Below are 115,343 nucleotides of genomic sequence, written 5' to 3'. Positions count from 1 at the left end.
CCTTGACCACCATATGTTAGTCCAAAGATATAGTTGTTCTGATTGATAAAGGATTGTTCTGTCGCTGGCATACCGTTACCTACAATACTGAGTGTTCCATCGCTTACATTATCTGTTGACAGGATATAATTACCTGAAGTTCCAGCTTCTCCACTACCTTGTCCATTTACGATAAAAACAAATTTTTCTCTTTTTCCGGAATTTCCGGTATCACTTCCTCCATCAGAAGGATTGTCTTTTGAACATGCAGTGATGGCTAAAACGCCACATGCTAGGGTCAGCATTTTTAAAGTGTTTAACTTTTTCATTGTATTTATTTATTGAATTGTGATTGTTATTTTGTACGTATAAAGTATCTGAACTTAATATTGAAAGATCTACTTGGCTTTTGCATTTCGAAATTGTCGAAACGTGTTGCATCGGTTAGATTATTACATTCTAAAGCGATATTATATTTTCCAGATGCTAAAGAATAGATGATGTTTACATCATGTGATACTTGTGTTGGGATTCTATATCTTTGAGATGGGGTCGCTAAACTTGGCCAATCTAAAAAGAACTCATGTATATATTGAAGATTATATCCTACCGTTAAAGTATTATTCTGTTTACCGACGTTGTGAAAATAGTAAGCCGCGTCAGCATTACCATATAAATAGGGCATATTTGGCATTCTATCTTTGTAGATACTACTTTGTATAATTTGCGAAGGTTCAACTTTAGTTGTGTTGATCAGGTTTTGGTAAGTCATATTTCCTCCGACTGAAAACAGGTTCTTGAAATAATATTTTAAGTTGATATCAACACTATTGTTTCGTACACTTCTTAGATTAGCACTTTTAAGTTCTCTTTTATTATTGCTGCTTAATGGTCCTACATACTGGCGTATAAAATCTTTAGCATTGCGGAATATGTAATTGGCATCTATGATAATTTGTTGGTTTTTTTGTAATTTTAAAGCATATGATAAACCTAAGTTGATATTATCACTACTCTCGGGTCTTAGACCAGGATTACCACTAATATTGATGGCATCACCAAATAATTCGGTATTATCGGGAAGTCGGTATGCTTTCTCATAGGAAGCTTTTAGTTGAATGTCTGGATTCAGGAAATAGGAAGTTGCTAAGCCATATCCAATTTTATTGAGTGATATTTCCACATTCTCATAAGTTTCCTTCTCAAGTTCATTGAAGTATTTTCCATTTTGATTGTAGTTTTTTAGAAAAATATTAGCATCCCAACGATCACGTATGGAGGTTCTATATCCGATTCCTGTAATGTTTTTTATTGTTTTGCGTGGGAGCTTATTAACTTCTAAATCTGGATAGTAATGATCTTTTCCTTTTCTGTCAAATGTTGTCAACAAATGATTGATCATAATGCTATTATTCTTGTTAATTGCATAAGAGATATTGGCCGTAAGATTACCATTGTTGTTTTTGTAGCGGTAATCTGTTAAGTCATTTTCTCCTCCTGGAGCATTTGGATCTTTTGGATTTTTAGGTATACTTTCTCCTGTCCAAGTGAATCTTCTTGGGACGGTATCCAAACTTCTTTCTGTACCGAAATTGTATCGAGCGTTTATCGTTACATCTAAACCTGCTGTCAATAAATTTCTCTTGATGTATTTAAAAGTCGGCTGTACAATGTTTCCTTGGCTTTCTCGACCTCCATATACATCTTCCATATGATTACCCGTTTGGATTTCTTTCTTATTCTGGCCGAGGGTAATACCAAAAAGGAGCTGATCAGCGTATTTTTTATTAGAAACGCCCATATTATATACTAATGTTTCATTTCTGTATGCATCGTGGAAACGTTTTCTTCTTTCGGCGGGGTAAAATTTTCCAGTGTCAAAATTGTATGATCTTACATTTACCAAGTAATTGTTGTCCGAATAATTTTGAAAAGCAGAAAGCATCATTGTAAAACCGTTGTTAGCAATGTATCCGGCATTAACTGAAGTTTTGTGGGTGTTAAATGAGCCATATGAATATGAAGCATCTAAATATTTTCCCGGCTGGTTTTTGGTTACAATGTTGACTGCGCCACCTAATGCATCGCCGCCTAGCCATACGGGAACGACTCCTTTGTAGACTTCAACTCGTTCTGCAAAATTGATCGGTATGTTGTTTAACTGAAAGGACGATCCGAAATTATCCATGGGAATTCCATCAACGAATAATTTAACCTGATTGCCCGAAAAACCATTTAAGCTAAAATTCATGTTTGATCCTACACCACCCGACTCTCGCAGTCTAACACCCGAAACACGATTTAATGCCTGACCAATATCCATTGTTGTATTGTACAATTTCTTCGCATCGATTGCTGTAACATTAAATGGTTGTTTTTGTATTTCTTTTGCTTCGGATCTTGCAACGATCTCGACTTCATCCATTGTTGTCTGTTGTGAAGCCAATTTTATAGATAGCACTTCTGTGTTTTCCTGGTTAATAAGAAAAGTTCTATCCTTGGCTTTGAATCCAACAGCAGATACTCGTATAGTATAGTTGGCAAAAGCGATATTTTTTATTGAAAATAAACCGCTTTTATCAGCTTGGGTCACTTGATTTGTTTCAAGAATTGTAATAGTTGCACCCTCAATAGGTGTATTTGAGGTGGTACTTATTCTTCCTTTTATTTCTCCTCTCTGTTGTGCATAAGCAGTAAACGATATGATTACATATAGACTTAACCATATTATTTTTAAATTCGACATCCCTTTATTTAGATTAATTATACATAGAGATGTTGCGTAACTCTAAATATACCGAAGGTCAGAGTGAGAAAAAGATTGTAAAATGTGCTATTTGCTTAATTTTTAGGCTAATAAAATTTATACATCTAAATTTATTTAGTTTTTAGGCTATTCATTTTTGGAATAGATTTATGAAGATAATGTCAAATTGAAATATCATCATTGATTAGCTGCATAAAAAGATAGATAGCGAATTATGGAGTTAGCAAGAAGAAGAGAAAGGTTTAATACTGTTGTATGGAGACAATATTTCTTGGTCGAAGAGGTTTCAATTTAAAATCAAGTTGATTTTAAATTGATTTATTTAACAATATTCAAATGACAAGTGGTAAGATATTCGGAGCGAATTATTTTCAGTTATAAAAACTAATTTAGTTTGTCTATACGGACAATGAAATCTGTCTCTTTGTCTAATTTTAGTCCGGTACTTATCTTTTTAGTTTGAATATTGTATATCCAAACTTGATGATTATCATCTTTATCGTCAATGGTAATATATGCCTTACCATTCTCCACAAGAACAGATTCTTTGCGAGTTCCTTTATCGTAGGGTAGGGTTAGCTTTGTTGCTGTTTGTTTTAATAAATCTACAACATAATATTCAAATTGATAAGTTGAATGATGATCGCTGAAATCGTTATAAAGGTCTTTTCTTTCACTACGAATGATTGCTTCATTATTCCCTAAGTACCACATGCCATAGGCATGATTTTGATTTGTAGCGGTAAGATTAAAGAAATAGCTTGAATCTACTGTTGTTGTATTATTTGGTATTCTAAATATTGCGGTAGGTTTACTGAGATTGTTTCCTAAAGCAATTCCTGGGCAACTCATAAAATAGAAATTTCCTCTCTCATCATGAAAACTGTAAGACTGTACTGTATTGACTCCTCCTGGGTAGGTGGATCGGTTATCTTTTTGTATGCTTTTTATCTTTAGCGTTTGTGGGTCTAATGTTGCAAAATACATGGTGTCAATAGTCGTAAAATCTGTTTCGTTGATTACTTTATTGTATGTATATCCCAGTATGAGATTATTCTGATGTAATGTGCTGAATCCTATTGAAACTATCGGAAATTTACTTGGAGCAACTGGTAAATGTATTTCTTCTTTTTGTAGGATCTCGAACTTCTTTACATCTATTTTATAGTAATGCAGTTTACTATATGTTTTATTGTCAAGCGTAAAAAGTAATAACGTATCTTTTTCTTGCCAATTCATATTTTCTATATGTTGATTGGACATCGGAATCGCAGCTATTTCTGTTAATGCATTTTCCTGCATTTCGAATTTTATGAATTTTCCACTTTTTATATGATAGAAAAAGCCATTATGTACGATGATGCTTCGATCAAAATATTGTGTTGGTAAGTCGATACCATCTTTCAGAATATTTATTGTTCCCGAATCTATAGAATTAGTTGTTACAATGGTATTTCCCAAATTCTTATTCATAATATACAAGCTGTAGTTGTTGGAACTACTGTTACTTTGGTCTCTACTCGAACAACCAATAATGAAAACTATTAATAAAAGTAGAAGAGTTTTAGAAATAGGTTTTAATTGCATGGGAATTTAAGTTATTAATAGAGGCTTGTTATATAATGTTAAACTGTAATTTAAGCTGATTCTGTATTGTTGGTGCTAAAAAAGTGAGTTCCGATTGGGAGAGAATAATTTGCTTGCCTGTATTTTTGGAGTTTAGAATGAAATAAGTTTCTCCATTTTTTAATTCCTTTTTTTCTCTAGTTCCAATAAAACTAAATTCGAAATCTTTCTTTGGAATAATAACCATTGTACCCATTGAAAAAAATTCTCCAGTTTCTACATTAATTTTTGCTGTAGCATGCTTTCCTAAAATTAGTTCATAACTATTTTTTTCAAAATACTTTGAATTTGCACTTGTGCTATTATCAAAAATGGCATAACTAATTTCTTTATCTATATTGTTTTTATAGATAAAGAGGCCGAATAAAATTACGATTGAAGCAGCGATACTTATGTAACGTATTAGTCTTTTTCTATTATTATCAACTTTAATCGGGGCTGGTTCAATTATATTAGCGGCAATGTTTTCCCAGATCTGTGATTGGATATGGGACTTGTCAAATTGAGGAAGTGATAGTGGAGAAAAGTCCAAATTATCATCTACAAGCCATTCCTCCACAAGAATTCTTTCTTCTGGAGTGCATTGGTTTAAATGATATTTCTCTATCAACTTTTGATCAACTTTCATCGGCTTATATCCTTAATAGCAAAAATACAGGATTTCTTTTTTATTTAATTAATATATTCGGTTAATTCGGTTTTTAGCGTTTTTAAAGCTTTGGAAATGTGATATTCTACAGCTCGCTCTGATATATATAATTTATGGGCTATTTCTTTATTTGTTAAACCTTGATCTCTGCTCATTTGAAAAACATTTTTACATTGAGCGGGTAATTTATTGACTAATGATGAAATCTTCTCCGATAGTTCTTGAGCAATTAAGGGATGCTCTACATAGTGGTTTTCCGCTGTATTAATTATGTTTTCTAAATGATGTTGGCGCGTAACTTTATTACGTATATATTCAAAGGTTTTAAGTTTAACAGCTCTGATTAAGTATCGCTCAACTTCTAGAAGACGAAGATCATCACGCCGTTCCCATAATGATTTAAAAACTTCTTGAACGATTTCTTTTGCAACTTCTTCATCTTGGATATTTTTGATACAAAATGCAAACATACCTTCCCAATATTGAAGGTATATTTGCTCAAAGCTATCTTTATTTATGATAAAAATTTTTGTGTCCAAAATAAGAAGCGGCTACTTAATCTGTGATTTTAAGAAGCAAATATACTCTTATTTAGATTGGATTTAAATAGTTTTTATATTTCTTTTACAAATTCCAATAATGCTTTCCCCGGGTCAGTTGTTTTCATAAAATTTTCGCCAATAAGAAATGAATTATAACCAATGCTTTTTAATTCACGGATTGTTTGAGGGTCTGAAATTCCACTTTCTGAAACTTTAATATAAGTATCTGGAATTTTATTGACTAAGTCGTAAGAGTGCGCTAATGATACGGAGAAGTCTTTCAGATTGCGGTTGTTTACGCCAATGGCATCAACTGTATCAAATAGGTTTCCTTTTAATTCTTCTTCGTTATGAACCTCCAAAAGTACATTCAGACCCAAAGTTTTAGCGTAATTGGAGAGTTCGCTTACCTCTTCATTGGTCAAACATGCCGCTATTAGTAAAATAATATCAGCACCATAGGCTTTTGCTTCAGCGATCTGATATTTATCGATTATAAATTCTTTACGAAGTAAAGGTATGGTTAATACTGATCGGGCTTCTTCCAGATCCTTTAAACTTCCTTGAAAAAAATCAGCATCTGTTAATACTGATATTGCAGAAGCGCCTGCATTTTGATATCCTTTGACAACTTCTGATACCGTGTTAATGTTGTTGATGACGCCTTTGGAAGGGGAGGCGCGTTTGTATTCTGAGATTATTCCCGTACGTTGTGGATCAAGAACGGATTCTTTTAGCGAATAACAAGTTCTACTAAAGAGCGGATATTCACTAAGTTCTTCGATAGAAACTTTTGCTTGAGCTTCTGAGACTTCTACTCGTTTTCGTTCAACTATTTTATCTAAAATTGTCATTTCTATTTTTTTAACCAGTTTTCAATTAGTTTTTTCCCATTCTCTGTCAAAACAGATTCTGGATGAAATTGTAATCCTTTTACGTCAAGGGTCCTATGGGACAGTGCCATGATAACACCATCTTCATCTGTTGCGGTTACTTTTAAGGTTTCAGGAAGAGATGAAGTTTCGACAGCCCAGGAATGATAACGTGCAATTTTACTGTGACTAGCGTAATCTTCAAATAGTTTTTCTGAATGATCTATAATAATTAGATCTGTTGCCACTCCATGTAGCGGTCTCGGCATATTATAAAGTTTAGCTCCAAAAACTTCGGCAATGGCTTGTTGGCCAAGGCAAATGCCTAATATACTTTTTGTATCCGCATATGTGCGGATGACATCTAATAACAGACCGGCTTCTTCGGGAATACCTGGACCTGGCGACAATAAAATTTTATCAAAAGCAGCTACCTCTTCTAATTTGAATTTATCATTTCTCCATACTGTATATTCTTGATCACATTCTTGTAATAGATGAACCAAATTGTAGGTGAACGAATCGTAATTGTCGATTACTAATATTTTATGATTGCTCATGGAAAATTTCTGTTTCTTTATTAATGAAGTGATTGATGATTGATTGGAATACACTTTCTACGAGTTTTCCTTCAATTTTAAAATTAGTTGCCCAATCATTTCTTTGCTCGAACATGTTAATTACTCTTTGTTCCGCTTTAACTTCTTCTAATGAAGATTTATATTGAGCGGCTTGTTGTACATATTGCGCCCGTTGTGCAATAAGTTCAATGATTCTATAGTCGATACAGTCAATTGAACTACGAATGTGTGATAGATTGTCACAATATTCTAAAGGTCTAATCATAACGTTTCTGCTAATTCTAATGCTTTTCTCAAAGCTGCTATTTTATTATTTACTTCTTGTAATTCCATCTCTGGATCTGAATCTAATACAATTCCTCCTCCTGCTTGGTAATTCAATAGATTTTGTTTACTTAAAAATGAACGAATCATAATAGCATGATTAAAATCGCCATTAAAACCCATATATCCAATTGCACCGCTATAGAATGATCTTTGTTGGCCTTCATAACGATCTATTAAAGTAAGCGCCATATGTTTAGGGGCACCACTCAGTGTTCCTGCCGGATAAGTATCACCCACAACATCAAAAGGATTGACTCCTGGTTTTAATTTGCCTGAAACTTTTGAAACTAAGTGGATTACATGGGAGTAGTATTGTGCTTCCTTATAAGATTTTACCTCAACTTGGTTACAATGTCTACTTAAATCGTTTCTTGCAAGATCTACGAGCATGACATGTTCGGCGGATTCTTTAGGGTCATTTTTAAGTTCTTCGGCTATTTTAATATCCTCCTCCATATTACCGGTCCGTTTAAAAGTACCTGCAATTGGATAAATTGTTGCCTCTCCATTTTTAATGGTCAATTGTGCTTCTGGAGAAGACCCAAATAGTTTGAAATTTCCGTAGTCAAAGTAGAATAAGTAGGGGGAGGGGTTGATGGAACGTAAAGCACGATATACATTGAACTCATCGCCTAGAAAAGGCGTTGAAAATGCGCGTGATGGAACAATTTGAAAAACATCACCCCTCTGAATATGTTCTTTTACTTTTTTGACCAATTCGCGATGTTCTTCATCTGATCTATTGGACGCCTCTTCTCCAGTTCTACGAAATGTATATTCGGGAAAGTTCTTATTTTGTATTAAATACTGTAGTTTATCTAATTCGGATTCTTCATCATTTAATAAATGTTCAAATACAAATAGTTCATTTCTAAAATGGTCTATTGCTATCACATATTTATAAACATGATACTGTAAATGTGGAATCTCTAGTTTTGGACTTGGAACTGTAGTTAATTTGATATCTTCGAAATGTTCGATGGCATCAAATGTGAAATAACCAAAAAGACCATTTGAAATAATGTTACGTTCTGTGGAAATGGGTTCGCCAAATGATTTTCTGAATGTAGCAACCTCCTCTTTTAAATTAATTTCTTCCTTATTTTTAAGGATGACTTTTTCGTTCGGATATGCAATTTCTAATTGCGTATTATCAAGTTTGATATGCGCAATGGACTGGCAACAGATGTAACTTATATTGTTGTCTCTGCTGTGGTAATCCGAACTTTCTAGTAAAATGCTATTTGGAAAGACATCACGTAATCTGAGATAGATGCTAACCGGAGTTGTCGTATCAGCGAGCAATTTTTTGAGATTTGTTTTAAACGTGTATTTCATTTTATTCTTAATTTTTTAAACATAAAAAAACCCGATACTGAGTCGCATCGGGTTTGAACTTCCATAAATGGTTTTGGTTGATTATGAAATATTTTGACAATACCAATTAGTCCCCGATGCTTATTGCTTCAGGCCACCACCAATTTGTATATGTTCTAACTGTCGTCATTGTATCACAAATTTATAAAAAAAAATGATTAAGCAAACTTTTTATGATAAATAATCAATAAAATCTGAAATTTATTAGTCATTTAATAAATCTGGTCTTCTTTCTCGGGTGCGGATAAGCTGCTGTTCGTCTCTCCATTGCAATATTTTAGCTTCATGTCCACTAAGTAATACATCCGGAACTTTATGTCCTTTCCAGTCTGCAGGACGCGTATAAATGGGCGCATCAAGTAATCCGTCTTGAAAAGAATCGGATAAAGCGGAAGTTTCATCTGATAAAACTCCAGGTATTAATCTTATAATGGCATCTGTTAAAATTGCCGCTGGTAATTCTCCTCCAGATAAAACATAATCACCCACAGAAATTTCTTTTGTAACATAGATATCTCTAATTCGTTGATCAATACCTTTGTAGTGGCCACAAAGAATCATCATGTTACCTTTTGTAGATAAATTATTCGCGATTTCTTGATTGAGTGTTTCGCCATCAGGAGACATGAAGATAATTTCATCATACGTGCGTTCTGCTTGTAGTTTTTCTATACAAGCCGCAAAGGGCTCGATCTGCATAACCATACCAGAACCTCCTCCATAGGGATAATCATCAACACTTTTCTGCTTATTTGTCGCGTAATCACGTAGATTGTGTACAACAATTTCTGCTAAACCTTTTTTTTGTGCCCGTTGCAAAATAGAATGTGCAAAAGGACTATCTAATAGACTTGGAAGTACGGTAATTATATCAAATCGCATGAGGCAAAGATACACAAAATTGAAAATTACTATTATTATTTCTTTTATAGGAGATGATATTCAATTATCGATAAAGATATATGCTGAAAATTATTGACCATAATTCTTGTTTTTTTTTGTAGTTGTTAGGTATAATCATCCATAAAAATGGTGGGTACTATATTTATAAGATTGATTCGCTTATCTTTGCGGAAAATATAAGCGAATAAAAGTGATTAACGTAAATAATATTTCAGTTTCCTTCGGAGGAACAACTCTTTTTAGTGATGTGTCATTTTCAATCAATGAAAATGATAAAATTGCTTTAATGGGAAAAAATGGTGCAGGTAAATCAACATTATTGAAGATTATTGCTGGTGCAGGTAAACCTACAACAGGTAATGTTTCGGGACCGAAAGATGCAGTTATTGCATACTTACCCCAACATTTATTAACAGAAGATAATGTTACTGTTTTTGAAGAGACATCTAAAGCATTTGGAGAAGTTTATCAGATGCGGGATGAGTTAGAGGAACTAAATGAACAACTTAATGTAAGAACAGACTACGAAACTGATGATTACATGAAGCTGATTGAAAGAGTGTCTGAACTAAGTGAAAAGTTTTATTCAATTGAAGAGGTTAATTACGATGCTGAAGTCGAGAAGGTACTAAAAGGATTGGGATTTGAACGCACAGATTTTACTCGTCAAACTTCTGAATTTTCTGGAGGATGGCGCATGCGAATTGAACTGGCGAAGATTCTCTTGAAAAAACCAGATTTAATTTTATTGGATGAGCCGACCAATCATATGGATATTGAGAGTATTCAATGGCTAGAGGATTTCTTGATGAATTCTGCAAAAGCTGTCATTGTTATTTCTCACGATAGAGCTTTTGTCGATAACATTACAAATCGAACAATTGAAGTAACGATGGGTCGTATCTATGATTATAAGGCTAAGTACAGTCATTATCTTGAGTTACGTAAAGATCGTCGTCTACACCAATTAAAGGCTTATGAAGAGCAACAAAGATTTATTGCTGATAATCAAGAATTCATAGACCGTTTTAGAGGAACTTATTCAAAGACGCTCCAAGTACAATCACGTGTTAAAATGTTAGAGAAATTGGAAGTAATTGAGATCGATGAGGTTGATACATCTGCTTTGAGATTAAAATTTCCACCTTCACCTCGTTCAGGACAATATCCTGTTATGGTTGAGGAGCTTACAAAAAAATATGATGAACATGTTGTTTTTCAAAAAGCAGATATGGTTATTGAACGTGGCGAAAAAGTTGCTTTTGTGGGTAAAAATGGAGAAGGAAAATCAACTATGATTAAAGCAATTATGGGAGAGATTGATTACGAAGGAAGTTTGAAAATTGGTCACAATGCTAAGATTGGCTATTTTGCACAAAATCAGGCCGCGTTATTGGATGGAGAACTTACTGTTTTCGACACGATTGATCAGATTGCAGTAGGTGATGTCCGCGTGAAAATTAAAGATTTGCTCGGCGCTTTCATGTTTAGTGGAGATGATACTACAAAAAAAGTAAAAGTCTTGTCAGGAGGTGAAAAAACTCGTTTGGCCATGATTAAATTGCTATTAGAACCTGTAAATGTTCTTATACTAGATGAGCCTACCAATCACTTGGATATGAAGACTAAAGATATTATTAAAGATGCTCTTCAAGATTTTGATGGAACATTGATCTTGGTGTCTCACGATCGAGATTTCTTAGATGGATTAGCTCATAAAGTCTTTGAATTTGGAAATAAACGTGTTCGTGAACACTTTACAGATATTAAAGGTTTCCTAGAATATAAAAAGATGAATAGCTTAAAAGATATCGAAAAATAATTTTTCTAATCTTTTAATCGCTAATTGAGAGGTAAGTATCCAAGATACTTACCTCTTTTTTTTGAATGTATTGATATCGAGTAGCCTTCGTTGCGATATTTTATTTATGAAGAATATTAAATGTTTTTTGGTTCAAATTAAAATACTAAATTTAGTTTATGTCAAGAATTTTTAAAAAAATTATTTTCACAGTTCTTACCCTTGTATTAATTCATGGGCCCTCATTTTCTTTTGCTCAATATGGCATTGAAGATCTTCCTAATCCTAAAATTAAGGGACAAAATTATTTTGTTTCAAATCCGGATCAAATTATTTCTAATCATGTAGTAGCAGAACTAGATGCTATTTCTTGGCAGATCGATTCGATCACAAAATGTGAATTTGCGATTGTAATAGTTAATGACTATATCGGAGATAGTGATTTTGATTTTGCATTAAATTTATTTAATGCTTGGGGAATTGGTAAAAAAGAGAGTAATAATGGATTACTTCTTTTTATTGCTAAAAACAGACATGAGTATCGATTTATATCTGGATATGGTATGGAGGGTATATTGCCGGATGCCTATCTTAAGCGGATAGGTGAAAAGTTTTTAGTTCCCAATTTTAAAGCGGAGGATTATGATCGTGGCGTTTTAGAATGTTCACGATTTATCCAGACTATCCTGACTGCTCCAGATGCACGAACAGAATTGGATCGCTTAATGCCAGAAACAATACCTTTCTGGAATTTTAAAAATCCACATTTAAAAAATTCATTACTAGTTCTTTTTGCTTTTGTAATCTTATATGTTTGGATATCAGTTGTGACTAAAATGACAAAGGGAAAGATTACAAAAAAAAGTAGTTATTTTCCTCCGTTAGTAAGCGGTTGTGGGTGTATGGGTATGCTGATGTTTTTTACATCTTTTATTTTTGCATTTGTTTTTGAAAATTTTGAACAAGTTTATCAAGTTAGGAATTTACCTTATTTCATTCTCGTGTTCGGTATCATAACTCTTGCTATGAAGTATAATGCGGGTGTAACGACTGTTATGAATTCTTATAAGGATGAAGAAAATATTCAGCAAGCAATTCGTAAATTTTTGAGATGGAACTTTTTTCCAATATTAGTAAGTCCTTTGGCTTGGATAGATTTTGGCAAGTCAAATAAAAGATTATATAAATATGAAGGACGGTTATTACCCCCAGATAATTCTGATAATTGGTTGCGTATAAATAGAGATAATGCGGATTCAAAAATGAGAAATTACCTGGATGCAGGTCAATTAATGGAAGAGAAAATTAATAGCCGTGATTATGAAGTCTGGGTTAATAGTAAAACTAATGAGACTAAATTGATTCCCTGGGATGAAAATAAAACTATCGAACTATGTCCACAATGCCATTATAAAACATTTGAAAAAGATTTACGTAAAACTATTACAAAGGCGACCTATAGTTCTGGTGGATTGGAAGAAAAGTATGATCTATGTAAATATTGTGGTTATACAATCTCTCATGGAACTCAGAGTACTCCGAGATTGGTGAGGTCATCATCAAGCAGTTCAAGTGGTGGATCGGGCAGGTCTAGTGGTTCGGGTAGTGGAAGTTTTGGTGGAGGATCTTCTGGAGGTGGAGGCGCGGGAGGGCGATGGTAAAGCATTGTCCATTAATGTGATAGATGAATTTAGTATTTCATTAAATAAAAGGGATTTCCTAAAATATAGATCTATAAGTCTATATTATTGTTACAATTATCCAATTTTTCAAATTAAATTTCAAAGCTCTTTATTGTGCTCTAAGAGTATAAAACATCATTTCTTTCTGATTTTTTATTTTATGCTTTAGCATTTGTTTAATTTTAAAATATATTGTCTGATCTTTATTTTAAATTAACGTAATTTTATTTATTTTAAACTTATAATTTTATGAAGAAATTGATTTTATCTGCTGCGGCTGCGGTGATTATTTTTGCGTCATGTAATAATACGGATAGCAAAAAAGTAGAAGTAAAAGATACAACTACTCAAGTTAACACTGATAATGGTGTTGCGACAACAACTACTACAGAGACTACTTCGACAACTACAGTACCTAAATTTAGTTCTCCGGAAGTACAGCAATTGGCTGATGATTATACAAAATTTGTGAATGAGTATGTTGCCGCCGCTAAAGGTGGTGATGCGACTAAGCTTCAAGAATTAGCAACTAAACAACAAGAGTGGGCTACTAAAACAGCTACCGCTGCTAGTAAGTTTACAGCTGATGATGCTAAATTGTGGGCTGAATATACTCAAAAATTGGCTACTGAAATTACTGGAGCAGCGACTAAGTAAATCTTACAGCAATAAAATAGAAGAGGCATTCATTTTAATGATTGCCTCTTTTATCTTATGAAGATAGAATAATCTTAATCTTTATTATGTTACCGATTTTATTTCTTACTGATAGCATTGATTATGCCCTGTAAGTTTTCATTAAATTCCAATAATTGAGCAAACATTTTATCATCTTTACCTAGAGCACCATGCTTATTGTCTTTTTGAAAAACCTTTTTGATTGCTTCCCAGCGCTCTTTTTCCTCTTTTGTTAAGATATCTGCTAACTCTTTAAGCTTTAATAAATTTGATTCTGTATCTGCAGTAAGCGTTTGTGATTCACTTTCATAATGTGTTAAAATAAGCTGATTAATTTCTTGATCGTTCATCATAGGAACGACTTGGGCGACCAGTTTGCTCATATTTCGATAAGAACCCTGTAATTTAAAGGGAGGCTCTGTTCGATAATTATCTTGCATAGCAGCACTGTTGATGTAGCTTTGATTTACTTTTATGACGATATTACGAATCTTAAGAAGATGCTGCGAGACTGCAAGGAAGTCATCAACGTCTTGCTTCAAATAGTTTCCTTCTAACTCTGGTAATTGTTCTTCTCTATTTTCTATATACCGTATGAGCGCGTAAAAATCGTTGAAACTTTTACCTGCAATTTTGTCAATTGCAGGATTTTCAACAGCAGCATTTTCAATTAAGCTTAAATTGAATAAGTAATCTGTATCTCCTATAACATCTCCTAAGTTGTATACATCAGCGCGATTGGCTAGCATATCAGGGATTCTAAATTTTGAGCCACTCTCTGTATAAGGATTTCCCGCCATTACGATACAAAATCGATTTCCGCGAAGATCGTAAGTCTTGCTTTCTCCTTCAAAAATACCGTCAATCTTTCTTTGTCCATCGGCTAGTGATATGAATTTTTGAAGAAACTCAGGATTGAGATGTTGGATGTCATCCAGGTACAGCATCACATTGTCTGCCATTTCAAAGGCTAGATTAATTTTTTTAAGCTCCTCTCGTTCACCAGATGTTTTAGCTTCAGAAGGATCGATCGATGTAATGGTGTGACCGATTGTGGGACCATTGATTTTCACAAAGTGTAGCCCCATTGTTTTTGCTAAATACTCCATCAATGTTGTTTTACCATACCCGGGAGGAGAAATGAGAAGAAGCATTCCCATTTTTGCTGTACGTTTATTTTCTCCAGCCACACCTAATTGCTTTGCAAAATTTGTTCCTATTAAAGGAAAGTAAACATCATTAATCAATTTATTTCGAACAAACGAACTCAATACTTTTGGTTCGAATTCGTTTATTTTTAGTTCTTTTTTATAGGCTGTGCTTAATTTTTCTTTTAATATGTTAAATGACTCGAAACGAGGTATATCTATATCGTGAAATTTTTCTAATTTTTGAATGAAAGAGTGAAAATCTATTTGATAACTTTCATTTGTGATCACTGGATGACTTCCTTTCAAATTCGCTACTGAAAGTTGATCCTTGGCTATAATAAGTTCGTAATCAATCTGATCAAACAAGATTAATGCTGCGGTTTCATTAATGTATTTTTCAAATTTAATTAAATGATCATTGCTCTCAATAAAAGCATATAGCCAGTTCTGAATTAAATAATAACGATCTATAAGACTGAAACCTTCATTGTTTATATCTCCTTCAAAATCTTTTAGGGTCTTTCTATCATGTAGGTAACGCGTAAACTCTTGTTTTAAATGATCGGCAAAGTCGGACAATGATAATTTATTGAATTTGCTAAATGTTTTAAAAAGGTATTTTGCAATGTTCTCTTTGTTTATTTGCGATAGATCCAGGTGTGTTTCCCAACGATTGACCTCATCATTCATTTCCTTTAGTATACTTTCGTATCGATTTGAATTTGGAAAATTCTTAAGGATTTGATTAGATGATCGGATAAGAGCTATTAATTTAGAACGAACGGATTGGTCCAATTGCTGCCAAAAAAAATGGGCTAATGTTCTTGTTTCAGGATCAAACTTTAATACATCTAATTTTTCCCCTAGGGTGTGAAGTTGTTCGTAGATCTGAAGGGCATCAAAATTGTGAACACCTTTGATATAAGATTCTACATAGTTTTGTTCTACAGCTTGATTAATGAATTTTTCTGCATTAAAATTGCTTTTGGATTGTGATGCTAGGAAAGTTTTATAAGCTAAATATTCGGCACGATACACAAGTTTGTTCTCAGAAATAATTTCTTGTTCCCAAATATCTTTATAAATATTGATCTCTTGGGCGGTCACTTTTTGATAGAAACTAGTTCCTGTCAAATGATAATATAGTTCGTCTTGACGCCGTATTAATGTTAAACCTAAGCGTTGGTTATTAACTGTGAATTTGTTTTTGCCAAGTTTAATTATATTTTCACCTTCAACATATAGTTCGGACTTATCTCTTAAAACTCTTAACGCATCTTCTTGTGATTTCTTAAGTAAATTCTCAAGGCTTTCGGCTTTAGATACATCTTGTATTGTTTTCAGTTCTGAAATAATATGACGAATCTTGTCGATCATTAAGTCGGTCGAGTAAAAACTTAAAATCTCTTCTTTCGTGAGTAAAGATTTTGCCTTATTTTCGATGTTTTTAAGGACACGCAGTGCTATCTGTTCAAGAGAAGAGGCGCGTTTATTGATTTGTTCAATAATATATTCGCGTTTCCCGTTGAAAGCTTTAATGATTTCATCGCGCTTATCAGCGATTTTTAAAGCAAATTCGTCAAATTCAGAAAACTTGCTTTCGAGTTCTTCTAAGTTTACAACAATCTTAGTATAATACTCGTCAACTTTTTCTGCCGAAGTTGATAATTCCAGGTAGTTAACAATTGATTGCTCTAACAAAGTGAGTTGAGCCGAAAATTCTGCAATGGCTTCAGAACTTTTTAGTGTATTTAATTTACGTGTTAATTGGGCTCGAACCTCATTTAATGAAGCGAAAATAACTGATATTTTTTCAATTATCTTTGTTGTATGTGTTGTGTCATCAATCTTTAAGCTATGAAGTATATCAATTAATAATTCCAAATCACTAGAAATAGCTTTACATCCATCCTCTATGGCTTTGGCATCGATAGCTTTTGTTACTTTGTCGACTTCATTCTTTTGGATGACAACCTTCTGTTCATATGATGTAAGTGCAGCTTCCTGTAATAAGAACTGTATTGTTTTCTCAGAAAGATTAGTCGCTATGTGGTGAAGCTGTTCCTCTAGTTCATTTATCCGATTGTTTTCAATATACTTTACATTGCGCAAGTCAATGACCTCACCTTGTAATTTACGTGTATGTGATAAATTATGTACCAGTTGATCTAACTGTTCATAAATCGAACTATTGACTTTAAAAACAAGATCTTCTATTTTTTTTTCTATTGCTGTTAGAATCTCTTCCGCATGTTTACGCTGAATCTGTACCTTAACGAACTCGTCGATCGCTGTGTTCGCAATTTCTTTTATATGTTGTAATGGTGTACCAAGATTTTGAAGAGCCTCATCATGGACCCAGAAGTACGAATCAATGATGGAATTTGATTTTTTTAGAATATCCTCATATAGGCCTTCATAGGAATCTTCTTTGTTAATCAGTTGAATGACTTCTTGAACTTCAGACATCGCTTGGACAATATCTTTATTGCCAATTTTGTATAAGGGATCATCTCTGCGCGATGCATTTTCTTTCAGAACAGCCATGTATGGAGTCTCCCATATTTGTACTTGATGGTGGCGCGTCGCTTCATTTTCTGTACGAAAATAGATTAAGCTTCCATCTTTAAATATGGTAAATCCATTGCAAACGATTGGGGTTTCTACAGATTGTTGAATAATATTGTAAGACATTAAAATGTATGTATTCGACTGCTCATGAGTGAAAACATATAGGTAGTCTTCTCCGTTAGGAGAGATTACTTTTTTTAGAAACTGAACATTTTCAAGGTTATTCTCAAAGGTTTTATGTGTGCCATTTTGAAGATAATATCCATTTGAGAAAATAATACCTTGATTATCTGGTAGCAAAATAGCAGATTCATTGAGCGTTTTTAGGTTGACAACCTCTTTAGTTCTGATGTTGAAAATGTAAGCGCGAAATTCTTCTTGAAAGGGTTTGATCCTAAGAGCAATCATATTACCTAAGTCAGCATAATGGTATTCTGCATCATCTAGCTGTTGATCAAGATTACTAACCTTTTCAGAATAAATTCCTTTACCTGACTCTGTATTATTTTCAATTTTAAATGTTATATCACCATGAATTGCTTCAATAAATACCTTATCTAAGATAGAAATATGGGGAAACCGACCCAATCTTCGATCTTCAAGGGTAGTTTTTGTCCAATCAAATTCATGTTGATTTGCTTTTTTAACTTCATGTATACTTCGATCATCTAAATAAGTTAATTTTCCATCTTTAATCAACCATTTAAATGCTTTTAGATCTTGTTCATTCTTGGTGGTTTGAAAGATCATATATAAATAGTTCTCTGTTTTTCTAAATTTGGAAAAAATTGAATCTCTATAATATTTGTATAGATTTTGGTAATCATTAACAAAATTTATATCATTTATGAAATCAAGATCTTGGGGAATAAATTGATTATCTTCAAATAAATAGATGCTAAATACGTCTTGTAACTGAATTTCGGTTCGTAATCCAAAATGTACATTATATCCGAATATGCAGATATTACCAATTGCTAAAATACCTCTTGATACGCAGTTATTATCTGTTGATATACGTTGATTTGCCTTTAATATAAAGTTGGTCGAATTAAATATTTCTTTTCTGGCGGTATTTAATAATTGTAATTTATCGGAAAGCGTTTCTTTTTGATGTTGAAGACGTTTTCTGATAATTTCGTAAGATCCAGAGTCTAAAGTATCGTTGTTCGCTTGTGTTTCTTGCATAATTCGAAAATAATCGTGGACTATTTAATCCGTGTTGAATTCTAATTTCTACCTGTGTTAGTATATAGTTAATGTATTGACTTTATGATTTTCATTTGGTGAAGTCAATGTTACATTTACAATGGTGAAAATCTAAATCATCTTTGGAAAATACTATATTATGAACAGTGTAATAAAGCTAATTATATCGTTGTCAACTTGAAAACAATCCGTTATCAAGTTGACATATGTGTAAAAATTAGATCAATTTTTTGTTTGATATTCCTAAGTTTTTGGCTAAACCGAATAACGAGTTGATGAAATTAGTATCTTCATTATCATCCGCATTTTTGGCTGCTTGTTGTAATTGAACCAAGGCAGCGGAGACAGTTAGATTTTTGATATCATTAGATGAAATACCATATTTATCGGCTAAGCCACGTACTTTTTCTGCCAGATCACCTTTTCCGTCTGGACCCAACAATGAATTTTTGATGTCTGTTGCATGTTTTGAATTATTGATTAAATGATCAAATCCTTTGGAATTAGAAACTTGGCGTACAATGTTTTCGAAGAACATAGTCTCACCTCCAACGATATCAATTTTTGCAGTTTTTAACGCTTCTGCCAATACAGATGCTTGTGAAGCTGCGATATCTTTTTGAATGCCTATTTGAGCCAATTCAATATCTTTTTCTTTTTGTAGTTGAAGCTTGAATTCTTCGTGATCTCTTCCAACACCATCTAACTTTTTCATTGCTTCAGCTTTTTCTTGAATACCCGTGGCTTCAGCAATTGCTTTCTCTCGCGTTACCTCTGCCTCCATTATTCCCTGCTTACGGCTTGCTTCAGCTTTTTTCTCGATGATAGATGCCTCTGCAGTACCCTGTATTTGAATTGCTTCTGCTTTCGCTATCATAACTTCTGCCTCAGATAGACCTAAAGCAGCATCCTCTTTCGCTTGTGCTTCGGCAATTATTTTACGACCTTCTGCTTCTTTTACTGATGCTTCTTTTTTCGCATCAGCATCGATTAATAACTCTTGCGCTTTTTTCTCGGCAACTTTTCTGCGGGACTCCGCAAAAATAACATCTTGCTCAGCTTTTTGTTCAGAAGCTATTTTATCTGCTTCAGCAGCTTTGACAGTTGATATTAGACGCTCTTCGGCTTCTTGTGATGCCGCAATAACACCTGCTTGTTTTTTTCGTTCAACTTCACGGAATACCTCTATATCTTTGACACCTTGTTGTTCTTCTACAACACCTTTTTCGAGTTGAACACGCTCTTTGATTACATTTTGAATATTTTTCTTTTCGATTTCAATTGAACGTTCCTTATCAATTTGTGCTAATGTGACAATTCTTATTCGCTCTGTCTCTTCCAGTGCACGATCTTTTTCCACACGTTCAGTTTCAACCGCACTAGTACGTAATTTGTTTTTCTCTGCAATGATAATCTGACGAAGCTTATTTTCTTCTTGAATAGCTAACTGTTCTTCTGTAGAGATGCGGACAGTTTCGGATTTTAGACGCTCTTCTTCTCTAACTTTCGCTATTTCAGCATCTTCACGAGCTTTAATATTGTCGATTTCGCGACGTTGTTTCTCTTCTTTTTCAGCTAATTGTCGATCTAACTCAAGTATTGCCTCACGCGTTTCTACATTCTGTTTTTTAATTACTTTTTCTTCATCACGACGTATTAAATTGGCATGAATATTCTGAGCTGCAGTTAGTTCAGTGATTTTACGGATACCCTGTGAATCTAAAATATTATCTGGACTTAAAAATTTCAATTCTGTTTGTTCTAAATAATCGATTGCACAGTCGTCTAATATATAGCCATTCAAATCTGTCCCAATAATATTTAGAATTTCATTTCTAAATTCCCGTCGAGCTTCGTACAATTCAATAAAGTCGAATTTTTTTCCTACAGTTTTTAGTGCTTCTGAAAATTTGGATTCAAAAATACTTTTTAACGTATCTGGATCACTCGCGCGCTCACATCCTAAATTTTGTGCTACACTGATTACATCATCAACAGACTTATTAACACGCACAAAAAATGCGACCTTAATATCAGCACGAATATTGTCCTTACATATTAATCCATCGTGCTGCATTCTGGATATTTCAATCTTTTTTACTGAAATATCCATTATCTCCATTTTGTGAAAAACTGGAATGACATACATCCCTTTGTTGAAAGCAACATTTGTCCCGCCAATCCCAGTTCTTACTATTGCTTTTCCTTGTGGAATTTTTTTGTAGAAAGCACTTAATACAATGAAAAATGCAAAAATTAGTAAAACTATAATTCCTACAATCAAGAGGATGAGACCTGTTATCCCATCTATAAATAAAAGAGTTTGTAACTGCATGGTTAATAATTAAATATTGTGAATGGTTATTTCTTTGGTTACGTAATATATTTTTTTGTCTTTTGATTCATCAACAATAATGACTTCATCTCCATATTCTATTTTTTCTCCATTTAGACTTTCTACATAAAGCCGTATAGGATCTCTTTCGATCAAAAATTCTGCTGATCCCAGTTTTTTTCCTTCTATTGTTGCTTTCATTTTTCCTATTCTCCCAAGGAAATCAATCGGTTCTTCCCCATGATATCCAATGTTTTTAAAAAGTTTTACAAGAGGTTTAGTGAAAAAATGCATTAATATAAAAGTGATGAAAAATATAGGAATTAAAATAAAAAGGGATTTCAGTCCCCAGGTGGCGGTATTTAAAAGTAATGAAGAAATGATCGTGATGATCCATCCAATAAATTTGAAAAGTGTAACGATGATCATAATAGGAACTTTGCCAACATTAATGAAATCCATTGCTTTTGCGAAAAATGATGGCTCTATATGTGTATCGGCGTCCGAATGGTGATGTAAATCTTGTGAACTGTCTACGTCTGTTACATCAGCAGTAGAGTGGAGGTGACCATCCAGGTCCACATCGCCATCAAAGAGATGTAATCCATCCCCCGCAAAGGACATAATTATCCAATATAACAGCGAAATTCCTGTCAGTACAGTCATGATACCGTTGGATACTGGATTGAAAAGGAGGTTGAATAATTCGCTCATAATGGGTTCGGTTTTGTTATAATTCTCTTTTGAATGTATAGTGAAATGACCAAGAACTTCCGCCGATCTCTAAATCTTGCATCGATACAAGTTCCCAGCCCTGAGCACCTAATTCGTTAAGTATTTCATCTATTCGATCTTCATCAAGTTTTGTCCCCCAAAAACCTTTAGGTTCGATTTTAATTGTTTTGTATTCAAATTTTCTCATCATTATTAAGTTTTAATTTTAAAGCTTCTAGTTCGGCATTGATGGAGTCCTTATTTGAAATTGTTTCATTGATTTCATCAATGATCGATTTATTCCCATGTGCAATTTCGCCATATGCTTTTGCTAACGCTTCATCTTCCTCTACTTTAACTTTCATTCGTTCCAGCATAGATATGGTACTATTTGAATCAATATTCGCCAATTGCTTATTGACCATCTTAGCGGCGTTAGACACTTTTACACGAGCTTTTAATGTGGTTAATTCGCTTTCCCATTTCGTAATGTTGAATTTGAGTACATCTACATTCTTATGTAATTCATCTGCTGACTGAAGATGAATTATACTTTGTTTTTCTAATTCTATCGCCTCTGCTATAAATTGCTTTTTTAATAAGAGAGCCTCTTTTGCTAAGTTTTCAGCTTTATCAACTTGAAGTTCTCCATTCTGTGCTTTCTTTAATAAGAGAATAGCTTTTCCTTCAAACAGGTTTGCTTCTTCTTGTTTTTTCTCAAAATTGCTTTTGGTACGAATTGCTAATGCTTTTACTTTAGCATATGCCTCAAGGGCTTGTTCTAAATCTTCTTTCATTTCCCGGATACCTTGTTCCGTCATTTTGATTGGATCTTCCATTTTTTCAACGACAGCGTGTATTTCCGCTTGACCAATCCTGAAAATTCTTTTAAAAATATTCATAATTACTATAATTTAGAGAAGTTAATTAGTTGATTGTAATACTCACTGATTAATAAGCTTAAAGAATTGATGGCTGCATCAAATTCATTTTGGTCAATATTGCTGATTTGTAGTGTGTATCTAAAAATTACTTTTTTACCGTCTTCTGTTAACGCGAAACCACCGTGGATCATGTCCCTATTTTTAATGAGTAGTGATTTAAACAATTCCATACTTTCATTGGAAATTGTAAATAAGTATTGTTCAAAAATTAAAATTGGATTAGCTATACCTACAATCAAATTGTGAATGCCATCTAATTCATTTTGAATGATGAAAACGCCTTCTTTCTCATCTTTATAAAAGATATCGTATCCGATATTGCTAATAAAATTTTCAATTTTTGAGAAGTACATAATTTAGTTTTTTATATATTGCATATATTCTTTGCATAAAGATAATATTTTTGCAAAAATATTTTGCAAAAAATTTTATTTTTTTTTTTAAAAATGACAAATATTGGTAATAATATAAAGAAATTAAGAAAGGTGAGAGGGTTAAGCCAACAAGCATTTGCTGATTTATTTAATCTAAGCAGAGGTAATATTTCGTCTTATGAAGAATTAAGAGCTGAGCCTAAAATAGAAACAGTAATGATAATTGCTAATTATTTTGGCATTCCTTTGCAGAGTTTAATTCAAGAAAATCTTTCTGTTAATCAAATTTTAAATTTCAGTGATTATTTTGAACCAGCTATTGTAACAAATAGCACAAAAAAATTAGCAGGTATTCCCTTATTGACCCGAGAAGTTATGATGAACAATACTGATTTGTTAAAGCAAATAGAGGGCGCACCACAACTTCAGCTTCCTATTCAAAGTAAGCATAAGTTTTTAGCCATTGAGTTTTCAGAATTGATTGCCGCTCCATTGGAATTGGAAGTTAAAGAGCAAAGTATACTAATTTTTGAAGGTATTGAAATGGAATATCTGCATCTTCTTCACAATAACTTGGGTTTGTTTTTGTCTGAAGAGGAAGTTTTTGTAGGGAAGTATGAGCAAAATGGGGAACAGATATCGCTGATTCTTAGCTCTTGGAAAAAAAGTTTATTTTCCTTGTCTGATATTCGATATTATTGGAAATTGTATGGAAAGTTTGAAAAAGTTTAGTAGTTCAATAGTAATGAAACATAGATATAATTAAAAAAATATGCCTAAAATATTTTTAGGCATATCTTGTAAGTTATGTTAGTTTTTACTACCTCCACCAAAAAGTTTAGCTAGTAGCCATATTACTAAAGCAACAACGACCACAACGATGATTATACCTGACCAAACTCCTGCTTTGAAAATACCTTCAATGACCGAACAGCTCGATAAAGAAAGGCAAGTTAACACGATTAATGATATTGGAAATATTCTTTTCATATGATATTGAGTTTAAATAAGAAACAATCATCTGGATTGAAATGTTTGTTTTTACTACTATTTAATTAAAATGGTAAGTCTTCTTCTGTAATTTCTTGACTAGAAATTTCTTCATTTCGTTTCCTTAATTTAGATTTATTCATAACAATTAAACTGTCGACTTTGATTTCTGTAATTGTCTTGTTATTTCCATTATTATCTTCGTATTCGCGGTAGGTAAGTTTTCCCTCTACTAGTAACTCTGAACCTCTTAGACAATATTTTTCTACAGTAGTATTAAGGTTGCCCCAGATCACTAAAGTATGCCACTGGGTTTCATCAACCCATTCACCAGCTTTGTTTTTAAATAGATCTTTGGTAGCTAAACGTAAGGTTGATACTTTAGTTCCGCTTGTGCTAATTTTTACCACGGGATCAGAACCTAAGTGTCCAATCAATTGAATTCTGTTTTTTAATCTGCTCATAACTTTGCTTTTAAATGTTTGTAAAATTGTTTAACTTCAATAAATGCATCCTTTCGAATTATGCTTAGGAAACAGAAACAAAAGTGAAAAGTAATTGAGATTTTAATCGGTTAATAAACGTTTGTAATCGACTATAACCGTTTGTAAGCGTTTGTTGTCGTTTATTTTATGATTTATGGAAGAAGAAATTAATTTAAAAAAATGTCTAGATTGTAAAAAGTCAATAAGGGGACGCTCTGATAAAAGATTTTGTGATGATGCCTGTCGCAATAGTTATAACTATAAACAGAATAGTGATCAAACGAACTTGATCAGAAAGATCAATCATACATTGCGTAAGAACAGGCGTATTCTACAAGAAGTTCTGGGAGATGAAGGGATACTCAAGATAAGCAAGGAAAAGATGTTGCTGCAAGGCTTTGATTTAAAATATCATACTCATAATTTCATCAATGCTAAAGGACAGACCTACTATTTTATTTATGAGTATGGCTATTTGGTTCTGGAAAATAATTTGCTGTTGATCGTGAAACGTATACCTAAATAGTTTTTGATAAATTTATTTTGAAATTTCAATTTTGTTTTAAATATTTGCAAAATCAATTAGGTATTCACAATTAATAATAGAAGAATATGTTTGCTATATTAAATAACCCTACTTCAATCCAAAAGAAGGATCTTGGGTATATTCTTCAGAATACTTTTTTCTCGTAGTTACTCCTCTTTTGACTTTATTTTGGTCTCGACAATGTTCGAGCAATTAATGATTTCTTTGGTATTTCGTGAGTCGAGGTATTTAAGATAATCTTTTATTTAATTATTGATCCTTAAATAGACATCGCTTATTTAAGGATCTTTTGAGAATTGATGCAATATATTTTATGAATAAATATGTGTTACAGGCATTGGATAGTTATCCATATTACCTAGAAAATACGTTAGAATCTTTGTCATACGCCTTGTCTTATGATGATTCAAATACGATGGCACTATGTCTGATGGGGAGACTTCATGCGGAACAGTTGTTTGATTTTGAACAAGCAAAGAAATATTTTCAAGAAGCGTTAGTACATAATTTATATGCTTTGGAAATTTATCAACCTTATATACAAACCTTGATTGATACCAATGCATATGAAGAGGCAGAAAAAACAATTGAGTTTGCTTTAACAATACCCGGAGTTTCATCTTCTTTATTTTTATTAAAAAGGGTACTTATATTGGAAAAACTTAAAAAATTTAAAAAAGCCTTAAAAGTATTAAATTTGGTTAGATTGGAAAATTTAGATAGTGAGATGTTGTCCACGATCAAAGACGTTGAAGATCGAATAAAAGGAAAACGGAAAATAGGACGTAAAAGCAAAAAATAACTAATTGACAGTTTATTCTTTCTAATTGAGGATAAACTCAATAGATTGTTTCTGAGATGAGATGAATAACACGTATATCCTTCCCCTGAATTAAAGAAGGGTATACGTTTAAATATTATGATGCAACAACGTCAAATAAACGCCTCATTTTCTTTTTCAATCAAATGATGTAAACTAATTAAATAAAAAATCTAATGCATTAAAGAGTTGAATATGACAGTAGGCAATGGGATTGGCGCCTAATGTCAACTATGGTATCAATTTCTCTCGTACTTTGGTACCCCTGTGGTCTGTGCCGTAAAATATGAGATATTCAACTTGCGTCCCTAAGCCTGAAGTTCCCTCTTTTTGTTTGATGAAAATACGATGGAGATTAAATTTGTGACCATTTAATGTGGTTTCCACATAAGGCTTTCCTGCTTTATCCATCTTGAGATATAAGGGTTGATTTTTGTAAGACACAATCTCAAACTCAAATGTATTATTGCCTAGTTCTTTTGTTATAATACCGTAGGCAAATTTTTGTTGGATACCAGTTAAAGGTTTAATTTCTCCTCCTTTATCATATAAAATCCGATAGTTATTGATAGGATTCTTGTTATTGAAATGCTGTTTATCACTCATATTTGCTTCATAAACATAGGTGTTATGACCTTCGCTATGTTGTATATAAAAAAGAGTGTTTGATTTGAATGGTGGAGTGGGATAGCCCTCTTGTGCAAAGGTATAGATTGATACAAAAAACAGAAAGTATAAAAGACAAGTGAAAGTTTTCATGATATACACTTTTTTGATTAGGGTAAATTTAAACTTTCTATATTAAAGTATTAAATAGAAACTATTATTTTTTTACAAAAAAAAGATCCTGAAGTGATTTAACTTCAGGATCTTTTATATTTATAATTCTAAAAATCTAAACTTATTCAGCTCGCAAGATTTTAGCAGCTTCAACCATAGCTTCTAAGGCAGCTTTAGTCTCTGGCCAAGCACGTGTTTTTAAACCACAGTCAGGATTTACCCAAAGTTGTTCAGCTGGAACTACCGCTTTTGCTTTACGTAATAATTCAACCATCTCTTCTGTACTCGGAACACGAGGAGAGTGAATGTCATATACACCTGGTCCAATATCGTTTGGATATTTAAAATCTGCAGCAAATGCATCTAATAATTCCATTTGCGAACGTGAAGTCTCGATAGTAATTACATCAGCATCCATTGCAGCAATATCTTCAATGATATCGTTGAACTCAGAGTAACACATATGGGTGTGAATCTGTGTATCGTCATCTACATTCGAAGATGAAACTCGGAATGAACGTACAGCCCAATCTAAATATTGTTGGTGATCAGCTTTACGTAATGGCAGACCTTCACGAATTGCAGGTTCATCGATTTGGATAATTTTAATACCTGCTTTTTCTAAAGCTTGTACTTCATCTAAAATCGCTAATGCAATTTGGTAAGTTGTTGTAGAGCGTGGTTGATCGTTACGTACGAATGACCATTGTAAGATCGTAACCGGCCCCGTTAACATTCCTTTTACTGGACGGTTTGTCAGGGTTTGAGCGTATGAAGACCAACGTACGGTCATATCAGCAGGACGGTAAACATCACCATAAATAACTGGAGGTTTTACACAACGTGAACCATATGACTGAACCCATCCGTTTTTAGTGAAGGCATAACCTGCTAATTGCTCTCCGAAGTACTCAACCATGTCATTACGTTCGAATTCACCATGAACTAATACATCGATATCCAATTGCTCCTGAAGACGGATTGTTCTTTCTGTCTCTTCTGCGATTTCTTTATCGTATTGTTCTTGAGAAATTGCGCCTTTTTTCAAATCAGCTCTCCATTTACGAACATCTTTAGTTTGTGGGAATGAACCAATTGTCGTTGTTGGAAATGCTGGAAGATTAAATTTCGCTTGTTGTGCTTCTTTACGAGCTAAGAAAGTAGATGTACGTTTAGCATCATCATCAGTGATATTTGCTGTACGTTCTTTAACTTCAGGCTTGTGGATTAAAGAAGATGTACGACGGTCTTCCGCAGCAGCCTTATTGGCTTCGAAACGCTCAGCGGTTTTTGCATCTACTTCGCCTTCAGCTAAGATCGCTAAATCTTTTACCTCTGCTAATTTTTGCTTAGCAAATGCCAACCAATTTTTAACTTCTTTAGGCAATGACTCTTCATTATCTTCATTGTCTAAATCGAAAGGTACGTGTAATAATGAACTCGAAGGTCCTACTAATACACGGTCTTTGCCTAAAGCATCAACAGCTTTTTTGATTTGTGCTAAAGATTTTACGTAATCATTTTTCCAAATGTTGCGACCTTCAACTACACCCAAAGAAAGTGTTAATGAAGCCGGAACTTTGGCTAATATAGTGTCGAGTTGGTTTTCACCTCTTACTAAATCAACATGAACTGCGTAAACTGGTAAGTTTAGAGCTGTTTCTTCGTTGTCACGTAAAGCCTCGAAATAAGTCGTTACAATAATTTTGATGTCTTTAGCAGCAGCAGCTAATTTAGTAAATACACGAGTGTATAGAGCACGTGTTGCATCATCAATATCTAAAGCTAAAAATGGCTCATCAATTTGTACATATTTTGCACCAGCGGTAGCCAATTTAGTTAAGATTTCTTCATATACAGGAACCAACTTATCGATTAAATCGATACGGTTGAAACCAGATTCTTTTTCTTTACCTAATAATAAGTATGAGATCGGGCCAATTAACACAGGCTTCGTTTCAATACCTAAAGATTTTGCTTCATTATATTCATTTAAGAATTTCTCTGAAGTCAATTTGAATTCTTGATTTTTCACGAATTCAGGTACGATGTAATGGTAGTTGGTATCAAACCATTTTGTCATTTCCATTGCCGTTACGTCAACGCCATCTTGCTGGAAACCACGCGCCATTGCAAAGTAAAGGTCCAAATTGTATCCTTTATCTTCGTTATTTAAAAGTGATTGATATTGTGCAGGGATTGCACCTACAGTTAATGTCAAGTCTAAAACTTGGTCATAAAATGAAAAATCATTGGAAGGAATCAAATCGATGCCAGCATCTTTTTGAGTTTTCCAGTTGCCTTCACGGATTTTCAGTCCAGCCTGCAATAATTCTTGCGCGCTGATTTTTTTAGCCCAATATGCTTCATTGGCCTTTTTCAACTCGCGGAAGGCACCTACACGTGGGTAACCTAAGTTGTTCGTTAGTAACATAAATATAAAATTATTTTATTTGTTCAACCTTAACGAAGCAAGAAATTAGAAGGATTTTTTTATTCGAAATAAAAAACGATCAAAAATTCTTGAATCTATTTACTAAATTTTTTGATTGCTTTTAGAGAGGAGGGCACAAGATATATTTTGTGTCTAGCTTATCATTCCCACTTTTTGATGGGGTAGAATGTAGCACCTTGTCAATCGACAGGTTGCTAAGGCTTCATTGGGTCTATTCCCTCTGCCTTTCTCTATAAGCGCTGTAAATATCGGAATTAGTTTTATAAAAACAAATATTTTGTAACTTTTATATAAAAATGATAATAAACCAAGGTTTAAAATTGGAAATTAGCAGACAAACCAATTTGTTTTCCATTGTAAAATGGTATTGCCATCGTTAGGTAACTTGTTTTTTTTGATTGCAAGTGTTTATCAAATAATGGTAAGAGCCAGTATGCAATTTTTGTTCCCATAATACCAATACCAGCTCCCATGGCGACGTCAGAAAACCAATGTTTATGATTATACATTCTCAGGTAACCTGTTCCCGCCGCAATTGTATAGCCTGCAATACCATACCAAATGGATTGATCTTTATATTCTTGCCATAGAATTTCTGCACCGGTAAAAGGTACAGCAGTATGTCCTGAAGGAAAAGATTCTTGATCTGCGCGATCGGGTCTCCAAGTAGGTGTCGTTTTTTTTATGGTATATACTGCTGATAAGGTGATTGCATGGGCAATCGAACTTACCACTAAGCGTTGTTTTAAATTGTGCTTACTTGGTATTCCGAGTAAGTCAAGCCCAAAGACCGCTGCAGAAGGAATGAAAACACTAACATTATCAAGTTTAAAGGTTTTGGACGGATCATTATTAATTGAATTGTTTATTTGTTGATCCTTATGTTTGAGGTATGGGCTATTTAATGAGATTACTCCGTAAGTCATTAAAGCCGCAGGAACTATTAATTGCTTATAATTTATTGGCTTAGCATTGGTTTCAAAATCTTGATTATCATTTTGTAAAGTATCTTTTTGCGCATAAAGCGATGTAGAAGAGCAAAAGATTGAAAGGATTAAAAAAAATGGAATCGATAGTTTCATTGTTGCAAGATAAACAAAAAGAGATGTTTTTAACATCTCTTTATTATTCTAGTAATTGTGTATTAGCTAACCAATAATTTATAGCCTTTTCCATGTACATTGACAATTTCAACTTTGGGATCATCTCGTAGGTATTTTCTCAATTTGCTTAAGAAAACGTCCATACTCCGGCCTGTAAAGTAATTGTCATCATGCCAAATTTTTAAAAGGGCTTCTTCTCGAGTCAGTACATCATTCTTTTTTAGACAAAGTAGACGTAATAATTCCGCTTCTTTCGTTGATAGTTTTTGTTGCACACCTTTATGCGCAATTTGTTGACTTGTATAATCGAAGAAGTACTCTCCAATCTCAAATTTATCGCTTACAACCTGATCATCTTTCTCTCTTACAACACGCTTAAGCAATGCATTTATGCGAAGGAGTAATTCTTCCACTCGAAATGGTTTTGTGATATAATCATCGCCACCAAGTTCAAATGCTTCTGTTTTATCTTCCATCATACCTTTTGCAGTAGCAAATATGATGGGGGTTGTTGTATTTATTTTCCTGATTTCTCGGCCTACTGTAAAGCCATCTTTCTTGGGCATCATGACGTCTAAAATGCAAAGATCATAACTGCTCTTGCGAAATTGATTGACAGCTTCTTCACCATCTGTACATAAGGTGACATCAAATTTCCCTTTAAGCTCTAAATAATCTTTTAATAAATCTCCTAAGTTTGGATCGTCTTCTGCTAATAGTATCTTCTGCATATTCTTATGGTTTTGTTCGAATATTGATGATAATATACGAAATTAATATCGTTTTAAATTTAATTTTTTATGGGTAATAGAATGTCAAACTGCGTTCCCTTATCTTTATCGCTTTTTACTTGAATTTTACCATTCATTCTTTTAATAATATCATAAACATATGATAGTCCCAATCCAAAACCTTTTACGTTGTGGACATTTCCTGTAGGAATGCGATAAAATTGATCAAATATTTTTAATAAATGATCTTTTGCCATTCCAATCCCATTATCAATAATTGTAATTTGAATACTTTCTTTTGTATTTTTGGTTTTCACAATTATGTGTGGATTATCTTTACTGTATTTTATAGCATTATCTACCAAGTTGAAAAATACATTTGACAAATGAAGTTCATCTCCTACTACAATATCATTTTGTGCATCAAAGTGATGTTCAAATTTGCCACCTACTTTTTGTATTTGAAGTTGCATGCTGTCTAATACTGCTGAAAGCAGATCATTAATGTGAATAGGTGTTTTTTCTAACTTTAATGTTTCTTTTTCCAGACGGGCAATATCTAATACTCGTTCGATATGGTTACCTAATCTCACATTTTCATCATATATAATATTTGCAAGACGCTTTACTCTACGCTCATCAGATATGATCTCTGGATCTCGCAAGGATTCACTAGCTATCATAATTGTAGCAACAGGTGTTTTAAATTCGTGCGTCATATTGTTGATAAAATCAGTTTTCATCTCTGAAACTTTTTTCTGTTTGAATATGATTAATAGGGTATATGCAAAACAGCCAATTAATAGGAAAAGCAAAGCTATTGTAGGGAGCAATAGATAACTCATATTATCAACAATGATAGTACTTTTTCTAGGAAAATAAACGCTTAATCTTCCTGGAGGAGAACCAATATCTCCTTTAAATAGAGCTGTTGAATAACGAGTTATTTTATTTGGTTTAATAATATTATCGATGGTTTGTACACTGAAAACGATATTACTGCTATCGCGAACTTCAATATTAAAAGGATAATTGATATCTCTTTCTGCAAGTTCCTCTTTTAATAAGTTTTGAATGAGATTAATATTTAAGCGCTCTCTAAATGGGCGTTTGGATAGCTCCATTCCAATAGCAACATCTTCAATAAGACCGCTTCTTTTCCCGCCAATAGCTGCGATAGTATCAAATACATTTTTACCAGTTCCAATCAAATTCTGACCGCTCATATTTTCCAACTTATTTTCAAGATCTACTATTTTCTTAGCAATCTGTTTATTGAATCTTGGAGGTAAAGTCGCAATTTTATACTCAATTGCTTGCTTTAAGATAGGATCTATTGTTGGTATAACGAATCTTGCACTATCATCTTTTGCATTTTCTTTTGGTAGAAATTTGGTTGCTCCAATTTCTACATATTCTTTTATGACATGATCAGGACTGTTGTATTTGATGACGTCAATGCTTAATACATTTTCTTTACTTTTTCTATTGATGTAAGTCTCATAAAATGAATTTTCAATAGATACAACACTAGGAAATGTTTCTTTTAGTTGATCTTCAGCTTCTTTAAATTTTTCTTTTATGGCATATTGATCAGCTCTTAAGTTTTCCAGATCTCTTTGCATTTTCAATTGTTCAGCAAGATGCCTTTGCTTCTCCTGCTCAAATTGATATTTTTTGATATTGGTTTGCTGTTGCACTTTTGCAAAATCAATTACCTCCCGACGTTCTATTTTACCTGCGACTGCCGTTAAGGAAGCATTGACCGATTCGTCAAACAATTGTGATTTTTGACGATAGGATTCTCTGATAAAATAAAATTGCATAGCTGCCACTCCCAGTAATGCTAGGGTCATCAAGCTAATAATTAAAACTATGCTACTTTTCTTCATTTGTTACAAATATAGGGATGCTTTATTTGATTTAATTGCTTTTAACAATGTTTAACAAGCTTAATGTTTCATTATGAAGGATTAAGCTTTATTTTAGATAAATATTTTATAAAAATACTCGATATGAAAAAGATATTAAGTTTAGTTTGTTTCTGTATTTCATTTTTTGCAACACATGCATATAGTGTATCCAGAGATACATCAAGTGCTAAGTTTGGTACAGAGGGTAATAAATACGGATCGAAAAATTTTGATTTAAAATTGGAGCCCAATTCGGATGAACGTTTTAATGTAGTAAAATCGAATAGTCTGCCAATAGATAGGGAGGGTGCAGATTTGAATATGAGAGGAAGTCGCTACAAGTCTAATACTCCGGTGTTAAAGATTCCGACAGATCCAAATGTTCATTATCATATGCAACACAAAAAAACTGACATTGACGATGCAGCTCCGATACCAAATTCTTTTAAGAATGCTATCCCTTTAGGAGACAGTGGCAATTCTAAACTTGAGAATAAGCCTGTTCAACCTTTATATAAATTAGAGTTTTTACCCGATAGCCTGATGCATCGTCATGACTCTCCACTCAAACGTAATGGATATAAAGCTAAATGAAGATAATTAAACCATATTTTATTGTTGCTTAAATTTTGACGGAGCTTTATTTTACTTGGTTTTTAGTTAAAAATATAGGTTCATATAAGGCAATGGGCAAACAACAACAATTAATTAGTCGCTAATTGCTATATATTGGCTATTCCTTAGATTTTGAAGTAAAGGAATTTCAGTAAATCTTGAGAATCAGCATCTAAAATTTAATTATGCTCAGTAATTGTACTTATCATATTTTGCTGTACAAGAGGTTTATTTATTATACAACCTTTTAAATGCTATTGTTCTTTGAAATCCATAATATTTATCATCGTTATGGTGGCAAAGGGAATACTAAGTTTTACGATATTCCTTATTAGATGTAAAAAACTGTGTTTTAATTAACATTTAGAAAATAAAAATAGGTCAATAACAACTAAGCTATTGACGTTACTTTACCCCGTAAGTCTGTTTTAAAATGAATTTAACAGCATCTTTAATTCGATTTATTCCTTCTTCTGTTGTTAAGTTTATCTCACAAAAGGTACTATCTGTTGTTTTTGTATGCAATACAAGATAATATATACCAGCTACTAGTAAACTAGAGACGGCTCTAAGATCAACATCTTTTCCAGCGAGTTCTTTATCAGAATATGGGAAAAACAGGGCACTCATCTTCTCTCTAGTCTGCGTTACATGGGACATAATATCAGATTTTTCACTGATCTGCCAAAGTACTACTTTTTGCATTTCTTCATTCAATGTGAATTGATCAATTTGCTCCAGTAATAAGTTTTCAAGGAAAAGGCGAGAGCTAGTACCTGAAGCTTTTGCAAGTGTTTCCTCAGCAGCAATGGTTGCTTCTACCCAGTAGTCCTTACCTTTTATATATGTTTCGATAAGATTGTCAACACTTCCAAAGTATACTGAGATTAATTTTCTGTCTACTCCAGCAGTACTGGCAATATTCGCGATTGAAAGTCCTGTATATCCTTTTTTTTCCAAAACTGCACCCACTGCTTGGATAAGTTTGGTCATCGTTCTACTTTTATCGTTCTTTTCTCCTTGATACGTTTTTCTGGCCATTGAAGTAATATATTTAGTTAGACACTGCCGTAATATATTTAGTTAAACTTTAGGATCAAAGTTAATTAAATATATTGCTTTCTTTCAATTAGATGCTTTTATCTTGTCTTAGTAAGATCAATTTTTTTGCCAATATGTTCAAAAGCATTTAAAACATGGTCTAAATGCTCCTTGCTATGTGTAGCCATTAAGCTGGTTCTGATGCGTGCATCTTTTTTAGAAACACCAGGATAAACAATGCAATTTGCATATACACCGGCCTCTAGTAGCATTCGTGCTACTTGCGCAGTTTTGTGTGGATCCCCAATCTTCACAGGAATTATTGGAGACTGTGTTGTGCCTATATTTAAGTTCAGTGAAAGAAGTCCGTTTTTAAAATAAGCAATATTTTCTGCTAATTTGGTTCTCCATTGTGGTTCTTCATCAATGAGTGCGATCGCTTTAATTAAGCCATTGGCGGCGGGTGATGATGTTGAAGAAAATACTTGTTGCCTAGCTTGATAGCGTAAATAATTTATAATTTCTGGAGTTGACACAATAAAACCGCCAATATGTCCAAATGCTTTGCTTAAAGTGCCAGAAATGATGTGAACTTTATTTAATAAATTATAAACTTCAATGCATCCTCGTCCTTTTTCACCTATTACACCGATGCCATGTGCATCATCTACCATTAAATAAGCACCATATTTTTCACAGAGATCATATATTTCATCCATTTTCGCAAGATCTCCATTTTGTGAGTAAACACCATCAATGATGACCAGTTTTGTCCTGAATTTGTTTTGAGCATCAACCAAAGCTCTTTCCAAATGAATCATACTATTGTGAGGAAAACGTTTTGTGTTTGTGCTATTTAAACCTTCGTAAACACTAGCGTGTACTTCCATATCAACAATAGCACAATCTTCTTCTTTTAGTAATGATTGTAGCGTTGCTGTGTTTGCTGTATATCCTGTTGTATAGACAATTGAGGAGCCTGTTGGTCTATTGAAAAAATCAGATAGTTTATCTTCAAGTTGAACATGATATTCATGATGGCCTCCAATAAGAGGAGATGCACCTGCCCCTGTTCCATATTTCATTATACCTTCAATTGCTGCTTGCTTCACTTTCGGATGCTGGGTGAAATTTAGGTAGTCATTTGAGACTAAACTGATACATTCCTTTGAATTTTTCATGAAGGATGTTTTCACTTGAACGACTGGTCCACACCCTTTGGTAACGAACCGAAAATTCATATGATCATTTTCGCTCATGTAATCAGTAAATTCCTGAAAAGCAGTAGCTGATTGGACCATGTCATAGTTTGGAATATTTTCAAATTCCTTAAAGCTAGCCTTTTTAAAATCAATGTTGTGGTTAAGAGTTGGTAGCATTTTTTTCTATATTATTTAATTGGCTGTAAATATTATGAAATATAATGATTTATTTTTTAAAATTCCTTGCCTTGGTATTTTTTATTATAAATTTTATCTAATGATTTTGAGCATTTATTTTGTACTTGTTTTGACATTCTAATTTATATCTAACTGTAGGTTGGGTATAAATTAGAAAATGGTGGATTTATAGATAATTTAGATTTTCTTTTGGCTCACTCTAGAGTTAAATAATACTTAGTGGACAATCCGGAATGAAGAAGGTTGTTTAATTGCCTAAATTATCAATAAGTGTCTAGTTCAAGTAGGTGTCCATCATTCCCGATATCAACCCTATTTTCATTAATTTCGATTTGCTGGGTAAGAACATAGCTACCTTGATAGGCATCATTTAAGGTTAAAAAAACCTACTGGAATAATAGTATTGTTAAAAAGGTACCTCTAAATCTTTACCGATTTTCATAGCTTAAAGCTGAACTTTACTTTATTTTTAAAATCCTTGACAGTAATCTCACTTTGTTGTTGTAGTCCATCAATAAGCACCTTTTCAGCGGTAGTTGAAAAGGTTGCTTAGTAGGTGTCGCCATCTTTTAATGGTTTTAGATCTTTAATCAATGACGGATTGTTTGAGACGCGAAAGTAAAATGCGCTAATTTCTATATTCTCTTCAGGGGTATGTTCTTTGTCCTGCTGTGTAACATCTTTACTACTCTAATAAAAAATAATATGTACAAGAATAAACGATTGAGAATGTACATATTTACTAATTTAGGAATATGGTTGAGACAATTTAGCTAATTGATTCTGTAGTAAATATCGGCTTAAATCAGGTTACTTTTTTTATTAAATGCTTTGTATATGGGAACTATGTCATTTTTAACAATAACTTCTAAATATATTGCAACAAAAAAAGCGCTCTCCAATTTATTCATGGAAAAGCGCTTTTCTATTTTTTTAATATTATGCTGATTACAATTGGGAAACACGAATTGTGTTCGTTTTTCCTTTTTCGATTAACGGTGTCGATGCAGTGTTAATCACAATCGAACCCGGAGCGATATAGTTATTCTTAACAATAAATTTATTAACATCATGAATAGAACCGTCTGTACTGTCAAATTTGTCATAAATAAAGGTTTTAACACCCCATAATAAACTTAATTGACGTAACAATTTTTTAGTTCCTGTAAAAACCATGATATCAGCGTTCGGTCTGTAACTTGCGATTTCAAATGCAGTAGCACCAGAAGATGTTAAAACAGCAATTGCGGCAGCATCTGTTTTCTTTGCTAAATATACCGAAGACGCACAAATTGCATCTGGAATTTTAGTTCCATCGCTAATCTCACTAACTTTCTCATTATAATATGGATATGATGTTTGTTCCACGTGGATAATGATTTTACTCATTGTTTCGATAACGATTTCAGGAAATTCACCTACAGATGTTTCTCCGCTTAACATCACTGCATCAGCTCCATCAATAACCGAGTTAGCAACATCATTAACTTCAGCACGTGTAGCACGTGGAGTTGTGATCATACTTTCTAACATCTGAGTTGCAATGATAACCGGTTTTGATAAATCACGACATTTTTGAACGATGATTTTTTGTAAACCTGGTACTTCTTCCATTGGCATTTCAACACCTAGATCACCACGTGCAACCATAATTGCATCAGTTGCTTCGATGATAGCATCAATATTTTCGATAGCCTCGGGTTTTTCGATTTTTGCGATTACTTGTGCGTGGCTTCCTTTTTCAGCAATGATTTTTTTACATTGGTAAATATCTTCTGCTGAACGTACAAATGACATTGCAATCCAATCTGCACCATGGTCAAGTGCAAAATTTAAATTATCTAGATCTTCTTCTGTTAAAGAAGGAATTGAAACTTTTGTGTTTGGTAAATTAACCCCTTTACGAGAAGTTAATACACCTCCATGTACAACCTCACAAGTAACAGTATCTTTATAGTTGGTGTTTAAAACACGCAATTGCAATTTGCCATCATCTAATAAGATGATTTCATTAGCAGCAACATCATTTGGGAAATTTTCATAAGTGATGTAAATTTTCTCTTCATCACCGATTAATTCATGTGTAGTGATTTCAACTTGTGAGCCATTTACTAATATAGCGCCACCTTCTTTCATTTTTCCGATACGGATCTTAGGACCTTGTAGATCGGCTAAAATAGCGACATTAAAATTAGTTTCTTCATTGATCGCATTGATGGTTTCAATTACTTTCAAATGATCTTCTTGACTACCGTGTGAAAAGTTTAAACGACATACGTCTACACCTTTAGCAATCATATTTGTTAGCACTTGTTTATCAGCAGATGCAGGACCTAGTGTTGCAACAATTTTAGTCCTTTTTTGAACTTTTTCCATTCTAATTTTTTTATTACTATGTATTTTTATTTTTATATAACTTCATTTTTTTTGTGAAATTATAAAACTCGTTTTACTAACGAGGATAATTTAGATTTAAGGGGTGTATCTTGTACACTATTAAATAGTTTGCTAAAATATCAGATTTTCTTTGGATTTCAATATTTTTGGTGATATTTCTTTTACAAACACGACTTCGGGTATTTTGTTTATATTTTTTACTATACGATCCAGGTCATCATCATCAATATAATTTTTGATAATTATAAAATAATCGAAATTAGGATGCTCCGGTATTAATAAATTACCTTCGATACTTTTATTGTTGATTAAATAATATTCTGTTTGAAATTTGGTATTTATATACCAGAAGGTAGTAAAGTGCTGCTTCGATTTTTTAGCATTGTCAAAAACAATATGATACTCTAATTCTTCAGAAGTTTTTTGCTTTAACTTTTGATTATGGTCAAATTTATCTTCTTTTCCTCTGACAAAATTTAGGAGCGTTAGCTTATTAATAAAATGGCAGAGACGGTAATCTTTTAAAGGAGATGAAATGGCAATAAGGACGAAGTCTAATTCGGCATCAAATTCTAGGTCCCATTTTAGTATCGTTTTGTTATTCAAAGTGAAAATTTAAGCTTGTGTTCTTGACGAAAATACAAAAAAATGATGCAAATGCTGTGAATTTAATGTAAAATTTCAATTAATTGCCTCTATGTTTGTACATATTAGGAATTATTGTTATACTTGAATACGGTTAGTTTATAGCGAGTTAAGGGTGTAGCTGTACCGGGTTGGGAAATAATTTGACAATCTAAAAATCAAATGGATTTTTATATTTGATGAAATTTATTTTTCTTTGCACAGATTTATTAAACAATTAAACTATAAAATCATGTCAGATATCGCTTCAAGAGTAAAGGCAATTATCGTTGAAAAATTAGGTGTAGACGAAAACGAGGTAACACCAGAAGCTTCTTTCACTAATGATTTAGGTGCAGATTCACTTGATACTGTAGAGTTAATCATGGAATTTGAGAAAGAATTCAACGTTGCAATACCTGATGACCAAGCTGAAACTATTGGTACAGTGGGACAAGCAATCACTTATTTAGAAAAAAACGTTAACTAACTAATTTAATTGGGCCAAATCGTATAAATGGAGCTTAAAAGAGTAGTAGTAACAGGATTAGGCGCACTTACACCAATTGGTAATACCGTTTCAGAATATTGGAATAGTTTACTAGATGGTGTAAGCGGTGCTGCTCCCATTACGCATTTTGATGCGTCAAAATTTAAAACCCAATTCGCTTGTGAAGTGAAGGGGTTTGATCCACATGAATTTATGGATCGCAAGGAAGCTCGCAAAGTAGATCCTTTTGTACAGTATGCTATTGCATCATCTGATGAAGCAATTAAGGATGCTGGTTTAATTTTTGAAAATTTAGATACAAATCGTATCGGAGTTATTTGGGGATCAGGAATTGGGGGATTGACAACTTTCACAGATGAAGTTGTAAATTTCGCAAAAGGGGATGGAACACCACGTTTCAATCCTTTCTTCATTCCAAAAATGCTTGTCGATATTGCTCCGGGACATATTTCTATGCGTCACGGACTTCGTGGACCTAACTTTTCGGCTGTCTCCGCATGTGCTTCGGCAACCAATGCGATGATTGATGCTTTTAACTATATCCGTATGGGTAAAGCTGATGTAATCGTAACTGGTGGATCTGAGGCAACTATTAATGAAGCTGGAATCGGTGGATTTAATGCAATGCATGCATTGTCAACTAGAAATGATGATCCTAAAACAGCTTCACGTCCTTTTGATAAGGATCGTGATGGTTTTGTTTCTGGTGAAGGGTCTGGTGCGATCATATTAGAAAGTTTAGAACACGCATTAGCGCGTGGTGCTAAAATTTATGCTGAAATTGGGGGTGGGGGTATGAGTGCTGATGCACATCACATCACAGCTTCTCATCCAGAGGGCTTAGGTGCTAAACTTGCGATGACAATGGCGGTTAATGATGCGGAACTAGATTTCACAGATATTGACTATATCAATGTGCATGGCACTTCTACTCCGGTAGGGGATATTAGTGAAACTAAAGCTATTGTAGATTTATTTGGTGAGCACGCTTATAAATTGAACATTAGTTCGACAAAATCAATGACAGGACACCTTTTAGGTGCTGCTGGTGCGATTGAAACTATTGCTTCTATTTTAGCTGTTCAAAATGATATAGTACCACCTACTATTAATCATTTTACAGATGATCCGGAATTGGATAACAGATTAAATTTCACATTTAATAAAGCTCAAAAGCGTATTGTAAATGCTGCAATGAGTAATACTTTTGGTTTTGGTGGTCATAACGCAACTATTGTTGTGAAGAAATACAAAGCTTAATATTACTTTATTTAAGTTATTAAAATAATTGGGATACAACAGGTGCTTTATACCTGTTGTCCCTTTTTTAGACTAAGATGCCTTTTTCAAGGATTTATAAATTATATTTTTCTGCTGACAAAGCTTATGTTAGAAAGCTCAAGAACCTGTTAGGTTTTGTCCCTGGAAACATACGACTTTATCAAATGGCTTTTAGGCATAAGTCTGTAGCTGTTGTGATCAAGGAAGGTTCCAAAAATAGCAACGAAAGATTGGAATTTTTGGGAGATGCTATTTTAGGTTCAGTGGTTGCTGAACTACTATTTAAAAAATACCCTTATAAAGACGAAGGCTTTTTGACTGAAATGAGATCTAAAATTGTCAGTCGTGTACATCTTAATCAACTTTCTCGGAAGCTCGGATTAAATGAGCTTATTCAGTTTGACGCGAGAATGATTAGCTTTCCCAATAAACAAGGCTCTCTGCTAGGTGATGCTTTTGAAGCACTTATCGGTGCCGTATATTTGGACAAAGGGTATGTGTTTACTAAAAATTTTCTGTTAAACCGTATTATTAAACCACATGTAGATATTCACTTATTGGAACAAACGGAAACTAATTTTAAAAGTCGTTTGATCGAATGGTGCCAGCATAATGGTAAAGAGGTTGTATTCAATCAAATTGATAATCCTCCTGGTGAATCGAATAAAATGTTTTCTATTGAAGCAGTTGTACAAGGTGAAGTTTGTGGCCTAGGACAAGATTTCAATAAAAAAAGCGCTGAAAAAACAGCTGCAGAAAAAGCTTGTGAGTATTTGAAAATTTTAGAGCTTGACTAAGCTTTTTTCTTCGAAGTTCCAATAAATCCTTCTTAAATATTAACTTTGCCAAATGGCAACAGTAAAACCTTCTTTAGCAAAAGGCACACGTGATTTTTCACCTGCCGAAATGCTTAAACGTAATTATATTTTCAATACACTTAAGCGTGTTTTTAAAAAGTATGGTTACAGTGAAATTCAAACTCCTTCTTTTGAAAATTTGCAGACACTTACGGGAAAGTATGGTGATGAAGGGGATCAGTTAATTTTCAAGATTTTGAATTCTGGAGATTATTTGAGTAAAGCTCCCAATGATTTAGTTGAATCCAAGTCTTCAACTAAATTAATCTCATATATTTCTGAAAAAGCACTTCGTTATGATCTCACTGTACCGTTTGCTCGTTACGTTGTCATGCATCAAAATGATATTTCTTTACCTTTTAAACGTTTTCAAATTCAACCTGTATGGCGCGCTGATCGTCCTCAAAGAGGTCGTTATCGCGAATTCTATCAGTGTGATGTAGATGTAGTGGGTTCTGAAAGCCTATTGAATGAAGCTGAGTTTATTTTGATCTATCATGAAGCATTGAAAAATTTGGGACTGCAAGATTTTACGATTAAAATTAACAACCGTAAGATTCTTTCAGGTATTGCTGAGATTATTGGCAAGCCGGAACTTATTGTCGATATGACAGTTGCGATCGATAAATTGGATAAGATCGGTTTAGAAGGTGTAAATAAAGAACTATTAGAACGAGGTTTTACAGCAGCGGATTTAGAAATTTTACGTCCAATTATTTTATTAGAGGGATCAAATCTAAAGAAATTGTCTGCCTTAAAGCACGTATTATCAAATTCGGAAATAGGATTAAAGGGAATAGCAGAAATAGAAGAATCGTTTGATTATATTTCTAAGTTGGATTCTTCAAATGAAGTTTTAAACCAATTTGTAGAGGTTGATATTACCCTAGCGCGTGGGTTGAATTATTATACGGGCTGCATTTTCGAGGTAAAAACGAATGAAGTCGCTATGGGGAGCATCGGTGGTGGTGGACGCTACGATGATTTGACAGGTATGTTTGGTTTGAAAGGATTGACCGGTGTAGGTGTGTCTTTCGGTGCCGATCGTATCTATGACGTTCTAGAAGAATTAAATCTTTACCCTGAGGCTAAGGGAGATTACACTAAGCTTTTGATTGTGAACTTTGATAAAGAAACCGAGTCCTTTACATTACCTCTTCTAAATCGCCTACGTAAGGCGAACATTGCAGTCGAGCTTTATCCAACAGCCGCGAAATTGAAAAAACAGATGAGTTATGCCGACAGTAAAGGCATTCCATTTGTTCTATTAATTGGTGAAGAGGAAGTTTCTTCAGGCCAGCTTTCATTGAAAGATATGCAAACAGGTGATCAAAGAAAAATAGATGAATCAAGTTTGATTGTTGAATTGAGCTAAAATCATATTTGTTACAAAACAAAAAAGCCAAAAGAATAATATGTCTTTTGGCTTTTTTGTTTGTTCTTTTTTTAATTTACTAAATTAAGCCAGTCATTTATTTGGGTATCTTCTTATGTCGTTTAAATCAAATGTCTTAGAACTGTCTAAAACAAGAAGAAAATTTGATTTTCTGACCAAAATATCACCCAAATTGATTAGATTTGTAGTCAAGATTAGTAAGAAATTCAAAACTTTGAAATGAGTTCAACACCTATAACAAAAGAGACATATTTAGAGTGGTATAGATCTATGCTACTTATGCGTAAGTTTGAAGAGAAGACAGGTCAACTTTATGGACAACAAAAAATCCGTGGTTTCTGTCACTTGTACATTGGACAAGAGGCAGTAGTAGCAGGTACAATGTCTGTTATCAAACCTGAAGATTCTTTAATTACAGCCTACCGTGATCACGCACATGCTTTAGCAAAAGGTGTGTCAGCGAATGAATGTATGGCTGAGATGTTTGGAAAAGCAACAGGTTGTTCAAAAGGAAAAGGTGGATCTATGCACTTTTTCTCGAAAGAACATAAAATGATGGGTGGCCATGGTATTGTTGGTGGTCAGATTCCATTAGGAGCTGGTATCGCTTTTGCTGAAAAATATTTGGGTACAAATAATGTTAACGTATGTTACATGGGTGATGGCGCAGTTCGTCAAGGTGCTTTTAATGAAACTTTGAACATGGCCATGTTGTGGAAATTGCCTGTAATTTTTGTTTGTGAAAACAATGGTTATGCAATGGGTACTTCCGTACAACGTACAACCAATATGCAAGATATTTATAAAATGGGACTGGGTTTTGATATGCCTTGTGCACCAGTAGATGGTATGGATGTCGTAGCTGTACACAATGCGATGGATGAAGCTGTTCAACGTGCTCGTGCTGGGGAAGGACCTACTTTCTTGGAAATACGTACATACCGTTACAAAGGTCACTCGATGTCCGATCCTGCGAAATATCGTACGAAAGAAGAATTAGAAGAATATAAAGGACGTGATCCATTGTTGGCGACAAAGCATGCTATTGTTGAAAACAATTATGCTGATGAGGCTTGGTTTGCTGAAGTGGATGCTGAAGTGAAAAGTATTGTAGATGAATCTGTGAAATTTGCTGAAGAATCTCCTTTCCCTACAGCTGATGAATTGTACAAAGATGTGTACGTTCAAGAGGATTATCCATTTATATTAGATTAATATAAGTTACTTTAACTAGATAAATAAAATACAATGGCTGAAGTAGTTAGAATGCCGAAAATGAGCGATACCATGACCGAAGGGGTTATCGCAAAATGGCACAAACAAGTTGGTGATAAAGTTAATTCTGGTGATTTAGTTGCTGAAATCGAAACTGATAAAGCGACGATGGATTTTGAATCATACCAAGAAGGAACACTTTTATATATTGGTCCTAAGGAAGGTGAAGCAGTTGCTATTGATGCTGTTATTGCCATTCTTGGAGAACCTGGAGAAGATTTTCAAGCATTATTAAATGACGCTCCTCAGGCTGAAGAAGTGACGGAGAAAAAGGAAGTAGAAGGTTCTAATTCATCTGGGACTGAAGCAGCTCCTCAGTCTAATGTAACACCGGAGTCTTTAGGTGTTACAGTTATCACTATGCCTTTGTTAAGTGATACGATGACAGAAGGTGTAATTGCGCAATGGAATTTTAAAGTTGGTGATACAATCAAATCTGATGATTCTATTGCGGATGTAGAGACGGATAAAGCGACGATGGAGGTTACAGCTTATGCTGATGGCACATTGTTATATGTAGGTCTTGAGGCAGGTGAGGCTGCTAAAGTAAATGATATTATTGCTATTGTAGGTCCTGCAGGAACAGATGTAACACCATTGTTAAATCAAAAAGCTGCTCCTACATCTCAAGCTGCTCCTGCCGAAGTAAAAAATGAATCAAAGGTAGAGGCTAATGTAACTACGGAAAATAAAGCTACTGATGTAGCCGATGATTCTCGAGTGAAAGCATCTCCATTAGCACGTAAAATTGCTAAAGATAAAGGAATCAACCTGAATGAGATTAAAGGATCTGCTGATGGTGGCCGTATTGTAAAAAAAGATGTTGAATCTTACGTTCCAGCTACTAAAGTTGCTCCTGCTTCAACAACTGCTGCGCCAGTTGCTACTGAAACAAAAGCGATCACTTTACCTACTTTTGTAGGTGAAGAGAGATATACAGAAGTTGCTGTTTCTCAAATGCGTAAAACAATTGCACGTCGATTAGGTGAAAGTTTGTTTACTGCTCCACATTTTTACCTAACGGTAAGTATTGACATGGAAAATGCAATGCTTGCTCGTACGCAAATCAATGAAGTGGCTCCAGTAAAAGTTTCTTTCAATGATATCGTTGTAAAAGCAGTTGCAGTTGCATTGAAAAAGCATCCTGCCGTAAACTCTTCATGGAAAGGTGATAAGATTCGTTTTAATGAACATACAAATATTGGTGTTGCAATGGCTGTTGAAGATGGCTTATTAGTTCCTGTTGTACGTTTTGCTGACGGAAAATCATTATCTCACATTTCTGCAGAAGTTAAAGATTTCGCTCAAAAAGCGAAAACTAAAAAATTAACTCCAGCTGACTGGGAAGGTTCAACATTTACAGTTTCTAATTTAGGTATGTTTGGTATTGATGAATTCACATCAATTATCAACTCTCCGGATGGTGCAATTCTATCTGTTGGTGCAATTCAACAAGTTCCTGTTGTTAAGAATGGTACTGTTGTTCCTGGTAATGTGATGAAGTTGACTTTAGGTTGTGACCACCGTGTAGTGGACGGTGCTACTGGTGCTCAATTCTTGCAAACATTAAAAGCATTATTAGAAAATCCAGTGAGATTATTAGCGTAATCTTACTTCGAATAAGTATATTCAAAAGGTCACTTTATATAAAGTGACCTTTTTTTATTGTTTTTTTCTTTTTTTAGTACTAAAATCAGCATTTTAGCATTAATACATTAGAAAAGAAATAGAATCCGTTAAATAGTGAAATTATATATACTAAAAAGCATAGTTGCTGTTCTTATCATAGCAACCGTATCGTGTAGTTCGAAAGAAGAAAAGCAAAAAAAAGCATTAGTTGAACAGGCTAAGACTGACAGTTTAAAACTCATATACAATCCATCTGAAGCAGATCCTAAAATTGAAGCTTTTATGCAAAATTTGCATAAAAGAGTAGGATTTAATGGTAATGTACTGATTGCAAAAAATGGAAAGATTTTATATCAGAATTCATTTGGTTGGGCAAATTATCTTTTAAAAGATAGTTTGAAGATTGATTCGAAATTTGAATTAGCGTCTGTTTCCAAACCACTTACAGGTATTGGTATTTTGAAATTGGTTGAAGAGGGCAAATTGAAATTGGATCAAACTATTAATGATTTTTATCCTAATTTTCCCTATCCAGATATTACAATAAAGCAATTATTGTCTCATCGTTCTGGATTGCCAAATTATGTTTATTTTTCGGAAGAGCATTGGAAGGAAAAAAAGAAGGGTATGACCAATCAAGATGTCATGAATATGCTGATTGAGTTTAAACCGAATCGCTATGGTAAACCTGACGGTAAATTCTTTTATAACAATTCGAATTTCATGGTTTTAGGCGCTATTATTGAAAAGGTAACTAATCAAAGTTATGCGGAATGGATGAAAGAAAATGTCTTTAATCCAGCAGGAATGACTAATACAGCTGCATTGTCAAAAGCTATTTATGAAAAAATTCCGACAGATGTTATCGGTCACGATAAGGTTTGGAGAAGATCTGTTGTTCAGAATTTTCAAGATGGCCCTCTGGGCGATAAGGGAATTTATAGTACAGTTCGGGATCTGTATAAATTAGATTTAGCGTTAAATGAAGGAAGGTTATTAAAGAAAGAAACGTTAGATTCTGCTTATGTCGATCGTGCGAAATCTAAAAATGGAATATTTGGGTACGGATTAGGTTGGCGCACTTTTCACAGAAATAATGATCTAATAATCTATCATACTGGATGGTGGCACGGATTTCGCAATTTGTATGTTAGGGATCTAAAAAATAACGTTACGATTGTACTTTTATCGAATATGACTAATGGTAGCTTAGTTAAATTGGATGAATTGTATAAAATTTTAGGGATGCCTATCTTAAGAAAGGGAATATATAATGATGCTGGTAATGTGGCTGATGATGTTTAATAAAATAAGTAGTTATGAAAAAAACGCTAATAATAGGAGCGAGTACTAATTCAGAAAGGTATTCGTATAAAGCAGCCTATAAATTGAAGCAATATGGACATGATATTGTGAATGTTGGGCTTAAGAAGGGTGAAGTTGCTGGTGTCGAAATAGAACCTATGGGACTTATTCACACGGATATTGATACCATTACTATGTATGTTGGCGCAGCAAATCAAAAAAGCTATTTGGATTATATTTTAGAAACAAAGCCAAAGCGGATTATTTTTAATCCTGGAGCTGAAAATGCGGAATTAGAAGCACTTGCAGGTGCAATAGGTATTAATACTGAAAATGCTTGTACATTGGTTCTTTTAAGTACAGGACAGTATTAAGTGGATTGATCTAATTGTTTTATTATTGGATCTATGATCCTTATTAAATAATCATGAAAAAAGGGTAATAATGGTTTCTGAAACCATTATTACCCTTTTTTCATGATTATCTTCTCAAACGATTTCGTAAGTTTCTCTTGTGTGTCTACTAAAAAAAGTACATTTTAGAGCCCAATTGAACCCTATTTATGCGGAATTTATATATTTTTTTTATTTCAATCTTATGTGTTATTTGTCGTGCTCAGGGTCAAGACAAACCAATATTTCATATTCCTCAGTTGGGTAAAAATATTTACGAAGGGGTATTCACGGGGAATGGTTTATTAGGAACGATGACCTATTTGAAATCTTCACAAGCTGTACGTATAGATATTGGTAGAACGGATATTTATGATCATCGTGAAAAAAATCGTGAAAAGCTTTTTGATAAAGCTCGTCTGTCACTAGGGCATTTTTCTATAAACCTTAATGTGGACATTGATAGTATAGGTGGTGATATTTTTATTCAGCAAGCTTATTCTCAAACGAATATTAAGACTTCGGATGGTATGTTGCATATTAAAACGACAACACTGTCTGATGATAATATTATACTCATTGAAGTCATTAAAAAGGACTACCATGGGAACTACTCTTTTGACTGGTGTCCGGATTCTGCTATCAGTCCCCGTATGAAATTTGATTATACACAAAAACCTACTTATTATACTCGCAATCCTGAGGGAAAATCAGGCACTAGTAAGGGATTTTCTTTTTATAATCAAGAGTTATTAGCTGGCGGTGGCTATGCAACTGTATATAAGAAAATGCTCGGTATGTACAATGATGTTTATGTTGTCTCGGTTGGATATAATCAGGTTAACAAGAGCTATCTAAAAGAAACAATTGATTATGTTGATCATTTTGATTCTAAAGATATTACTATAGCCTTGGATAAACACCAAAATTGGTGGCGTAATTATTATAGTGCTTCTTCTTTGTCATTACCAGATAAAATTTATCAGCGTTTTTATGATATGCAGTTGTATAAATTAGCAAGTGCCACCAGAACAAATAAGCCAGCAATAGATTTGCAGGGGCCATGGACGAGCGTTACTCCTTGGCCAGCTTACTGGATGAACTTAAATATGCAATTGACATATTCTCCTGTTTTCACGTCAAACCATCTTGATATCGCGAATTCTTTAATTCAAATGATTGATCAGAATGTCTCCAATTTGAGAGAAAATGTTCCTGTGGCTTATCGTTATAATAGCATTGCTATTGGGCGCTCATCTGCGAACGATCTCTGGAGTCCTGTTCTCTTAGAGAAGGGAGTCTCAATTTCCGATGCTTCTGATGGTGAAAAAGAACTTGGCAACTTGCTTTGGTTATTGCATAGCTACTATTCTTACTATCGCTATGGCATGCAGGAAGAGGTATATGACCGCTTATTTCCCTTACTTAAAGAGGCTGTTAATTATTATTTGCATCTATTAGAAAAAAATGAATCAGGAAAATATCATATCGCTGTTAAAACTTATTCGCCAGAATATAAATATGGGTATGCTTATGATACGAATTATGATCTAGCTATTCTGAGATGGGGGCTTAGATCACTCATCGAGCTAGATTATGAAAAGAATAGGAAAGATCCTCTATATGATCGATGGCTCGATGTACTCGAAAATTTGGTCGATTTTCCACAAGGGGTAAACGGTTATTTGATAGCTAAGGATGTTCCTTATGGTGAGTCACATAGACATTATTCGCATTTAATGATGATCTATCCTTTTTATGAAATTAATTGGGATCAAAAGGAAAATAGAGTTTTGATTGAGCGTTCAATTAAGTATTGGCAGAGTAAAAATCAGTTCTTGCAAGGTTATTCATTTACTGGTGCTGCATCGATGTATGCCATGATGGGAAGGGGAGATGATGCCTTAGCGTCTCTTGATAATTTATTAAAATCTTATATTAAAAAGAATACGCTTTATGCCGAGTCGGGACCAGTAATTGAAACCCCGTTAGCAGCAATGACAAGCATCCAAGAACTGTGCTTACAATATTGGAATGGAAAATTAAGAATTTTTCCCGCTGTACCTACTGCCTGGAAGGATATTTCTTTTAAAAGATTTTTGACTGATGGAGCTTTTCTGGTTTCTGCAAAGAGGAAAAATGGTATAACGCAAACTGTGGAGATCGAAAGTCAACATACGGGTACAATTAGAGTTGAATCGGGGATATTGACTCCAATGATTGTGATTAAAGGGAAGGGTAAGTATGAAATAGATCTTGATGGAATAATTGTTTTTACACTTAATAAGGGCTCTCGAGCAGTAGTTTATGAGAAGAAGTAGAAAATGCTATAAAATTTTAATGTTTCTCTTTTTTGTTATGTTGCAAATTAATGCACTTGGACAACACACCTTAGAGCGGCATCTTTCAGGTGCAGTTTTGACAAATACGATTAATCGTATTGATGACTGGCGGTTGGAAAAGAAAAATGAATGGAACAAAGCTATTCAAGCGCTATCAATATTGGAAAAGTCTCACATAATAAAAGTTGCAGAGGATGCGAATTCATTTACTTGGCCATCATTGTTAGCTACAAAATATCTTGAATATAAGACTGATGGAAACAGAACTCGCTACGAGGATGATATTAATACACGCAGGAGTATTGTATCGCATTTGGTTATAGGAGAATTGGTTGAGGGAAAGGGACGTTTTATTCCGCAGATTATAAATGGCCTCTGGTTAATGATGGAAGAAAGTACTTGGGTAAGTCCTGCACATATTGTAGTGCAAAAATCTGGAATTGGTTTGCCTGATCCACTGGATGATTATATTGATCTAGGAGCAGGTCGGGTAGCAGCTGATCTGGCGATGGTTTATTTATTGTTGGGAGATGAATTAAACCAAATTTCTCCTATGATTACTAAAAAATTGAAAGATGTCTTACAGGGCCGTATTATAAATCCTTATTTAGCCCGAGATGATTTTTGGTGGATGGCGCTTCAGTCAAACAATATGGTTAATAACTGGAATATTTGGATCAACACCAATGTTCTTAAAGTAGCATTGTTAGTGGAAGAAGATGCTTCTAGATTGAAGATGATTATTCAGAAATTGGCTCATAGTGCGGATAAATTTATTGACTCTTACGCTGAAGATGGTGCGTGTGAAGAGGGGCCCTCTTATTGGCTACATGCTGGTGGTGAACTTGGACAGATGTTGTTGTGGTTAGAGGATGTGTCGGATGGAGAGGTGACATTTAAGGAGGAACATAAATTATTTAATATTGGCAACTATATCTTGAATTCTCACATTTACAGAAATAGATACATCAATTTCGCAGATGCAGAGGCGATACAAGTACCCTATCCTGCTAAAATATGGGCTTATGGTACTTTATATAATGATGATAATCTAAAAGCATACGCAAGCTATTTGACAACTCTAAAATCACCAAGTATGTCATTAGGAACAGTACAGGATTTTTTAATGCATGCGTCTATTTATAATGAATTAAGTAATCATCGAAAAGACTTTATAGCCCCCCAATTTCATTTTTATGAGAGTTTGGGACAGGCAACTATGCGGAGTTTAAATAAAAAGGGTAATTTATTCTTGGCTACGATAGGAAGTAATAATGGGGTAAGCCATAATCATAATGATGTTGGAAGCTATATGCTCTATTTGGATTCGACGCCAGTTTTAATTGATGTAGGTGTGGGAACTTATACCAAAGAAACTTTTAGTAGGAATCGCTATACATTGTGGAATATGCAATCGCAATGGCATAATCTTCCTATTATAAATGGAATACAGCAAAAGGATGGAAGGTCTTATCATGCGGAGGATGTCGAGTATATAACTAATAATGAAACTGCTCAATACCGTGTCAATGTTGCGAAGGCTTATCCTAAAGAAGCCGCAGTACAATCTTGGATACGAACTATCAAGATGCATGCAGGAAATAATGAAATCAGGGTAGAAGAACAGTATCAATTGGAGGAATTTAAAAAACCACAATCGATTAGTTTCATATCTAAAATAAAACCTCAGTTACTAAAGGATGGCTTTTTCTTACAATTGCATAATGGGAAAAAAGTCTTTATAAATTTCGAAAGGGAAACTGTTACTTTTTCTTTAGAAAATAAGGAAATCGAGGATCCACGATTGATTAAAGTGTGGGGTGGAATGCTTTATAAAATGAATGTTTTAATTAAAAGTATGGAATTAAGGAATCAAGTGATATATAAAATAATAGCGAATTAAGATTATTGTAAATTATGATGAAATTGAAAAGACAGATTATCATGGTATTATGTTCTGTTTTAGGAATATGTACTGTTCAAGGTCAATCCCGGGATCTGAAATTATCGAAAGAGTTTATTCAGCAGAATTTGAATGACGCAGCTCTCCAAATTAAAGTCTTGGCAAATGCAACACCCAATGGAAAATTTCCTAAAACTTTTGAAAATAATAAAGAGATCTTTTCATCATCCAGTTGGTGGTGTTCTGGATTTTATCCTGGTACACTTTGGTATTTATATGAAGGGACTCAAGATCAGGAATTATTAAAAAATGTAAAAGAGAAATTACCTAATTTGGAGAAAGAAAAGTATAATAAAGGTACACATGATCTAGGTTTTATGCTGTTTTGTAGTTTCGGCAATGGTTTACGTCTGACCGGCGATTCTGCGAAATATAAAGATGTATTAGTTACAGGTGCTGCTTCTCTTGCTTCTCGTTTTAATGAGAGAACAAAAACAATTCGGTCTTGGGATCACAAACCTTGGCATTATCCCGTTATCATTGATAATATGATGAATTTAGAGTTTTTGGCGCAGGTTTCAAAAATGACTGGTAATAAGAAATATTATGACTTGGCTATAAAGCATGCGGAAACAACATTGAAAAATCATTTTAGGAAAGATTATAGCTCATATCATGTTATTGACTATGATGTGAATAGCGGCAAAGTTATTGGAAAAAAAACGCACCAAGGTGCTTATGATGAATCCGCATGGTCTAGAGGCCAAGGTTGGGCGCTTTATGGGTATACGATGATGTATCGAGAAACAAATAAAAAGGAATTTCTAAATCAAGCTAGACATATTGCGAAATATATTTTGAATCATCCGAATATGCCTCAAGATTTAATTCCTTATTGGGATTTTGATAAAGATAAGATTGATCAATCTAGTAAGATGTATGCTAAAAAAGATCTTCGGGATGTTTCGGCAGCCACATTGTATGCATCTGCTTTACTTGAATTGGCTCAATATACAAAAGGTAAGGAATCTGCCCTTTATCTTTCTAATGCAGAGACAATGCTTACTAATTTATCCAAAGAACCTTATAAAGCAGTTTATGGGACAAATGGCGGTTATTTATTAAAACATAGTGTGGGGGCACTTCCTTTAAATTCGGAGATTGATGTACCACTGACATATGCTGATTACTATTATGTAGAAGCATTAGTGCGCTATAAAAGGATCTTGGATGGTGAACCAATGATTAAGGAAATCGCGAAGTAAATACAGTAAAGATAAAGGTAACAAAGGCTCCCATTTAGGCGCCTTTGTTACTTTTAAATCTATTCGTACCCTGCCTACAATCTTTTTTCAAATATTTAATCCCTTTTGTGTTTTAATTATCTTCGTAGGAGTCTGCTATTTGCTGTGATGGATTATACCCAAATTGTTTCTTAAATTCCCTGCTAAAGTACTTTCTTTCAGAAAATCCGACTGCATAGGCTACCTCACTGACATTCATCGAAGATTTTAGCAACTCCTTCGCTCTGTTAAGCCGGTACATCTTCACATAATTATTGATAGAAAGGTTGGATATCGCCCGGAGCTTTCGATAAATAATAGGTGTGCTCATACCCATCTTTCGGGAGATAAAATTAACATCAAAGTCATCCGACTGCATATTATCTTCGATCAGTTGATCTAATGTAGCAATAAATTTAGCATCCAGTTCATTGTCGAAATCTGTTTTTTTGACCTGAAATTCCTTGCTCTTTTTATGACTGATTGCTATGAGATTCTGCACAGATAGAAACAACAGCCTATTGTCAAAAGGTTTTGTTAGATAGATGTTTGCTCCATATTGTAGGGCCTGTGTCTGTGATTCACTGTCTGTCACTGCAGTCAACAGGATAACAGGAATATGACTGGTTGCGATATTTGTTTTTACTGCCCGGCATAACTGGGTTCCATTCATATAAGGCATCATCAGATCAGATAAGATCAAGTCAGGAATATACTCTTGCGCTTTCGATAAGGCATCTTCTCCATTGACAGCCGTGATGACGGTATAGCTATCCTGAAACAAATGAACTATGGTATCCAAAAGCTCTCTATTGTCTTCGACAATGAGAATGGTCCGTTGCAAAGATCTGCCTAATAATGTCGGAGTTGTTGAATTTGATTCATCTATAATGGTCATCAGGGAGTCTTTAGGAGCGGACATGCTGACTTTTGATAGCTTCGGTAAACGTAGGTTGAAAACCGTCCATTCTCCTTTTTCATCTTTCATGGTAAAGCAACGGATCTCTCCTTGATGCTGTAGGACAATCTGCTTGGTTAAGGCTAGTCCGATGCCAGTACCTATACTGTCATTTGCTTGTTCCTCCCGATAATATTCTTCAAAAATCTTGAATTGATTGTCCGTTGCGATGCCAATCCCGTTGTCAACGATGTTGATAATGATGTTGTCTTCGCTCTCAAGGAGCTCAAGATAAACTGTGCCATTCTCGGGTGTATACTTAATGGCGTTTGACAATAGATTGAACATGACCTTGTCAAATTGAATAGCGTCTATGGATTGTAACCCTACGGCATCCAATTGTCGGATATAATAATTGATATGTTTATTCTGGGCAAGATCATTGAGGAGATAGAATGTGTCTTCAATATATTCCCTGAAGGGGATATCGCTCTGTTTCAAGATGAAGTGCTTGTCATCAAATTTTTTGAAATCAAGTAGTTCGTTAACTACCCCCAATAATTTAGCTGTATTCTTTTTAATCCGTTTTATCTTAGATTGGGTAGTCGATAAGTTGGCTGTTTCGGTAATGATTTCATCCAGAGGTGACATGATCAGGGTGAGCGGAGTCCGGATCTCATGCGAAATTTGTGTGAAGAATTTGATTTTCTTTTCCTGTTCTCTTTCGGAATTGATCAGCATCTCGCGTTCCACAACAAATTTAATGACAAAGTGTACCCCGAGTGTAAATAGTCCGGCGTATAAGAGGTAGGCCCACCATGTTCTCCAGAGCGGAGGTTTTATAACAATGTGTATTTGTAGTGGGGTACTGCTCCAGATGCCATCATTATTGCTGGCATATACACTGAGTGTATGCTGTCCTTCGGGAATATTGGTATATCTGACACTTGGTGTATTGGTTTCTATCCAACCTTTATCAAAACCTTCGAGCTTATACCGATATCTATTTTTCTGTGGTTTGATAAAATTGGAACTCGAAAAATTGACCGTTATAAAATTCTCGTCATAAAGTAATTGCAACGTATAGTTATTGGGTTGATCACCTTGCTGGATGCGACCATAGTTTAAGGGTGTATCTTGAAGGAATATATTTCTAAAAAGCACATTCGGTTTTTTCTGATTGAAAGTGATTTTTCGGGTGTCGATCGAAACTAAACCATTCAATGTAGTCACGAATAAAAATCCGGCTTCGCTGCTATAGACCTTAGCCCCTTGCATATTCTTAACAGGGAGACCATCATACTGATTAAGGACAGTATGATACTTTGTGCTTGGATCGAAGAAAATCAGTCCATTTTTGCTGCTGATCCAGAAATGTTTGTCGATCATGACGGGCCAACCTAGGGTGTTATTGGGAAAATGGGCTTTAAGGGTCACATTATCCTTAACATCGAAATGATATAAATCCCCTTTCGAGGTAAGCCAGATATTGCCATCGGGCGCGACATAAAATCCATTGATGTACAGTGAGTCAATTTGCTTTATGGATCGGACAGTAGCGCTAAAAGTCTTTTTTCGAAATAGCTTTCCTGATTGCAGGAAATAAATCTGTTGTTTATCATCTGCCTGTATCTCATCTATTGTGTTTGCTGCTAGTGAGGAATCAAACTGTAGTGGTTTTTCCTGTTCCGCAATGTAAAGTCCCTTATTTGTGCCTAGATAGATTCGTTGTGCTGGATCCACGTAAATGCTATAAATATTGTTTTTGAGGTTTAAGAGATCCTTTTCGAGGAGATAATTTTTGGTGTTGCCCGATTTTAGGTCAATGATGGAGTAGCCTCCACCATATTGTGCGGCATATAATTTTTCATCCCGGACATAGAGGTCTTTTATCAGGTTTGATCGGGTAAATTGGGGTTGTGGACTAGTATTCCCCGTAATTTTATCAATTTTATTGATTCCTTCTTCTTCAGTGCCTATCCAAGCAGCATTCTTGGAAACGGCAAAACTACCCACGATATCACTATTCAACTGTTGACTTAATAGCGAACGTGTAGAGTAGGTTTGTATAGGGATAAAATCAGGATAAACTGCGTTGATACCCCCAAAATATGTTCCTAACCAGACTACTTTTTGATTATCGACAAAGATATCATAAATCGAGTTCTGGCTGAGGGAGTTTTTGATGGATGTATTATGTTTGTAATTTGTGAAAACAGGGGATCCATTGAAAACGGAAAGACCTTTCAATGTGCCAATTAATAGTTCTCCATTTGTGTTTTTAATGATTTTACGAACATTATTGCTTAAGAGATTACTATTTCCTTCCGTTAGATTTTTCCAATTTTGACTGGAAAAATTAAACAGAAATAGACCATGTAGTTTTGTCCCTACCCAAAGCGTGTTATCTTTCACATACATCGTACTAAAGATTCGTTCCTTTAGTGGTAACTGTGGTAAGCCCAGGTTGCGGGTTTCAGATAGCCGCTTGTTTTTATAGGTAAATGATTCGATACCGTTAGCGCTAGCTATTGTATAGGAGTCTGCTCCTGTTTGAACAATAGTTTGTGTATGAGGACGGTCTAAAATTAATTTAAAATCATAAGAGCCTGAGGCGGGAATAGCTATATATAGACCCCTATTTGTACATAAGAAAATATGGGAGGATAGAATTTGTATGTCTGAGATAAGGACTTTCTCGATAAAGGGCTTTCCTCTTTTTAGGAGAGGCTTTCGTTTGTCTATATTGAAAATAAATACCTGAGTAGAGGTAGCTATAAAAAGATCATTATTGTCGTTTATACAAATCTTGTTGATATAATCTAATTTGTTGAATACGCTATCCTGAACTCGAAGGTTTATAATATTCTGTGAGTCATAAATAAACAGATTTGGACCTCCTCCAAACCAAAGTTTTCCATTTTTATCTTGAGCGATACTCAATACCGCCTGTTTATCTAATACATTGTCCTGTGTTAGTGTTTCAAAACTGAAATTCTGGGCCAAACAAGACATAAATGGGCAAAGTAGCCATGCGATAATGATCATGTTTTGGATCTGTTTTACAAGGAAATTCATAGATGAATAGAGGTTATACCATCAAATTTAAGATTTTACCCCTTAATATTTATAAAAATCACCCTAATAAATGACCGCACTTAATCAATTTTGAGCTTGTTAAATAACCAATTTTTAATTATAAAACCAATTTCCTAAAGTATGGCTAAGTTTTACGCAATAGGATTGTCCGCGATGACACTATTTTCTGTAGGTACAGTTCACGCCCAGCAGAAAGTAAATGTAACGGGACAAATCAAAGACAGTCAAGGAACACCATTATCAGGTGTAACAATTCGTGAGAAGGGGGGGACGCTCGCTACTTCCACAAATGGATCGGGAACATATTCCTTATCTGTGAACCCTAACGCAACGCTAGTAATTTCTTATGTAGGATACCAAAATCAAGAGATTGTACTAAATGGCCGCAATGCCATTAATGTAACGTTGGAAAGTGCCAGCTCGGCGATTGATGAGGTTGTTGTTGTGGGGTATGGTAAGCAAAAGAAAGAAAAATTGCTTGGATCAGTGAGTACCGTTGATACAAAACAGATTGAAAACAGACCCGTCACAAACGTTTCAACGGCGCTTAGCGGTGTAGCAGCAGGGGTACAAGTCAAACAAAGCACGGGTAGACCGGGAGCTGACGGCGCTACAATCCGGGTTCGTGGTATAGGGACACTCAATAATTCGGATGCCTTAGTTGTTATCGATGGTATACCTGGTTCAATGGATGCGGTGAATCCCAATGATATTGAAAGCATCTCAGTATTAAAGGATGCATCATCGGCCTCTATCTATGGAACGCGTGCCGGTAATGGTGTTATTCTGATTACAACAAAAAAGGGAAAGGCAAATCAAAAAACACAACTTAACTACTCCGGTATCTTGTCCCGAACCAAACCGATGGGAACTCCTGAGTTTGTGTCAGATTATGTGCGTCACATGGAGCTTATGAATGAGGGGACATTTAATTTGGGAAAACCTGCAAAATTTGCTGAATCTACACTTGATCTTTGGCGAAAAGCCAATGCCGATCCCAATGGTGTACTAGCTGCATCTGGCCTACCTAATTATATCGCTTACCCAAATACCGATTGGACAGATTGGATTTATAATTCGAGCTGGATTCAAAGCCATAATATTTCAGCAACGGGAGGTTCTGAATCGACCAATTATATGCTTTCGGGTCGGATCTTTGATAATCCCGGTATTATGAAAAATACGGGCGCAAAGAAATACGAACTGAGGACAAACCTAAGTACTAAAATCGGAGATCGCTTGACAATTGGAACCAATATGTTTGCATCAACTGAAGACCGGAAAAAGGCGAATGTTGACAATTTGTATAACTTCTTGCGACAATCTACTCCAGGGGTTTATCCGATGTATGATGGTCGATTTGGTGGAGCTGTGGCCGCCGAAGAATCCACCCAATTGAACAATTTGATGCAATATCTCTATGAACCGCAGGGGATGGATAAAGTGTCGAATTTTAACTCGACTATTTTCGCAAATGTAAAGATCATTAATGGATTGACATTCGAAACCAAATTTAATTACCAAACGCGATTCCGTGAACAAACAGGCAGCTCAATCCCAGTTGATAAATATAGCTTTGAGACGAATAAAATCGTCTTTCCCAAAGGCGTTGCCGCCACGCAAGTACTATCGCAGGGGTACGAAAACCTTCGTACACTCACTTTCGATAACGTCCTTCGTTATGAAACCAGCATCGGTAAACATAATATCGGAGCACTATTGGGGCATAATGAATTCAAGACAAAATGGTATAATTTCTCGGCTTCAAAAAGGGGGGGCATAGATCCAACGATTTCCAACATCGGTACGGCGAATGAAATGAATGCTATTGATGGCAACGAATACGAAACAAGTATGCGCTCCTTTTTTGGCCGTGTAAATTATGACTTTGACAGCAAATATCTTGTCGAATTTAGTTTACGAAGAGATGCATCTTCCAAATTTGGAAAGGATCTTCAAGCGGGCTATTTCCCATCCGTGGGTTTGGGGTGGTTGCTTTCAAGAGAGTCTTTTATGAAAGGTCTTGAACCATATGTCCAAAATGTAAAGCTTCGTGGGTCTTGGGGTAAATTGGGGAATGATATGAATAATAGCGATCCGGCTAGAGAAAATTATTTACCTGCATTTGCTTTCTACGGCAATGCAGGATACTCCTTTGGTGGATCACAAGTCGGTGGTTTGGAGTTGAGCAAATTTGGGAATAGATTATTGGCCTGGGAAGAGAGTGAAAATAGAGAAGTGGGATTGGAGTTTGCGACTTTTCGAAATAAAGCCTATGTCGAGTTGAATTATTACAACAAATTAACATCAGGCATATTGGTACCGGAGCAATTGCCACTGACCACAGGCACTACGGGTGCGCCGATTGTTAATTCGGCTGCGATGCGTAACAGTGGTATTGAACTTAATTTGACGTGGAAAGACAAGATCGGAGAATTCAGCTATAATATCGGAGGTAACTTTGCTTACAATAAAAACCAAGTAACAAAGCTCAAAGGTCAGTTAGTCAGAGGCTGGAATGACGTCAATGGTACAAATGTTTACAGCACAAATATCGGACAGGTTTCAAATGCGGTAGGTACCAATCAGCGGAATCTCGAAGGGCACATGTTTCAGGAATATTTTTTGAGACAGCGTTACAAAGGTGATGGTAGCTATTATGCTAATGGCGGGGCTGTAAATCCTAATGGCGGACCTCGGGATGGTATGATCCGCACGGAAGCTGATTACAAATGGGTGCAGGATATGCAAACAGCGGGATACAGCTTCTCACCTGTAAATAAACTGGGGGTTGAACAATTGTATTATGGCGATTTTTTGTATGCTGATCTCAACGGAGATAAGGTCTATGGAAATGAGAATGATCAAGATTTTACAGGGACATCTAACATTCCCAAATATATTTATGGTATCAATTTAGGATTTTCTTACAAAGGTTTTGATCTACAGATGCTCTGGTCAGGGGAAGGAAAATTACAATATTATTGGAACGATGAAGGTTATAGTAACAACATTGTCCGTGATGGTAACGGTATTTCTAAACGAGTTGCAGATGACCATTATTTTTATGATCCAGCTAATCCTAGCGATTCGCGAACCAATATAAGTGGATCTTATGCGCGTCTTAAATACAATGGAGAGACAATTAACAATGTTGCCAATAATTTCTACCTCTATGATGCAGATTTTATAAAACTGAGAAATTTGCAGATAGGCTACACCTTTAACAGTAAACTTACTGAAAGATTACATGTGCGCAATTTACGGGTATATTTCTCTGGTGAGAATTTGCTGATGTTTACGAAATTCCCTGGTGCAGATCCTGAAATTGGAGCTGGAGCAAAATATCCTACAATGAAGCAATATGCTTTTGGGTTGAATTTTGGATTTTAATACGAAGATACATGAAGAAGATACTAAATATCGAAAAACAAAGATTGTCTGCATACTGTAAACAATATAATAAATATATGTGGCGTATATCTGCGCTTGCAATTTTACTGGGAACTATGGGGTCTTGTAAAAAAGATCTATTGGATATTAGTTCGAATACCCAAGTTCCAGAGGATAAAATGTGGACAACGGACAACTATACTGATCTTGGTGTAAACGGTGTGTATCAAGCATTACGTTTTGGATATGCAACTGGTGGCACAAATAATCGGGAGCTCTATCAGTATGACCGTTTATCCAACACGTTGATTCCAAGAGGTGGAGATCCTCTATTAAATGCCTCCACGAATACTTCAAATTCACTTTTTGCGGATGTTTGGAGAGAACTATATGAGAGTGTTCACCGCGCGAATGATGCTATCTATGGATTAACAAATATTTCGCCATCGGCCCCTGAGAAGAAAGCGCGTTTGCTTGCGGAGGTTAAATTCCTAAGAGCATTCTATTATTATCGGTTGAATCAGTTGTATAGAGGGGTGCCATTATATGATACACCGATTAACTACAATGAAGCAACCAAACCCAGAAATACAGAAAAGGAAGTTTGGGATTTTATCTTGAAAGATCTGACGGAATCTATCGCTGAGACGAATTTACCAGCAAAGTTGCCCGCAGGAAGTAAAGATTTTGGTCGTATTACGAGATCAGCAGCATACGCACTACGAGGTAAAGTTTATATGTATCTACAAGATTGGGATAAAGCAATCGCAGATTTTCAGTCAGTTAAAGATGCCGGACACCAGTTGTTCCCAGATTATAAGACATTATTTACTGTCGCCAATGAAAAGTCAGATGAGATGATTTTCTCAATTCAGAATATCGCTTTGGACAACTTTGGATCGACAACACAATTCAGTTTCGGAAGCCGCTCCGCTTTTGGCTCCAATTGGAATACCTACATGGTCAGTCCGGATTTTGTAGATTTATACGAGAACAAAGATGGTAGCAAATTTAGTTGGGATGACGTAATCCCTGGTTATAATGCGATGGCACCTGACAAAAGAGAGATATACTTTATCCGTAATAATGTACAACAGGTAGCTGAAGCAAATAAAAAGCCGTCGAAATACACTGACCTTATTGACCCGAAACGAGGATTGGATTTTAAACTTTATTTGCCTAATGGCAATGAGGAAAGATTAAAAAAGGCCTACGACAATCGTGATCCACGCTTAAGTGCAAATGTTATTCTCCCTTATTCAACTTTTGTTGGGACAAATCTCGGAGCTGATCAGACATTTACATCGAGATGGCCACATATTGAAGAATTTAATAATGTGTTTGATCTGCGCACTGACGATCAACCGAGATTTTTTTATATCCCGCGTAAATTTGTGTACGAAGGTGGAAAACCATCTATTCCGAGTCGTGTAGCTGGTGATATAGATTATCCAGTGATCCGTTATGCAGATGTGCTGTTATTGTGGGCAGAGGCACTTAATGAAAAAGGACAGGAAGCAGCAGCGGTGGCCAAAGTAAATGAAGTACGAACGCGGGCCGGGGTAGGACTTTTAAATAGTTCGGCTGTTACCACGGTTAAAGATAAAGCAGATCTTACTAGTCGTATCCGTAATGAACGTAGAAGAGAGCTGTTTGGGGAAGGGGTTATTTACTTTGACGAATTGCGGTGGAAATCCCTCAAAGATCAAGTTTTTAGCGGTAATGCGGGGAACAAACAACCATGGGGCGGAATCGTAGATAGGTATACCTATTTGGGAGACCAACTACTGGTATGGCCTATCCCAGAGTTAGAAAGGCAACGAAATCCTAGTCTAACACAGAATACAGGCTGGAATAATTAATGGAAATAAATTCATTCTGTAAAGAAACTGTTATCAATCGCTTGTGTAATCGTTTGCTAGAGCGATTGATTCTTTTTAGTTTGTTTTTCTATATTAAAATAAAGATTTTTAGTGTTTTATGTGAGCTTGTTGAGCATACATTATTTATAAACCATTATCGATGAAGAGAAGATCTGTATTAAAATTGTTAGGCGGTGCTGGCGTTGGTGCATTGACGGCATCGTTGCCAATAGGGGCGAAGGCAAGTGTTTTATCTGATGAAGGCATAAGTTATGCAGGGAATGACCGTGCTTATTGGGTTTCAATACTAAGCAAGATGGCTACACCTATATTGGATAATATCAGTAAACAGCAATGGCGCAAAAAGATGCCGATGGAGGTAAGTCCTACTTTTGACAGTAGAGATCCGGGCGTTGGATACCTCGAGGCTTTCGGTCGACTGCTGGCAGGTATGGCCCCTTGGCTGGCTTTACCTGATGACAGCTCCGAAGAAGGAAAGCTACGTGAAAAATTACGTGATCAGGCCTTATTGGGGATTCAATATGGTGTAGATCCTCAATCCCCGGATTATTTTACATGGCGAGGTCCTTCATCGCAAACACTGGTAGATGCAGCACATCTCGCCCTTGCGTTTCTAAGGGCACCCAAGGTACTGTGGGAACCATTGGATCAGGTAACAAAGAAAAGGGTTGTCGAAGAATTTAAACTACTACGTAAAATTAAACCTAATGAAAGTAATTGGTTGCTTTTTGCGGCCATGACTGAGACGTTTTTACATTATACCGGTGAGGAGTGCGCACGAGAAAAAATAGATTATGCTGTAAATAAATTTGATACAGAATGGTATGTGGGCGATGGGTGGTATAGTGATGGTGCTCACTTTAGTTTCGATCATTACAATGGTTACGTTATTCACAATATGCAGGTTGAAGCACTGCGCCATAATATAAACGTAGATAAGAAATACAAAGAAATGTTTGATCGTGCTTATAAAAGGATGCAACGATATGCACATCACTTGGAACGCATGATTTCCCCAGAAGGTTATTATATGGTAGTTGGTCGCTCTTCAACATATAAGAATGCTGCTTTTCAACCCTTGGCTGCAGTGGCTCTTGAAAATAGGCTGCCAGAGGATATTTCTATGGGTCAGGTGCGAGCTGCCTTAACTGCAATACTGAGACATATTTATATTGATAAGACTTTTTCACCTTCTGGATGGCTTAGTATGGGAGTAGTTGGTGACCAGCAGCAGAATTTGGCAGATTACTATACGAATGCTGGCTCTATGTATGTAGCTTCTTTATCCTTCCTTCCTCTCGGATTGCCGGCTAATGATGAATTTTGGACTTGTAGTCCAGAAAAATGGACTTCGCAAAAGTGCTGGAATGCGGAACAGTTTCCGAAAGATTATTATGTAAATTATTAAAAACTCAAAAAAATAACGTTTTAAATGAACATTCGAAATTATTTAATCCTATTTGGAATAGTAGGATTTGCTCTTCAAGGGGTTTCGTGCCAGACTAAAAGAGGGCTTGCCAAGAATAAGTTAAACCTTGATTCAGCTTTTGTGAATGAAAATCTGGAAGATGCAAAAAAACAAATTAGTTACCTCGCTGCTTCTGTTAAAGAAGCCGATATTCCTACGACTTTCCAAAATGGTAAATATGTGAATTGGGGGTCTAGTTGGTGGTGTTCTGGTTTTTATCCAGGTACTGTATTGTATCTTTACGAATATTCGAATGATACGAAATTGTTAGATGAGGCTAAACGAAAGTTGAAATATTTAGAAAAAGAAAAGAATAATAAAGGTACGCATGACCTGGGTTTTATGCTTTACTGCAGTTTTGGAAATGCATTAAGATTGACAAATGATTCTAGTGCTTATAAGAATGTGCTGAGTACAGGTGCTGCTTCTTTGGCTACACGTTATAAGGATGCGACAAAAACTATTCGATCATGGGATGGTGGTAAGAATTGGGATGGGCAATCTTGGACTTATCCGGTTATTATAGATAATATGATGAATTTAGAGTTTTTAATTGAGGTATCCAAGATGACAGGTAATTCAAGTTATGCTGACATCGCAATTAAACATGCGGATGCAACAATGATCAATCATTATAGAAAAGACTATAGTTCTTATCATGTTGTTGATTATAACAGTAAGGATGGAAGTATAATCTCGAAGAAGACTGCGCAAGGGGCTTTTGATGAATCAGCTTGGTCTAGAGGCCAAGCCTGGGGTTTGTATGGATATACCATGATGTTTAGAGAAACTAAGGATCAAAAATATCTACGACAGGCACGAAATATTGCAAATTTTTATTTGAATCATCCAAATTTGCCCCAAGATTTAATTCCGTACTGGGACATGGATCAAAATAAATTAAGTGCTTCAAGTAAATATTACAAACAGAAAGATCTGCGTGATGTATCAACTGCTGCTGTAATGGCTTCTGCTTTATTGGAACTTGCTCAATATACTGATGGGGCTGAAAGTCAATTATATATTGTCAAAGCAGAACAAATGTTGCGGTCATTATCTTCTAAACCTTATAAGGCGGAGTATAAGGAAGCTGGTGGTTATATACTGAAACATAGTGTGGGATCTATTCCACATGAGACAGAAGTTGACGTTCCCTTGACTTATGCGGACTATTATTATGTAGAAGCTTTAGTCCGATATAAAAGACTGTTGGATGGGCAGTCTGTCATTAAAATGTAGATTATTGTTAATTTAAAAAGGCACATGAACTATCCGCAGCTTATATGCTCTGGATAGTTTTTTTGAGTTTTTTATGTTTGTATTGGTTGTATAATATCTTATTATTTCCCATTAAGCTCTGATAATTTATCTTCTTATTATATATTATTGAATTAGGATGCTCACTTACTGTTCTTGTTATTTCTCAATTTATTTTAATATCTCGATTAGTTAGTTTTTTAAATATTCGATCTAGACAAAAAAATAAAAAAATAATGTGCTAATAATTTGGTAGTTAGAAATTTCTTCGTACTTTTGCAATCCCTTATTGGGGGAAATACGTCTTGAGCGAAGCCCTACTGCTTCGATGGACTTTTAATTAATTAATTTACAACATGTCAGGTATTATTGGAAAAAAAGTAGGAATGACAAGCCTGTTTGATGCAGAGGGAAAAAACATTCCGTGTACTGTTATTCAAGCTGGTCCGTGCGTGGTTACGCAGATACGTACGGAAGAGAAAGATGGCTACGCTGCTGTTCAACTTGGCTTCGATGAAGCTAAAGAAAAGAACACAACGAATTCTTTAAAAGGGCACTTTGCGAAAGCAAATACAACGCCTAAGCGTAAGCTGGTAGAGTTTAAAACTTTCCCAGATGCAAAACAACTTGGTGACGTAGTTGACGTTACACTATTTGAAGAAGGGGAGTATGTTGACGTAGTCGGTACTTCTAAAGGTAAAGGTTTTCAAGGTGTAATGAAACGTCATGGATTTGGTGGTGTAGGTGGTGCGACTCACGGTCAGCACAACAGATTACGTGCTCCAGGTTCAATTGGTGCGGCTTCTTGGCCTTCACGTGTATTTAAAGGTATGCGTATGGCAGGTCGTATGGGTGGTGACAGAATTAAAGTTCAAAACTTACAAGTTTTGAAAGTTTATGCTGATCAAAACCTAATCGTTGTTAGTGGTTCCATCCCAGGAGCTAAAGGTTCTTATGTAGTTGTAGACAAATAGGAAATGGAAGTTAAAGTTTTAAATTTATCAGGTAAAGAAACAGGTGCCAAGGTGCAACTTCCTGAGTCGGTATTTGGGTTAGAGCCTAACGATCATGCGATCTATTTGGACGTGAAACAATACTTAGCGAATCAACGCCAAGGAACTCACAAATCTAAACAACGTAATGAAATCGCGGGTTCAACTCGTAAATTACACAAACAAAAAGGTACTGGTGGTGCTCGTGCGGGTTCTATCAAATCTCCATTGTTTAATGGTGGTGGTCGTGTATTCGGTCCTCAACCACGTGATTACAGTTTCAAATTGAATAAAAAATTGAAACAAGTAGCACGTAAATCAGCGTTAAGCTACAAAGCAATTGATAACAATGTTGTAGTATTGGATGAAGTTAAATTTGACTCAATCAAAACTAAAAATTATGTTGCTTTTGTAAATGCTTTGAATGTAGCAGATGAGAAAACTTTATTGGTTTTATCAGCGCAAGATAATAACGTTTATTTATCAAGCAGAAACTTGAAAAAAGTAAAAGTAACAACTGTAGATCAATTAAATACATATGATGTATTAAATGCGGCTAAGTTATTATTTACTACAGGTTCGCTTAAAACTTTGGAGGAGGCATTAGCTAAGTAATATGGACATTATTAAAAAACCTATCTTAACTGAGAAAGCTTCATTTTTAACGGAAAAATTAAACCGTTATGCTTTCAAAGTAGATCACAGAGCTAACAAAATTCAGATCAAAACAGCTATTGAGGCTATGTTTGGTGTTACTGTTCTTGCGGTTAATACTGCAGTAGTAGCAGGTAAAGCAAAAAGCCGTTACACAAAAGCAGGTTTCGTATCTGGTAGAGCTCCTAAGTATAAAAAAGCTGTCATTACAATTAAAGATGGCGAAACTATTGACTTTTACAGTACTATATAATTAGAGATGGCAGTTAAAAGATTCAAACCGGTAACCCCTGGTACTCGTTTCAGAGTAGGCGCTGACTATTCTGACGTAACAACTAATGTTCCTGAAAAATCATTAGTAGTTGGAAGCAACAAAAGATCGGGCGGTCGTAATAAATCCGGTAAAATGACTATGCGTTACATCGGTGGGGGACACAAGAAAGTATACCGATTAATAGATTTCAAACGCGATAAAAAAGATATCCCTGCAACAGTAGCTACAATTGAGTACGATCCAAACCGTACAGCACGTATTGCATTATTGCATTATGCTGATGGTGAGAAACGTTACATCATCGCTCCAGCTGGTTTAAAAGTTGGAATGACTGTAGTAGCAGGTGAAAAAGTTGCCCCAGAAGTAGGTAATACTATTCCATTAGCAAATATTCCATTGGGTTCTATCATCCATAACATTGAGTTGAACCCTGGTCAAGGTGGTTCAATCGCTCGTTCGGCTGGTACTTATGCGCAATTATCTGCTCGTGATGGTAAATACGCTATTATTAAATTACCTTCAAGTGAAACACGTATGATCTTATTGACTTGCGTGGCTACAATCGGTTCGGTATCTAATCACGATAGAAGAATTGAAGTGTTAGGTAAGGCTGGTCGTAACCGTTGGTTAGGACGTCGTCCAAGAGTTCGTGGTGTAGCTATGAACCCTGTCGATCACCCTATGGGTGGTGGTGAGGGTCGTACCTCAGGAGGTCAGCCTCGTTCACGCACAGGTGTTTTAGCTAAAGGCTTCAAAACACGCGACAAGAAGAAAACATCGAATCGTTACATCATTGAGAGAAGGAAAAAATAATGGCTCGTTCAATTAAAAAAGGTCCTTATATCGATCACAACTTAGAAGGAAAAGTTCTTTCTATGAATGAAACTAACAAAAAGTCAGTTATCAAAACATGGTCTCGCAGATCAATGATTTCTCCTGATTTTGTTGGTCATACCTTTGCAGTGCACAACGGGAATAAATTTATCCCTGTTTATGTAACGGAAAACATGGTAGGTCACAAATTAGGCGAATTCGCTCCTACGCGTACATTCAGAGGCCACGCAGAAAAGAAAAAATAATAGGTAATGGAAGCAACAAAAAAACTTAAAAAGTCTGTTTTAATAAAACAGCGCAAAGAGCAAGAGAAAGCTCAAATAGGAGGAGCTTCTACTGCCAAATTATTAAATTGCCCTACTTCACCTCGTAAGATGCGTTTAGTAGTGGACTTAATTCGTGGCGAGAAAGTAGAGAGTGCTTTATATATTTTGAAGCATACAAGCAAGGAAGCAGCAATCCGTGTAGAGAAATTATTATTATCTGCAATTAAAAACTGGGAAGCTAAAAACGAAGGTAAATCAGTTGAAGATAGTCAATTATACGTTAAAGAAGTATCAGTAGCAGGTGGTCGTCAATTGAAAAGATTACGTCCAGCTCCTCAAGGTCGCGGTTACAGAATTCGTAAACGTTCGAACCATGTTACTTTGATCGTTGACAGTAAATCTAACGTTGAACAAAACTAATTTATTGAGAAATGGGACAAAAAGCAAATCCAATAGGTAGCAGATTAGGAATCATCAGAGGTTGGGATTCTAATTGGTTCGGAGGAAAAAACTATGCCGATAAATTAGTAGAAGACGAAAAGATTAGAAAATATCTTTCTGTTCGTATAGCAAAAGGTGGTGTAGCAAAAGTTGTTATTGAAAGAACTTTAAAACGTATCACAGTAACTATTCATACAGCAAGACCTGGTATCGTTATCGGTAAAGGTGGTCAGGAAGTTGATAAGATTAAAGAAGAGTTAAAGAAAATCACTAAGAAAGATGTTCAAATTAACATTTTCGAGATCAAACGTCCTGAGTTAGATGCAAAATTAGTAGCTGAAGGTATCGCTAAGCAATTAGAGGCTCGTATTTCATTCCGTCGTGCAATGAAAACTACAATAGCTTCGACAATGCGTATGGGTGCTGAAGGTATCAAAGTAATGTGTTCTGGTCGTTTAGGTGGTGCTGAAATGGCACGTTCTGAGCAGTACAAAGAAGGAAGAACTCCTTTACACACATTACGTGCTGATATCGACTATGCATTAGCTGAAGCATTAACTACTTACGGTAAAATCGGTATCAAAGTTTGGATCTGTAAAGGTGAGGTTTACGGTAAACGTGACTTATCTCCAAACATTGGTCAAGCTTCTGGTGTGAAAACGCGTGGTGGAAACGAAGGTGGTGCTGATCGCCGTGACAACCGTAAAGGTGGTCGTGGTGGTGACCGTCGTGGTGGAAACAATAATCGTGGTGGAAACAACCGTGGTGCAAAAAGAGATTAATTAATAATAAGATTTTAATATATCCCGTCTCTGGCGGGATTAAAATAGATAACGAACATGTTACAGCCAAAAAGAACAAAGTTCAGAAAGATGCAGAAAGGACGTATGAAAGGTAACGCTTCTCGTGGAGCAGAGTTAGCTTTCGGTTCATTCGGTATCAAATCATTGGAGGAAGCATGGATCACAAGCCGTCAAATCGAGGCAGCTCGTATTGCAGTGACACGTTACATGAAACGTGAAGGTCAAGTTTGGATCCGTATCTTCCCTGATAAACCTGTTACTAAAAAACCTGCAGAGGTACGTATGGGTAAAGGTAAGGGAGCTCCAGAATACTGGGTTGCCGTAGTCCGCCCAGGCCGTATGTTATTTGAAGCAGAAGGAGTATCTTTAGAAATTGCTAAAGAAGCTTTACGCCTTGCTGCTCAGAAACTTCCGGTTCAAACTAAGTTTGTTATACGTAGAGATTACGTAGAAGCATAAATCGTTGGTAATATCATTTTTTTAGCCTTAGGACCGTTACTCCTAAGGCTATATATAAACTAATGATAACCCAATATAACAACTGAAATAAAATGAAAAATTCAGAAATTTTAGAATTATCAACAGAGGATCTAGCTGCTCGTTTAGTACAAGAGAAAGCTGCCCTTAGCAAATTGAAATTTGCACATGCTGTTTCTGCAATTGAGAACCCTAATGTAATCAAAACGGCTCGTAGAGAAATCGCTCGTCTTAGTACAGAGTTGACTGCTCGTAAAGCTGCTGCTAAAAAAGAAACAGCCTCTGAGGCATAAATTAAAGTCGAAATGGAAAGACAATTAAGAAAAACAAGAATCGGCTTAGTAGTTAGCAATAAAATGGAGAAATCTATCGTAGTAAAGGTTGAGCGTAAAGTGAAACACCCTATCTATGGTAAATTCGTTAAAAAAACTACTAAATTTACTGCTCATGACGAAACTAATACCTGTGGTATCGGCGATACGGTATTAATTATGGAAACTCGTCCGCTGAGTAAGACTAAGAATTGGAGATTAGTAGAAATATTAGAAAGAGCTAAATAACATGGTACAACAGGAATCAAGACTAAATGTTGCTGATAACAGCGGAGCTAAAGAAGTTTTAGTAATCCGTGTGTTAGGTGGCACAGGTAAGCGTTATGCTTCGATAGGTGATAAAATTGTTGTTACCATCAAAAGCGCTTTACCTTCAGGAAACGTAAAAAAAGGTACTGTTTCTAAAGCTGTAGTTGTTAGAACTAAAAAAGAAATTCGTCGTAAAGATGGTTCTTATATTCGTTTTGATGACAATGCTGCAGTATTATTAAATAATAATGATGAACCACGTGGTACACGTATCTTTGGCCCAGTTGCTAGAGAATTACGTGAGAAACAGTTCATGAAAATTGTATCACTAGCACCGGAGGTTTTATAATTATGGCATACAAAAAAACAACAACAACTACACACAAAATCAAGATCAAAAAAGGTGATTTAGTGAAAGTTATCGCTGGTAACTCTAAAGGTGTTCAAGGAAAAGTATTGCAAGTTTTAGTGGATGCTAATAGAGCTGTTGTAGAAGGCGCTAATATCATCAAAAAACACACTAAACCAAGTGCGGCTAATCCTAATGGTGGTATTATTGAAAAAGAAGCAGCTATCCATATTTCTAACTTAGCTTTCATTGATCCTAAAACAGGAGCTCCTACACGTGTAGGTCGTAAAGTTAACGAAGATGGTAAAATTGTTCGTGTAGCAAAAAAATCAGGGGAGGAAATTAAATAATGACTTACGTACCAAGATTAAAAGTGAAATATGCGGAGGAAATCCGTACTGCACTTAAAGAAAAATTCCAGTATAAAAGTGTTATGCAGGTTCCTAAGCTTGAGAAAATCGTTGTTTCACAAGGTGTAGGTGCTGCTACTTCAGATAAGAAATTAATTGATAATGCTCTTTCAGAGTTAACATTAATTACTGGTCAACAAGCTGTTGCAACTAAATCGAAAAAAGATATCTCAAACTTTAAATTACGTAAAGGTATGCCTGTTGGTGCACGTGTTACTTTGCGTGATAACAACATGTATGAGTTCTTAGATCGTTTAATCGCTGTATCACTTCCACGTATTCGTGACTTCCGTGGTATCAATGATAAAGGTTTCGACGGTAGAGGTAACTACAACTTAGGTATTACTGAGCAAATCATTTTCCCTGAGATCAACATTGATAAAATCAACAAAATTCAAGGTATGGACATCACTTTCGTGACTAGCGCAGGAAACGATGTTGAGGCTTTAGAATTGTTGAAACAATTCGGTTTACCATTTAAAAATCAAAATACTAATAACAATGGCTAAGGAAGGATTAAAAGCTCGCGAAGTAAAACGCGCTAAATTAGTAGCTAAATTTGCTGACAAACGTGCTGCGTTAAAAGCTGCTGGTGATTATGCTGCATTAGATAAATTACCTAAGAATGCTTCTCCAGTTCGTTTACACAACCGTTGTAAATTAACAGGACGTCCTAAAGGATATATGCGTCAATTCGGTATCTCTCGTGTTACATTCCGTGAGATGGCGTTAGACGGTAAGATCCCGGGGGTTAAAAAAGCTTCTTGGTAATATCAAAAAAATAAGTAATTTTGCCCCAGCAAATCTTATATAAGATTTGCTAGGGTTTTTTACGTTAAAATTTATTAATCGATAAAAGGTCTGTCCCAAAGGTTGGGAAGGAAACCGTTGTCACAATTTTATATATAATGAATACAGATCCAATAGCGGATTACCTTACACGAGTAAGGAATGCCATTAAGGCCAACCACAGGGTTGTTGAAATTCCTGCATCGAACCTTAAAAAAGAAATTACTAAAGTTCTTTTTGATAAAGGTTACATTGCTAATTACAAATTTGAAGAGACTGGAGTTCAAGGCACAATTAAAATTGCTTTGAAATACAATCCTATTAGCAAGATCTCGGCTATTCGTACGTTGACACGTGTGAGTAAACCTGGTTTAAGAAAGTATGCAAGTGTTGAGACTATGCCTCGTGTTTTGAATGGTTTGGGTATCGCTGTTTTGTCAACTTCTAAAGGAGTTATGACAGACAAAGAAGCTCGCTTACAAAATGTTGGTGGTGAAGTTTTATGTTACGTTTATTAATCTAGGAAAATCACAAAGAAATGTCAAGAATTGGAAAAGCGCCTATCGCTATACCTGCTGGTGTAACGGTGACTGTATCTGACAAGAATTTAGTTACGGTAAAGGGCCCTAAAGGTGAATTAACACAACAAGTTGATCGTGACATTACAGTTGCTCAAGAAGATGGTAACATCGTTGTAACTCGTGCTACAGATCAAAAAAGACACAAAGCATTACACGGATTATACCGCTCTCTATTGAGCAACATGGTTGTCGGTGTAACTGAAGGATACAAAACTACTCAAGAATTAGTCGGTGTAGGTTACCGTGCAGCATGTACTGGTAATGTATTAGAGTTAACTTTAGGTTTCTCTCACCAGATTGTATTTATGTTGCCAAAGGAAATTACAGCAACAACTACTGCAGATAAAGGTAAAAATCCTACTATCACTTTGGAATCTATCGACAAACAATTAATCGGTCAAATTGCAGCGAAAATCCGCGGTTTCCGTAAACCAGAGCCATACAAAGGTAAAGGTATTAAGTTTGTAGGTGAAGTATTAAGAAGAAAAGCAGGTAAATCAGCTAAAAAATAATAACCATGGCAGGACATAAAGCATCTCGTAGAGAGAGAATCAAAAAAGGAATCAGAAAACACCTGGCTGGATCAACAGAGCGTCCACGCTTGTCAGTTTTTAGAAGTAATAAAGGTATCTACGCTCAGATTATTGATGATGTTGCAGGAAAGACATTAGTGTCAGCTTCTAGCACTTCAAAAGATTTTGCTGCTTCAGGCAACAAAGTTGAGCAGTCAAAAGCAGTAGGTAAATTGGTTGCAGAAAAAGCAGTTGCAGCTGGAATTAGTAAAGTAGTTTTTGACCGTAATGGGTACTTATACCATGGCCGTATCAAATCTTTGGCTGAAGGTGCTCGCGAAGGCGGTTTAGACTTTTAATCATAGAAGAAATGGCATTAAGCAATATAAAAAGAGTAAAATCAAGCGAGATTGAATTAAAAGATCGCTTAGTAAGTATCCAACGTGTAGCTAAAGTTACTAAAGGTGGTCGTACTTTCAGTTTCTCTGCAATCGTGGTTGTAGGTGATGAAAACGGCATCGTTGGTTTCGGTTTAGGTAAAGCGAAAGAGGTTACTGAAGCAATTACGAAAGGAATTGATGACGCTAAGAAAAACTTAGTTAAAGTTCCTATTATCAAAGGTACTGTTCCTCACGCTCAATATGGTAAATATTCAGGTGGTTCAGTTTTGATTAAACCAGCAATCGCAGGTACAGGAGTTTTAGCAGGTGGTGCAATGCGTGCCGTATTAGAATCTGCAGGTATTAAAGACGTATTAGCAAAGTCATTAGGTTCATCTAACCCACACAACGTGGTAAAGGCAACTATTGACGCTTTAGCTAATATGCGTGATGCGTACACAGTAGCACAGCACCGCGGTGTCGATTTAAACAAAGTATTTAACGGTTAATTATCATGGCAAAAATTAAAATCACCCAGATAAAGAGCGTTATCGACAGAAGCGAGCGCCAAAAGAAAACTATTGAGGCATTAGGGTTGAAAAGAATCAATCACTCAGTAGAAGTTGAAGCTACACCTGCTATCATTGGTATGGTGAGAAAAGTGAATCACTTAGTAGCTATCAGCACTATTTAATATTAGCATATGGAAAGGGCTTTAGGGTCTTTTCCATTACTTGCTATCAATCAATTTTTTAATAGTTAGGACCTGTTTAGTGAAAGCGAAGGCCTAACACAATTTAGTTTTAAAATGAACTTAAGTAATTTAAGACCTGCAAAAGGTTCCGTAAAAAATCGTAAACGTATTGGTCGTGGTACAGGTTCTGGTCGCGGTGGTACTTCTACACGTGGTCACAAAGGAGCAGGTTCTCGTTCAGGTCATAGTACAAAGATCGGTTTTGAAGGTGGTCAAATGCCTTTGCAACGTCGTGTGCCTAAATTTGGTTTCAAAAACTTAAACCGCGTAGAGTATAATGGTGTAAACTTAGATGCTTTGCAAGAATTAGTTGAGAAGCATAATTTGACTATTGTAACTTTGGAAGAATTAGTTGCTCATGGATTAGTAGCTAAGAAAGATAAAGTTAAGATCTTGGGTCGTGGTGAGTTGAAAGCAAAAGTTGAAGTTACAGCACATGCGTTCTCGGCTTCTGCTCAAGCAGCTATTGAAGCAGCAGGCGGTTCTATTGTTAAACTTTAATAAATGAAGAAACTAATCACAACCTTAACCAATATTTGGAAAATAGACGATTTACGTACACGTATTTTGAATACGTTGCTATTTCTTCTGATTTACCGTATTGGATGTCATATTGTATTACCTGGAGTTAATCCTCAAGCTTTGGCTTCCGGTCAAAAAGAAGGATTACTTGGGTTGCTAGATATGTTTGCAGGGGGGTCATTCTCTCGCTCAGCTATCTTTGCATTGGGTGTAATGCCTTATATCTCGGCATCCATTGTTGTTCAGTTATTGGGCATCGCGGTTCCTTATTTCCAAAAAATGCAGAAAGAGGGTGAAAGTGGTCGTACTAAAATGAATCAAATTACGCGCTATCTAACGTTAGCGATTACTTTGCTTCAAGCGTTTGCGTATGTTAGAACTCAAATTGAGCCTGCTGCGAAAACATTAGCAGATCCTATGTTCACTATTCTTACTGCAATAGTTTTGACAGCGGGTACTTTGTTTGTAATGTGGCTAGGAGAAAAGATTACTGATAAAGGTATTGGTAATGGTATTTCCTTGATCATTATGACTGGTATTATCGCACAATTGCCAAGTGGTATTACTGCGGAGTGGGTATCACGTATGAGTAAAGGTGGTGGTGGACCAATTCCATTATTATTGGAGTTTTTAGCTTTGTTCTTTGTCGTTGTATTTACAATTTTAATTGTACAAGGAGTTCGTAAGATTCCTGTTCAATATGCAAAGAAGATTGTTGGAAACAAACAAGTGGGTGGAGTAAGACAGTATATACCATTAAAGGTTAATGCTGCTGGTGTAATGCCAATCATTTTCGCGCAAGCGATTATGTTTGTGCCAATGAGTTTGGGTCAATTTTTCCCTAATCTTCAGTCTGATTTCTTAACATCGTTGAGTAACTATACATCTGTTGCTTATAATGTAACTTTTGCTGTTTTGATTATAGCATTTACATTTTTCTATACAGCAATTATGGTTAATCCTCAGCAGATGTCTGATGATATGAAGAAAAATGGTGGATTTGTTCCAGGTATCAAACCAGGTCTAGAAACAAGTAACTTTATTGATCGTGTGATTTCAAATATCACATTCCCGGGAGCAATTTTCCTTGCGATTATTGCTATATTACCTGCTATTGCAAGTTTATTCGGTATTAATAATCAATTTGCGCATTTCTACGGAGGTACGTCCTTATTGATTTTGGTAGGTGTTGTGTTGGATACTTTGCAACAAATTGAAAGCCACTTATTGATGCGTCACTATGACGGATTAATGAAAACTGGACGTATAAAAGGAAGAACTCCTGCGTCAGTTGAGGGTGTAGATCAGTCGGCAATTTAAATTCTTTAGATGTCTAAAGTATATTATAAATCAGAGGAAGAAATAGAGCAAGTGCGTTTGTCTGCAAATGTACTTTCGCAATTGCTTGGTGAAGTTGCTAAGGTTATTAAACCTGGCATCACCACCTTATCTCTTGATAAGTTAGCTTACGAGTTTATCCATGATAATGGTGGTACGCCTGCGTTCCTTAATTATCATGGATTTCCATACTCACTTTGTATTTCTGTTAACGATCAGATCGTTCATGGATTTCCAAGTGATTATATAATCAAAGATGGAGATCTTGTTTCTGTTGACGGTGGCGTAAATCTAAACGGTTTTATTAGTGATTCAGCCTACACTTTTGGTGTGGGTAATGTTACTGAAGAAGCGCAGCTGTTACTTGATGTAACAAAAGAATCTATGTACAAAGGCATAGAGCAAGCTGTAGCTGGAAAACGTGTTGGAGATATCGGTGCAGCTATACAGGAACATGTTTCTAAATATGGTTTTGGTATTGTACGAGAATTAGTTGGACATGGTGTCGGTTTTCATTTACATGAAAAACCTGAGGTGCCAAACTACGGTAAACGTGGTGCTGGTGCTAAGCTAGAGTCTGGTTTAGTTATTTGTATTGAACCAATGATCAACGCAGGAAAGGCAGGCGTGAAGTTTTGGGATGACGGATGGACAGTAAGTACTGTTGATGGTAAACTGTCGGCGCACTTCGAGCAAATGGTCGCTATTCGAAAAGGTGAACCCGATGTGCTGTTGACATTTGAACATGTAGAGAAAGTTTTAGGTGAAAAATAGTTGATTTTCAATTATTTTATATATCTTTGCACTCCTGTTTGCAGGCTATTTAACAAAATAATAATCAAGAATATATGGCTAAACAAGCCTCAATTGAACAAGATGGAATAATTAGAGAGGCACTTTCTAATGCTATGTTTAGGGTGGAATTGGAAAATGGGCATGAAATCATTGCTCATATTTCTGGTAAAATGCGTATGCACTATATCAAAATTTTGCCTGGGGATAAAGTTAAATTAGAAATGTCTCCTTATGATTTGACTAAAGGACGTATCACATACCGTTATAAATAACGGATTGGTAGTCTGATAGTGCAAGCTTTTGAAAATATTAAAATCATGAAAGTAAGAGCATCAATAAAAAAACGTAGCGCTGATTGTAAGATCATTCGTCGCAAAGGAAAAGTTTTTGTAATCAACAAAAAGAACCCTAAGTACAAACAACGTCAGGGTTAATTATTTAAAAATAATCGCTAAACATATATGGCAAGGATAGCAGGTATTGACTTACCTAAAAACAAAAGGGGTGTTATCGGCCTTACCTACATTTTTGGTATCGGTCGTACAACAGCAGAGCTTATCTTAGATAAGGCGGAAATCAGTCATGACATTAAAGTTCAAGATTGGAATGATGATCAGTTAGCAGCAATTCGTACTTTGATTTCTGATGAGATTAAAGTGGAAGGTGCTTTACGTTCTGAAATTCAATTAAACATTAAACGTTTAATGGATATCGGTTGTTACCGTGGATTACGTCACCGTAAGCATTTACCAGTTCGTGGTCAACGCACTAAAAACAACTCTCGTACTCGTAAGGGTAAACGTAAGACAGTTGCAAACAAGAAAAAGGCTACTAAATAAAAATTAAGAAATGGCTAAAACTAAAAAAGCTGCAAAAAAACGTATTGTTGTTATTGAGCCTGTTGGTCAAGCACACATCAATGCTACGTTTAATAATATCATTGTAACTTTGACTAATAATCAAGGTCAAACTATTTCTTGGTCAAGTGCTGGGAAAATGGGTTTTAGAGGGTCTAAAAAGAATACACCGTACGCGGCAGGACAAGCAGCAAATGACTGTGGAAAAGTTGCATACGATTTAGGTCTACGCAAAGTAGAAGTATTCGTAAAAGGACCTGGTGCTGGACGTGAGTCGGCTATCAGAACATTACAAACTGTTGGAATCGATGTGACTACTATCAAAGATATCACACCACTTCCTCACAACGGTTGTCGTCCTCCAAAACGTAGAAGAGTTTAATTAGGTTAAAGATAAGATTCATTAGCTAAAGGCTAATAGATACTTTAAGAGAAAAAAAATGGCTAGATATACAGGACCTAAGTCCAAAATTGCCCGTAAATTTAGAGAGCCGATTTTCGGCCCAGATAAAGCGTTAGAAAAAAAGAATTATCCTCCTGGACAACATGGAGCATCTAAACGCAGAGGTAAACAATCTGAATACGCTATTCAGTTGTTAGAAAAGCAAAAAGCAAAATACACTTACGGGGTGTTAGAGCGTCAATTCGCTAATTTGTTTGTTAAAGCTGCCTCAAAACAAGGTATTACAGGGGAGATCTTCTTGAAATTATTAGAAGCTCGTTTAGATAACACGGTGTACCGTTTAGGTATTGCCCCTACTCGTTCTGCTGCACGTCAGTTAGTATCGCACAAACACATTACTGTTAACGGAGAATTAGTTAACATTCCATCATATAGCTTACGTCCAGGTGATGTAATCGCTGTTCGTGAGCGTTCTCAAACTCTTGAAACAATCACTGATTCAGTTGCTGGTAGAATTATCAACAAATACTCATGGTTGGAGTGGAATGCAAAAGAACTTACAGGTACTTTTTTAAGTTTCCCTGAGAGATCTGACATTCCTGAGAATATCAAAGAGAACTTAATCGTAGAGTTATACTCTAAATAATAAATAAAGTAGCAATATGCATAGTCCATTATGGATTATGCATATTCTATTGTATTGCAAGTATTATTACAAAAACTTTAAAAAGAAATAAATGGCAATTTTAGCATTTCAAAGACCGGATAAAGTTATCATGCAAAAATCTACAGATTTTGATGGTACGTTCGAATTTCGTCCATTGGAGCCTGGTTTTGGTGTAACCATTGGTAATGCTTTGCGCCGTATTTTATTGTCCTCATTAGAAGGATATGCAATTACGTCGATAAGGTTTTCAGGCGTTTCGCACGAATTTTCAACTATCAAAGGTGTAGTTGAAGACGTTACGGAGATCATTTTGAATTTGAAACAAGTACGTTTTCAAAAAACTGGTGATCAAGGTGATAGCGAAAAGATATTTGTAGTAATCAATGGTCAAGAGCAATTCTCAGCTGGTGATATCACAAAATTCTCAAACAACTTTACAGTATTAAATCCTGATTTGGTTATCTGTAACATGGATAGCTCGGTTACAATTGAAGTAGAATTGAGCGTAGCTAAAGGTCGTGGTTATGTAAATGCTGATGAGAATAAAGTCGTTGATGGTCCTGTAGGATTAATCGCGATTGATTCGATCTTTACTCCGATTAAGAATGTTAAATTTACCATTGAGAACTACCGTGTAGAACAAAAAACTGACTACGAGAAATTGTTGTTAGATATTTCTACAGATGGTTCGATTCATCCAGAAGAAGCTTTAAAAGAAGCTGCTAAAATCTTAATTCAACACTTTATCTTATTCTCTGATGAGAATATGCTTCTTGAGTCTCAGACTAAAGAGGAAACTAAAGTTGTTGATGAAGAAATTTTACATATGCGTAAAATTTTGAAAATGGAATTAGTTGACTTAGATCTATCAGTTCGCGCATTGAACTGTTTGAAAGCTGCTGATATTCGCTCACTATCTGAATTAGTTACTTATGACGTAGCAGATATGTTGAAATTCAGAAACTTCGGTAAAAAATCATTAAGCGAAATCCAAGAATTGGTTAAATCGAAAGGTTTATCATTTGGAATGAACTTGTCTAAATATAAGTTAGACGAAGATTAATATATTAATAAGCGGCTTGTATATAATTCCCTCTGTGAAGAGACGGTATATACATTAAAATTAAATTAAAAATGAGACACGGAAAAAAAGTAAATCACTTAGGTCGTACTGACAGCCATAGAAAGGCAATGTTAGCTAACATGGCAACGTCATTAGTAAAACATAAACGTATTACAACAACTTTAGCAAAAGCTAAAGCGTTACGTAAATATGTTGAGCCTTTGATTACTAAATCTAAAAACGATACGACTCACTCTCGTCGTACTGTTTTCGCTTACTTAAAAGATAAAGAGGCTGTTACTATCTTGTTCCGTGAAATTTCGGAAAAAGTAGCTAATCGTCCAGGTGGTTATACACGTATTATCAAAATGGAAAATCGTTTAGGTGATAACGCTGAAATGGCATTTATCGAATTGGTAGACTATAATGAAATTTACGGTGCTAAAGCTGCTACTGAGAAAAAAGCAACTCGTCGTCGTGGTACTTCTAAGAAGAAAGCTGATACAACTGAAGAAGCTCCAGCTGAAACGGATGTTACTGCGTCTACAGAAGAAGAAAACAAAGACTAGTTCTTTAATTTTTTTAGATATAAAGCCTATCATGAAAATGATAGGCTTTTTTATTTTTAACGGATTTTTAGGAAGACTTAGCTATATTTGCAATGCATATCGGACTTATGTTTCTCATTTAATTATTTATTCATTATCAATGGACTTATTTAACGTTTATCCCATTAATCCAATCAATATTGTAAGAGCACAGGGCTCAACGGTGTGGGATGCCGAAGAAAATCCTTACTTGGATTTATATGGTGGTCATGCTGTGATTTCAATTGGTCATACGCATCCACATTATGTTCAACGTATCACAGAACAATTAAATCAAATTGGATTTTATTCGAATTCTGTGGAGATTCCTATTCAGCGTGAATTAGCTCAATTATTAGGTAAAGTTTCTGGGAAAGAGGATTATCATTTGTTTTTATGTAATTCAGGTGCAGAGGCAAATGAAAATGCGTTAAAGTTGGCTTCTTTTTATAATTCAAGAAAAAAAGTGATTGCTTTTTCAAAGGCATTTCACGGTCGTACATCTTTGGCAGTAGCTTGTACTGATAATCCAAATATTATTGCTCCTGTCAATGAGACTGATAACGTCATTTTCTTACCTTTTAATGATGAAGATGCTATATCTAATGCTTTCAAAAATTATGGCGAGGAAATTTCATCGGTGATTATTGAAGGTATACAGGGTGTTGGTGGCATAAGGGAAGCGTCTGTTTCATTTCTTCGTCTGATACGCACACTCTGCGATCAATATGCTTCTGTATTTATCGCTGATTCAGTACAGTGTGGTTATGGCCGTTCTGGTTTGTTTTATTCTCATGATTATTCTGGGATAGAAGCTGATATTTATACTATGGCAAAAGGTATGGGTAATGGTTTTCCTATCGGTGCAATTAGCATCGCTCCAAAATTTGTGGCATCATACGGTATGCTGGGAACTACTTTTGGGGGAAATCATTTGGCTTGTGCAGCCGCTGTTGCTGTCTTAGAAGTTATTCAACAGGATAGTTTAATTCAAAATGCAGCGACTGTTGGATCTTATTTAATTGAAGAATTACGCAAGTTTGATCAAATTTCTGAAGTAAGAGGAAGAGGACTGATGATAGGTATTGATTTACCTAGTGAATTAGCGCATGTAAGGAAAGATCTGTTGGAAAAGCATAGAATATTTACAGGTGAAGCAAAGCCTACTGTAATACGCTTATTGCCCGCATTAAATACAACAAAAGAAATGGCCGATCAATTTTTAACGGCTTTTACAGAAATTTTGGAAGGTTAGTTTTTTGAATAAGATAAATATATGAAAAAGTTTTTTTCAGTTAAAGATGTTGCTAGTGTTTCTGAAATAGTTAAAGAAGCAATGGAGTTGAAAGCTAACCCTAACACTTTGGAAAGTTTGGGCAAATACAAAACATTGGGTCTGGTATTTTTAAACCCAAGTTTGCGCACACGTTTAAGTACTCAAAAAGCAGCTATGAATTTAGGAATGAATGTCATGGTTATGAATATGGATAAAGATGGATGGGCATTGGAGACTCAAGATGGTGTCGTAATGAACGGAACTACTGTTGAACATATCCGTGAGGCCGCAGCGGTAATGGGTGAGTATTGTGATATTTTGGGCTTACGTTCTTTTCCTAAATTGAAAAATAGGGATGAGGATTACTCTGAAGATTTATTTAATAAGTTTATCGAATATTGTGGTGTTCCAGTTGTGTCTTTGGAAAGTGCAACCCGCCATCCTTTACAGAGTTTAACTGATATTATAACAATAAGTGAATATAAAGTCACAGAAAAACCAAAGGTTGTTTTAGCGTGGGCACCACATGTAAAAGCTTTGCCACAAGCGGTACCAAATTCTTTTTCAGAGTGGATGTGTCAAGCGCAGGTTGAAGGCTTGGTCGATTTCACTATAGCACATCCAGAGGGATATCAATTGTCTGAAGAGTTTACTGAGGGTGCGAAGATTTCAAATGATCTAGATCAGAGTCTCAAAAATGCAGATTTTGTTTATGTTAAGAATTGGTCTTCTTATGAGGAATATGGTGAAGTATATCCAGTTATTGAAAATTGGTTAATTGATAATGAGAAATTAGCGTTAACAAATGACGCAAAGGTTATGCATTGCTTACCAGTAAGACGTGATTTAGAATTATCCGCAGAGGTACTTGATGGGCCTAATTCTTTGGTCATTAAGGAAGCTGGTAATCGTGTATGGGCTGCACAGGTTGTTTTAAAACGTATGCTTGAAAGCTTAGAAAAAAATAAATAGGTCTGTAAATAAATTATTTTGGAAGATTTAGAGAGAAAGATGTCAAATAGTGGCCTTAATATTATAAAAATTGGTGGCAATATTATCGATGATGAAGTATTGTTAGACTCATTTTTGGAAAAATTTGCGGCTTTGCCTGGCAAAAAAATCTTAGTGCATGGAGGAGGAAAGATTGCGACACGTATTGCAACAGATTTGGGAATTGAAGCTAAGATGGTGGAAGGCAGAAGAATTACAGATGAAGCAATGTTGCGGGTTGTTACAATGGTGTATGCGGGTTTAACTAATAAAAATATTGTTGCAAAGCTTCAAGTTTTACAATGTGATGCTATTGGTTTAAGTGGTGCGGATGGAGGTACAATTAAAGCAATAAAGCGACCTGTTAAAGATATTGATTACGGCTTTGTCGGGGATATTTTGCACGATTCTGTCAATACTGCTTCTATTAAGAAATTTTTGGAAGCGGGATTTGTTCCTGTATTTTCTGCAATAACTCATAATGGTTTAGGACAACTTTTAAATACCAATGCAGATACGATCGCATCAGCTTTAGCTGTTGGGCTGTCATCATTATATGATACATCTCTAGTATATTGTTTTGAAAAAAATGGTGTACTTAAAGATATCAATGATGAACAGTCTGTAATTAATTCAATCCGTGCCGACGAATTTTTACAGTTAAAGGAAGACGGTGTTATTCATGATGGAATGGTACCAAAATTGCAAAATGCATTCGATGCTATACAAAAAGGTGTTCGGAATGTGTATATTGGTCATGCCAATAATTTGCACTTATTCCAACAGGGCCAATTTGGCACTTGTTTGACCTTAAAATAGAATTTTAATCATGAAAAGAATTACCATTATCGGAACGGGGAATATTGGTTTGTCTCTTGCAAAAGGATTAGTAAAAAATCAGTTTTGTAATGCGGATCAAATCACTTTAACAAGACGTAATATTAAAGCCTTAAATCAAGAAAGGGAAGATGGTTTTGTTGTTACAGATAGTAATATCGAAGCAGTTAGAGATGCCGATATTATTGTCTTTGCAATTTTACCTCAACAATTACGAAAAGTTTTGGAAGAAATAGCTCCGATAGTTCAAGGTTCTAATCAGGTTTTTGTATCTGTTGTATCTGGGGTAAGTTGCGTTGATATAAAAGAAGTGCTTGGTGTAAATGCATTGGTCGTAAGGGCAATGCCAAATACAGCAATTGCAATTGGTCAGTCGATGACATGTATTGCAACTGATAATGCACCTTCAGATATTGTGAAGGATGTAGAAGTTATGTTTGAAACGGTGGGCGCAGTTGTAGTTATTAACGAAGATTTAATGACTTCTGCTACTGCATTATGTGCTTGTGGTATTGCTTTTTTCTTGAGAGCTATACGAGCAGCTTCACAGGGTGGAGTAGAAATTGGTTTTCATGCGCATGATGCTCTTAAAATGGCTGTTCAGACAGCAAAAGGTGCCGCAGATTTATTATTGCAAACTCAATCACATCCTGAAAGTGAAATTGATAAGGTGACTTCGCCTAAGGGGTGTACTATTGCAGGGCTTAATGAAATGGAACACCATGGTTTCAGTTCCGCATTTATTAAAGGAATAAAATTGTCTGCACAAAAAGCTGGAGGCCTCTACAATGAATAATCGAGTTGAGTTATTTGAAGAAAGTTTAGCCTTATTAAAGTCTTTAATACGTACCCCTTCTTTTAGTAGAGAGGAAGAAGAAACTGCAACGATAATAGCACAATTCTTTACTGCGAAAGGAATTGTTCCCTACAGAAAAGCAAATAATATTTGGGTTTATAATAAATGGTATAGTACCGATAAACCTACGATACTGTTGAACTCACATCATGACACTGTAAAACCAAACACTGGTTATACAAGAGATCCATTTTCTCCAGATATAGTAGATGGAAAGCTTTATGGATTAGGAAGTAATGATGCAGGTGGATGTTTGGTTTCTTTGATTGCAACTTTTCTACATTTTTATGAAGACAAAGATTTAAAATATAATTTTTGTTTAGCAGCTACTGCTGAAGAGGAAATCTCCGGTAAATGTGGAATTGAATCAATTGTTTCAGATTTAGGAACTTTAGATTTTGCTATAGTAGGAGAACCAACTTTAATGGATTTAGCGATCTCAGAAAAGGGCCTAATGGTATTAGATTGCACTGCTCATGGCATATCAGGCCATGCTGCACGAGATGAGGGAGAAAATGCTTTATATAATGCATTAGCAGATATCGAATGGTTTAGATCCTACCAGTTTGAGCGTGAATCAAATAAATTAGGACCCATTAAAATGTCCGTGACGATGATTCAGTGTGGTGTTCAACATAATGTTGTTCCCGCAACTTGCGATTATGTTGTCGATGTTAGAACAACAGATGCATACAGTAATGAAGAAACATTAGAAATAATAAAACTACATGTACAATCTGATGTCCATGCTCGTTCAACACGTTTAAATTCATCTTCTATTCCAGAAGATCATCCTCTTGTTTTGTCAGGTGTTAGTCTTGGAAAAAAGACTTATGGCTCTCCTACAATGAGTGATCAAGCATTGTTGCGGATACCTTCTGTGAAGTTAGGACCGGGCTTCTCCGGACGATCGCATATGGCCGATGAGTTTATTTTCTTGGATGAAATTAGGAAAGGCATTGACGATTATATTAATATTTTAGAAAAAATCGTATAAACAAAAAAGCACAAAATATATTTTGTGCTTTTTTGTTTATACGATTAATAATTTAGACTAGACTAAACTAATCTGTCTTTTTATACTCTCTTCAAGAGATATAATAGTCTCAGTACGCTGAATTCCTTGTACAGATTGTATATCTTCATTTAATACTTTACGCAGGTGTACAGTATCGCGACAGATTATTTTTGCAAAAATACTATATTGTCCCGTGCAGTAATGTAATTCAACGACTTCTTTAATTTCTTTTAATTGAGCAACAGCATCAGAGTATTGAGATCCTTTTTCAAGGTAAATCCCTAAGAAGGCAGTGATATCGAAACCAACTTTCTGAGGATTAATAATTAAGTTGGATCCTTTAATAATACCTAGTTCTTCCATTTTTTTCATGCGTACATGTATAGTGCCACCAGATACAATTAACTTTTTTGCTATTTCTGTATAAGGAATAGACGCATCATTCATCAAAATTGATAATATCTGAATATCAAGATTGTCTAAATCGTAATTAGAATAGTTGTTTTCCATTAAAAGTGCTGTTATTAATTAAGTTAACCCAAACCGATAATTTATTACCAAATAGTCGTATCGGATTAAATTTTTAAATTTTTCAAAAATACTAAGATTTGTTGGTTTATCTATGTAAATTTAGTAAAAATTTTATATACATATTGTTAATGTGATATTTAAATAACAAATTTTGTATAGATTTTTATTGCTATTGGCATTTGATTTTAAAAAGATATTTATGGAAATAGAAGATGTTAAAATTTCAAGGAAGAAACCCATTTTTGCAGTAGGAGAGGGATTACATAAATACTTGAGACTATATCAACGTGATGCAAAGCTTCCTATTACTTATAAGGATCTTTTATCTTTTACTGAAACTATACCTGTATTGGATAAATACGGTAACGACACTTTTTGGGAAACGCCATTATATCCACCATATCTGATTGATCATTTATATGAAGGTTTGAAAGTAATATATGCTAAATTAAAGGCATCGGGTAATACCCGTATTGTGCAACATAAGTATATTGATCGTGTTGAGTATTGTGCGTTTGGTAATACAAGGCCTTTTCGAATTCGTATTGTAAACCGACTGAATGATGTTTATGATTATTTTTATATTAAGCAAGCTGATGCATCTCGTATTTATGGCTTAGAATTGGAGGAAATCTTATCGCCAAATCAGGTAAATTATATGGTCGATAATGAAACTTTGGTTGAGGAACATATTGTTGGAATCCCTGGTGATACTTTTGCCAAGCAACGGATGTATACACCAGATTATAATCTAACACGTATTTCTAAGGAGTTTGTTAAATTTAACGAACGTTGCATAATTACTTTGTTAGGTGATATGCGCGCTTATAATTTCGTCGTACAAATAACTCCAGATTTTGACGATTTTCAATTCAGAATTCGAGCTATTGATTTTGACCAGCAATTTTATGAAGGCAATCCAAAAGTGTACATGCCACAATTTTTCAAAGAAAACTTTCCTTATGTGCAACTTTCAATGGAACATTTGACAGAAAAAACGGTTTCTCAATATCAACAAGAAGAGCGATCATCTATTGTACATCGTGTACGTAGTGAAAGGCATCGGATCGCTGACCTTAGGGACGCATCAAAAACCCAACAATTATCGACAGAGGAAAATATAAAACAATTGCGTGAAGCTTATGCAATTTCTCATTCAAGTGAACAGTATTTGAAGTGTAAATCGATGACTGATATTGTTGAATTAAATGTGAAAAATGTTATAAGGCAAGTACAGCTATAATTACTTGATTCTTTTTTCATTATCTTTTACAAATGCACTCCAACCACTGTAACTTTTGCCAGTTTCGGAGGTCGCATTTTTTTGAAAGGAATGACAAACAGCAACAGCTAATCCATCTGTTGCGTCTAAAAATTCAGGGCTTTCATTAAATTTTAATAATGATTTGAGCATGCCTGCTACTTGCTCTTTGGTTGCATTTCCATTTCCAGTTACTGATTGCTTTATTTTTCGTGGAGCATATTCAAATATAGGAATATCAAAATTTAATGCGGCGGCCATAGCGACACCTTGTGCTCTTCCTAATTTCAACATTACTTGTATGTTTTTTCCATAAAATGGAGCTTCTAATGCAACACTGTCCGGTTTATATTCCTCTATTAAAGCAGTAGTTTTTTTAAATATACGTTGGAGTTTCAGAGCATGGTCATCAAGATGCCCCATTTTCACGACTCCCATAGTAATGAGACTGATATTGTTTCCTTGTTCACGTATGATTCCGTAACCTAGAACAGCTGTTCCGGGGTCAATACCTAAAATAATTCTCTCTTTTGCTTTCTCCTTCTGCATGTGCAATATTACATTTTTTATTTCGTAACGATTCAAAAATGAAGATGTAATGGATACTAATATTGCCATAAAATAACTTTAGCTTTGATTAATATTTAGTAACATTGTGTCCAAAATTGATAAATGCTAACAAAGGTTCAAAAAAAATATAGCGGGATATTGATAAAAATTGCGGTACTAGCTTTTGCTGGATGGTATATTTATCAACAATTATCCGATCCTAAAAATCTTCTGAAGTTTGAAACATTAATCGCAGGTATAGATCCTCATTATTTCTGGTTGACATTTAGCTTAATCGTGTTCTTGATGTTTGTTAATTGGATGCTTGAAGTTGTAAAATGGCAATATTTGGCTATTAGAATTGAAAGAATATCTTTTGGACGTGCATTTCAATCGGTATTTAGTGGATTAACATGGGCTATTTTTACTCCAAATAGGATTGGTGAATATGGAGGTCGTGTTTTGTTTTTGAAACCTGAAAATCGAGCAAAAGGTGCTATAGCAATGGGAGTTGGGTTATTTGCACAACTTGTATTAACCAGTATAGCTGGTGCTTTAAGTATTGCTTGGTTTGCATGTACTTATATGGATACTCCGGTTTCTATAGAGTTTGGAATTTGGTTATTAGCAATATTGTATGCGACAGGTTTTTTAGTACTTTATTTTAATGTGCATTGGATTGATTTATTGGTTGGTCGAATTAAATTTCTAGAACGTATCAAACCTTTCTTTTCTATTTTGGAAGAGTATACTTTTAAGGAATTGCTTGTTGTCATATTGATATCGTTGGCAAGATTTATCATTTTTACTTCTCAGTACATTATTTTAATGTTGGTCATTTTACCAGAATTACCATTCGTGGCAATGATTTTGATGATATTTATTCTTTTCTTTGTGCAGGCCGCATTACCGACATTGGATATTTTTGATTTTAGTGTAAGAAGTTTTGTTGCAGGTAATCTTTATAGTTATATCACAAATCAAGAACTAGCCGTGATGGCAATTGTTTCTTGTATTTGGTTCGTTAATTTGATACTTCCAGCTGTTTTAGGTTCTATTTTTGTTTTGAAAATAAATTTTTTTGGTGATTCTAAGTCTTAGTTTTATTACGATAATATTGGCGATTGTGTATATCGCTCTGGTTCTGTATATGCGGAAAGGTTGGTTTGAAATACCAACTGTAATATCGAACTGTTTACCGGTCAAACGTATTTCTATTATTATAGCTGCACGTAATGAAGAAAATGGTATAGCACGTACTATTGATGCTGTACTTAATCAAAAATTTCCACCTGAACAGTTTGAATTAATTGTAATCGATGACCATTCTACTGATCGGACAAGTGATGTTGTATTGTCCTACGCGCACAGAGGAGTACAATTAATTCAGTTGAATGAGAGCAATAAATTGAATTCATATAAAAAGCTTGCTATAGCGAAGGCTATTGATTTATGTACAGGAGAGATCATTGTTACAACTGACGCTGATTGTAGGATGGGTGAAAATTGGTTAATGACAATCATTAGCTATTTTGAAACTCAAGACTTATATCTTTTATCTTCTCCTGTAGTGTATTCAGAAGAGAAATCATTTTTTGAAAGACTTCAAACACTTGAGTTTTTATATTTAATAGGCTTAGGCGCAGCAGGTATTGGTAATAAAAATCCGACAACTTGCAACGGAGCAAATTTGGCATATCGAAAAGATATTTTTTATGAAATGGGTGGATTTGCCGGTATCGATGAATTAGCATCTGGTGATGATGAATTATTTTTGCATAAAGTTGCTGCAAAATATCCACATAAAATAGGATTCTGTAAATCTACAGATGCAGTGGTTTATACCGATGCTAAGCCTACAATTAGGTCATTTATAAGTCAGCGGAAGCGTTGGGCTTCTAAGAGTACAAAATATAAAAATAAAGCAATTGTGTTACTCGGAATCACAATTTGGTTATTCAACTTTTGTATGCTTACCTGTCTTATCGTAGGTTTATTTTATCATTATTCCTATCTTTTTACTTTTTTGGTAGTATTAATCGCTAAAATCATAGTTGAATATCTATTTATTCAACCCTTAACTCAGTTTTCTAAGAGAGAGGAGTTAATGCGGTATTTACCAATTCTTTCCTCGTTTCATATAATATACCTCGTGTATATTGGTATACTTGGTAATATCGGTAAATATGATTGGAAAGGTCGGCAGGTTAAATAATCTAACCATTTTTGACTTTTAAACGGATCTTCTGTTCAGCTTCTAATACTATTTCTTCCAAAGTTTTATCAGTTTTATTAATAGGATCTAAAACTTCCCAGCTCATTTTGACAAAGGGTGTAAGAGGAAATAAGCCATTTTTAGTCATTTCATATGAACCATTTATTGCGATAGGAACAATTAGTGCATCGGGATTTTTCTTTAATAATGTAGCTATTCCGCCAACATGAAAAGGCTTCATTTTACCATCTCGAGTGCGAGTACCTTCCGGGAAAATAAAAGCTGACCAGTTTTTGGTCTTCATATTATTTGCAAGTTTTAATATTTCACCGATAGACTGTTTTGAGTCCTTACGGTCAATATTTGCTGCCCCACCATGTTTCAAATTGAAGGAAATACTTGGAATTCCCTTCGCTAGTTCTATTTTTGAAATGAATTTTCCATGAAATCTTCGCAGAAAATAGATCATAGCCGGTATATCAAATGTACTTTGATGATTTGCAACGAAAATAATGGGCTGTCCGGTTGGAATGTTTTTATTATCAGTAAAAGATATCGTATTAAACAGCAAAATATTGCAATAGGTGAGAAAGAAATTAAGAATATCGACACTCTTTTTATGTGCTGTATATCCGCCAAACTTTAGGCTCAACCATTGTATAGGGTGAAAAACTAAAAGGCACAAGGCAAAAAAGAAATAAAAAATGGGTGTCAGAATAAATCCAATAATCTTCTTCATGTTTAAATCTAATAATTATTTACAGCAAATATAATTATTAATATACTTTACGAATAATTATTGATCGCTCATATTTTAAATTATGTTTAATAATACTTTTATAAAATTTATATTATTATTAATAATATTTATATTTATAGAAGAGATGAAAAAATTTCCAAACATATGCCCTAGCTGTGATACAAAATTAGATGTCAGTAAATTAACTTGTTCTTCATGCAATACTGAGGTTAGCGGTAAATTTATGTTGCCAATTTGGACGCAATTAACTCTTGAGGAACAGGATTTTGTACTTGAGTTTTTATTAAAATCAGGAAGTCTGAAAGAGATGGCAAATCAATTAGGCAAGAGTTATCCTACCGTAAGAAATAAGTTAGATGATCTTATTGATAAGTTGTTGGGTTTAAAAAATAATGATTAGTATGGTTTTTAAAGAGAAACAGTCTTTTTGGAGTTGGTGGATGGTGATTTTGATCGTCTTTTTATTATTATCGACTTTAAATTATGAATGGAATGATATAAAAGATGGTAATTTCAAAGAATTAAGTGTAAATCCTGGGTTTTGGATTATTGCTGCTATTATTATTATATTTTCGTTCATTAAATTAAAAACAACAATAAACTCTCAAGGAATTATGATTCACTTCTTTCCCTTTCTATTGAAAAGTAAATTTATTCCTTGGTCAGAAGTAGCACAGGTTTCTGTAAAGGATTATAATCCTATATACGACTATGGAGGTTGGGGGTATCGCATTGGAAGAAAAGGTAAAGCCTATAATACCAAAGGATCACATGGGTTGGAATTGATCTTTAAAAGCGGGTCTAGACTTTTGATAGGTACCCAAAAGAAATGCGAACTCAATACGATCATTTCTAAGGTTAATCAAGAAATTTTAAATAAGGACTATGAATAAAATACTTTTAAATCCATTTGATAATCTTTCGGAGACAAAACTCTTATCTATTGGTCTTATTTCGTTTATAATCGGTGCTTTTGTAGCTTGTTTTTAGGAGATTCCTTTCCTGGGATGATGAGTTTTAAATCCAACAAGGCTAGCTTTTTACAATTATTATATCACAATATCTTAACAACATCTTTATTATCAATCATTATATTTCTAGTTTGAAAAATATTGAATTCGAGTCTGAGATTTATAGATATGCTAATAACCGTATTGGTTGCAAGGTCTGTCATTTATTGTATGGCTTTATTAAATACAACTAAATGGCTAAACCCGATAGTAGATTTAATTTCCAGAATGTAGTAAATCCACTGGGTAACCAAAATGTTGATAAAGCAGATTGAATTATCCCTTTTTTGGTGTTATTCTCAGCCTTTGCTTGCTGATCTATTTCTTCTATTTACTTATTTAAAGGATTTCCTACTGTTATAAATAGAAAAAAATTATAATGGCTTGATTTTGGTACTTGTTGTAATGTTAATGGAAGCTTTATCTTCTTTATTCTCTTTTATTACATATAATGATTAAAAAAATAGTTGGTACATTTCTCCTGTTGTTTATAACAATAACTGCTTTTTCCCAAACTTTCGTAGGGGACTGGAAAGGTAATTTGCAAGTAGGACATTCCAGTTTGGTTTTTATAATTCATTTATCTCAGGAAAATGGTGTATGGAAGGCAACAGCGGATAGTCCAGATCAGGGAGCCTTTGGCATTCCCGCGAAGGCAAACGTTAATGGTAACGGAATCGAAGTACTGATTGAAGGAGGAATTAGTTATATCGGGAAAATGGAACGGGATGATTTAATAGGTGGTGAGTTTCAACAAGGGACATTTCGAGCCAAGTTAGATCTTATGAAAATAAAGGTAACCCCTAATAATATCAAGACAATAAGATCTCAACGTGTTTTTCCTCCTTATTCATACGATACAGTAGATGTCAATTTTAGAAATAAATATGATGATGTCCTATTAAGTGGCACCTTAACCACACCTAGACAAAAAGGTAAATTCCCTGCAGTAGTTTTAGTGACAGGAAGCGGTCCCCAGGATCGCAATGAAACATTAATGGGACATGAACCTTTTCGAATATTATCAGATTTTTTAACAAAAAATAATATTGTTGTTCTTCGCTACGACGATCGGGGGGTCGGACTTTCAAAAGGAAGTTTTATAAATGCCTCAATTGAGAATTTCAGTAAAGACGCAATGGCAGCAATAGATTTTCTAAAAGAAAGACCAAATGTAGATCCCGGCAAAATTGGTATTATCGGGCATAGTGAGGGTGGTTTAATCGCAGAATTGTTGGCTGGACAAAAATTTCCGGCGCTTTCTTTTATTGTTTCTTTGGCAGGTCCAGCCATTCCTATCGACTCTCTAATGGTATCACAGCTATATCGCATTGGTAAAGTAGCAGGCATGTCAGAACTAGCATTATCACATGCCAAAGAGATTAATAAAAGGAATTTTGAGGTTGTTAAAAGTAATAGGCCGCATATGGAGGCTATGGCAATGATTCTTGATAATATGAAAATAGATCCAGCAAAATTGAATTCATCGAGTAAATTGGAATTAGAGACACTCTTGTTGCCATCTTATAGATATTTCATGCGGATTGATCCCATTCCTTTTATTAAAAAAATTACAGTGCCGGTTTATGCCGCATTTGGGAGTTTAGATGTTCAGGTTCCTGCTGACCAAAATCTAAAAAGTTTAAAGAATAATCTACCATATAATCCAAAAACAGTTCTAAAGAAATATGAAGGATTGAATCACTTATTTCAAAAATCGACAACTGGGGCTGTTTCAGAGTATGAGCATATTAGTGAAACCATGAATAGTGAAGTCTTGAATGATGTAGTTAAATGGATAAAAAGCTTATAATAGTAACCTGTAGTTAGTATTATTTAAGTGACATCATCTCTATTTTAGTAAAAGTACGATAACGTTGTAAATTGGTTTTCTGTGATGCTACAGCATTTTTTTGCTCAATATTAACTTCTATGTAGTTTTCTAGTAAAGTCAATTCTTCTTTGTAATACAATTAGGTTTATATCTTTGTTTTACACTCCATCATCGTGTTTATGATGGATACTATTGAACAAAACCTTTATTTTATTATTATGAATTTCAAGGCAATCGTCACCTTATTTTTCTTAACAATTTTAACCTCAGTTTCCTTTTCTAGAGAAGTTATTTCTTTCAATCAAGATTGGGCTTTCAAAAAGGGCCCCTTTACTACAGATCTCTTACAGTATGGGAATGTTTTTTCTGGAACATGGCAATCTATAGCTGTTCCCCATACATGGAACTCAAAAGATATGCAAGTACGTAATGATCGATTTACATCTAATGAAAAATTTTATGTAGGAGATGCCTATTATCGTAAAACTTTTATTCCCGAATCTTCTTGGAATGGTAAGCGCATTTTTGTAAAATTTGAAGGTGTAAATACAAACACAGAAGTTTACATTAATAATTCACCGTTGCCTGCGAAGAAGGAAAAGGGAAATGTAGTTTATGATGCGTCAGCTATAAATGGTAATTATCAGATTGTGGGAAGACATCAAGGGGGCTATTCGGCATTCGTGTTGGAATTGACTAATATGTTGAAATTTGGAGTTGAAAATGAGATTCTTGTAAAAGTTAACAATGAAGCAACTCCACAAGTAATACCAGTCAATCATACGCTATTCCCTATGTATGGTGGTATTTATCGTCCGGTTGAACTTATTGTGACGGATAAGATTAATATTGCAGTATCCGATTATGCTTCTTCAGGAGTATATATAAGTCAAAAGGACGTTAATAAAAAAAGTGCATCAATAAATTTAAAAGTGAAACTTGAAAATAAAAATCATGACGCAAGAGATTTACAGGTGGTGTCAACGATTTTTGAACAAAACGGCGCTGTGAAAGCCAAGAATATAAAAAAATATCGTTTACTTCCGCAGGGTAGACAAGAAGTAATGCAAGACTTTAATTTAACAAATCCACATTTATGGCAAGGTCTGGAGGACCCATATCTATATAAAGTAGTTACACAGCTTGTTGATGGAAATACTGTACTAGATGAAGTGATTCAGCCTCTAGGTTTACGAAAATTTGAATTAAGAACAGGAGAGGGATTCTTTTTGAATGATATTAAGTATCCAATGTATGGAGTAACAAGACATCAGGATCGATGGGGAAAGGGCTCCGCTTTATCAAATGCTGATCATGATGAAGATTTGGCTATCATCAAGGAAATTGGAGCAACTACGATTCGATTAGCTCATTATCAACAATCTGCATACTTCTATGAAAAATGCGATAGTATTGGATTTATTGTTTGGGCAGAAATCCCATTTGTTAATCGTGTAACGACCTTAGAGGAAGCAAATGCAAAACAGCAATTGACAGAACTTATAAGACAAAACTATAATCATCCTTCTATTTATACATGGGGTCTCCATAATGAGGTTTATACGCCTAATGCGTACACAATCGAGTTAACGACAAAATTAAATGATTTAGCTAAGACCGAAGATCCATATCGCTATACGGTGCAAGTGAGCGGCTATAATGTCATCAACCATGCTGTAAATAATAATGCAGATATACAGGGAATCAATCATTATTTCGGATGGTATAATGGCGTTATTCGTGATGTTGATAAGTGGGCAGATCAAATCTCAAAAGATTTTAAAGATTATAAAATTATTTTTTCAGAGTATGGAGCCGAGGCTAATCCTAGTCATCAACAAGAGGTTGTTGGAGATGTAGGTAATCAATGGGTGAATCCAGCATTTTTTCCTGAAGAATTTTCAACAAAGTTCCATGAAATACATTGGGGAACGATAAAAAGACATCCGATCTTTTTGGCCTCTTATCTTTGGAATACATTTGACTTTGCTACTCCGATTACAGCACTCAATGTTGAACCAAGGAATTACAAAGGATTGGTTACGTTTGATAGAAAACTCAAGAAAGATCCTTTTTATTGGTATAAAGCTAACTGGAGTAAAGAACCTGTATTATATCTGACACAAAGACGTGTTATTGAGAGAGTAAACGAGATTACTCCGGTGACAGTTTATTCTAATTTAGGAACACCTACTTTGTTGGTCAATGGTGTTGAGGAAAAGAACTTTGTTATCGGAGAAACTGATGTCCATTATATTTTTCAAAATGTTAAATTGAAAGAAGGAGATAATATTATCCAGGTAAAAGCATCAAGTAAAGGTCAACAATTTGAAGATAAGATTACTTGGCATTACTTGAAAGATAACCCAAAGGCAATCAGTAAAGATGGACCGAAATCCAATAAAAATGAACATATTGGTTTATAAAAAAGCATCTTTGTGCAATGCCCCCGAAAAGTTTAACACTTTCTGGGGGCACGCTACTTTTGAGACTTTTTTATTAAGGAGTTGTTAATGCTACAGGTAGAATTTTACCATTATAATATTGATGTCCATTTTGGGCAAATTCTGCAATATATCTTCCCATCTCAAAAGCGAGTTTACCAGCTTCTATTCCTGGAAAAGCTGCTTCAAACATTTCAGTTTGTGCAGATCCAAGAGCAAGACAATTTACGCGGATACCTTTACCCTTAAATTCTTCAGCCAAGCACTCTGTTAATACTGCCAACGCTGCTTTACTAGAAGAATAAGCCGCTAAGCCACTAAACTTGGAAGAGCCTTGAAAACCGCCCATACTTCCTATATTGAGAATATGAGATCCTTCGGGCATTAAAGGGACGATATGTTGAATCATATTAGCATGTGCCAATACATTGGTTTGAAACATCGATGCAATTTCTTCCAATGAACTATCCATAAAAGGTTTATTGATAAGCACCCCTGCATTATTGATCAGGATATCTACCTGTTCAAATTTTGATTTGATAAATGGTAATAAGGTTTGATAATCATCATAAACAATATCAAACTGAGCTGGATATAAATTACCCCCGTCGAAATTCAAATCCTTAGCAATTTCGTGAAGGCGCTTTAGTTTATCTGCAGATCGAGCAAGTGCGATAACATTATTTTCTTTTTTTGCCGTGAGATCCAATACAGCTTCAAACCCAATTCCACTGCTTGCTCCTGTTATTATAATATTTGCCATGTTTATTTATTTAATCTTCCGTCTGAGATTCTTCTATTTCTTTAACAGATGGTAATTTTTCGGTCCCTAAAGCAGAGGGATGAAATATGTAGTACGAACCAGTAAAGGCCATGAATGCCGATATAATATAAAATAGTAGACTAATCAAGACAGCTAAATGTGAATCAAGGTGAAAAAAATTAGCTCCCCACATATAAACTAGCTCTCGCATACCCAATCCTCCAACGGAAAATGGAATTATTGCCACTAATGAAGAAGCGAGAAAGAGAAAGAGATAAGGAGAAAATTTTCCATCAAAGCCTAGGGCGTATAATATCATAATAGCAGCAATTACTTGCATTGACTGTACACCTATTGCTTTTAGATGTGTTTTGATGAAATTTGCCTTAAAATCATTGAAAAATTTGCCTACCAAAAAATAATAAAGCGTTGTACCCAAGATAAATCCTAAAATTGTTAAGTAATTAGGAATTCCAAGTTGAGGCATAAAAATGATTAATGCCGCAATTATTAAACATAACGCCCACAGACCACTTAATCGGTCAAAGAATAATGCTCCAAGTAACTTTCGACCTTTAATACTATACTTTTTTCGAAGAAAATATATTTTATATCCATCACCTCCAACACCTCCAGGCAAGAAAAGATTATAAAACAAGCCAAGTTGATAAAGTTTAAAATTATATCTCTCAGAAACATGAAGTCCGATTGCAGTTAAGAAGCTAAGTAAGCGAGATGATGATATTAGTATTGAGATGGCATATGCTAAAAATGCGAATAAAAGGAACAGCGGATTTGATTTTAATAGAGCATCTTTTAGATCTTGGATAGAAACCTTACTAAATACCCAATAAAGAGCAGCAACAGTAACAACTACTTTCAGTATATTCTTAACAATTTTCCAAATTAGTTTTTTATTCATTAGATATTTAAGTCTATGTTTTGACTTTATTCATTAATTCTCAAAGATATTAATTTGATTAATGATATTGTATTTATTTGGATTATGCTATTAGGGGATATATACGGGAGTATAATAGAATTAAGTAGATCAATAGGAAAATCGTGCATAATGAGAATTGCCAATTAATATCGACTCTTAAATATTTGTTTTTTAACATGACAATCAGTAAAACTACAAAAATGATAAAGAGCAATGCAGGAGCAACTACTGCCATTTCATTTGGAAATGCAACGTGTTTAGCATCTAAATTAGACTGGGTTCCCTTATTCGATAGTATAGGAACAGAAGCTAGTGCTAAAAGTAAAACGAAAAGACGCAATAGTGATTTTGCTACAATCTTACTAATGGTATGATTTTTGGATGTCTCAATCATGATTTGTTGTTATATTTACAGCAAAAATACAATAAGTAACTATAAAATTAATGAATATGAATCGAGTTCTTTTATCTATCACAACTCTCATGTTGAGTTTGTTTCTTTTTTCGGCTTGTAGCATGCAACCAAAAGGAACAGCATCTAGTTCTTCATCTACTGCGATGTCTACAGGGCCTAGTGCCTCTGACTGGAAAGGAGCTGTAAAAGGAACTTGGGTTTTAAACACTATTGATCGCGAGAATTTACCCGCATCTTATACCATTAAAAGTGTATTTGAAGAAGCACCTGCTGAATGCTTTATCGGAAGTACTTGGACATTGCCTGGTAATGGTAAAGGAAACATCTCATTTTCAGCAGACGGTAAATTATGTGCCCCTGGTGCTTCCAGAGATATTATATGGTCTATATTCAATCCAGGAAAGAATAACGGACAACCACAGTTTCAGTTTAAAAAGATTTATGCGGGCGATAAAGCTAAAAATGTTACTACAGGCTACCGTTTAGATTTATCATACTCAGACGCTAGTAAATTAGTTATGCGTATGCCGGTAACCATTACAAATGGCGAAGCATATTTAGTATTCACTTTTTCAAGAGTAAATTAAGATATCCTTTTTGAAGATAGATAAAGCTATAGGAAACTATAGCTTTACTTGTTTAAAATTTTTTATTTAACAAATTTTCTAATTTTAGAAACAGTACTTTGATCGAAAAAAATATTGTACAAAAAATTATAAGGGAGGTGGTTCTTATCGCTCTTGGTCTAGAAAATAGAATATATATCAAGGACTTATCTGCTCATTTATATTGGATGGAAAAATCTCAATTTAATTTTGGGGAGGAATATATAGCCAAAGATATTACCATACGTGATTTGATAAGAATGAGCTTTGCCGAATTGGGGGTAGAAATAGAATTCTGTGGAAGAGGAGAATTAGAGAAGGGTGTAATTATTGATATTGATGAGGAACGATTGGACCTGTTGAAGATAGACAAAGAATATATAAAATTTGGACAAACTGTCGTTAAAATTGAAGATCGATCCTCTGTTTCAATTGATGTGAATCGAACAATAGAAAAACATTTAGTACAGCAATATATTGGTCATTTCGAAACAGAGATTCATTTTGATAACCTTATTAAGGAAGTGATTATGAGTAATTTAATGATTGTGAAAAAACAGTCCTAATTAAGCTTTGAGACGCTTTAACCTTGAAATGTTCAAAAGCAGTCCTTAAGACTTAAGATATTATTTTTTTAATATTGTTAAAATTTAAATTTGGAATAATATTTGTTGTACACATGTATCTACTATGACTTAATAAGTCAAATATAAATGGAATTCAAGGGTAATGGAAACTGAATTAGTAAAAGGTAATAAGCAGGAAGAGATTAAGAAAAATACATCAAAAGTTTATTTTTTTATCATAGCAATCGCGGCGCTTGTTGTCACAAATGTTTATTTTTATGTTAAATTTAAGTCTTCAGGAGAGAAGGTCTATGCACTAACGGTTGAAAAAGAGAACCTTGAAGTGGAGATCGATCGTATTGAAGCAGAGCTCGATAAAATGAAAATTGAAAATATTCAATTATCTCCTCCTTTAATCGAGAAAGAACAAAATGCAAGAAAAAAAATCATAGATTTACGAACTAAATTAGCACAGAAACAATTGTCACAGAGTGATATTGATCATGCTCAGTCGACAATTACTTCGTTGAAAAGTGAAGTTGCATATTTTAGTTTGGATGTTAATAGACTTATTCAGGAAAATAAAATTCTAGCGGAGAAGAATAGCTTATTACAAAAAGAAGTCTCAGCTTCCTCCACTAAGATTAGTAATTTGGAAAGCTCAAATACAAATTTAGCTTCAAAGGTAAATGTCGCTGCAGCTATCAAAGTTTCTAATATTGCGGTTTATGGACTACAGGAAAAAAGAAACGATAAAGTTGAAGTAGAGGAAAGGGCAAAGAGAGTTGATAAATTAAGTATAAATTTTAATATTGCAGATAATACCCTTGCAAAAGTGGGGAAAAAGGATATTTTTGTACGTATTATTGATCCGCAAGGTAATCTTATTATCAATCAGGATGACAATACTTTTTATGCACATAGTGAAAAACTTCAATATACTTTTAAAAGCACAATAGAGTTTACCAATCATGGTGAAGAATATTCATTATATTGGAAAGATGATAAGAAGTTCACTAAGGGAGCTTATACTGTTCTTTTGTATGCCGACAATGCTATCATGGGAAGATCAACGGTTGTATTGAAATAGTACTATATACGTTATTTATTACGAGTCATACGGTAAAAAAATAAGGAGTTCAATTTGAACTCCTTATTTTTTTCCACGCATTTCGTATATTGGTCATCTAAATTCCGCCCTATGATGACGAATATTTTGCTATGAACCTCTGTATTTCGGTACAGTAATTTGAAATGTCGTTCCCTGATCCTCTATAGAATCGAATTTTACAGTTCCACCCATGGCTTCAATTGTTTTCTTAACAAAAACTAACCCAAGTCCCGTTCCGGAGCTTTTAGTCGTAAAGTTAATTTCAAAGATTTTTGCCCGCATTTCTTGTGGAATACCTAGTCCGTTATCCTTTATTTTAATAATGTATGTATCATGTTCTCCATTTGAAATGCTGATATCAATTTTTATTTTCCTTTTTCCAAAACCTGCTTCAATAGCATTTTTCAGTAAGTTATTAAACGTTCTTAATAATTGATCCCGGTCAGCTTCTACAAATATAGGAGCCTGATTTGTTTGATTCATTAATTGAATCTGAGCATGCGGATTTTGACTATATACTGCAATTGATTTATTAATTTTTTCCACCAAATTGACCTTTTCATATTTAGTATCTGGCAATTTTGCAAAGGCTGAGAATTCTTTAGCTATATGGGTTAAACTATTGATTTGTTCAATAAAAGATGCGGTGATACGTTTAAAACGCTCCTCAAATTTTGCATCGTTATCATAATAAGATTTTGTCAATTGTTGGATCCCAAGTTTCATTGGTGTCAGTGGATTTTTGATCTCATGAGCAACTTGCTGTGCCATTTCTCGCCAGGTAGACTCCCTTTCATTATCCTTTATTTTATTTGCATAGTCCTCAAGTTTTAATATCATTAAATTGTATTCTTTAATAAGACCCCCAATCTCATCATTGCGTTGCCAAAATAAAGGTTCATTTTGTTGTCCAAGATTTGTTTGGGCTATTTTTTTACTGATCAAATTTAAAGGTTCTGTGATTTTATTCGCAACAAAAGCAGCGTAAAAACCAAATCCAATTATTATTAGAGAATAGATATTAATTAATGTATTTAAAAGTAGATTTTTATTTAAGTTATCATCTTTCTGTGCATTAAAATTCGGTATACCCAGATACGCTATAGTAGCATAGTTTTCATCTCTAATAGTTGCATAACTGGATTCGTACTTAAAATCACCAACAACCTCCTCTTCAATAGTCTCTGATTTTTTAAGAAGGGAGAGTTTTCTAAATGCACTCGGGTTAATAAACGTTGATAAAATATTTAAATCATAAATCTTGGGTTGTGAACTGAATAATAGACGACCCGATTTTGAATAGAGTGAAAAATCTTTTGAAAGCGATTCTGATAATAATTTCAGATAATAGATCAGTCTTTCTTCTTTTTCTTCAGCAGTAGACGCTGTACTGACTATACTTTCAAGTCTTTTACTAATATCTGTTACAGTCTTTTCTCTTTCCAAAGTATTATTATACGAAAGTTGCATACTTATACTTACGAAAGATATAATTCCAGAGATCAAAATTGCCAGCACGATGGAAGATATAAACAATGTTTGTATTCTGGAACTGTATTGTATACTATTTACTAAAAAAAGGAAATGGTACTTTATGCTTCTGATTTTGAATGATTTATTCTTTAAAATTTTAAAGCCATATCTAACACTGGAAGAGATAGAAAAAAAGATAAAAATAACCAGAAATAAAAATGATGCGGTAGCTAAATATTCCCATGGTGTCTCTTTTGGATAACTAACTAAAAAAGTAGTATAGTTATTAGGCCTGTACATGATATGAAAATAATCATCCCTACTATCCAAATTAATATATTCTCCCAATTTCTTCGGATAACCATTGTCATGACTTGGGTAGTTATATTTTCCATATTGGGTCACTAAATTCCCATCTTTAAACAATGCGATGGAACTATTATTAAATGACTGTGCCTCCATTTTATTTAATCTGGAATCAACTAGTATGTCCGGATAAGGCAGGCTGTAATTGAATGATCTATTCTTTAGATTAAGGTATAGTGAGACAGTGTTTTGTTTATCAATTTGAATATTGATAATAGAAAAATACTCATGAGTTCCCAGTTCGCTGTTTAATCTGTAGAAATTATTACTAATCTTTAACGAGTTTTTAATAACTTTTTCTCTGTACTCATCTACTTTATTGTTTTTGTAAGGAGCAAGTTCCTTATTGTTATTGTAGTAAAATCCCAAAAATTCATATCTAGAAAGATACCCACTAAGATATTTTTTTTCAATGTATTCACTTATGGTTTGTGTACTGGTGTTTGGTAAACTTATTTTAAATAAATGTTTGAGTTGCTCGTCATTTAAAATATCTTTTTCAATTTCAGTATATAATGAAATAGCATTAATGTCATCTTCTGCTTCTAAATTGCTGATAAAAAGCTTCATGTTCTCCAGTTTTTTCATTTTGAAGAAATGTCCATGGTAAATGGAAAAGATTGTAGATAAAAGAATGATAACGATGATATGTGTAGCTAGTCTGAACTTCTTTTTTAGAAACGAATTGAATGATCTTATTAATATTATAAGTGCTAGTAGGATATTAACGAGCCCATTATTTTCACTTAATGAAGTCCCTATCAAAATAAATAAGATGAGACAACTCAAGTGTATATTAATTAATACCGTATCTGATATCTGTAATTTTTTTATATTAGAAATAACCAGATCGATATATAATATTAATGTGACGAGACTTACGCACATAATAAAAAGGTCGATCCATGTAAATATATTTAGCTCAACAAGTTTTGTGAAGTCTACCACAGTTGTAGTGGAGTGTGTAATGAGTGTACCTAAAGTTCTGTAAAGAATAGTAAAGAAGAAATAGACACTTAGGATGGAAAGAACTGCAAAGATTATTTTTGAGCCTTTCTTTTTCAGATACTTCTCAATTGAAAATGAGTCTTTGATATTATATAGAAATAATATGAAAAGAAATATGAAAAAGACTGTAATAAGTAGTCCCCAGATATTTGGAAAAAGGTAGTTATAGGCATAATTTTTAGGATTAAATATGCCCAAATTAGCATGGATATTCAACCAATTAGAATTAAGGTCTAGATAACGTAAAACAATTAATGCTGTAAGATAGAGTAAAATTCCAGGTATTATTTTTTCCTTATTTACGAGTAGTTTCGCGAGATTATGTATTAAAGTGATAAAACATGTTGCAGCGAGTATCCAGCAGAGTGTTTGAAGGATACTAAAAATATTTTGTACCTGACCAGATTTTAGTTTAATAGAAAATAAGTAAGTTTTGTCTTTGCTGTAAATATTTTTGATGCTTACATTATCATCATAATCAGCAATTTCGATGTTTGTACTCTTTGTTATTAAAGGCGAAAATGCTTTAGTGAAATATTCGTTATTAATGTTGAAATACTTTTTAACCATAACATAGGCTAAAACTGTCGTATTTCCGATCTCCTTTTTTTTAACAACAAATGAGCGATCATTAGTCGCGATATAGTTGACCGGATTTTTGAGTCCAGCATCAGTTAGGGGTACAAATAGGTTTGTACTCCAGAGTAGAAGTTCATGGTTTTTAAAAATAAAAAGTGCGATTCCCTCATCTTTATTATACTTTTCAAGTATATGATATGACTGCTCAGGATATTTTTCTGCATTTTTGAATGTTTTTAAAATAATTGGATCCGCAAATAATTCATCAATTACTTCTTCTTTTTCATGAATTTTAGATTCTAGATTGGCGGTTTCAAAATTTAAGATATCTTTACTAGTAATAGACTTTTGTAAAGTAATAGCAGTAACGATAAAGCTTAGCGTCAGCAGTATAAGTAAAATTCTTATTTTGGAGGATATCGGCACTATATTATCTATTTATTGAGATTGAATATATAAATATATAAAAAAAGTCCTTACAAAAAGATTGTAAGGACTTATCTATAAAGTGATATTCTTTTATCCGTGGATATCCTCTTCTCTAAAAAGCTTAGCACCTAGGTACTCGCGATTCATTCGAGCGATATTAGTCAATTTGATACCTTTAGGACATTCCGCTTCGCAAGCGCCAGTATTAGTACAGTTACCAAATCCTTCTGCATCCATTTGATCAACCATCGCCTGAGCACGCTCATAACGTTCTGTTTGACCTTGAGGTAATAACGCGAATTGAGATATTTTAGCAGAAACAAAAAGCATTGCTGAAGCATTTTTACAAGCTGCAACACAAGCCCCACAACCGATACATGTCGCAGACTCGAAAGCCTCATCCGCAATACGTTTTGGAATCAAAATGTTATTTGCATCTTGTGCACCACCCGTATTTACGTTTGTATAACCACCCGCTTGTTGGATACGGTCAAATGATGTACGATCTACCGCTAAATCTTTTAAAACTGGAAAAGCAGCTGCTCTCCAAGGCTCAATAACAATTGTTTGTCCATCGTGGAATGAACGCATGTGTAATTGACAAGTAGTGATACCATATTTTGGTCCGTGTGGACGTCCGTTGATCACTAATGAACACATTCCGCAAATACCTTCGCGACAGTCATGATCAAAGTAAATAGGATCCTCTCCTTTGCGAGTCAATTCATCATTTACGATATCAAGCATTTCTAAGAATGACATATCATCGGCGATATCATTTGCTTGTACAGTTACGAATTGACCTTTAGATTTATCGTTTTTTTGACGCCAAACTTTTAGCGTTAAATTCATATGTGCACTCATAATAATAATATTGAGTCATCAATTGACTACTAATAAAGTAGTCAATTGATATTATTTATAACTTCTTTGTGTTAATTTAACGTTTTCGAAAACTAACTCTTCTTTATGAAGAACTTCTGGTTGATTTTCACCTTTGAATTCCCAAGCAGATACGTAAGTAAACTCTTCGTCAATACGTAAAGCTTCACCTTCTTCAGTTTGAGACTCTAAGCGGAAGTGACCACCACAAGATTCTCTGCGATTCAATGCATCATCAACCATTAATTCACCCAATTCGATGAAATCAGCAACACGGCCAGCTTTTTCAAGAGACATGTTTAACTCTTCATTTTCACCTAATACCTTGGCATTTGACCAGAATTCTTTTTTCAAGTTTTGGATCAATCCTTTAGCTTTAGTTAATCCTTCAGCTGTACGGGCCATACCACAGTATTCCCACATGATCAAACCTAACTCTTTATGAAGATCATCCACAGTTTTAGTACCATTCAACGCTAATAGCGCATTGATTCTAGTTTCAACCTCTTTACGAGTTTCTTCGAAAGCAGGATGATTTTTATCAATAGGGGCAAAAGAACCTAAGTTTGCTAAGTAATCTCCAACAGTATAAGGAATTACAAAGTAACCATCCGATAATCCTTGCATCAAAGCAGAAGCTCCTAAACGGTTTGCTCCGTGATCAGAGAAATTACATTCTCCTAACGCATATAATCCAGGGACAGTTGTCATTAAGTTATAATCAACCCATACACCACCCATAGTGTAGTGAACAGCAGGGTAGATACGCATAGGTTGTTTGTACGGGTTTTCGTCCGTAATCTGGTAATACATATCGAATAAGTTACCATATTTTTCACGTACAGTATCTTCTCCCAAACGACCGATTGCTTCTGCAAAATCTAAGAATACAGCAACACCTGTTTTACCAACACCACGGCCTTCATCCACTGCTTCTTTAGCATTACGAGAAGCCACATCACGAGGTACTAAGTTACCAAAAGATGGGTACTTACGCTCTAGGAAATAATCTCTATCTTCCTCTTTGATATCAACAGCTTTCAGTTCTCCTTTTTGAAGTTTTTGTGCCAATTCAACTGTTCTCGGAACCCATACACGACCATCATTACGCAATGATTCTGACATCAAAGTTAATTTTGATTGATGATCACCAGTAACAGGAATACAAGTTGGGTGAATTTGAGTATAACAAGGATTTGCAAATAAAGCACCACGTTTGTGAGCTCTCCAAGCAGCAGTTACATTACATCCCATTGCATTAGTCGAAAGGAAGAAAACGTTACCGTATCCACCAGTACACAATAATACAGCATGACCTTCATGTGATTCGATTTTACCCGTTACTAGGTCACGAGTGATGATACCGCGAGCTTGTCCATCAACTTTAACAAGGTCAAGCATTTCATGACGAGTGTATGATTTTACTTTACCTTTATGAATTTGACGGTTTAAAGCCGAGTATGCACCTAATAATAATTGTTGTCCTGTTTGACCACGCGCATAGAATGTACGTGATACCTGCGCACCACCGAATGAGCGGTTATCTAATAAACCACCATATTCGCGAGCAAAAGGAACACCTTGAGCCACACATTGATCGATGATGTTAGTCGATACTTCTGCTAAACGATAAACGTTTGCCTCACGAGCACGGTAATCACCACCTTTAATAGTATCATAAAATAAGCGGAAAACAGAGTCACCGTCATTTTGATAATCTTTTGCAGCATTAATACCACCTTGTGCCGCGATTGAGTGCGCACGACGAGGTGAATCTTGATAACAGAAAGTCTTTACATTGTAACCTAACTCTGCTAAAGAAGCAGCTGCAGAAGCTCCTGCCAATCCTGTCCCAACAACGATAATTGTAAATTTACGTTTGTTAGCAGGGTTAACCAGCTTCATTTCAAATTTATGTTTTGACCATTTTTGGGCCAATGGCCCCGCAGGTACTTTTGAATCTAACATATCTTATATTTTATTTATTAGATCGTGCCTTATAGCACCATCCTAAAATATTGTTAACGGAAATAGAAATATAATGGCATCGCTGCAAAAAGAATTGGAATAACTACTCCAAATACCCATACTCCAATAAATTGAACCAATCCAATGTATCTTTTGTGATTGAATCCAACTGTTTGGAAAGCAGATTGAAAACCGTGAATCAAGTGGAATGCTAAAGCAGCCATTGCAATTACGTATAATGCTACTAAAGCAACGTTTTTAAATGCAAAGTCTACCTGCTTATACAAGTCACGTGCTTTTACGATTTCAACGCCATTTTCAACAACGACTGAGTAATCATGAAAATCTGACGCTTGGATCTCTTGATGAGTCGTTACACCATTCGACAGATCGGTACGATATTCGATATAAGGTGTTTGATCATTATGGTATTTCCACCAAAAGTTTGACATGTGCGTCGCCAAGAATACTAAGATAACAGTACCTAAAATACCCATATTACGTGAGTTCCATTTGCTGTTTGCGCTTCCATCATAAGATGCATATCCAATAGGACGAGCAGCCTTATTTTTTAATGAAATCACGATTGCATAGATCACGTGAATAATCACCGAAGCATACAATAAATAAGACACAACCTTGATAGGTGTAAAATGCGTCATGAAATAGGCGTACTTGTTGAACGCTAAACCCGCGTCATCTTTAAATAACTGCAAGTTTCCAATCAAGTGAACAATTAGGAACGTACATAAGAAAAGTCCCGTTAAGCTCATGATTAGCTTCTTCCCGATTGAAGAACTTAAAACTGGCTTTGATTTACTCATTATTCTTTGTAATTTAATTTAATTAGGCAAATTTACTATTTGATATTAAATATGATACAATTTTGACAAGAAAAAGAAGTAATTTAGAACTATTCTAAACCGCTATTGAAAAAGGCTCGCTATTTTTGATAACGAGCCTTTTATAATTTGATTGAAAAGTACTATAAACTAAATAAACGATAGCCTAATCCTATACTCCACATGTTAATTTTTGGATTTGCTTGGCTACTGTTGTTGATTTTGCTTAGTCCCATTTCATAACGTAGATCAACACGAAGACTTGAAACATCAGCACCGACACCAAATGCCCAAGATGTACCATTCTTTTTGTAGCTATTTGGATCTAAACTAGGAATTATCTTATCTTGTTTATCATCTACTTTAAAAGAAAATATTGGTCCAGTTTGGATTCTTGCTCCAATTGGTCCTAAACCAAAACGTTTTCCTAATAATACTGGGATGTCTATTGTGGTTAATTTTACATCCGTTGTTTCTCCTCCTTCAGCTTTAATCGTAGTATTTTTGCCTGTAATGTAAATCTCCGGTTGCACATGAAAACCTAATACACCAACACGCCCATACAAACCTGCTTGATATCCTGCTTTGTTGTCTGAATTGAAATACTTACCATCACTTTTAAATTTAGAAAAGTTTAAGGCACCCTTTAAACCAATTTCTACTCCTGGTAACAATTGTGCATTTGCAGTAGCAACACTACCACAAATTAATAGTAATGCAGGTAAAATTTTCTTCATAACTTTTATTTTCTATATAAATTGTATCTTTAACTAAACTTTGAACAAGTTTCAAAAATAACAGCAAATTTTATACCTAAAAAATGATGGGACTTAAAATAACAACATTTGATTGGATTACAGCAAAAGAAAAAATAAAAAGAAAATATAATCATCTAAGTGATGAAGATTTAGTTTTCGAAGAAAATCAAGAAGAAAAATTGATTAACCATTTGATGGCAAAATTACACCGCAATCGAGAATATGTTTTATTTACACTGGCCAAGTCACTAAGTAGTATCGAAAGTAATCGTTTGTAATGGAAGAAATATCTTGGACTGATTTTGAAAAAGTGGATATGCGAGTGGGTACTATACTAAATGTGGCCGATTTTCCAAAAGCAAGAAAACCAGCTTATCAGTTAACGATTGATTTTGGTGATGAATTGGGAATAAAGCAAAGTAGTGCTCAGATCACAGTGCATTACAGTAAAGAAGAATTACTAGGTAAGCAAATTGTTGCTATTGTTAATTTCCCCAAGAAGCAGATCGCAAATTTTTTCTCGGAATGTTTAGTTACCGGTTTTGCTGATGACAACGGGGATATCATTTTAACAACTGTAGAAAAAAAAGTGCCTAATGGTGCAAAATTAATGTAAAATGCGGTATATCGATTTTGAAGGAACATCTGTAGACAATGCTGACGATTTTTTTATGCAGCAAGCATTGAAGGAAGCAAAATTAGCATTAGCCGCAGGGGAGGTGCCCATAGGGGCGGTAATTGTGCATAAAGGTAATATTATCGGTAGGGGGCACAATCTGACACAGCGTCTAAATGATGTAACAGCCCATGCCGAGATGCAAGCCTTTACGGCTGCTGCAAATCATTTGGGAGGTAAATATTTGGTCGACTGCACACTTTATGTGACTGTAGAACCATGCGTAATGTGTGCAGGTGCGGCTTATTGGACACATATCAGCCGAATTGTATATGGAGCTCAAGATGAAAAAAGAGGATATTCTCTATTTCATGATAAAATTTTACATCCCAAAACAATTGTAGAGCATGGTAAGTTGGGGGAAGAATGTGCTGAACTTGTTAAATCATTTTTTCGTCAAAAACGTTAAAAGCTTAGTGATTATTTAATCGCAAAACGAAACATAAAGGTATATTAAACGTTATATTTGCATAGAAACAATCTTTAAATAAACATAAAAAATAATAATTATGGCATTTGTATTAGAAGCGCTACCTTACGCGTCAGACGCATTAGAACCACATATTGATAAAGCTACTATGGAAATCCACCATGATAGACATCATCAAGCATATGTAGATAATTTAAATAAGGCAATTGCTGGAACAGAAGCTGAGAACTTATCTTTAGAAGATATCGTTAAAAATATCAGTAGATATCCTGCAGCAGTACGTAATAATGGTGGTGGTCACTATAACCACAAATTATTTTGGACAGTATTAGGTCCAAATGCTGGTGGTGAGCCAACTGGTGAATTGGCAACGGAAATCAATGAAACATTTGGTTCTTTTGCAGAATTGAAAACACAATTGCAAAATGCAGGAGCTACACGTTTTGGTTCTGGCTGGTCTTGGTTAATTGTAAATGCAGAAGGTAAATTACAAGTAACATCGACACCTAATCAAGATAATCCATTGATGGATGTGGCTGAAGTTAAAGGTACACCTATTTTAGGTATTGATGTTTGGGAACATGCATATTACTTAAAATTTCAAAATAAACGTCCTGCATATTTAGAAGAGATCTTCAATGTCATCAACTGGGATACAGTAGCGAAAAATTATGCTGCCGCTAAATAGTTTTTAATTTTAGTAGCGAAACAAAAGCGGTAGAATGATAACATTTTACCGCTTTTTTAATTTAAGGGTTATAGAGATGGTACATAAATATATCGCTATGCTTGTACTTTTGGTAACAAGCAATGCATTGTTATCCTGTCAATCTAATATTGCTAAAAAGGAACCGGAATCATTTGAACAGTTGCCAGATCATCAGAATGGTCTTGTAGATACGGCAACATTTGCAGCAGGTTGTTTTTGGTGTGTTGAAGCTCAATTTAAAACACTTGATGGTGTACAGCAAGTTATTTCAGGCTATGCTGGAGGAGAAACGAAGAATCCATCATATAGCCAAGTCAGTACAGGGAGTACAGGACATGCTGAAGTGATCAATGTTTTGTATGACCCCAAGAAAATATCATTCGATACCTTGTTAGAAGCTTTTTTTATCGCACATGATCCTACACAATTGAATAGGCAAGGTAATGATATCGGTACGCAATACCGCTCTGCAATTTTTGTTCATGATCAAGAACAATTAGAAAAAGTTAATTTTTATCTAAAAAAAATGAAAGAAGAACGGTTGTATGACCGTCCTATCGTGACAGAAATTAATCCATTTACTACTTTCTATAAAGCTGAAGATTATCATCAAAATTACTACGCTAATAATAAGGAAGATCGATATTGTCAATACGTGATTAAACCAAAATTGGAAAAGTTTAAACATATTTTTACCAGTACTGTTAAAGACTAATCCAATAATTGGAACACGGATTAAAATCTTGTAAATTTATGTTGAATTCTATGAATTCATTGAAATTCAGCTTTTTGAAAATATAAAATTATTACTATGATAAAAGGATTTTTTAATGTACCGACACCTACAAATGAGCCAGTGTACTCATATGCTGTTGGAACAAAAGAACGCAAATTATTAAAAGCGGCGATTGATGAAGCTCGTGCTAAGCAAGTTGACGTACCTATGTATATAGGCGGAAAGGAAGTCCGTACAGATAGTAAAGTATCTATCAATCCTCCACATGATCACCAACATGTTTTGGGACAATATAGTCAAGGTTCTAAAAGTCATGTCACTGATGCCATTAATGCCGCCTTGGCTGCTAAAAGTGATTGGGAGAATTTGCCATGGGAAGACCGTGCAGCAATCTTTTTGAAAGCAGCAGAACTAGCATCGACCAAATATCGTTATAAGTTGAATGCTGCTACCATGTTAGCGCAGTCAAAAAACCCTTATCAGGCAGAAATTGATGCAGCTTGTGAGTTTACAGATTTCTTACGTTTCAACGTACAGTACATGACAGAAATCTATGCACAGCAACCACCAGTATCAGGAAAAGGTGTATGGAATCGCGTAGAGCAACGTCCTTTGGAAGGTTTTGTATTCGCTTTGACACCATTCAATTTTACAGCTATTGCGGGTAATTTACCATCATGTGTTGCTATGATGGGAAATGTTGTCGTATGGAAGCCATCTAATGCTCAGATTTATTCTGCGCAAGTGTTAATGGAGATTTTTATTGAAGCAGGTTTGCCGGCAGGTGTTATTAACTTAGTATATGTATCTGGACCTGACGCAGGTGATGTAATTTTCAAACATCCTGATTTTGCTGGTATCCACTTCACAGGTTCTACAGGAGTTTTCCAAGATATTTGGAAAACAATCGGTGAGAATATCCATCTTTACAAGACATATCCAAGAATAGTTGGTGAAACTGGAGGTAAAGATTTTATTTTAGTTCATCCAACAGCAGATTTGCAAGTAACTAATACAGCATTAGTTCGCGGTGCATTTGAATATCAAGGACAAAAATGTTCAGCTGCTTCACGTGCTTATGTTCCTGCATCGATGTGGCCAGCATTGAAAGATGCAATGACTACAGATGTGAATTCATTCAAAATTGGAGGAACAGAAGATTTTACAAATTTCATCAATGCAGTTATTGATGAGAAATCATTTGACAAGATTTCAAAATATATTGATCGTGCAAAAGAATCTGCTGATGCTGAAGTTGTGATCGGTGGGACATACGATAAATCTAAAGGTTACTTCATTTCTCCAACTGTTATTGTGGCTAAAAAATCAGATTATGAAACAATGTCAGAAGAATTGTTCGGGCCAGTTTTGACAATTTTTGTTTATGAAGATGAGAAATGGGAAGAAACATTAGAAATCGTTGATAAAACTTCTATTTATGCTTTAACAGGTTCAGTTATCGCTAAAGATCGCTATGCAATCGCGCAGGCAACACATGCATTGCGTAATGCAGCAGGTAATTTCTATGTTAATGATAAGTGTACTGGTGCCGTAGTAGGGCAACAGCCATTCGGTGGTGCACGTGGTTCTGGTACAAATGATAAAGCGGGATCAATGATCAACTTATTGCGTTGGGTATCTCCACGTACGATTAAAGAAACCTTTAATCCAGATACAAACTATAAATATCCTTTCTTAGAAGAAGGTGAATAGTCAGATCGATTATTAATTTTATAAAAAAGGCGTTTACTATGTAAGCGCCTTTTTTACGTGCAATAATTAGTAATAATTATGCCTTTTTAAGATGACCTAATACATCTCCATTATCTTTGATCATTTTTATATCTAACGATTTCTTATCACCGTTCACATCTATTATTGTACGTTCTCCAACCTTTGGACCGCCACCGATGAAGATCGTATAATTATGATCTTTATCAGGCGGATAATACCCATATTTGTGTGTATGTCCTGTAATCATCGCATCAATTTTATACTTCTGAAATAATGGATGAAAGCTTGAGCGGTTATGTAATGTTCCGTGCCAGTCATCAGAGTGAAAAATAGGAATGTGGCTGACAACAACGGTATGCTGAGAGGCCTTTCTTTCTTTCGATTGCAAAACTTTCTCTAACCAAATAGCCTGTTCTTTACGGTAATTGTCATAATCTACAGTTCCTCCATACACCTCATGTGTATCTGGTTTATCCTCCCCACTGTCTAGTAGAATCCAGTAAATAGGGCCCAATTTGAAGGATTGATAGAATTTATTTTCAGGATAGCCAAATAACTTTTTGAAAAGACGAGAAAATGAACCCCTTGTTTCATGATTACCGCGATTCATGATAAAAGGCCTGCTGGTTTCAAAAAATGAAAAGGGTTGAAGCAGTTTTTCTGTTATATCTTTTTGGTTTGTAACATAATGAAAAGAATCGCCATTTAGAATAGAAAAATCATATGCTTCTATATTATGACTTGGAACTAGATCCTTATACGTGTCTTTCGCTTCGTGTACATCATTATATATCAAACATCTAATTTTGTCCTGATCTTTTTCAGCTAATTTGGCAGAAAAAATGTTGGTTTTAATTTCCTCTCCGTAAACAATTTTATAAGCTTCAAATTTAAGAACTTCTTTAGCTACTATTCTATATTTAAAGACTCTAGGCGCTTCCTGTATAGTAAATTTAAATAAGTCAGTATTAGCCTCTAACATACCATCTTCGCTTTGATATATCTTGTCAATTACCTGATTGTTATCGTCCAAGATCTCCAACCATGCAAATGCAGGTTTGCTTAAAATGGAAAAGATACTTATACTCTTATTGATTTGATTTTGCAAATATGCTGGTACGATAAAATCAAATTTTTCGTTGTCACTAAGTTCTTTTTTTTCCTCAGCCAAACCGATGCTTGGTAATGTTATGCCCGCTAAGGTTAAGGCCTCTATAAATTTTCTTCTATTGATACTCATGAGCTATTATTGGGCATTAATTTCAACATATACAGGTCTATGATCACTTGCATAAGTTTCAGATAAAACGTGATGATTTTTAAATTTAAACTGACTTCCTTTATTTATCATGATAAAATCAATTTCACGATCAGGATTTACTTCAGGTATTGTAAATCCATTTTTGATTTGACTGCGTGTAAATATTTGCTCTAAATTACGGATTGGTTGTTCTGCAGGTGTTGCATTTAGATCACCGACTAGAATAATAAGGTTTTTATCATTCTTAAATTTGTCAATGATAAAAGCCGTTTGTGCAAGCCTATTTTCATTTTTCAAATCAAGGTGCGTATTAGCAAACTTGACTACTTTTCCTTTTATATTTATATGGATTATGCCTAAACTTCTCTTTTCACTTTCAATTGGTGATGGAAGTTCGAAACGTTCACTTTTAACAATCGGGTATTTCGAAAGGATCACAGTCCCATACTCACCCGCATCTAGATTAATTCCTTTAGAAAAGAAGTAGTGCATACCTGTGAGTTGAGCTAATTTCTTTGCCTGATCAATATTTTGGGATCGATCTAAGTTAACATCAATTTCTTGTAGACCAACTAGATCTGCATTTGTTTTTTTGATAATGGATGCGATCGTATCTAGATTGATAACGTCGGCATTTTCACTAGGAGGGTTAGCATGATGGATATTGTATGTTAATATCTTTAATTGTTGTGCCGAAAGTAGAAGCGAGCTGCAACATAAAATTGAAAGAATAAAATAAGAAAGAATATACTTTTTCATTAGCATAGGTTTTAGTAAATAAATATAGCCATTCTTTTGGAATGGCTATATTAAAAATCTATATGTAACGAAAAAATTAACCTTCTTCTAAAACGAGATTTGGATCTACGCCAGCAACTTCAGCTCTGATTTTTGCTTCTAGTTCATCCGCCAAATCCGGGTTGTCAAGTAATAATGATTTTACAGCATCACGACCTTGTCCCAATTTTGTCTCTCCATAGCTAAACCATGAACCAGCTTTCTTAATGATATTGTATTCAACACC

114 protein-coding genes and 1 riboswitch (2 of these 115 cut by a window edge) are annotated in these 115,343 nt (G+C 34.8%); of the genes, 72 read left to right on the top strand and 42 right to left on the bottom strand.

The genetic code is table 11. From position 1 onward, the window contains the following. The 10 genes from HCX49_RS19070 to trmD all read right to left on the bottom strand — a co-directional run. Positions 1 to 308, bottom strand: the beginning of a protein-coding gene (locus HCX49_RS19070) for a DUF4374 domain-containing protein (protein WP_132771573.1). 949 nt of this gene lie to the left of the window's left edge; only the first 308 of its 1,257 coding nucleotides appear in the window; its start codon is at positions 306 to 308; its stop codon lies off the left edge, out of view. A 26-nt stretch (positions 309 to 334) separates the two neighbouring features. Next, positions 335 to 2,725: a TonB-dependent receptor gene (locus HCX49_RS19065; RefSeq protein WP_168127906.1), complete on the bottom strand. Its 2,391-nt coding sequence runs from the start codon at positions 2,723 to 2,725 to the stop codon at positions 335 to 337. Between the two features lie 405 nt (positions 2,726 to 3,130). Continuing rightward, positions 3,131 to 4,219, bottom strand: a complete 1,089-nt coding sequence (locus HCX49_RS19060) for a DUF4374 domain-containing protein (protein ID WP_237682852.1) — start codon at positions 4,217 to 4,219, stop codon at positions 3,131 to 3,133. Positions 4,220 to 4,361: 142 nt separating this feature from the next. Beyond that, on the bottom strand, positions 4,362 to 5,000 hold the full coding sequence (locus tag HCX49_RS19055; RefSeq protein WP_021192364.1) for a hypothetical protein: 639 nt from the start codon (positions 4,998 to 5,000) through the stop codon (positions 4,362 to 4,364). Between the two features lie 44 nt (positions 5,001 to 5,044). Next, complete coding sequence (locus HCX49_RS19050) at positions 5,045 to 5,560, bottom strand: RNA polymerase sigma-70 factor (RefSeq protein ID WP_021192365.1); 516 nt, start codon at positions 5,558 to 5,560, stop codon at positions 5,045 to 5,047. 74 nt (positions 5,561 to 5,634) lie between these two features. Further along, complete coding sequence (gene trpC, locus HCX49_RS19045; RefSeq protein WP_168127904.1) at positions 5,635 to 6,417, bottom strand: indole-3-glycerol phosphate synthase TrpC; 783 nt, start codon at positions 6,415 to 6,417, stop codon at positions 5,635 to 5,637. Positions 6,418 to 6,419: 2 nt separating this feature from the next. Continuing rightward, the gene (locus HCX49_RS19040; RefSeq protein WP_168127903.1) at positions 6,420 to 6,995 is read right to left on the bottom strand and encodes an anthranilate synthase component II; all 576 of its coding nucleotides are present in this window, start codon (positions 6,993 to 6,995) and stop codon (positions 6,420 to 6,422) included. Beyond that, on the bottom strand, positions 6,982 to 7,281 hold the full coding sequence (locus HCX49_RS19035; RefSeq protein ID WP_021192368.1) for a chorismate mutase: 300 nt from the start codon (positions 7,279 to 7,281) through the stop codon (positions 6,982 to 6,984). The genes HCX49_RS19040 and HCX49_RS19035 overlap by 14 nt, the downstream gene beginning before the upstream one ends. Beyond that, positions 7,278 to 8,681, bottom strand: coding sequence for an anthranilate synthase component I family protein (locus HCX49_RS19030; protein WP_168127902.1), 1,404 nt, complete (start codon positions 8,679 to 8,681; stop codon positions 7,278 to 7,280). Before HCX49_RS19030 ends, HCX49_RS19035 begins: the two co-directional genes overlap by 4 nt. A gap of 243 nt (positions 8,682 to 8,924) precedes the next feature. Continuing rightward, the gene (trmD, locus tag HCX49_RS19025; RefSeq protein ID WP_021192370.1) at positions 8,925 to 9,602 is read right to left on the bottom strand and encodes a tRNA (guanosine(37)-N1)-methyltransferase TrmD; all 678 of its coding nucleotides are present in this window, start codon (positions 9,600 to 9,602) and stop codon (positions 8,925 to 8,927) included. Positions 9,603 to 9,813: 211 nt separating this feature from the next. Between trmD and HCX49_RS19020 the strand changes: the two genes are divergently transcribed. From HCX49_RS19020 to HCX49_RS19010, 3 genes are all read left to right on the top strand, one after another. Further along, entirely contained in the window at positions 9,814 to 11,445 is a 1,632-nt protein-coding gene (locus HCX49_RS19020; RefSeq protein WP_132771568.1) for an ABC-F family ATP-binding cassette domain-containing protein, read from the top strand. Between the two features lie 158 nt (positions 11,446 to 11,603). Next, complete coding sequence (locus tag HCX49_RS25450; protein ID WP_206368605.1) at positions 11,604 to 13,085, top strand: TPM domain-containing protein; 1,482 nt, start codon at positions 11,604 to 11,606, stop codon at positions 13,083 to 13,085. Positions 13,086 to 13,355: 270 nt separating this feature from the next. Then, positions 13,356 to 13,763 carry a hypothetical protein gene (locus tag HCX49_RS19010; RefSeq protein ID WP_132771566.1) on the top strand — a complete coding sequence of 136 codons (408 nt, stop codon included), beginning with the start codon at positions 13,356 to 13,358 and terminating at the stop codon, positions 13,761 to 13,763. A gap of 98 nt (positions 13,764 to 13,861) precedes the next feature. Here the strand turns inward: HCX49_RS19010 and HCX49_RS19005 are convergent, their stop codons facing one another. From HCX49_RS19005 to HCX49_RS18980, 6 genes are all read right to left on the bottom strand, one after another. Then, positions 13,862 to 18,694, bottom strand: a complete 4,833-nt coding sequence (locus HCX49_RS19005) for a DNA repair ATPase (protein ID WP_168127901.1) — start codon at positions 18,692 to 18,694, stop codon at positions 13,862 to 13,864. Positions 18,695 to 18,932: 238 nt separating this feature from the next. Next, a complete protein-coding gene (locus HCX49_RS19000; RefSeq protein WP_132771564.1) occupies positions 18,933 to 21,050 on the bottom strand; it encodes a flotillin family protein in 2,118 nt (705 codons plus the stop codon). Positions 21,051 to 21,059: 9 nt separating this feature from the next. Further along, positions 21,060 to 21,764: an OB-fold-containig protein gene (locus tag HCX49_RS18995; RefSeq protein WP_132771563.1), complete on the bottom strand. Its 705-nt coding sequence runs from the start codon at positions 21,762 to 21,764 to the stop codon at positions 21,060 to 21,062. Between the two features lie 16 nt (positions 21,765 to 21,780). Beyond that, positions 21,781 to 21,975 (bottom strand): DUF4177 domain-containing protein, encoded by a 195-nt coding sequence (locus HCX49_RS18990; protein ID WP_206368603.1) that lies wholly within the window; start codon positions 21,973 to 21,975, stop codon positions 21,781 to 21,783. After that, positions 21,959 to 22,666: a PspA/IM30 family protein gene (locus tag HCX49_RS18985; RefSeq protein WP_021192377.1), complete on the bottom strand. Its 708-nt coding sequence runs from the start codon at positions 22,664 to 22,666 to the stop codon at positions 21,959 to 21,961. The genes HCX49_RS18990 and HCX49_RS18985 overlap by 17 nt, the downstream gene beginning before the upstream one ends. A 5-nt stretch (positions 22,667 to 22,671) precedes the next feature. Next, positions 22,672 to 23,061, bottom strand: a complete 390-nt coding sequence (locus HCX49_RS18980; protein ID WP_021192378.1) for a YbjN domain-containing protein — start codon at positions 23,059 to 23,061, stop codon at positions 22,672 to 22,674. A gap of 93 nt (positions 23,062 to 23,154) precedes the next feature. Here HCX49_RS18980 and HCX49_RS18975 point away from each other — a divergent pair, with 93 nt between their 5' ends. Continuing rightward, positions 23,155 to 23,814 (top strand): helix-turn-helix domain-containing protein, encoded by a 660-nt coding sequence (locus HCX49_RS18975; RefSeq protein ID WP_132771562.1) that lies wholly within the window; start codon positions 23,155 to 23,157, stop codon positions 23,812 to 23,814. Between the two features lie 78 nt (positions 23,815 to 23,892). Here the strand turns inward: HCX49_RS18975 and HCX49_RS18970 are convergent, their stop codons facing one another. Beyond that, complete coding sequence (locus HCX49_RS18970) at positions 23,893 to 24,072, bottom strand: hypothetical protein (protein WP_084825378.1); 180 nt, start codon at positions 24,070 to 24,072, stop codon at positions 23,893 to 23,895. Between the two features lie 65 nt (positions 24,073 to 24,137). Continuing rightward, entirely contained in the window at positions 24,138 to 24,536 is a 399-nt protein-coding gene (locus tag HCX49_RS18965) for a single-stranded DNA-binding protein (protein ID WP_132771561.1), read from the bottom strand. 175 nt (positions 24,537 to 24,711) lie between these two features. On the opposite strand from HCX49_RS18965, the gene HCX49_RS18960 reads away from it, so the two are divergent. Together HCX49_RS18960 and HCX49_RS18955 are read left to right on the top strand one after the other, a co-directional pair. After that, positions 24,712 to 25,083, top strand: coding sequence for a hypothetical protein (locus tag HCX49_RS18960; RefSeq protein WP_021192382.1), 372 nt, complete (start codon positions 24,712 to 24,714; stop codon positions 25,081 to 25,083). 334 nt (positions 25,084 to 25,417) lie between these two features. Further along, entirely contained in the window at positions 25,418 to 25,906 is a 489-nt protein-coding gene (locus HCX49_RS18955; RefSeq protein WP_021192383.1) for a hypothetical protein, read from the top strand. A gap of 249 nt (positions 25,907 to 26,155) precedes the next feature. On the opposite strand, the gene HCX49_RS18950 is transcribed toward HCX49_RS18955, so the two are convergent. The 5 genes from HCX49_RS18950 to HCX49_RS18930 all read right to left on the bottom strand — a co-directional run bounded on the left by HCX49_RS18950 (position 26,156) and on the right by HCX49_RS18930 (position 32,885). Beyond that, on the bottom strand, positions 26,156 to 26,683 hold the full coding sequence (locus HCX49_RS18950) for a DUF4833 domain-containing protein (RefSeq protein WP_021192384.1): 528 nt from the start codon (positions 26,681 to 26,683) through the stop codon (positions 26,156 to 26,158). 142 nt (positions 26,684 to 26,825) lie between these two features. Further along, complete coding sequence (gene metE / locus HCX49_RS18945; RefSeq protein ID WP_132771560.1) at positions 26,826 to 29,138, bottom strand: 5-methyltetrahydropteroyltriglutamate--homocysteine S-methyltransferase; 2,313 nt, start codon at positions 29,136 to 29,138, stop codon at positions 26,826 to 26,828. A gap of 155 nt (positions 29,139 to 29,293) precedes the next feature. After that, positions 29,294 to 29,398, bottom strand: a riboswitch (SAM riboswitch). Positions 29,399 to 29,473: 75 nt separating this feature from the next. Continuing rightward, the gene (locus HCX49_RS18940) at positions 29,474 to 30,241 is read right to left on the bottom strand and encodes a phosphatase PAP2 family protein (protein WP_132771800.1); all 768 of its coding nucleotides are present in this window, start codon (positions 30,239 to 30,241) and stop codon (positions 29,474 to 29,476) included. 62 nt (positions 30,242 to 30,303) lie between these two features. Further along, positions 30,304 to 30,993, bottom strand: a complete 690-nt coding sequence (locus HCX49_RS18935; protein ID WP_021192386.1) for a response regulator transcription factor — start codon at positions 30,991 to 30,993, stop codon at positions 30,304 to 30,306. Between the two features lie 59 nt (positions 30,994 to 31,052). After that, positions 31,053 to 32,885, bottom strand: coding sequence for a sensor histidine kinase (locus HCX49_RS18930; protein ID WP_132771559.1), 1,833 nt, complete (start codon positions 32,883 to 32,885; stop codon positions 31,053 to 31,055). 123 nt (positions 32,886 to 33,008) lie between these two features. Here HCX49_RS18930 and HCX49_RS18925 point away from each other — a divergent pair, with 123 nt between their 5' ends. Next, positions 33,009 to 33,500, top strand: coding sequence for a hypothetical protein (locus HCX49_RS18925; RefSeq protein WP_132771558.1), 492 nt, complete (start codon positions 33,009 to 33,011; stop codon positions 33,498 to 33,500). A gap of 426 nt (positions 33,501 to 33,926) precedes the next feature. Here the strand turns inward: HCX49_RS18925 and HCX49_RS18920 are convergent, their stop codons facing one another. From HCX49_RS18920 to HCX49_RS18905, 4 genes are all read right to left on the bottom strand, one after another. Beyond that, positions 33,927 to 34,562: a TetR/AcrR family transcriptional regulator gene (locus HCX49_RS18920; RefSeq protein ID WP_132771557.1), complete on the bottom strand. Its 636-nt coding sequence runs from the start codon at positions 34,560 to 34,562 to the stop codon at positions 33,927 to 33,929. Between the two features lie 98 nt (positions 34,563 to 34,660). Then, positions 34,661 to 35,941, bottom strand: a complete 1,281-nt coding sequence (locus tag HCX49_RS18915; protein ID WP_168127900.1) for an aminotransferase class I/II-fold pyridoxal phosphate-dependent enzyme — start codon at positions 35,939 to 35,941, stop codon at positions 34,661 to 34,663. A 969-nt stretch (positions 35,942 to 36,910) separates the two neighbouring features. Further along, positions 36,911 to 38,338 (bottom strand): pyruvate kinase, encoded by a 1,428-nt coding sequence (gene pyk / locus HCX49_RS18910; protein WP_021192390.1) that lies wholly within the window; start codon positions 38,336 to 38,338, stop codon positions 36,911 to 36,913. Between the two features lie 132 nt (positions 38,339 to 38,470). Next, entirely contained in the window at positions 38,471 to 38,965 is a 495-nt protein-coding gene (locus HCX49_RS18905) for an IPExxxVDY family protein (protein ID WP_132771554.1), read from the bottom strand. Positions 38,966 to 39,236: 271 nt separating this feature from the next. Here HCX49_RS18905 and HCX49_RS18900 point away from each other — a divergent pair, with 271 nt between their 5' ends. The 11 genes from HCX49_RS18900 to HCX49_RS18850 all read left to right on the top strand — a co-directional run bounded on the left by HCX49_RS18900 (position 39,237) and on the right by HCX49_RS18850 (position 53,139). Next, positions 39,237 to 39,473: an acyl carrier protein gene (locus tag HCX49_RS18900; protein ID WP_021192392.1), complete on the top strand. Its 237-nt coding sequence runs from the start codon at positions 39,237 to 39,239 to the stop codon at positions 39,471 to 39,473. Between the two features lie 27 nt (positions 39,474 to 39,500). After that, on the top strand, positions 39,501 to 40,754 hold the full coding sequence (gene fabF, locus HCX49_RS18895) for a beta-ketoacyl-ACP synthase II (protein ID WP_021192393.1): 1,254 nt from the start codon (positions 39,501 to 39,503) through the stop codon (positions 40,752 to 40,754). Between the two features lie 77 nt (positions 40,755 to 40,831). Continuing rightward, positions 40,832 to 41,572, top strand: a complete 741-nt coding sequence (rnc, locus tag HCX49_RS18890) for a ribonuclease III (RefSeq protein WP_132771553.1) — start codon at positions 40,832 to 40,834, stop codon at positions 41,570 to 41,572. A 52-nt stretch (positions 41,573 to 41,624) separates the two neighbouring features. Next, positions 41,625 to 43,007 carry a histidine--tRNA ligase gene (gene hisS, locus HCX49_RS18885; RefSeq protein WP_168127899.1) on the top strand — a complete coding sequence of 461 codons (1,383 nt, stop codon included), beginning with the start codon at positions 41,625 to 41,627 and terminating at the stop codon, positions 43,005 to 43,007. Between the two features lie 240 nt (positions 43,008 to 43,247). Beyond that, entirely contained in the window at positions 43,248 to 44,243 is a 996-nt protein-coding gene (gene pdhA, locus HCX49_RS18880; protein ID WP_045753966.1) for a pyruvate dehydrogenase (acetyl-transferring) E1 component subunit alpha, read from the top strand. Positions 44,244 to 44,276: 33 nt separating this feature from the next. Next, positions 44,277 to 45,911, top strand: coding sequence for a pyruvate dehydrogenase complex dihydrolipoamide acetyltransferase (locus HCX49_RS18875; protein WP_168127898.1), 1,635 nt, complete (start codon positions 44,277 to 44,279; stop codon positions 45,909 to 45,911). Between the two features lie 135 nt (positions 45,912 to 46,046). After that, positions 46,047 to 47,237: a serine hydrolase domain-containing protein gene (locus HCX49_RS18870; protein WP_132771550.1), complete on the top strand. Its 1,191-nt coding sequence runs from the start codon at positions 46,047 to 46,049 to the stop codon at positions 47,235 to 47,237. Positions 47,238 to 47,251: 14 nt separating this feature from the next. Further along, positions 47,252 to 47,611, top strand: coding sequence for a CoA-binding protein (locus HCX49_RS18865; RefSeq protein WP_168127897.1), 360 nt, complete (start codon positions 47,252 to 47,254; stop codon positions 47,609 to 47,611). 188 nt (positions 47,612 to 47,799) lie between these two features. Continuing rightward, complete coding sequence (locus HCX49_RS18860; protein ID WP_168127896.1) at positions 47,800 to 49,950, top strand: glycosyl hydrolase family 95 catalytic domain-containing protein; 2,151 nt, start codon at positions 47,800 to 47,802, stop codon at positions 49,948 to 49,950. Positions 49,951 to 49,987: 37 nt separating this feature from the next. Next, positions 49,988 to 51,874: a heparinase II/III family protein gene (locus HCX49_RS18855; RefSeq protein ID WP_168127895.1), complete on the top strand. Its 1,887-nt coding sequence runs from the start codon at positions 49,988 to 49,990 to the stop codon at positions 51,872 to 51,874. A gap of 17 nt (positions 51,875 to 51,891) precedes the next feature. Beyond that, positions 51,892 to 53,139 (top strand): glycoside hydrolase family 88 protein, encoded by a 1,248-nt coding sequence (locus HCX49_RS18850; protein WP_168128022.1) that lies wholly within the window; start codon positions 51,892 to 51,894, stop codon positions 53,137 to 53,139. Positions 53,140 to 53,251: 112 nt separating this feature from the next. On the opposite strand, the gene HCX49_RS18845 is transcribed toward HCX49_RS18850, so the two are convergent. Then, positions 53,252 to 57,103, bottom strand: a complete 3,852-nt coding sequence (locus tag HCX49_RS18845; RefSeq protein ID WP_168127894.1) for a hybrid sensor histidine kinase/response regulator transcription factor — start codon at positions 57,101 to 57,103, stop codon at positions 53,252 to 53,254. Positions 57,104 to 57,274: 171 nt separating this feature from the next. On the opposite strand from HCX49_RS18845, the gene HCX49_RS18840 reads away from it, so the two are divergent. The 38 genes from HCX49_RS18840 (at position 57,275) to HCX49_RS18655 (ending at position 85,440) form a co-directional block, all read left to right on the top strand. Further along, positions 57,275 to 60,547, top strand: coding sequence for a SusC/RagA family TonB-linked outer membrane protein (locus HCX49_RS18840; protein ID WP_168127893.1), 3,273 nt, complete (start codon positions 57,275 to 57,277; stop codon positions 60,545 to 60,547). 11 nt (positions 60,548 to 60,558) lie between these two features. Next, positions 60,559 to 62,409 carry a RagB/SusD family nutrient uptake outer membrane protein gene (locus HCX49_RS18835; protein ID WP_237682851.1) on the top strand — a complete coding sequence of 617 codons (1,851 nt, stop codon included), beginning with the start codon at positions 60,559 to 60,561 and terminating at the stop codon, positions 62,407 to 62,409. A 160-nt stretch (positions 62,410 to 62,569) separates the two neighbouring features. Further along, the gene (locus tag HCX49_RS18830; RefSeq protein WP_168127892.1) at positions 62,570 to 63,838 is read left to right on the top strand and encodes a DUF2264 domain-containing protein; all 1,269 of its coding nucleotides are present in this window, start codon (positions 62,570 to 62,572) and stop codon (positions 63,836 to 63,838) included. A 24-nt stretch (positions 63,839 to 63,862) separates the two neighbouring features. Next, a complete protein-coding gene (locus HCX49_RS18825; protein WP_132771542.1) occupies positions 63,863 to 65,137 on the top strand; it encodes a glycoside hydrolase family 88 protein in 1,275 nt (424 codons plus the stop codon). 374 nt (positions 65,138 to 65,511) lie between these two features. After that, entirely contained in the window at positions 65,512 to 66,129 is a 618-nt protein-coding gene (rplC, locus tag HCX49_RS18820; protein ID WP_132843571.1) for a 50S ribosomal protein L3, read from the top strand. Between the two features lie 3 nt (positions 66,130 to 66,132). Further along, positions 66,133 to 66,762 (top strand): 50S ribosomal protein L4, encoded by a 630-nt coding sequence (rplD, locus tag HCX49_RS18815; protein ID WP_021189656.1) that lies wholly within the window; start codon positions 66,133 to 66,135, stop codon positions 66,760 to 66,762. A 1-nt stretch (position 66,763) separates the two neighbouring features. Beyond that, positions 66,764 to 67,054 carry a 50S ribosomal protein L23 gene (gene rplW, locus HCX49_RS18810; protein WP_021189655.1) on the top strand — a complete coding sequence of 97 codons (291 nt, stop codon included), beginning with the start codon at positions 66,764 to 66,766 and terminating at the stop codon, positions 67,052 to 67,054. Positions 67,055 to 67,060: 6 nt separating this feature from the next. Beyond that, the gene (rplB, locus tag HCX49_RS18805; RefSeq protein ID WP_021189654.1) at positions 67,061 to 67,888 is read left to right on the top strand and encodes a 50S ribosomal protein L2; all 828 of its coding nucleotides are present in this window, start codon (positions 67,061 to 67,063) and stop codon (positions 67,886 to 67,888) included. Next, positions 67,888 to 68,154, top strand: a complete 267-nt coding sequence (rpsS, locus tag HCX49_RS18800) for a 30S ribosomal protein S19 (RefSeq protein ID WP_021189653.1) — start codon at positions 67,888 to 67,890, stop codon at positions 68,152 to 68,154. Before rplB ends, rpsS begins: the two co-directional genes overlap by 1 nt. Before the next feature lie 6 nt (positions 68,155 to 68,160). Beyond that, a complete protein-coding gene (gene rplV / locus HCX49_RS18795) occupies positions 68,161 to 68,595 on the top strand; it encodes a 50S ribosomal protein L22 (protein ID WP_168127891.1) in 435 nt (144 codons plus the stop codon). A gap of 11 nt (positions 68,596 to 68,606) precedes the next feature. After that, positions 68,607 to 69,398, top strand: a complete 792-nt coding sequence (gene rpsC / locus HCX49_RS18790; protein ID WP_021189651.1) for a 30S ribosomal protein S3 — start codon at positions 68,607 to 68,609, stop codon at positions 69,396 to 69,398. 57 nt (positions 69,399 to 69,455) lie between these two features. Further along, positions 69,456 to 69,878 carry a 50S ribosomal protein L16 gene (gene rplP / locus HCX49_RS18785; protein ID WP_021189650.1) on the top strand — a complete coding sequence of 141 codons (423 nt, stop codon included), beginning with the start codon at positions 69,456 to 69,458 and terminating at the stop codon, positions 69,876 to 69,878. Between the two features lie 92 nt (positions 69,879 to 69,970). Further along, positions 69,971 to 70,189 carry a 50S ribosomal protein L29 gene (rpmC, locus tag HCX49_RS18780; RefSeq protein WP_021189649.1) on the top strand — a complete coding sequence of 73 codons (219 nt, stop codon included), beginning with the start codon at positions 69,971 to 69,973 and terminating at the stop codon, positions 70,187 to 70,189. Between the two features lie 12 nt (positions 70,190 to 70,201). Continuing rightward, positions 70,202 to 70,456, top strand: a complete 255-nt coding sequence (rpsQ, locus tag HCX49_RS18775) for a 30S ribosomal protein S17 (RefSeq protein WP_021189648.1) — start codon at positions 70,202 to 70,204, stop codon at positions 70,454 to 70,456. 1 nt (position 70,457) lies between these two features. Beyond that, the gene (gene rplN / locus HCX49_RS18770) at positions 70,458 to 70,826 is read left to right on the top strand and encodes a 50S ribosomal protein L14 (protein WP_021189647.1); all 369 of its coding nucleotides are present in this window, start codon (positions 70,458 to 70,460) and stop codon (positions 70,824 to 70,826) included. Between the two features lie 2 nt (positions 70,827 to 70,828). After that, positions 70,829 to 71,176, top strand: a complete 348-nt coding sequence (rplX, locus tag HCX49_RS18765) for a 50S ribosomal protein L24 (protein ID WP_132771540.1) — start codon at positions 70,829 to 70,831, stop codon at positions 71,174 to 71,176. Beyond that, entirely contained in the window at positions 71,176 to 71,745 is a 570-nt protein-coding gene (gene rplE, locus HCX49_RS18760; RefSeq protein ID WP_132771539.1) for a 50S ribosomal protein L5, read from the top strand. The genes rplX and rplE overlap by 1 nt, the downstream gene beginning before the upstream one ends. After that, positions 71,738 to 72,007: a 30S ribosomal protein S14 gene (gene rpsN, locus HCX49_RS18755; protein ID WP_021190937.1), complete on the top strand. Its 270-nt coding sequence runs from the start codon at positions 71,738 to 71,740 to the stop codon at positions 72,005 to 72,007. Before rplE ends, rpsN begins: the two co-directional genes overlap by 8 nt. 134 nt (positions 72,008 to 72,141) lie before the next feature. After that, positions 72,142 to 72,543: a 30S ribosomal protein S8 gene (gene rpsH / locus HCX49_RS18750; RefSeq protein ID WP_232789439.1), complete on the top strand. Its 402-nt coding sequence runs from the start codon at positions 72,142 to 72,144 to the stop codon at positions 72,541 to 72,543. A gap of 20 nt (positions 72,544 to 72,563) precedes the next feature. Beyond that, positions 72,564 to 73,118 carry a 50S ribosomal protein L6 gene (gene rplF, locus HCX49_RS18745; protein WP_021190939.1) on the top strand — a complete coding sequence of 185 codons (555 nt, stop codon included), beginning with the start codon at positions 72,564 to 72,566 and terminating at the stop codon, positions 73,116 to 73,118. Next, on the top strand, positions 73,115 to 73,477 hold the full coding sequence (rplR, locus tag HCX49_RS18740) for a 50S ribosomal protein L18 (protein ID WP_183916730.1): 363 nt from the start codon (positions 73,115 to 73,117) through the stop codon (positions 73,475 to 73,477). Before rplF ends, rplR begins: the two co-directional genes overlap by 4 nt. 11 nt (positions 73,478 to 73,488) lie before the next feature. Continuing rightward, positions 73,489 to 74,007, top strand: coding sequence for a 30S ribosomal protein S5 (gene rpsE / locus HCX49_RS18735; RefSeq protein WP_132771537.1), 519 nt, complete (start codon positions 73,489 to 73,491; stop codon positions 74,005 to 74,007). A 5-nt stretch (positions 74,008 to 74,012) separates the two neighbouring features. After that, the gene (rpmD, locus tag HCX49_RS18730; RefSeq protein WP_021190941.1) at positions 74,013 to 74,192 is read left to right on the top strand and encodes a 50S ribosomal protein L30; all 180 of its coding nucleotides are present in this window, start codon (positions 74,013 to 74,015) and stop codon (positions 74,190 to 74,192) included. A 114-nt stretch (positions 74,193 to 74,306) separates the two neighbouring features. Further along, positions 74,307 to 74,753, top strand: a complete 447-nt coding sequence (gene rplO, locus HCX49_RS18725; RefSeq protein ID WP_132771536.1) for a 50S ribosomal protein L15 — start codon at positions 74,307 to 74,309, stop codon at positions 74,751 to 74,753. Positions 74,754 to 74,756: 3 nt separating this feature from the next. Next, on the top strand, positions 74,757 to 76,094 hold the full coding sequence (gene secY / locus HCX49_RS18720) for a preprotein translocase subunit SecY (protein ID WP_038695510.1): 1,338 nt from the start codon (positions 74,757 to 74,759) through the stop codon (positions 76,092 to 76,094). Between the two features lie 9 nt (positions 76,095 to 76,103). After that, on the top strand, positions 76,104 to 76,886 hold the full coding sequence (map, locus tag HCX49_RS18715; RefSeq protein ID WP_132771535.1) for a type I methionyl aminopeptidase: 783 nt from the start codon (positions 76,104 to 76,106) through the stop codon (positions 76,884 to 76,886). Between the two features lie 74 nt (positions 76,887 to 76,960). Next, positions 76,961 to 77,179, top strand: a complete 219-nt coding sequence (gene infA, locus HCX49_RS18710; protein ID WP_002997456.1) for a translation initiation factor IF-1 — start codon at positions 76,961 to 76,963, stop codon at positions 77,177 to 77,179. 45 nt (positions 77,180 to 77,224) lie between these two features. Continuing rightward, positions 77,225 to 77,341, top strand: coding sequence for a 50S ribosomal protein L36 (gene rpmJ / locus HCX49_RS18705; protein WP_038702005.1), 117 nt, complete (start codon positions 77,225 to 77,227; stop codon positions 77,339 to 77,341). A 27-nt stretch (positions 77,342 to 77,368) separates the two neighbouring features. Further along, positions 77,369 to 77,746, top strand: a complete 378-nt coding sequence (gene rpsM, locus HCX49_RS18700; RefSeq protein ID WP_132771534.1) for a 30S ribosomal protein S13 — start codon at positions 77,369 to 77,371, stop codon at positions 77,744 to 77,746. A 10-nt stretch (positions 77,747 to 77,756) separates the two neighbouring features. After that, a complete protein-coding gene (rpsK, locus tag HCX49_RS18695; RefSeq protein WP_021190946.1) occupies positions 77,757 to 78,146 on the top strand; it encodes a 30S ribosomal protein S11 in 390 nt (129 codons plus the stop codon). A 58-nt stretch (positions 78,147 to 78,204) separates the two neighbouring features. Next, complete coding sequence (rpsD, locus tag HCX49_RS18690) at positions 78,205 to 78,813, top strand: 30S ribosomal protein S4 (protein WP_021190947.1); 609 nt, start codon at positions 78,205 to 78,207, stop codon at positions 78,811 to 78,813. Between the two features lie 91 nt (positions 78,814 to 78,904). Further along, positions 78,905 to 79,897, top strand: a complete 993-nt coding sequence (locus tag HCX49_RS18685; RefSeq protein ID WP_108159147.1) for a DNA-directed RNA polymerase subunit alpha — start codon at positions 78,905 to 78,907, stop codon at positions 79,895 to 79,897. Between the two features lie 71 nt (positions 79,898 to 79,968). After that, the gene (rplQ, locus tag HCX49_RS18680) at positions 79,969 to 80,466 is read left to right on the top strand and encodes a 50S ribosomal protein L17 (protein ID WP_132843578.1); all 498 of its coding nucleotides are present in this window, start codon (positions 79,969 to 79,971) and stop codon (positions 80,464 to 80,466) included. A 139-nt stretch (positions 80,467 to 80,605) separates the two neighbouring features. Then, on the top strand, positions 80,606 to 81,739 hold the full coding sequence (locus HCX49_RS18675; protein WP_168127890.1) for an aspartate aminotransferase family protein: 1,134 nt from the start codon (positions 80,606 to 80,608) through the stop codon (positions 81,737 to 81,739). A 21-nt stretch (positions 81,740 to 81,760) separates the two neighbouring features. Then, positions 81,761 to 82,732 (top strand): acetylornithine carbamoyltransferase, encoded by a 972-nt coding sequence (locus HCX49_RS18670; RefSeq protein ID WP_021190950.1) that lies wholly within the window; start codon positions 81,761 to 81,763, stop codon positions 82,730 to 82,732. A gap of 39 nt (positions 82,733 to 82,771) precedes the next feature. Then, positions 82,772 to 83,569: an acetylglutamate kinase gene (argB, locus tag HCX49_RS18665; RefSeq protein WP_132771797.1), complete on the top strand. Its 798-nt coding sequence runs from the start codon at positions 82,772 to 82,774 to the stop codon at positions 83,567 to 83,569. A 10-nt stretch (positions 83,570 to 83,579) separates the two neighbouring features. Beyond that, the gene (proC, locus tag HCX49_RS18660; RefSeq protein ID WP_021190952.1) at positions 83,580 to 84,383 is read left to right on the top strand and encodes a pyrroline-5-carboxylate reductase; all 804 of its coding nucleotides are present in this window, start codon (positions 83,580 to 83,582) and stop codon (positions 84,381 to 84,383) included. After that, a complete protein-coding gene (locus HCX49_RS18655) occupies positions 84,376 to 85,440 on the top strand; it encodes a M20 family metallo-hydrolase (RefSeq protein ID WP_132771532.1) in 1,065 nt (354 codons plus the stop codon). Before proC ends, HCX49_RS18655 begins: the two co-directional genes overlap by 8 nt. Positions 85,441 to 85,497: 57 nt before the next feature. On the opposite strand, the gene HCX49_RS18650 is transcribed toward HCX49_RS18655, so the two are convergent. Continuing rightward, complete coding sequence (locus HCX49_RS18650) at positions 85,498 to 85,971, bottom strand: Lrp/AsnC ligand binding domain-containing protein (RefSeq protein ID WP_021189698.1); 474 nt, start codon at positions 85,969 to 85,971, stop codon at positions 85,498 to 85,500. Positions 85,972 to 86,191: 220 nt separating this feature from the next. On the opposite strand from HCX49_RS18650, the gene HCX49_RS18645 reads away from it, so the two are divergent. Beyond that, entirely contained in the window at positions 86,192 to 87,235 is a 1,044-nt protein-coding gene (locus HCX49_RS18645) for a hypothetical protein (protein WP_168127889.1), read from the top strand. On the opposite strand, the gene ruvC is transcribed toward HCX49_RS18645, so the two are convergent. Next, positions 87,236 to 87,802, bottom strand: coding sequence for a crossover junction endodeoxyribonuclease RuvC (gene ruvC / locus HCX49_RS18640; RefSeq protein ID WP_132771796.1), 567 nt, complete (start codon positions 87,800 to 87,802; stop codon positions 87,236 to 87,238). A gap of 123 nt (positions 87,803 to 87,925) precedes the next feature. Here ruvC and HCX49_RS18635 point away from each other — a divergent pair, with 123 nt between their 5' ends. Further along, positions 87,926 to 88,903, top strand: a complete 978-nt coding sequence (locus tag HCX49_RS18635) for a lysylphosphatidylglycerol synthase domain-containing protein (RefSeq protein ID WP_132843585.1) — start codon at positions 87,926 to 87,928, stop codon at positions 88,901 to 88,903. Beyond that, entirely contained in the window at positions 88,887 to 90,017 is a 1,131-nt protein-coding gene (locus tag HCX49_RS18630; protein ID WP_317166843.1) for a glycosyltransferase family 2 protein, read from the top strand. The genes HCX49_RS18635 and HCX49_RS18630 overlap by 17 nt, the downstream gene beginning before the upstream one ends. Position 90,018: 1 nt before the next feature. Here HCX49_RS18630 and HCX49_RS18625 read toward each other — a convergent pair whose 3' ends face one another. Beyond that, positions 90,019 to 90,756, bottom strand: a complete 738-nt coding sequence (locus HCX49_RS18625) for a lysophospholipid acyltransferase family protein (protein ID WP_168127888.1) — start codon at positions 90,754 to 90,756, stop codon at positions 90,019 to 90,021. Positions 90,757 to 90,838: 82 nt separating this feature from the next. On the opposite strand from HCX49_RS18625, the gene HCX49_RS18620 reads away from it, so the two are divergent. From HCX49_RS18620 to HCX49_RS18605, 4 genes are all read left to right on the top strand, one after another. After that, on the top strand, positions 90,839 to 91,177 hold the full coding sequence (locus HCX49_RS18620; RefSeq protein WP_237682849.1) for a DUF2089 family protein: 339 nt from the start codon (positions 90,839 to 90,841) through the stop codon (positions 91,175 to 91,177). Between the two features lies 1 nt (position 91,178). Next, complete coding sequence (locus HCX49_RS18615; RefSeq protein ID WP_168127887.1) at positions 91,179 to 91,670, top strand: hypothetical protein; 492 nt, start codon at positions 91,179 to 91,181, stop codon at positions 91,668 to 91,670. Between the two features lie 568 nt (positions 91,671 to 92,238). Continuing rightward, positions 92,239 to 93,600 (top strand): alpha/beta hydrolase family protein, encoded by a 1,362-nt coding sequence (locus HCX49_RS18610; protein WP_168127886.1) that lies wholly within the window; start codon positions 92,239 to 92,241, stop codon positions 93,598 to 93,600. A gap of 239 nt (positions 93,601 to 93,839) precedes the next feature. After that, entirely contained in the window at positions 93,840 to 96,047 is a 2,208-nt protein-coding gene (locus HCX49_RS18605) for a glycoside hydrolase family 2 protein (protein ID WP_168127885.1), read from the top strand. A gap of 73 nt (positions 96,048 to 96,120) precedes the next feature. Here the strand turns inward: HCX49_RS18605 and HCX49_RS18600 are convergent, their stop codons facing one another. The 3 genes from HCX49_RS18600 to HCX49_RS18590 all read right to left on the bottom strand — a co-directional run bounded on the left by HCX49_RS18600 (position 96,121) and on the right by HCX49_RS18590 (position 98,165). Beyond that, entirely contained in the window at positions 96,121 to 96,828 is a 708-nt protein-coding gene (locus tag HCX49_RS18600; protein ID WP_021191904.1) for an SDR family NAD(P)-dependent oxidoreductase, read from the bottom strand. 10 nt (positions 96,829 to 96,838) lie between these two features. Beyond that, complete coding sequence (locus HCX49_RS18595) at positions 96,839 to 97,750, bottom strand: lysylphosphatidylglycerol synthase transmembrane domain-containing protein (protein ID WP_168127884.1); 912 nt, start codon at positions 97,748 to 97,750, stop codon at positions 96,839 to 96,841. Between the two features lie 82 nt (positions 97,751 to 97,832). Then, positions 97,833 to 98,165, bottom strand: coding sequence for a hypothetical protein (locus HCX49_RS18590; protein ID WP_084825409.1), 333 nt, complete (start codon positions 98,163 to 98,165; stop codon positions 97,833 to 97,835). A 56-nt stretch (positions 98,166 to 98,221) separates the two neighbouring features. On the opposite strand from HCX49_RS18590, the gene HCX49_RS18585 reads away from it, so the two are divergent. The 3 genes from HCX49_RS18585 (at position 98,222) to HCX49_RS18575 (ending at position 100,447) form a co-directional block, all read left to right on the top strand. Further along, the gene (locus HCX49_RS18585; RefSeq protein ID WP_168127883.1) at positions 98,222 to 98,773 is read left to right on the top strand and encodes a lipocalin family protein; all 552 of its coding nucleotides are present in this window, start codon (positions 98,222 to 98,224) and stop codon (positions 98,771 to 98,773) included. 98 nt (positions 98,774 to 98,871) lie between these two features. Beyond that, the gene (locus HCX49_RS18580; protein WP_168127882.1) at positions 98,872 to 99,357 is read left to right on the top strand and encodes a hypothetical protein; all 486 of its coding nucleotides are present in this window, start codon (positions 98,872 to 98,874) and stop codon (positions 99,355 to 99,357) included. A gap of 163 nt (positions 99,358 to 99,520) precedes the next feature. Continuing rightward, on the top strand, positions 99,521 to 100,447 hold the full coding sequence (locus HCX49_RS18575) for a hypothetical protein (RefSeq protein WP_168127881.1): 927 nt from the start codon (positions 99,521 to 99,523) through the stop codon (positions 100,445 to 100,447). Positions 100,448 to 100,576: 129 nt separating this feature from the next. Here the strand turns inward: HCX49_RS18575 and HCX49_RS18570 are convergent, their stop codons facing one another. The 5 genes from HCX49_RS18570 to HCX49_RS18550 all read right to left on the bottom strand — a co-directional run bounded on the left by HCX49_RS18570 (position 100,577) and on the right by HCX49_RS18550 (position 108,752). After that, a complete protein-coding gene (locus tag HCX49_RS18570; RefSeq protein WP_317166842.1) occupies positions 100,577 to 104,320 on the bottom strand; it encodes a HAMP domain-containing sensor histidine kinase in 3,744 nt (1,247 codons plus the stop codon). Positions 104,321 to 104,413: 93 nt separating this feature from the next. Continuing rightward, entirely contained in the window at positions 104,414 to 105,187 is a 774-nt protein-coding gene (locus HCX49_RS18565; protein ID WP_021191913.1) for a succinate dehydrogenase/fumarate reductase iron-sulfur subunit, read from the bottom strand. A gap of 51 nt (positions 105,188 to 105,238) precedes the next feature. After that, positions 105,239 to 107,173 (bottom strand): fumarate reductase/succinate dehydrogenase flavoprotein subunit, encoded by a 1,935-nt coding sequence (locus HCX49_RS18560; RefSeq protein ID WP_168127880.1) that lies wholly within the window; start codon positions 107,171 to 107,173, stop codon positions 105,239 to 105,241. Between the two features lie 53 nt (positions 107,174 to 107,226). Further along, positions 107,227 to 107,997 carry a succinate dehydrogenase cytochrome b subunit gene (locus HCX49_RS18555; RefSeq protein WP_021191914.1) on the bottom strand — a complete coding sequence of 257 codons (771 nt, stop codon included), beginning with the start codon at positions 107,995 to 107,997 and terminating at the stop codon, positions 107,227 to 107,229. Positions 107,998 to 108,158: 161 nt separating this feature from the next. Further along, positions 108,159 to 108,752, bottom strand: coding sequence for a porin family protein (locus tag HCX49_RS18550; protein ID WP_132843600.1), 594 nt, complete (start codon positions 108,750 to 108,752; stop codon positions 108,159 to 108,161). 83 nt (positions 108,753 to 108,835) lie between these two features. Here HCX49_RS18550 and HCX49_RS18545 point away from each other — a divergent pair, with 83 nt between their 5' ends. The 6 genes from HCX49_RS18545 to pruA all read left to right on the top strand — a co-directional run bounded on the left by HCX49_RS18545 (position 108,836) and on the right by pruA (position 113,037). Then, complete coding sequence (locus HCX49_RS18545; RefSeq protein ID WP_168127879.1) at positions 108,836 to 109,051, top strand: hypothetical protein; 216 nt, start codon at positions 108,836 to 108,838, stop codon at positions 109,049 to 109,051. Then, positions 109,051 to 109,389, top strand: coding sequence for a tRNA-binding protein (locus tag HCX49_RS18540; RefSeq protein ID WP_168127878.1), 339 nt, complete (start codon positions 109,051 to 109,053; stop codon positions 109,387 to 109,389). The genes HCX49_RS18545 and HCX49_RS18540 overlap by 1 nt, the downstream gene beginning before the upstream one ends. Position 109,390: 1 nt before the next feature. Continuing rightward, entirely contained in the window at positions 109,391 to 109,858 is a 468-nt protein-coding gene (locus HCX49_RS18535; RefSeq protein WP_168127877.1) for a nucleoside deaminase, read from the top strand. 100 nt (positions 109,859 to 109,958) lie between these two features. After that, positions 109,959 to 110,567, top strand: coding sequence for a superoxide dismutase (locus HCX49_RS18530; protein WP_168127876.1), 609 nt, complete (start codon positions 109,959 to 109,961; stop codon positions 110,565 to 110,567). A gap of 76 nt (positions 110,568 to 110,643) precedes the next feature. After that, positions 110,644 to 111,303, top strand: a complete 660-nt coding sequence (gene msrA, locus HCX49_RS18525; RefSeq protein WP_237682848.1) for a peptide-methionine (S)-S-oxide reductase MsrA — start codon at positions 110,644 to 110,646, stop codon at positions 111,301 to 111,303. Between the two features lie 96 nt (positions 111,304 to 111,399). After that, positions 111,400 to 113,037: an L-glutamate gamma-semialdehyde dehydrogenase gene (gene pruA / locus HCX49_RS18520; RefSeq protein ID WP_168127875.1), complete on the top strand. Its 1,638-nt coding sequence runs from the start codon at positions 111,400 to 111,402 to the stop codon at positions 113,035 to 113,037. 76 nt (positions 113,038 to 113,113) lie between these two features. On the opposite strand, the gene HCX49_RS18515 is transcribed toward pruA, so the two are convergent. From HCX49_RS18515 to recA, 3 genes are all read right to left on the bottom strand, one after another. After that, a complete protein-coding gene (locus tag HCX49_RS18515; RefSeq protein WP_168127874.1) occupies positions 113,114 to 114,298 on the bottom strand; it encodes a metallophosphoesterase family protein in 1,185 nt (394 codons plus the stop codon). Between the two features lie 6 nt (positions 114,299 to 114,304). Continuing rightward, positions 114,305 to 115,078 carry an endonuclease/exonuclease/phosphatase family protein gene (locus HCX49_RS18510; protein ID WP_168127873.1) on the bottom strand — a complete coding sequence of 258 codons (774 nt, stop codon included), beginning with the start codon at positions 115,076 to 115,078 and terminating at the stop codon, positions 114,305 to 114,307. Positions 115,079 to 115,154: 76 nt separating this feature from the next. Continuing rightward, positions 115,155 to 115,343, bottom strand: partial view of a recombinase RecA gene (gene recA / locus HCX49_RS18505; protein WP_021191922.1) — the 3' end only. The gene runs 831 nt beyond the window's last position; 189 of the gene's 1,020 nt are visible here — the last part of the coding sequence; its start codon lies beyond the right edge, outside the window; the stop codon is at positions 115,155 to 115,157.

Origin of the sequence: Sphingobacterium sp. B16(2022) (assembly GCF_012030425.1) — a bacterium.
GTDB lineage: Bacteria > Bacteroidota > Bacteroidia > Sphingobacteriales > Sphingobacteriaceae > Sphingobacterium > Sphingobacterium anhuiense.
This window is presented reverse-complemented; position numbering and strand designations above follow the sequence as displayed.

What these genes read in the sequence shown, in the direction of transcription:
- HCX49_RS19065 (WP_168127906.1), bottom strand. Translation starts at nt 2,725, where the DNA reads ATGTCGAATTTAAAAATAATATGGTTAAGTCTATATGTAATCATATCG.
- HCX49_RS19060 (WP_237682852.1), bottom strand. Translation starts at nt 4,219, where the DNA reads ATGAATAAGAATTTGGGAAATACCATTGTAACAACTAATTCTATAGAT.
- HCX49_RS19055 (WP_021192364.1), bottom strand. Translation starts at nt 5,000, where the DNA reads ATGAAAGTTGATCAAAAGTTGATAGAGAAATATCATTTAAACCAATGC.
- trpC (WP_168127904.1), bottom strand. Translation starts at nt 6,417, where the DNA reads ATGACAATTTTAGATAAAATAGTTGAACGAAAACGAGTAGAAGTCTCA.
- HCX49_RS19040 (WP_168127903.1), bottom strand. Translation starts at nt 6,995, where the DNA reads ATGAGCAATCATAAAATATTAGTAATCGACAATTACGATTCGTTCACC.
- HCX49_RS19035 (WP_021192368.1), bottom strand. Translation starts at nt 7,281, where the DNA reads ATGATTAGACCTTTAGAATATTGTGACAATCTATCACACATTCGTAGT.
- HCX49_RS19030 (WP_168127902.1), bottom strand. Translation starts at nt 8,681, where the DNA reads ATGAAATACACGTTTAAAACAAATCTCAAAAAATTGCTCGCTGATACG.
- trmD (WP_021192370.1), bottom strand. Translation starts at nt 9,602, where the DNA reads ATGCGATTTGATATAATTACCGTACTTCCAAGTCTATTAGATAGTCCT.
- HCX49_RS25450 (WP_206368605.1), top strand. Translation starts at nt 11,604, where the DNA reads ATGTCAAGAATTTTTAAAAAAATTATTTTCACAGTTCTTACCCTTGTA.
- HCX49_RS19010 (WP_132771566.1), top strand. Translation starts at nt 13,356, where the DNA reads ATGAAGAAATTGATTTTATCTGCTGCGGCTGCGGTGATTATTTTTGCG.
- HCX49_RS19005 (WP_168127901.1), bottom strand. Translation starts at nt 18,694, where the DNA reads ATGCAAGAAACACAAGCGAACAACGATACTTTAGACTCTGGATCTTAC.
- HCX49_RS19000 (WP_132771564.1), bottom strand. Translation starts at nt 21,050, where the DNA reads ATGCAGTTACAAACTCTTTTATTTATAGATGGGATAACAGGTCTCATC.
- HCX49_RS18995 (WP_132771563.1), bottom strand. Translation starts at nt 21,764, where the DNA reads ATGAGCGAATTATTCAACCTCCTTTTCAATCCAGTATCCAACGGTATC.
- HCX49_RS18990 (WP_206368603.1), bottom strand. Translation starts at nt 21,975, where the DNA reads ATGATGAGAAAATTTGAATACAAAACAATTAAAATCGAACCTAAAGGT.
- HCX49_RS18985 (WP_021192377.1), bottom strand. Translation starts at nt 22,666, where the DNA reads ATGAATATTTTTAAAAGAATTTTCAGGATTGGTCAAGCGGAAATACAC.
- HCX49_RS18980 (WP_021192378.1), bottom strand. Translation starts at nt 23,061, where the DNA reads ATGTACTTCTCAAAAATTGAAAATTTTATTAGCAATATCGGATACGAT.
- HCX49_RS18975 (WP_132771562.1), top strand. Translation starts at nt 23,155, where the DNA reads ATGACAAATATTGGTAATAATATAAAGAAATTAAGAAAGGTGAGAGGG.
- HCX49_RS18970 (WP_084825378.1), bottom strand. Translation starts at nt 24,072, where the DNA reads ATGAAAAGAATATTTCCAATATCATTAATCGTGTTAACTTGCCTTTCT.
- HCX49_RS18965 (WP_132771561.1), bottom strand. Translation starts at nt 24,536, where the DNA reads ATGAGCAGATTAAAAAACAGAATTCAATTGATTGGACACTTAGGTTCT.
- HCX49_RS18960 (WP_021192382.1), top strand. Translation starts at nt 24,712, where the DNA reads ATGGAAGAAGAAATTAATTTAAAAAAATGTCTAGATTGTAAAAAGTCA.
- HCX49_RS18955 (WP_021192383.1), top strand. Translation starts at nt 25,418, where the DNA reads ATGAATAAATATGTGTTACAGGCATTGGATAGTTATCCATATTACCTA.
- HCX49_RS18950 (WP_021192384.1), bottom strand. Translation starts at nt 26,683, where the DNA reads ATGAAAACTTTCACTTGTCTTTTATACTTTCTGTTTTTTGTATCAATC.
- metE (WP_132771560.1), bottom strand. Translation starts at nt 29,138, where the DNA reads ATGTTACTAACGAACAACTTAGGTTACCCACGTGTAGGTGCCTTCCGC.
- HCX49_RS18940 (WP_132771800.1), bottom strand. Translation starts at nt 30,241, where the DNA reads ATGAAACTATCGATTCCATTTTTTTTAATCCTTTCAATCTTTTGCTCT.
- HCX49_RS18935 (WP_021192386.1), bottom strand. Translation starts at nt 30,993, where the DNA reads ATGCAGAAGATACTATTAGCAGAAGACGATCCAAACTTAGGAGATTTA.
- HCX49_RS18930 (WP_132771559.1), bottom strand. Translation starts at nt 32,885, where the DNA reads ATGAAGAAAAGTAGCATAGTTTTAATTATTAGCTTGATGACCCTAGCA.
- HCX49_RS18925 (WP_132771558.1), top strand. Translation starts at nt 33,009, where the DNA reads ATGAAAAAGATATTAAGTTTAGTTTGTTTCTGTATTTCATTTTTTGCA.
- HCX49_RS18920 (WP_132771557.1), bottom strand. Translation starts at nt 34,562, where the DNA reads ATGGCCAGAAAAACGTATCAAGGAGAAAAGAACGATAAAAGTAGAACG.
- HCX49_RS18915 (WP_168127900.1), bottom strand. Translation starts at nt 35,941, where the DNA reads ATGCTACCAACTCTTAACCACAACATTGATTTTAAAAAGGCTAGCTTT.
- pyk (WP_021192390.1), bottom strand. Translation starts at nt 38,338, where the DNA reads ATGGAAAAAGTTCAAAAAAGGACTAAAATTGTTGCAACACTAGGTCCT.
- HCX49_RS18900 (WP_021192392.1), top strand. Translation starts at nt 39,237, where the DNA reads ATGTCAGATATCGCTTCAAGAGTAAAGGCAATTATCGTTGAAAAATTA.
- fabF (WP_021192393.1), top strand. Translation starts at nt 39,501, where the DNA reads ATGGAGCTTAAAAGAGTAGTAGTAACAGGATTAGGCGCACTTACACCA.
- rnc (WP_132771553.1), top strand. Translation starts at nt 40,832, where the DNA reads ATGCCTTTTTCAAGGATTTATAAATTATATTTTTCTGCTGACAAAGCT.
- hisS (WP_168127899.1), top strand. Translation starts at nt 41,625, where the DNA reads ATGGCAACAGTAAAACCTTCTTTAGCAAAAGGCACACGTGATTTTTCA.
- pdhA (WP_045753966.1), top strand. Translation starts at nt 43,248, where the DNA reads ATGAGTTCAACACCTATAACAAAAGAGACATATTTAGAGTGGTATAGA.
- HCX49_RS18875 (WP_168127898.1), top strand. Translation starts at nt 44,277, where the DNA reads ATGGCTGAAGTAGTTAGAATGCCGAAAATGAGCGATACCATGACCGAA.
- HCX49_RS18865 (WP_168127897.1), top strand. Translation starts at nt 47,252, where the DNA reads ATGAAAAAAACGCTAATAATAGGAGCGAGTACTAATTCAGAAAGGTAT.
- HCX49_RS18860 (WP_168127896.1), top strand. Translation starts at nt 47,800, where the DNA reads ATGCGGAATTTATATATTTTTTTTATTTCAATCTTATGTGTTATTTGT.
- HCX49_RS18855 (WP_168127895.1), top strand. Translation starts at nt 49,988, where the DNA reads ATGTTGCAAATTAATGCACTTGGACAACACACCTTAGAGCGGCATCTT.
- HCX49_RS18850 (WP_168128022.1), top strand. Translation starts at nt 51,892, where the DNA reads ATGAAATTGAAAAGACAGATTATCATGGTATTATGTTCTGTTTTAGGA.
- HCX49_RS18845 (WP_168127894.1), bottom strand. Translation starts at nt 57,103, where the DNA reads ATGATCATTATCGCATGGCTACTTTGCCCATTTATGTCTTGTTTGGCC.
- HCX49_RS18840 (WP_168127893.1), top strand. Translation starts at nt 57,275, where the DNA reads ATGGCTAAGTTTTACGCAATAGGATTGTCCGCGATGACACTATTTTCT.
- HCX49_RS18835 (WP_237682851.1), top strand. Translation starts at nt 60,559, where the DNA reads ATGAAGAAGATACTAAATATCGAAAAACAAAGATTGTCTGCATACTGT.
- HCX49_RS18830 (WP_168127892.1), top strand. Translation starts at nt 62,570, where the DNA reads ATGAAGAGAAGATCTGTATTAAAATTGTTAGGCGGTGCTGGCGTTGGT.
- HCX49_RS18825 (WP_132771542.1), top strand. Translation starts at nt 63,863, where the DNA reads ATGAACATTCGAAATTATTTAATCCTATTTGGAATAGTAGGATTTGCT.
- rplC (WP_132843571.1), top strand. Translation starts at nt 65,512, where the DNA reads ATGTCAGGTATTATTGGAAAAAAAGTAGGAATGACAAGCCTGTTTGAT.
- rplD (WP_021189656.1), top strand. Translation starts at nt 66,133, where the DNA reads ATGGAAGTTAAAGTTTTAAATTTATCAGGTAAAGAAACAGGTGCCAAG.
- rplW (WP_021189655.1), top strand. Translation starts at nt 66,764, where the DNA reads ATGGACATTATTAAAAAACCTATCTTAACTGAGAAAGCTTCATTTTTA.
- rplB (WP_021189654.1), top strand. Translation starts at nt 67,061, where the DNA reads ATGGCAGTTAAAAGATTCAAACCGGTAACCCCTGGTACTCGTTTCAGA.
- rpsS (WP_021189653.1), top strand. Translation starts at nt 67,888, where the DNA reads ATGGCTCGTTCAATTAAAAAAGGTCCTTATATCGATCACAACTTAGAA.
- rplV (WP_168127891.1), top strand. Translation starts at nt 68,161, where the DNA reads ATGGAAGCAACAAAAAAACTTAAAAAGTCTGTTTTAATAAAACAGCGC.
- rpsC (WP_021189651.1), top strand. Translation starts at nt 68,607, where the DNA reads ATGGGACAAAAAGCAAATCCAATAGGTAGCAGATTAGGAATCATCAGA.
- rplP (WP_021189650.1), top strand. Translation starts at nt 69,456, where the DNA reads ATGTTACAGCCAAAAAGAACAAAGTTCAGAAAGATGCAGAAAGGACGT.
- rpmC (WP_021189649.1), top strand. Translation starts at nt 69,971, where the DNA reads ATGAAAAATTCAGAAATTTTAGAATTATCAACAGAGGATCTAGCTGCT.
- rpsQ (WP_021189648.1), top strand. Translation starts at nt 70,202, where the DNA reads ATGGAAAGACAATTAAGAAAAACAAGAATCGGCTTAGTAGTTAGCAAT.
- rplN (WP_021189647.1), top strand. Translation starts at nt 70,458, where the DNA reads ATGGTACAACAGGAATCAAGACTAAATGTTGCTGATAACAGCGGAGCT.
- rplX (WP_132771540.1), top strand. Translation starts at nt 70,829, where the DNA reads ATGGCATACAAAAAAACAACAACAACTACACACAAAATCAAGATCAAA.
- rplE (WP_132771539.1), top strand. Translation starts at nt 71,176, where the DNA reads ATGACTTACGTACCAAGATTAAAAGTGAAATATGCGGAGGAAATCCGT.
- rpsN (WP_021190937.1), top strand. Translation starts at nt 71,738, where the DNA reads ATGGCTAAGGAAGGATTAAAAGCTCGCGAAGTAAAACGCGCTAAATTA.
- rplF (WP_021190939.1), top strand. Translation starts at nt 72,564, where the DNA reads ATGTCAAGAATTGGAAAAGCGCCTATCGCTATACCTGCTGGTGTAACG.
- rpsE (WP_132771537.1), top strand. Translation starts at nt 73,489, where the DNA reads ATGGCATTAAGCAATATAAAAAGAGTAAAATCAAGCGAGATTGAATTA.
- rpmD (WP_021190941.1), top strand. Translation starts at nt 74,013, where the DNA reads ATGGCAAAAATTAAAATCACCCAGATAAAGAGCGTTATCGACAGAAGC.
- rplO (WP_132771536.1), top strand. Translation starts at nt 74,307, where the DNA reads ATGAACTTAAGTAATTTAAGACCTGCAAAAGGTTCCGTAAAAAATCGT.
- secY (WP_038695510.1), top strand. Translation starts at nt 74,757, where the DNA reads ATGAAGAAACTAATCACAACCTTAACCAATATTTGGAAAATAGACGAT.
- map (WP_132771535.1), top strand. Translation starts at nt 76,104, where the DNA reads ATGTCTAAAGTATATTATAAATCAGAGGAAGAAATAGAGCAAGTGCGT.
- infA (WP_002997456.1), top strand. Translation starts at nt 76,961, where the DNA reads ATGGCTAAACAAGCCTCAATTGAACAAGATGGAATAATTAGAGAGGCA.
- rpmJ (WP_038702005.1), top strand. Translation starts at nt 77,225, where the DNA reads ATGAAAGTAAGAGCATCAATAAAAAAACGTAGCGCTGATTGTAAGATC.
- rpsM (WP_132771534.1), top strand. Translation starts at nt 77,369, where the DNA reads ATGGCAAGGATAGCAGGTATTGACTTACCTAAAAACAAAAGGGGTGTT.
- rpsK (WP_021190946.1), top strand. Translation starts at nt 77,757, where the DNA reads ATGGCTAAAACTAAAAAAGCTGCAAAAAAACGTATTGTTGTTATTGAG.
- rpsD (WP_021190947.1), top strand. Translation starts at nt 78,205, where the DNA reads ATGGCTAGATATACAGGACCTAAGTCCAAAATTGCCCGTAAATTTAGA.
- HCX49_RS18685 (WP_108159147.1), top strand. Translation starts at nt 78,905, where the DNA reads ATGGCAATTTTAGCATTTCAAAGACCGGATAAAGTTATCATGCAAAAA.
- rplQ (WP_132843578.1), top strand. Translation starts at nt 79,969, where the DNA reads ATGAGACACGGAAAAAAAGTAAATCACTTAGGTCGTACTGACAGCCAT.
- HCX49_RS18675 (WP_168127890.1), top strand. Translation starts at nt 80,606, where the DNA reads ATGGACTTATTTAACGTTTATCCCATTAATCCAATCAATATTGTAAGA.
- HCX49_RS18670 (WP_021190950.1), top strand. Translation starts at nt 81,761, where the DNA reads ATGAAAAAGTTTTTTTCAGTTAAAGATGTTGCTAGTGTTTCTGAAATA.
- argB (WP_132771797.1), top strand. Translation starts at nt 82,772, where the DNA reads ATGTCAAATAGTGGCCTTAATATTATAAAAATTGGTGGCAATATTATC.
- proC (WP_021190952.1), top strand. Translation starts at nt 83,580, where the DNA reads ATGAAAAGAATTACCATTATCGGAACGGGGAATATTGGTTTGTCTCTT.
- HCX49_RS18655 (WP_132771532.1), top strand. Translation starts at nt 84,376, where the DNA reads ATGAATAATCGAGTTGAGTTATTTGAAGAAAGTTTAGCCTTATTAAAG.
- HCX49_RS18650 (WP_021189698.1), bottom strand. Translation starts at nt 85,971, where the DNA reads ATGGAAAACAACTATTCTAATTACGATTTAGACAATCTTGATATTCAG.
- HCX49_RS18645 (WP_168127889.1), top strand. Translation starts at nt 86,192, where the DNA reads ATGGAAATAGAAGATGTTAAAATTTCAAGGAAGAAACCCATTTTTGCA.
- ruvC (WP_132771796.1), bottom strand. Translation starts at nt 87,802, where the DNA reads ATGCAGAAGGAGAAAGCAAAAGAGAGAATTATTTTAGGTATTGACCCC.
- HCX49_RS18635 (WP_132843585.1), top strand. Translation starts at nt 87,926, where the DNA reads ATGCTAACAAAGGTTCAAAAAAAATATAGCGGGATATTGATAAAAATT.
- HCX49_RS18625 (WP_168127888.1), bottom strand. Translation starts at nt 90,756, where the DNA reads ATGAAGAAGATTATTGGATTTATTCTGACACCCATTTTTTATTTCTTT.
- HCX49_RS18620 (WP_237682849.1), top strand. Translation starts at nt 90,839, where the DNA reads ATGTTTAATAATACTTTTATAAAATTTATATTATTATTAATAATATTT.
- HCX49_RS18615 (WP_168127887.1), top strand. Translation starts at nt 91,179, where the DNA reads ATGGTTTTTAAAGAGAAACAGTCTTTTTGGAGTTGGTGGATGGTGATT.
- HCX49_RS18610 (WP_168127886.1), top strand. Translation starts at nt 92,239, where the DNA reads ATGATTAAAAAAATAGTTGGTACATTTCTCCTGTTGTTTATAACAATA.
- HCX49_RS18605 (WP_168127885.1), top strand. Translation starts at nt 93,840, where the DNA reads ATGAATTTCAAGGCAATCGTCACCTTATTTTTCTTAACAATTTTAACC.
- HCX49_RS18600 (WP_021191904.1), bottom strand. Translation starts at nt 96,828, where the DNA reads ATGGCAAATATTATAATAACAGGAGCAAGCAGTGGAATTGGGTTTGAA.
- HCX49_RS18595 (WP_168127884.1), bottom strand. Translation starts at nt 97,750, where the DNA reads ATGAATAAAAAACTAATTTGGAAAATTGTTAAGAATATACTGAAAGTA.
- HCX49_RS18590 (WP_084825409.1), bottom strand. Translation starts at nt 98,165, where the DNA reads ATGATTGAGACATCCAAAAATCATACCATTAGTAAGATTGTAGCAAAA.
- HCX49_RS18585 (WP_168127883.1), top strand. Translation starts at nt 98,222, where the DNA reads ATGAATCGAGTTCTTTTATCTATCACAACTCTCATGTTGAGTTTGTTT.
- HCX49_RS18575 (WP_168127881.1), top strand. Translation starts at nt 99,521, where the DNA reads ATGGAAACTGAATTAGTAAAAGGTAATAAGCAGGAAGAGATTAAGAAA.
- HCX49_RS18565 (WP_021191913.1), bottom strand. Translation starts at nt 105,187, where the DNA reads ATGAGTGCACATATGAATTTAACGCTAAAAGTTTGGCGTCAAAAAAAC.
- HCX49_RS18560 (WP_168127880.1), bottom strand. Translation starts at nt 107,173, where the DNA reads ATGTTAGATTCAAAAGTACCTGCGGGGCCATTGGCCCAAAAATGGTCA.
- HCX49_RS18555 (WP_021191914.1), bottom strand. Translation starts at nt 107,997, where the DNA reads ATGAGTAAATCAAAGCCAGTTTTAAGTTCTTCAATCGGGAAGAAGCTA.
- HCX49_RS18550 (WP_132843600.1), bottom strand. Translation starts at nt 108,752, where the DNA reads ATGAAGAAAATTTTACCTGCATTACTATTAATTTGTGGTAGTGTTGCT.
- HCX49_RS18545 (WP_168127879.1), top strand. Translation starts at nt 108,836, where the DNA reads ATGATGGGACTTAAAATAACAACATTTGATTGGATTACAGCAAAAGAA.
- HCX49_RS18540 (WP_168127878.1), top strand. Translation starts at nt 109,051, where the DNA reads ATGGAAGAAATATCTTGGACTGATTTTGAAAAAGTGGATATGCGAGTG.
- HCX49_RS18535 (WP_168127877.1), top strand. Translation starts at nt 109,391, where the DNA reads ATGCGGTATATCGATTTTGAAGGAACATCTGTAGACAATGCTGACGAT.
- HCX49_RS18530 (WP_168127876.1), top strand. Translation starts at nt 109,959, where the DNA reads ATGGCATTTGTATTAGAAGCGCTACCTTACGCGTCAGACGCATTAGAA.
- msrA (WP_237682848.1), top strand. Translation starts at nt 110,644, where the DNA reads ATGGTACATAAATATATCGCTATGCTTGTACTTTTGGTAACAAGCAAT.
- pruA (WP_168127875.1), top strand. Translation starts at nt 111,400, where the DNA reads ATGATAAAAGGATTTTTTAATGTACCGACACCTACAAATGAGCCAGTG.
- HCX49_RS18515 (WP_168127874.1), bottom strand. Translation starts at nt 114,298, where the DNA reads ATGAGTATCAATAGAAGAAAATTTATAGAGGCCTTAACCTTAGCGGGC.
- HCX49_RS18510 (WP_168127873.1), bottom strand. Translation starts at nt 115,078, where the DNA reads ATGAAAAAGTATATTCTTTCTTATTTTATTCTTTCAATTTTATGTTGC.